Annotated in this window: 83 protein-coding genes and 1 tRNA gene (2 of these 84 running past the window's edge); 33 read left to right on the top strand and 51 right to left on the bottom strand. The window is 61.8% G+C overall.

Going from position 1 to position 115,343, the window contains the following annotated elements:
* Positions 1 to 361 carry the 3' portion of a uracil-DNA glycosylase gene (ung, locus tag IPM12_08525; protein ID MBK9147848.1) on the top strand. Its footprint begins 338 nt before the window's first position, so only the last 361 of its 699 coding nucleotides appear in the window; the start codon falls outside the window, past its left edge; its stop codon occupies positions 359 to 361.
* Positions 361 to 2,070: a BamA/TamA family outer membrane protein gene (locus IPM12_08520; GenBank protein MBK9147847.1), complete on the top strand. Its 1,710-nt coding sequence runs from the start codon at positions 361 to 363 to the stop codon at positions 2,068 to 2,070. The genes ung and IPM12_08520 overlap by 1 nt, the downstream gene beginning before the upstream one ends.
* A gap of 324 nt (positions 2,071 to 2,394) precedes the next feature.
* On the opposite strand, the gene IPM12_08515 is transcribed toward IPM12_08520, so the two are convergent.
* Positions 2,395 to 3,468 carry an acyl-CoA desaturase gene (locus IPM12_08515; GenBank protein ID MBK9147846.1) on the bottom strand — a complete coding sequence of 358 codons (1,074 nt, stop codon included), beginning with the start codon at positions 3,466 to 3,468 and terminating at the stop codon, positions 2,395 to 2,397.
* A gap of 136 nt (positions 3,469 to 3,604) precedes the next feature.
* On the opposite strand from IPM12_08515, the gene xrtK reads away from it, so the two are divergent.
* Both xrtK and IPM12_08505 read left to right on the top strand, forming a co-directional pair.
* Positions 3,605 to 4,129, top strand: a complete 525-nt coding sequence (gene xrtK, locus IPM12_08510; protein MBK9147845.1) for an exosortase K — start codon at positions 3,605 to 3,607, stop codon at positions 4,127 to 4,129.
* Between the two features lies 1 nt (position 4,130).
* On the top strand, positions 4,131 to 6,947 hold the full coding sequence (locus IPM12_08505) for an MSEP-CTERM sorting domain-containing protein (protein ID MBK9147844.1): 2,817 nt from the start codon (positions 4,131 to 4,133) through the stop codon (positions 6,945 to 6,947).
* Positions 6,948 to 7,203: 256 nt separating this feature from the next.
* Here IPM12_08505 and IPM12_08500 read toward each other — a convergent pair whose 3' ends face one another.
* From IPM12_08500 to IPM12_08470, 7 genes are read right to left on the bottom strand one after another with little or no spacing between them, the layout of a single operon-like run.
* Positions 7,204 to 10,929 (bottom strand): response regulator, encoded by a 3,726-nt coding sequence (locus tag IPM12_08500; GenBank protein ID MBK9147843.1) that lies wholly within the window; start codon positions 10,927 to 10,929, stop codon positions 7,204 to 7,206.
* On the bottom strand, positions 10,926 to 14,552 hold the full coding sequence (locus tag IPM12_08495) for a response regulator (protein MBK9147842.1): 3,627 nt from the start codon (positions 14,550 to 14,552) through the stop codon (positions 10,926 to 10,928). The genes IPM12_08500 and IPM12_08495 overlap by 4 nt, the downstream gene beginning before the upstream one ends.
* A 5-nt stretch (positions 14,553 to 14,557) precedes the next feature.
* Positions 14,558 to 17,287 carry a tetratricopeptide repeat protein gene (locus IPM12_08490; protein ID MBK9147841.1) on the bottom strand — a complete coding sequence of 910 codons (2,730 nt, stop codon included), beginning with the start codon at positions 17,285 to 17,287 and terminating at the stop codon, positions 14,558 to 14,560.
* 23 nt (positions 17,288 to 17,310) lie between these two features.
* Positions 17,311 to 19,800: a response regulator gene (locus IPM12_08485; protein MBK9147840.1), complete on the bottom strand. Its 2,490-nt coding sequence runs from the start codon at positions 19,798 to 19,800 to the stop codon at positions 17,311 to 17,313.
* Positions 19,801 to 19,806: 6 nt separating this feature from the next.
* Positions 19,807 to 20,454: a response regulator transcription factor gene (locus tag IPM12_08480; protein MBK9147839.1), complete on the bottom strand. Its 648-nt coding sequence runs from the start codon at positions 20,452 to 20,454 to the stop codon at positions 19,807 to 19,809.
* A 59-nt stretch (positions 20,455 to 20,513) separates the two neighbouring features.
* Positions 20,514 to 20,864 (bottom strand): hypothetical protein, encoded by a 351-nt coding sequence (locus IPM12_08475; protein MBK9147838.1) that lies wholly within the window; start codon positions 20,862 to 20,864, stop codon positions 20,514 to 20,516.
* A gap of 42 nt (positions 20,865 to 20,906) precedes the next feature.
* A complete protein-coding gene (locus IPM12_08470) occupies positions 20,907 to 21,263 on the bottom strand; it encodes a hypothetical protein (GenBank protein MBK9147837.1) in 357 nt (118 codons plus the stop codon).
* A gap of 36 nt (positions 21,264 to 21,299) precedes the next feature.
* Here IPM12_08470 and IPM12_08465 point away from each other — a divergent pair, with 36 nt between their 5' ends.
* Positions 21,300 to 22,286 (top strand): hypothetical protein, encoded by a 987-nt coding sequence (locus tag IPM12_08465; GenBank protein MBK9147836.1) that lies wholly within the window; start codon positions 21,300 to 21,302, stop codon positions 22,284 to 22,286.
* A gap of 148 nt (positions 22,287 to 22,434) precedes the next feature.
* Here the strand turns inward: IPM12_08465 and IPM12_08460 are convergent, their stop codons facing one another.
* Positions 22,435 to 25,161: a DUF4062 domain-containing protein gene (locus IPM12_08460; protein ID MBK9147835.1), complete on the bottom strand. Its 2,727-nt coding sequence runs from the start codon at positions 25,159 to 25,161 to the stop codon at positions 22,435 to 22,437.
* 187 nt (positions 25,162 to 25,348) lie between these two features.
* On the opposite strand from IPM12_08460, the gene IPM12_08455 reads away from it, so the two are divergent.
* The 3 genes from IPM12_08455 to IPM12_08445 are packed head-to-tail and all read left to right on the top strand — an operon-like array spanning position 25,349 to position 26,927.
* Positions 25,349 to 25,768 carry a hypothetical protein gene (locus IPM12_08455; GenBank protein MBK9147834.1) on the top strand — a complete coding sequence of 140 codons (420 nt, stop codon included), beginning with the start codon at positions 25,349 to 25,351 and terminating at the stop codon, positions 25,766 to 25,768.
* A gap of 10 nt (positions 25,769 to 25,778) precedes the next feature.
* Positions 25,779 to 26,450, top strand: coding sequence for a hypothetical protein (locus IPM12_08450; protein ID MBK9147833.1), 672 nt, complete (start codon positions 25,779 to 25,781; stop codon positions 26,448 to 26,450).
* A gap of 33 nt (positions 26,451 to 26,483) precedes the next feature.
* A complete protein-coding gene (locus tag IPM12_08445) occupies positions 26,484 to 26,927 on the top strand; it encodes a thioesterase family protein (GenBank protein MBK9147832.1) in 444 nt (147 codons plus the stop codon).
* A gap of 68 nt (positions 26,928 to 26,995) precedes the next feature.
* On the opposite strand, the gene IPM12_08440 is transcribed toward IPM12_08445, so the two are convergent.
* The 4 genes from IPM12_08440 to IPM12_08425 form a co-directional block, all read right to left on the bottom strand.
* Positions 26,996 to 29,098 carry a hypothetical protein gene (locus IPM12_08440; GenBank protein MBK9147831.1) on the bottom strand — a complete coding sequence of 701 codons (2,103 nt, stop codon included), beginning with the start codon at positions 29,096 to 29,098 and terminating at the stop codon, positions 26,996 to 26,998.
* Between the two features lie 136 nt (positions 29,099 to 29,234).
* On the bottom strand, positions 29,235 to 31,175 hold the full coding sequence (locus IPM12_08435) for a tetratricopeptide repeat protein (protein ID MBK9147830.1): 1,941 nt from the start codon (positions 31,173 to 31,175) through the stop codon (positions 29,235 to 29,237).
* A 35-nt stretch (positions 31,176 to 31,210) separates the two neighbouring features.
* A complete protein-coding gene (locus IPM12_08430; GenBank protein MBK9147829.1) occupies positions 31,211 to 33,232 on the bottom strand; it encodes a hypothetical protein in 2,022 nt (673 codons plus the stop codon).
* Complete coding sequence (locus IPM12_08425; GenBank protein MBK9147828.1) at positions 33,229 to 35,172, bottom strand: tetratricopeptide repeat protein; 1,944 nt, start codon at positions 35,170 to 35,172, stop codon at positions 33,229 to 33,231. The genes IPM12_08430 and IPM12_08425 overlap by 4 nt, the downstream gene beginning before the upstream one ends.
* Before the next feature lie 224 nt (positions 35,173 to 35,396).
* Between IPM12_08425 and IPM12_08420 the strand changes: the two genes are divergently transcribed.
* Positions 35,397 to 35,693 carry a hypothetical protein gene (locus IPM12_08420; GenBank protein ID MBK9147827.1) on the top strand — a complete coding sequence of 99 codons (297 nt, stop codon included), beginning with the start codon at positions 35,397 to 35,399 and terminating at the stop codon, positions 35,691 to 35,693.
* A 193-nt stretch (positions 35,694 to 35,886) separates the two neighbouring features.
* Here IPM12_08420 and IPM12_08415 read toward each other — a convergent pair whose 3' ends face one another.
* Both IPM12_08415 and IPM12_08410 read right to left on the bottom strand, forming a co-directional pair.
* Positions 35,887 to 37,026 carry a T9SS type A sorting domain-containing protein gene (locus tag IPM12_08415; protein ID MBK9147826.1) on the bottom strand — a complete coding sequence of 380 codons (1,140 nt, stop codon included), beginning with the start codon at positions 37,024 to 37,026 and terminating at the stop codon, positions 35,887 to 35,889.
* Between the two features lie 974 nt (positions 37,027 to 38,000).
* Positions 38,001 to 39,296, bottom strand: a complete 1,296-nt coding sequence (locus IPM12_08410; protein MBK9147825.1) for a HEAT repeat domain-containing protein — start codon at positions 39,294 to 39,296, stop codon at positions 38,001 to 38,003.
* 290 nt (positions 39,297 to 39,586) lie between these two features.
* Between IPM12_08410 and IPM12_08405 the strand changes: the two genes are divergently transcribed.
* The gene (locus IPM12_08405) at positions 39,587 to 40,336 is read left to right on the top strand and encodes a hypothetical protein (GenBank protein MBK9147824.1); all 750 of its coding nucleotides are present in this window, start codon (positions 39,587 to 39,589) and stop codon (positions 40,334 to 40,336) included.
* Positions 40,337 to 40,642: 306 nt separating this feature from the next.
* Positions 40,643 to 42,016: a beta-lactamase family protein gene (locus IPM12_08400; protein ID MBK9147823.1), complete on the top strand. Its 1,374-nt coding sequence runs from the start codon at positions 40,643 to 40,645 to the stop codon at positions 42,014 to 42,016.
* A 271-nt stretch (positions 42,017 to 42,287) separates the two neighbouring features.
* Here the strand turns inward: IPM12_08400 and IPM12_08395 are convergent, their stop codons facing one another.
* The 5 genes from IPM12_08395 to IPM12_08375 all read right to left on the bottom strand — a co-directional run bounded on the left by IPM12_08395 (position 42,288) and on the right by IPM12_08375 (position 48,649).
* On the bottom strand, positions 42,288 to 42,989 hold the full coding sequence (locus IPM12_08395; GenBank protein ID MBK9147822.1) for a DUF4386 family protein: 702 nt from the start codon (positions 42,987 to 42,989) through the stop codon (positions 42,288 to 42,290).
* Positions 42,990 to 43,097: 108 nt separating this feature from the next.
* Positions 43,098 to 45,026 carry a tetratricopeptide repeat protein gene (locus IPM12_08390; protein ID MBK9147821.1) on the bottom strand — a complete coding sequence of 643 codons (1,929 nt, stop codon included), beginning with the start codon at positions 45,024 to 45,026 and terminating at the stop codon, positions 43,098 to 43,100.
* 141 nt (positions 45,027 to 45,167) lie between these two features.
* Complete coding sequence (locus IPM12_08385) at positions 45,168 to 47,204, bottom strand: tetratricopeptide repeat protein (GenBank protein ID MBK9147820.1); 2,037 nt, start codon at positions 47,202 to 47,204, stop codon at positions 45,168 to 45,170.
* Between the two features lie 182 nt (positions 47,205 to 47,386).
* On the bottom strand, positions 47,387 to 47,827 hold the full coding sequence (locus IPM12_08380; GenBank protein ID MBK9147819.1) for an OsmC family protein: 441 nt from the start codon (positions 47,825 to 47,827) through the stop codon (positions 47,387 to 47,389).
* Positions 47,828 to 47,998: 171 nt separating this feature from the next.
* On the bottom strand, positions 47,999 to 48,649 hold the full coding sequence (locus IPM12_08375; GenBank protein ID MBK9147818.1) for an NAD(P)-binding domain-containing protein: 651 nt from the start codon (positions 48,647 to 48,649) through the stop codon (positions 47,999 to 48,001).
* Positions 48,650 to 48,814: 165 nt separating this feature from the next.
* On the opposite strand from IPM12_08375, the gene IPM12_08370 reads away from it, so the two are divergent.
* The 5 genes from IPM12_08370 to IPM12_08350 all read left to right on the top strand — a co-directional run bounded on the left by IPM12_08370 (position 48,815) and on the right by IPM12_08350 (position 54,303).
* Complete coding sequence (locus tag IPM12_08370) at positions 48,815 to 49,744, top strand: ABC transporter permease subunit (protein ID MBK9147817.1); 930 nt, start codon at positions 48,815 to 48,817, stop codon at positions 49,742 to 49,744.
* Position 49,745: 1 nt separating this feature from the next.
* Positions 49,746 to 51,503, top strand: coding sequence for a gliding motility-associated ABC transporter substrate-binding protein GldG (gene gldG / locus IPM12_08365; protein MBK9147816.1), 1,758 nt, complete (start codon positions 49,746 to 49,748; stop codon positions 51,501 to 51,503).
* Complete coding sequence (locus tag IPM12_08360; GenBank protein ID MBK9147815.1) at positions 51,500 to 52,516, top strand: hypothetical protein; 1,017 nt, start codon at positions 51,500 to 51,502, stop codon at positions 52,514 to 52,516. The genes gldG and IPM12_08360 overlap by 4 nt, the downstream gene beginning before the upstream one ends.
* Before the next feature lie 95 nt (positions 52,517 to 52,611).
* Positions 52,612 to 53,733 (top strand): DNA polymerase III subunit beta, encoded by a 1,122-nt coding sequence (dnaN, locus tag IPM12_08355; protein MBK9147814.1) that lies wholly within the window; start codon positions 52,612 to 52,614, stop codon positions 53,731 to 53,733.
* Between the two features lie 159 nt (positions 53,734 to 53,892).
* The gene (locus tag IPM12_08350; protein MBK9147813.1) at positions 53,893 to 54,303 is read left to right on the top strand and encodes an META domain-containing protein; all 411 of its coding nucleotides are present in this window, start codon (positions 53,893 to 53,895) and stop codon (positions 54,301 to 54,303) included.
* A 15-nt stretch (positions 54,304 to 54,318) separates the two neighbouring features.
* Here IPM12_08350 and IPM12_08345 read toward each other — a convergent pair whose 3' ends face one another.
* Positions 54,319 to 55,077 carry a rhomboid family intramembrane serine protease gene (locus tag IPM12_08345; GenBank protein MBK9147812.1) on the bottom strand — a complete coding sequence of 253 codons (759 nt, stop codon included), beginning with the start codon at positions 55,075 to 55,077 and terminating at the stop codon, positions 54,319 to 54,321.
* A 124-nt stretch (positions 55,078 to 55,201) separates the two neighbouring features.
* Between IPM12_08345 and IPM12_08340 the strand changes: the two genes are divergently transcribed.
* Positions 55,202 to 55,642 (top strand): hypothetical protein, encoded by a 441-nt coding sequence (locus tag IPM12_08340; GenBank protein ID MBK9147811.1) that lies wholly within the window; start codon positions 55,202 to 55,204, stop codon positions 55,640 to 55,642.
* Between the two features lie 49 nt (positions 55,643 to 55,691).
* Here IPM12_08340 and IPM12_08335 read toward each other — a convergent pair whose 3' ends face one another.
* The 9 genes from IPM12_08335 to IPM12_08295 form a co-directional block, all read right to left on the bottom strand.
* On the bottom strand, positions 55,692 to 56,750 hold the full coding sequence (locus IPM12_08335; GenBank protein MBK9147810.1) for a beta-ketoacyl synthase chain length factor: 1,059 nt from the start codon (positions 56,748 to 56,750) through the stop codon (positions 55,692 to 55,694).
* Positions 56,747 to 57,955: a beta-ketoacyl-[acyl-carrier-protein] synthase family protein gene (locus IPM12_08330; protein ID MBK9147809.1), complete on the bottom strand. Its 1,209-nt coding sequence runs from the start codon at positions 57,953 to 57,955 to the stop codon at positions 56,747 to 56,749. The genes IPM12_08335 and IPM12_08330 overlap by 4 nt, the downstream gene beginning before the upstream one ends.
* Positions 57,952 to 59,238 (bottom strand): ABC transporter permease, encoded by a 1,287-nt coding sequence (locus IPM12_08325; protein ID MBK9147808.1) that lies wholly within the window; start codon positions 59,236 to 59,238, stop codon positions 57,952 to 57,954. The genes IPM12_08330 and IPM12_08325 overlap by 4 nt, the downstream gene beginning before the upstream one ends.
* A 3-nt stretch (positions 59,239 to 59,241) precedes the next feature.
* Positions 59,242 to 59,982, bottom strand: a complete 741-nt coding sequence (locus tag IPM12_08320; protein MBK9147807.1) for an ABC transporter ATP-binding protein — start codon at positions 59,980 to 59,982, stop codon at positions 59,242 to 59,244.
* Positions 59,979 to 60,995 carry a BtrH N-terminal domain-containing protein gene (locus IPM12_08315; protein MBK9147806.1) on the bottom strand — a complete coding sequence of 339 codons (1,017 nt, stop codon included), beginning with the start codon at positions 60,993 to 60,995 and terminating at the stop codon, positions 59,979 to 59,981. Before IPM12_08315 ends, IPM12_08320 begins: the two co-directional genes overlap by 4 nt.
* Positions 60,992 to 61,393, bottom strand: coding sequence for a hypothetical protein (locus tag IPM12_08310; protein MBK9147805.1), 402 nt, complete (start codon positions 61,391 to 61,393; stop codon positions 60,992 to 60,994). The genes IPM12_08315 and IPM12_08310 overlap by 4 nt, the downstream gene beginning before the upstream one ends.
* A 72-nt stretch (positions 61,394 to 61,465) precedes the next feature.
* Positions 61,466 to 62,875, bottom strand: a complete 1,410-nt coding sequence (locus IPM12_08305) for a beta-ketoacyl-ACP synthase III (GenBank protein ID MBK9147804.1) — start codon at positions 62,873 to 62,875, stop codon at positions 61,466 to 61,468.
* Positions 62,876 to 63,635: 760 nt separating this feature from the next.
* The gene (locus tag IPM12_08300) at positions 63,636 to 65,498 is read right to left on the bottom strand and encodes a M1 family metallopeptidase (GenBank protein ID MBK9147803.1); all 1,863 of its coding nucleotides are present in this window, start codon (positions 65,496 to 65,498) and stop codon (positions 63,636 to 63,638) included.
* A 39-nt stretch (positions 65,499 to 65,537) separates the two neighbouring features.
* On the bottom strand, positions 65,538 to 66,230 hold the full coding sequence (locus IPM12_08295; GenBank protein ID MBK9147802.1) for a YdcF family protein: 693 nt from the start codon (positions 66,228 to 66,230) through the stop codon (positions 65,538 to 65,540).
* A gap of 140 nt (positions 66,231 to 66,370) precedes the next feature.
* Here IPM12_08295 and IPM12_08290 point away from each other — a divergent pair, with 140 nt between their 5' ends.
* On the top strand, positions 66,371 to 67,063 hold the full coding sequence (locus tag IPM12_08290) for a zinc metallopeptidase (GenBank protein MBK9147801.1): 693 nt from the start codon (positions 66,371 to 66,373) through the stop codon (positions 67,061 to 67,063).
* 47 nt (positions 67,064 to 67,110) lie between these two features.
* Here the strand turns inward: IPM12_08290 and IPM12_08285 are convergent, their stop codons facing one another.
* Together IPM12_08285 and IPM12_08280 are read right to left on the bottom strand one after the other, a co-directional pair.
* Positions 67,111 to 68,655, bottom strand: a complete 1,545-nt coding sequence (locus IPM12_08285) for a DUF853 family protein (GenBank protein ID MBK9147800.1) — start codon at positions 68,653 to 68,655, stop codon at positions 67,111 to 67,113.
* A gap of 42 nt (positions 68,656 to 68,697) precedes the next feature.
* A complete protein-coding gene (locus IPM12_08280; protein MBK9147799.1) occupies positions 68,698 to 69,213 on the bottom strand; it encodes a DoxX family protein in 516 nt (171 codons plus the stop codon).
* 71 nt (positions 69,214 to 69,284) lie between these two features.
* Here IPM12_08280 and IPM12_08275 point away from each other — a divergent pair, with 71 nt between their 5' ends.
* Positions 69,285 to 69,992: a hypothetical protein gene (locus tag IPM12_08275; protein MBK9147798.1), complete on the top strand. Its 708-nt coding sequence runs from the start codon at positions 69,285 to 69,287 to the stop codon at positions 69,990 to 69,992.
* Positions 69,993 to 70,075: 83 nt separating this feature from the next.
* On the opposite strand, the gene IPM12_08270 is transcribed toward IPM12_08275, so the two are convergent.
* On the bottom strand, positions 70,076 to 70,675 hold the full coding sequence (locus IPM12_08270; protein MBK9147797.1) for a T9SS type A sorting domain-containing protein: 600 nt from the start codon (positions 70,673 to 70,675) through the stop codon (positions 70,076 to 70,078).
* Between the two features lie 62 nt (positions 70,676 to 70,737).
* Between IPM12_08270 and IPM12_08265 the strand changes: the two genes are divergently transcribed.
* The 6 genes from IPM12_08265 (at position 70,738) to IPM12_08240 (ending at position 83,790) form a co-directional block, all read left to right on the top strand.
* Entirely contained in the window at positions 70,738 to 71,430 is a 693-nt protein-coding gene (locus IPM12_08265; GenBank protein ID MBK9147796.1) for a DUF4918 family protein, read from the top strand.
* Between the two features lie 78 nt (positions 71,431 to 71,508).
* Positions 71,509 to 72,054: an RNA polymerase sigma factor gene (locus tag IPM12_08260; GenBank protein ID MBK9147795.1), complete on the top strand. Its 546-nt coding sequence runs from the start codon at positions 71,509 to 71,511 to the stop codon at positions 72,052 to 72,054.
* On the top strand, positions 72,051 to 73,250 hold the full coding sequence (locus tag IPM12_08255) for a DUF2807 domain-containing protein (GenBank protein ID MBK9147794.1): 1,200 nt from the start codon (positions 72,051 to 72,053) through the stop codon (positions 73,248 to 73,250). The genes IPM12_08260 and IPM12_08255 overlap by 4 nt, the downstream gene beginning before the upstream one ends.
* A gap of 92 nt (positions 73,251 to 73,342) precedes the next feature.
* Complete coding sequence (locus IPM12_08250) at positions 73,343 to 75,091, top strand: long-chain fatty acid--CoA ligase (protein MBK9147793.1); 1,749 nt, start codon at positions 73,343 to 73,345, stop codon at positions 75,089 to 75,091.
* Between the two features lie 138 nt (positions 75,092 to 75,229).
* Positions 75,230 to 77,758: a T9SS type A sorting domain-containing protein gene (locus tag IPM12_08245; GenBank protein MBK9147792.1), complete on the top strand. Its 2,529-nt coding sequence runs from the start codon at positions 75,230 to 75,232 to the stop codon at positions 77,756 to 77,758.
* Between the two features lie 137 nt (positions 77,759 to 77,895).
* Positions 77,896 to 83,790 carry a T9SS type A sorting domain-containing protein gene (locus IPM12_08240; protein MBK9147791.1) on the top strand — a complete coding sequence of 1,965 codons (5,895 nt, stop codon included), beginning with the start codon at positions 77,896 to 77,898 and terminating at the stop codon, positions 83,788 to 83,790.
* A gap of 57 nt (positions 83,791 to 83,847) precedes the next feature.
* On the opposite strand, the gene IPM12_08235 is transcribed toward IPM12_08240, so the two are convergent.
* Entirely contained in the window at positions 83,848 to 85,212 is a 1,365-nt protein-coding gene (locus IPM12_08235; protein ID MBK9147790.1) for a DUF1343 domain-containing protein, read from the bottom strand.
* On the opposite strand from IPM12_08235, the gene IPM12_08230 reads away from it, so the two are divergent.
* Complete coding sequence (locus IPM12_08230; GenBank protein ID MBK9147789.1) at positions 85,151 to 86,671, top strand: ABC transporter permease; 1,521 nt, start codon at positions 85,151 to 85,153, stop codon at positions 86,669 to 86,671. The genes IPM12_08235 and IPM12_08230 overlap by 62 nt on opposite strands.
* 344 nt (positions 86,672 to 87,015) lie before the next feature.
* On the opposite strand, the gene IPM12_08225 is transcribed toward IPM12_08230, so the two are convergent.
* The 3 genes from IPM12_08225 to IPM12_08215 form a co-directional block, all read right to left on the bottom strand.
* A tRNA-Glu gene (locus IPM12_08225) sits at positions 87,016 to 87,087 on the bottom strand.
* Between the two features lie 117 nt (positions 87,088 to 87,204).
* Positions 87,205 to 92,379, bottom strand: a complete 5,175-nt coding sequence (locus IPM12_08220) for a hypothetical protein (GenBank protein ID MBK9147788.1) — start codon at positions 92,377 to 92,379, stop codon at positions 87,205 to 87,207.
* Positions 92,376 to 93,464, bottom strand: coding sequence for a PorV/PorQ family protein (locus tag IPM12_08215; GenBank protein MBK9147787.1), 1,089 nt, complete (start codon positions 93,462 to 93,464; stop codon positions 92,376 to 92,378). Before IPM12_08215 ends, IPM12_08220 begins: the two co-directional genes overlap by 4 nt.
* A gap of 98 nt (positions 93,465 to 93,562) precedes the next feature.
* Between IPM12_08215 and IPM12_08210 the strand changes: the two genes are divergently transcribed.
* The 3 genes from IPM12_08210 (at position 93,563) to IPM12_08200 (ending at position 95,956) form a co-directional block, all read left to right on the top strand.
* The gene (locus tag IPM12_08210; protein MBK9147786.1) at positions 93,563 to 94,366 is read left to right on the top strand and encodes a CDP-alcohol phosphatidyltransferase family protein; all 804 of its coding nucleotides are present in this window, start codon (positions 93,563 to 93,565) and stop codon (positions 94,364 to 94,366) included.
* A 69-nt stretch (positions 94,367 to 94,435) separates the two neighbouring features.
* Positions 94,436 to 94,696, top strand: coding sequence for a phosphoribosylformylglycinamidine synthase subunit PurS (purS, locus tag IPM12_08205; protein MBK9147785.1), 261 nt, complete (start codon positions 94,436 to 94,438; stop codon positions 94,694 to 94,696).
* A 99-nt stretch (positions 94,697 to 94,795) separates the two neighbouring features.
* Positions 94,796 to 95,956, top strand: a complete 1,161-nt coding sequence (locus IPM12_08200; GenBank protein ID MBK9147784.1) for a hypothetical protein — start codon at positions 94,796 to 94,798, stop codon at positions 95,954 to 95,956.
* Positions 95,957 to 95,960: 4 nt separating this feature from the next.
* Here IPM12_08200 and lptB read toward each other — a convergent pair whose 3' ends face one another.
* From lptB to tatC, 3 genes are read right to left on the bottom strand one after another with little or no spacing between them, the layout of a single operon-like run.
* Positions 95,961 to 96,692 carry an LPS export ABC transporter ATP-binding protein gene (gene lptB / locus IPM12_08195; protein MBK9147783.1) on the bottom strand — a complete coding sequence of 244 codons (732 nt, stop codon included), beginning with the start codon at positions 96,690 to 96,692 and terminating at the stop codon, positions 95,961 to 95,963.
* Complete coding sequence (locus tag IPM12_08190; protein MBK9147782.1) at positions 96,689 to 99,181, bottom strand: carboxypeptidase-like regulatory domain-containing protein; 2,493 nt, start codon at positions 99,179 to 99,181, stop codon at positions 96,689 to 96,691. The genes lptB and IPM12_08190 overlap by 4 nt, the downstream gene beginning before the upstream one ends.
* Complete coding sequence (gene tatC / locus IPM12_08185) at positions 99,178 to 100,053, bottom strand: twin-arginine translocase subunit TatC (protein ID MBK9147781.1); 876 nt, start codon at positions 100,051 to 100,053, stop codon at positions 99,178 to 99,180. The genes IPM12_08190 and tatC overlap by 4 nt, the downstream gene beginning before the upstream one ends.
* A 156-nt stretch (positions 100,054 to 100,209) precedes the next feature.
* Between tatC and recQ the strand changes: the two genes are divergently transcribed.
* Positions 100,210 to 102,402, top strand: coding sequence for a DNA helicase RecQ (recQ, locus tag IPM12_08180; protein ID MBK9147780.1), 2,193 nt, complete (start codon positions 100,210 to 100,212; stop codon positions 102,400 to 102,402).
* Between the two features lie 98 nt (positions 102,403 to 102,500).
* Entirely contained in the window at positions 102,501 to 102,836 is a 336-nt protein-coding gene (locus IPM12_08175) for a hypothetical protein (GenBank protein MBK9147779.1), read from the top strand.
* Positions 102,837 to 102,839: 3 nt separating this feature from the next.
* Here the strand turns inward: IPM12_08175 and IPM12_08170 are convergent, their stop codons facing one another.
* Genes IPM12_08170 through IPM12_08160 form a run of 3 tightly spaced genes read right to left on the bottom strand, consistent with a single transcriptional unit; the run spans position 102,840 to position 107,646 of the window.
* On the bottom strand, positions 102,840 to 104,048 hold the full coding sequence (locus tag IPM12_08170; GenBank protein ID MBK9147778.1) for an amidohydrolase: 1,209 nt from the start codon (positions 104,046 to 104,048) through the stop codon (positions 102,840 to 102,842).
* Positions 104,048 to 104,422 carry a sulfite exporter TauE/SafE family protein gene (locus IPM12_08165; GenBank protein MBK9147777.1) on the bottom strand — a complete coding sequence of 125 codons (375 nt, stop codon included), beginning with the start codon at positions 104,420 to 104,422 and terminating at the stop codon, positions 104,048 to 104,050. The genes IPM12_08170 and IPM12_08165 overlap by 1 nt, the downstream gene beginning before the upstream one ends.
* Complete coding sequence (locus IPM12_08160; protein MBK9147776.1) at positions 104,422 to 107,646, bottom strand: PD40 domain-containing protein; 3,225 nt, start codon at positions 107,644 to 107,646, stop codon at positions 104,422 to 104,424. Before IPM12_08160 ends, IPM12_08165 begins: the two co-directional genes overlap by 1 nt.
* 94 nt (positions 107,647 to 107,740) lie before the next feature.
* Here IPM12_08160 and IPM12_08155 point away from each other — a divergent pair, with 94 nt between their 5' ends.
* Entirely contained in the window at positions 107,741 to 108,376 is a 636-nt protein-coding gene (locus tag IPM12_08155) for an MBL fold metallo-hydrolase (protein ID MBK9147775.1), read from the top strand.
* 59 nt (positions 108,377 to 108,435) lie between these two features.
* On the opposite strand, the gene IPM12_08150 is transcribed toward IPM12_08155, so the two are convergent.
* The 8 genes from IPM12_08150 to IPM12_08115 all read right to left on the bottom strand — a co-directional run bounded on the left by IPM12_08150 (position 108,436) and on the right by IPM12_08115 (position 114,637).
* A complete protein-coding gene (locus IPM12_08150; GenBank protein ID MBK9147774.1) occupies positions 108,436 to 109,284 on the bottom strand; it encodes a hypothetical protein in 849 nt (282 codons plus the stop codon).
* A 101-nt stretch (positions 109,285 to 109,385) separates the two neighbouring features.
* Positions 109,386 to 109,664: a hypothetical protein gene (locus IPM12_08145; protein MBK9147773.1), complete on the bottom strand. Its 279-nt coding sequence runs from the start codon at positions 109,662 to 109,664 to the stop codon at positions 109,386 to 109,388.
* Positions 109,661 to 110,029, bottom strand: a complete 369-nt coding sequence (locus IPM12_08140) for a hypothetical protein (protein MBK9147772.1) — start codon at positions 110,027 to 110,029, stop codon at positions 109,661 to 109,663. The genes IPM12_08145 and IPM12_08140 overlap by 4 nt, the downstream gene beginning before the upstream one ends.
* Positions 110,030 to 110,211: 182 nt before the next feature.
* Complete coding sequence (locus IPM12_08135) at positions 110,212 to 110,436, bottom strand: hypothetical protein (protein MBK9147771.1); 225 nt, start codon at positions 110,434 to 110,436, stop codon at positions 110,212 to 110,214.
* A gap of 10 nt (positions 110,437 to 110,446) precedes the next feature.
* The gene (locus IPM12_08130) at positions 110,447 to 111,793 is read right to left on the bottom strand and encodes an FAD-dependent monooxygenase (protein ID MBK9147770.1); all 1,347 of its coding nucleotides are present in this window, start codon (positions 111,791 to 111,793) and stop codon (positions 110,447 to 110,449) included.
* Positions 111,790 to 113,061 (bottom strand): kynureninase, encoded by a 1,272-nt coding sequence (kynU, locus tag IPM12_08125; GenBank protein ID MBK9147769.1) that lies wholly within the window; start codon positions 113,059 to 113,061, stop codon positions 111,790 to 111,792. Before kynU ends, IPM12_08130 begins: the two co-directional genes overlap by 4 nt.
* A 47-nt stretch (positions 113,062 to 113,108) precedes the next feature.
* Positions 113,109 to 113,984, bottom strand: a complete 876-nt coding sequence (locus IPM12_08120) for a hypothetical protein (GenBank protein ID MBK9147768.1) — start codon at positions 113,982 to 113,984, stop codon at positions 113,109 to 113,111.
* A 2-nt stretch (positions 113,985 to 113,986) separates the two neighbouring features.
* The gene (locus IPM12_08115; GenBank protein MBK9147767.1) at positions 113,987 to 114,637 is read right to left on the bottom strand and encodes a hypothetical protein; all 651 of its coding nucleotides are present in this window, start codon (positions 114,635 to 114,637) and stop codon (positions 113,987 to 113,989) included.
* Between the two features lie 90 nt (positions 114,638 to 114,727).
* On the opposite strand from IPM12_08115, the gene gcvP reads away from it, so the two are divergent.
* Positions 114,728 to 115,343, top strand: partial view of an aminomethyl-transferring glycine dehydrogenase gene (gene gcvP, locus IPM12_08110; protein ID MBK9147766.1) — the 5' end (the start) only. 2,249 nt of this gene lie beyond the right edge of the window; only the first 616 of its 2,865 coding nucleotides appear in the window; the start codon lies at positions 114,728 to 114,730; the stop codon falls past the right edge of the window.

The following is a 115,343-nucleotide window of genomic DNA, read 5'->3' as shown; positions in this document are numbered from 1 at the left end:
GCCCGCACCCATTCGCGGCGACCTCTCCCCATGGGCCCGACAAGGCGTGCTGCTGCTCAACGCCACGCTCACCGTGCGGGCGCATGAGGCCGGTTCGCACCAAGGCAAGGGATGGGAGCGCTTCACCGATGCGGCCATCGCCCAGCTCTCGGCGAAACGAGAGGGCCTCATCTTCCTGCTCTGGGGCCGCTTCGCCCAGCAGAAAGAAACCTTGATCGACAACTCGCGGCATTATGTACTGAAGGCGCCGCATCCCTCCCCGCTCTCGGCCCACCGAGGCTTCATCGGATGCGGCCATTTCGGCCAGACCAACGAACTGCTCGCTGCGCAAGGGCAGGCTCCCATCGATTGGCGCACGTGATGATTGCCCTTAGGCTCCTGCTCCTCGCATTCGCTGGCCTGCTCGCCGGAGCGCTCCCGGCGCAGCGCCATCGCTTGGTGCTCAGCACGGACGACTCATTGCCCGCGCGGTGGATCCGTCCAATCGAGCTCACGGCCGCGGATGCCGTGCCGCGCGCGTTGAGCCAGCAGCTCGCCTTCCTGCACGGCAAAGGATACCTCGAAGCCAGCATCGATAACTGCTCGGCGCGCGGCGACACCACGTTCTGCGCGCTGCAGGCCGGCCGCCCGTACGCGTGGGCGAGGCTCAGCGGCGCCGGAATCCCGCTGGAGATCGCCAGTCAGGCGCGTTTCCGCGAATCACTGTTCACGGGCCGTCCGGTGGCGCCGTCCGCCATTCAGAAGCTGATCGAAGGGTTGCTGAAGCTCTGTGAGGAAGATGGCCACCCCTTCGCCTGGGTACGCCTCGACAGCCTGCGGCACGATGCCGATGGCCTGCGTGCCACGGTGCGCCTTGAGCGCGGCCGCGCCGTTCGCATCGACAGCGTGGTGGTGAAGGGCACGCTCCGCATCAGCCCGCGATACCTGCAGTCGCACATCGGGATCCGTGAGGGCGACCGGTACAACGAAGCGCTCATCCGCGCGCTCGAGCGCCGCTTGCGCGAACTGCCCTTCGTGGCGCAGCGCGGAAGGCCCTATGTGCAATTCGCCGAGGAACGCACCAAGCTCTTCCTCTTCCTCGACGACAAGCGCGCCAGTTCCGTGAATGGCGTGCTGGGCGTGCAGCCCGACGCCATCACCGGCAAGGTGAAGCTCACCGGCGACATCGACCTGCGGCTGCGCAGCGCGCTCCGTCGCGGTGAGGCCATCGACCTCAACTGGCGCAGCCTGGCCGATGCCACGCAGGACCTGCGCGTGCGCCTCAACCTGCCCTTCGCGCTCAATACCCCTTTCGGCGCCGACGCCAGCCTGAAGCTCTTCAAGCGCGACAGCACATTCCTCGAGGTGACTGCGCGCGGAGCCCTCGAATACCTGATGAACCGCGGCGATAAGGTGAGCGCCTTCGTGGGCACCAAGAGCAGCGAGCGCTTGGGCCGCAACCTGGCCAGCGCTGCGGAGCTGGGCGATGTGCGCATCACGAGCTACGGGCTGGGCGTAACGCGCGAGCGCTTCGACTACCGGCTCAATCCACGGCGCGGCCACAGCCTCCGGCTCGATGGCTCGGTAGGCCGCAAGCGCACAACCACCGCGGTGATCGGGGAGGCCGTGCCTTCGCCCACGTTGCGCAGCGTGCAGTTCGAGTTGGAAGGCATGGCCGTGGCGCACCTGCCGATCAAACGCCGCAGCACCTTGCGCTTCGCTGCGCAAGGCGGATGGATGGTGAACGACAACCTGTACCGCAATGAACTCTACCGCATCGGTGGCCTGAAGACCGTGCGTGGCGCCGATGAGGCCTCCATCTTCGCCTCGGCATTCGCGATCGGCACGATCGAGTATCGATTCGTGTACGAGGAGAACGCGAATTTCTTCGTCTTCTTCGATCAAGGCTGGTGGGAGGATGGCGCGCGCGCCGATCGCCTGAACGATGATCCGCGCGGCTTCGGCGTGGGTACCACCTTCGAGACCAAGGCCGGCCTGTTCGGGCTCACCTATGCGCTGGGCCAGCAATTCGGCAATCCCATCGCCCTGCGCGGCGGCAAGGTCCACTTCGGGTTCACCAGCTTGTTCTGATCGCGAGAACCGGGCGGACCCCAGGCCATCAGGAATGGCCCAGCCAACGGGATCATCGGCTGCTGAACAGCAATTCCAATCACCTGTATCCTCAACCCATGCAGGAGCAGGGGGTCTGGAAGGGGCTCGGATCGAGGGTACCAGGCCGCATGGTCACCGAAGACGGCCAACCTATGCGACGGCGACATGGGTGCGGCTATCAGCAGTTCAGCTTGCGGAGGTCTATTCGCTATTAGACCAGGCGAATCCTCTACCTATGGCTGAAGCTGCTGTAATTCCTTCCGGGCAGCAGGGAGCCGAATGGTTCATACCCCTGCGCCACCCTCATGCCATGCCTACTTGCCGTAGGTGCCGTAGGTGGCTGAGCAGCGCGCTGCGCATGGTGGGGAACTCGCGGTAGGCCACATCGAACTCGGCGCAGACCTGCTTCAGCCGCTTGCTCAGTTCGGGGTAATGCACATGGCTGATGCGCGGGAACAGGTGGTGCTCGATCTGGAAGTTAAGCCCGCCGAAGAGCCAGTTCCACACTTTGTTGCGCGTGGCGAAGTTGGCCGTGGTCTCCACCTGGTGAACGGCCCATTCGGCTTCCACCACGGGGCCATCGCTGGGCGGATGCACGAACTCCGCATGCTCCACCACGTGCGCCAATTGGAACACCACGCTGATCACCACGCCTGCCACGAAGACCATGACGCCGTAGCCCGCGAGCACGGGCAGCACGCCCACCATGAGCATGGGCAGCACCAGGAAGAGGCCGATGTAGAAGGCCTTCGAGGCCCAGAAGAGGATGTGCTCCTTGCGGTTCATGGGTCGCAGCGGCGTGTGGTCGGCGATCTTGCCGCTGAAGTACTTGCGCAGATCGTTGTAGAAGATCCAGAACAGATAGGTGCTGCCGTACAGCACCAGGCTGTAGATGTGCTGGAAGCGGTGGAACCAGTAGCGCTTCTGCCCGTGATGCACACGGATGAAGGGCTTGATGTCGATGTCGTCGTCCATGCCTTCGATGTTGGTGAAGGTGTGGTGATTCTCGTTGTGCTTCAGCTTCCACAGGTAGGCGTTGCCCCCGAGGAAGTTGAGGCTGTGCGCCATGGTCTCGTTCACCCATTTGCGGCGGCTGTAGCTGCCGTGGGCGCCATCGTGCATGACGTTGAAGCCAATGCTGGCCACCACCAGGCCCAAGAGCCCGCACAGGCCGAGGGCGAGCCATGCGCTGGATGGCGTGAAGAAAACCAGCACCACATAGAGCGCCACGAGCGCCGCAGCCAGGACAGCGGTCTTGGTGTAGAGGCGGATGTCGCCGGTCTTGCGGAGGTTGTTCTCCTTGAAGTAAGCCTCAGTGACCTCACGGAGGCGCTGGAAGAACACAGGGGCGGTCTTGGCGAAGGTGGTCGGTTGCATCGGCGGCGAAAATACCCGCGCGGAAGGGTACTGCCGACCTGCCCATTCGATCTTGTTCACAACGCATGGGGGCGGTCCCATACGATTCGGCCGGGCCACCCGTTGCTCGCATCGGTTCATTTGCCACCGGCATCGCATGTCCGACCCCGAACGCCACCGCCGCGCCACCCTCGCACTCACCGCCTTGCTGCTGGCGGGCGCCTTCGCGTTGAAGTGGTGGTACCGTGAAGCCACGGCGCATGAGCTGGGTTTCGTGCTGAGGCCAGTGAGCGCCTTGGTGGCCATGCTCACGGGCACTGCCGCAGTGCACGAAGCCGAGGGCAGCTTCCTCTTCCCAGTGCTCGGCATCCGGATCGATCGTTCGTGTTCTGGCATCAATTTCCTGGTGATCGCAACGGCCTGCTTCGCGCTGCTGATCCTCAGGCGGACCGATGCGGGCTGCGCGCGCCCCTTGCTGGCGGCGTTGGCCGTCGGCGGTGCATATGCGCTTACCATCGCGGTGAATGCCGGCCGCATCTCCACCATGGCCTTCGCGAAACAGCTTGGCCTGCACCTGGCACCGCGCGCGCACGAAGCCGTGGGCGCATTCTTCTTCGTGAGCGCGCTGCTGGTCGCCGCACTGCTTCTCAACCGCCTGCTGCGCCCACCTGCGAGAGCCTGAAATGCGCAACGCCCTCCACCCCATCGGGATCCTTATCGCGCACACGCTGCCAGCGCTGCTGCTGGCCATGCTCTACGCCGATGCGCTGAGCGTGATCCATCCGCTGCTGAATGAGGAGAGCCTTGATGCCTGGCGCTTGCTCGGCCTCAGCCTTGGCGGCGTGGTGGGGGCCTCCACCGTGTACGCGGCACTGGCCTGGTGGAAACGCGCGCAAGTGCATGTGCTTCACAGCGCGCTGATCTTCCTCGCCTATGTGCCCTTGCTGTGGATGATCGGCGAGAGCATGCGCCTCCTCTTCCCGTGGGACATCCCACGCTGGATGGTGCCGTCTGAACCCGAGCTCTATGCCTTCCGACTGCTGAGCATCCCGCTGGCGCACGCGCTCTTCGTGCTGGTGGCGCGCTCACTGCCCGAGGGTGATCGCGGCAAGCCGGTGCGCGACCTGTTGGTCGCGGCAGCCATCCCGCTGGCCGTGTACCTCTTCGTGCAAGTGGTGGAGCCCTTCCGCGGCGGCTCAGATTTCGAGGAGCACGTCTGGGTGGTGGTGATGGTCTGCCTCACCATCGGTTTCCTCTTCCTCCTCATCCGGGGCGTCACGGCCCTGGTGCTGCGCGTAGGCAACCGATCGGCACTGGCACATGCCGGGCGCGTACTGGTCGCTCTGGTGCTGCCCCTCTGGGGACTTGCGCTCAACAACGGGCTCTTCGGCGGATTCACGCGCGAGGCCGTCGGCATCTTCGGCGATCTCTCGCATCCGGCATTCTACATCATCTGCCTGCTGAACGCGGCTGCGGTGATTTGGCCATCGAGCCCTGTGCCGCTGGTGCGCTTCGGTCAGTTCATGGTGCGCGCGGCCTGCTTCCCTTACGTGATCTACTTCTTCGTGCTCTTCGTGCCGCTGCTGCCGCTGAGCGTATTGGCCATCATCGCCGTGGGCATGGGTTTCCTGCTTCTGGCACCGGTGCTGCTCTTCGTGCTGCAGAGCGTGCTGCTGTGGCAGGATGCGCGCTTCCTCCTGGCGCACCGCTCCTGGAAGGAGCTGGCGCTCGCGTTCGGCCTGGCCATGGGCCTGCTGCCCGCGGGCATCATCCTCCGCAACCTCGAGCACCGCAACACGCTTCATGGCGCGCTCCGCTATGTGTACGAGAGCGATCCCGATGAGCCCATTCGCCCGCTCGATGGCGAACGATTGGCCCATGTGCTCGCGCAGGTGGATGCGAACCGATCGCGGAACCGATGGCGCGGGAATGGTTCGGGCGGCAATACGCCCTTCCTCACGCCGCTGTACAACCGCATCGTGCTCGACCACCTGACGCTGAGCGAAGAGAAGGCCGATCTGCTGAGCCAAGTGGTGCTGGGCGTGCCGGCCGATCAGGGCGATCGCTGGCGCATGCGCGTGCCATCGAGCGCCCATACCGTGCTCGATAGCGCCTGGGCGGAGAGCCGCTATGATGCGCAGCAACAAGCCTGGCGCTCATGGGTCCACCTGAGCATCCGCAACACGGCGCAGTCGCAGGAGGAATATGTGACGGAGGTCGAATTGCCCGATGGTGCATGGATCAGCGACCACTACCTGATGATCGACGGCGATACCGCGAAGGGCATCCTCGCGGAGGAGAAGGCCGCGCTGTGGGTCTATAACAGCATTGTCACCTACCGCCGCGATCCGAGCATCCTGCGTTACACGGGGCACAACCGCGTGCAATTGCGCGTGTTCCCACTCGAGGCGGATCAGGTGCGCCGCACCGGCTTCGAGCTGCTGCATCGCGAAGCGCTTCCCCTGCGGTTCGGTGAACGCGCGCTGCAACTGGGCGACCCGTCGCGCGATCCTTCGGCTGAGCCCATTGGCAGCGGGGAGCCGGGCGTGGTATTCATGCCTGCCTCGCTGAAGCAGCATTTGGACACCTTGCGCCGCACGCCGCACGTTCACCTGATCGTTGACGCGAGCGAGGCGAATCGAGCGAAACGCCCGGAGGTGGCCGCGCGATTGCGTGGATTCGCGGCGGAGCACGGGCTCGATGCGCGCAGCGCCACGCTGCACATCACCGATGGTTACGGCAGCAGCCGGCCGTACAGCGATGAGGCACTAGAGGCGTTCGCGCACCATGCGGGCCATGGCGGCTTCTTCACCGATCGCGCCATCCGCCGCGTGATCGCGCACGACCTGGTGCAGCCCGGCCCGGAGGCGCCGTTCATCGTGATCGTGCCGAGCGAGCCCGCCTACGATGAACGCGCGCGCGGCATCTGGCTCGACGACCTGCCCGATCTGGCCGCGCTGATGCCCGAGGGCGATCGCTTCTTCGTGCTCTATGACACCGGCATGCTCGAGGAGCGCCGATTCAGCGAACCGGAGCGCAGCGTGAATGCGGAGCCTGTGCGGATCGTGCATCCGATCGTCCGTGCATGGCCCAATGCCGCCGATCCTTCGGCCTACCTGGCCGATACGCCGCAAGGAAGCGTGTCCGTCGATTACGCGCACCTGGGCAATCATTCTCCACCGCGTGAACGGTGGTGGTCGGATGCGCTGGCATTGGAGGGGCGTCAGCGCGCGCTCGCCTTGCGCGCCGTTCACAGCAGCGTGAGCTGGCGCTCGGTGGTGCGCGGCAGCTTCCAAGCGCAAGTGCTCACCCCCCAGACGGCTTGGATGTGCCTGGAGGACGAGGCGCAACGAAACGCTTTGCTGAAGAAGCAGGAGGATGTCCTCAACAGCAACGAGAGCTTGGATGTATCGGATCAAGAGATCACGAACATGAGCGAGCCGGCCATCTGGTGGCTGTTGCCTGCCTTGCTGCTTGTGCTGTGGTGGCGGCGCCGATGACGATGCGGGCAAGCGCTCGATCGGCATGGCGCGATCGGGTGATCACCGCGCAGCCCTGCCCCTTTCCTTGCTGGCGGACTCGATATGCGCCGATATCGGATCGCTGATGCGCGCCATCAACTCCGCTGGCGTGAATTGAAATGGCGCGTGGCCATACATGCCATCCATCGGATCGACGTGAACCGGCCTGACTGGTCAACCGGGCCGCGCATGTTCGCCAAGGCAGAACGCCAATGAGGTTCGAAGGTGCGCGGGGTTACCCCAGCACCCGCCCGATCTCACCGAGCAACTCCTCTTTCTTGAAGGGCTTGGGCACGAAGCCATCCATGCCCGCCTGCTCGCCAAGCTTCACTTCGGCTTCCATCACATTGGCCGTCATGGCGATGATGGGGATGCGTGCACGATCACCGGACAGCCCGCGAATGGCCCTGGTCGCATCGTAGCCGTTCATCTCGGGCATCTGCACGTCCATGAGGATCAGGTCATAGGTTCCTTTCGTCGCCTTGGCCACGGCCTCCTTCCCGTTCATGGCATGGTCCACATGAACCCCGGGGATCGCATCGGCCAGCTCGTCCATGGCCACCATGGCATTGAATGCATTGTCCTCGGCCAGGAGGATGCGGAGGCCTTCCATCAAGGGTGCATCATTGACGACCCGCTCCGGCCCAGCGGTCCCTTCACCGATGGCATAGGGTATCTCCACCGTGAAGGTGCTGCCATGTCCCGGTTCGCTGGTCAAGACGATGCTGCCGCCCTGCATCTCGACCAGGTGCTTGCTGATGGTTAGGCCAAGTCCGGTACCGCCGTATTTGCGCGTGGTGTCGCTGTAGGCCTGATCGAATTCCTTGAAGATGGCCTTCTGCTTCTCCTTCGCGATCCCGATCCCCGTATCGATCACATCCACGGCCAGGGTGAATGATCCCGACCCTTCAGGTCCACGCGGCCCGGAGCGCGCATGCATGGATACCGAACCGCGCTCCGTGAACTTGATCGCATTTCCCAGCAGGTTCAGCAGGACCTGTTGGAGGCGCGTGGGGTCGCCGACCAAAGTCGCCGGGATGCCGCGATCGAACTCCACCTCGCAGCGCAGCCCTTTCTCGTCGGCTTTCACCTGCAGCATGTCGCGCACGTGGTTGATGACGGTGCGTGGATCGAAGGCTGCGCTCTCCAGCGTGATCTTGCCCGCCTCGATCTTCGAGAGGTCGAGGATGTCGTTGATGATCACCAGCAGGTTCTCGCTGCTCTGCGCGATGGCATCGAGGTACTTGTCCTGTTCAGGCGGATGAGCTCTTCGGCGCAAGGTCCCGGTCATGCCCATGATGGCGTTCATGGGTGTGCGGATCTCATGGCTCATGTTCGCCAGGAACTGCTGCTTGATCTTCTCGCTGTGCTCGGCGCGTTCTTTCGCGGCGGTGAGCTCCTTGGTGCGTGCGACCACCGTCCGTTCCAGGTTGCGGCGTTGACGGCGGACCCCGCCGACATACGCGAAGGCGCCGCCCGCGGTCGCGATCACGCAGAGTGAGTAGAACCACCACGTGCGCCACCAAGGCGGGAGCACCTTCATCCGGAAGGTGGTGCCCTCCTTGCCCCAGATGCCGTCGCGGTTGGCCGCCCGTACCCGGAAGGTGTATTCCCCCGGGTCCAGGTTCGTGTAGATCGCACTGTTCCCATTGGTGGCATGCACCCAATCCCGATCGAAGCCTTCGAGCTTGTACTGATAGGCATGCGCGCCGGGCGAACTGAATTCCATGGCGGCGAATTCGAAGGTGACCATGTTCGCACCGTGCGGGATCTCCATGCCCTTGCTCAGGTAGGGCGGGGCCGAAAGCGGCGATCCCGGCTCACGGAACGCGACCGACCTGTTCATCAACTTCACATCGATGAGGCGCACCGCGACCGGGACGGTATCCTCGATGAGTGCCTTGGGGTCGAAATGGTTGAAGCCCTGGATGCCCCCGAAGTAGAGCGTACCGTCCTCCAGCCGGCAGTAGGCGTAGCGGTTGAACTCATCCCCCTGGAGCCCATCGGCGGCGGTGAAGTTCCTGAAGGTCGATGATGCGGGATCGAAGCGCGACAAACCCTTGTTGGTGCTCATCCACAGGTGGCCCTGGTCATCGGCCAGCACGCCATACACCACGTTGTTCGGCAATCCGTGGTGCGTGGTGAATCGCCGAACACGCCCTGTCTTCTTATCGAACCGGTTCAACCCACCGCCGTTCGTGCCGATCCAGAGATACCGGTCCGGAGCTTTGGGATCCGGCGCGATCGTGAAGATCATGTCGTGTGAAAGGGTGGTGCTGTCGGCGGCGCTGCTCGCATGATGGTCCCACGTATTCGAGGCCGGATCGAACCGCAACAAGCCCTTCATGGTACCCAGCCAGAAGATGCCCGATGCGTCCTGGTGGATGCATTGCAGGAAGAGGTAGGGACGATGCTCGGCGGGTATCGGATAGGGGAACGACCGCTGTTCATGGGTGTATCGATCAAAGCGATGAAAGGCTTCGCCGGCACCGAACCACAGCCCGCTCCCTGTATCCAGATGCATGGGGAAGCAGTAGGTCGAGAAGTTGCGGGATCCCTGTGCCGTCCGTTCCGTGAAGCGCTGCAGTATGCGCGCCTCGTGATCGTAGCGCTCCAGCTGGCCGATGCTCATCCAGTAGATGCCATCCATATCCTGCACGGTTGAACTGTGTTCCGCGACCTCCTCCTTGAACCCGGTCCGCTCGCGCAGATCGTTCAATTCCAGATCCATGGTGTATGTGTCACTCTTCGGATCCAGGACCATGAGCCGTCCCCGGGAGTGCAGGATCATTCGGCCGTCGTTCACAGGCGCCATCCAACCCAGCGAGGTTTCCGGATGGGTGTGGAACCGCTCCACGCGCGGATCATAGATGAGGATGCCGTAGCCCGATGTGCCGATCCAGATGAGGCCGGAGCGATCCATGTACGCCACTCTCGCGTTCTCGACCACCTCCACGAGATTGGGGTCTCGTGCGGTGACACGGGTGAGCCTGCCGGCGTGCGGATCGAACCGCCAGCAACCCACAAGACCAGACATCCAGATCCGACCCATCCCATCGATCGCCGGTTCGGGTGTGGCCATGGCCACCACGAGTCCGGGATCGCTGAATAGGGAATGCGCGGATCGCGTCGCAGGTTCGTACTCCACGACACCGTGTCCGTGCACCCCGTAGTTCCTGGATCGCACCGTGTCCTCGATCATTAGCGGGTCGAACCAGGGGCGTGCGGCGGATGAAGGATCGCCTTTCAAGGGCGCGTACCAATGGGACACCGAACGTGCGCTGTGCCGATGGCCGTCGATCACGAGGGTATCAATGAGGAAGGGCTCCGTGCGCGTGTCGATGGTGAATGCGAATTGGCTCGTTACGAAACCGTACAGCCGCCCATCGCCGTTGATATCCCCCCGGACCATCTCATTCGCGTGCAGAATGGGTTCGATCCCGATGACGCCGCCTCCCGCATCGAGCTCAAGCCGGTTGAGCCCCTTCTCGGTGGATACCCATAGGTTGCCCGCTTCGTCCTCATCGATCGATGCGATGTAGCATCCGAGCAGGCGCCGGGGATCGGATGGTACGCTTCCATCACTGCCCTTTCCGCAATGGATGTGAACGAAGGTCTCCGTGGTCCGGTCAAAGAGATCGAGCCCCACGTTGGTGCCCACCCAGAGGCGGCCACGTCGATCCTCATAGAGCGTGCTGATGAAGCTGTCCGCCACGGTCGTGGTGTCCATCGCATCGTTCCGGTACACCTTGAAATGGTAGCCGTCATAGCGGTTCAAGCCATCTTTCGTGGCGAACCACATGAAGCCATGGCGGTCCTGCAGGATGTAATGGATCATGCCCTGCGACAGGCCATCCTCGATCGTGAGCGAACGGAAGGGAAGCGCGATGGTATCGTACTGAGCGCTGCCTGTGCTGCGCATCAAGGCCATCAGGATGAATAGGAAGACCCCTCGCTTCATGTTCCTGTCCCTGTTCGTGCGAGTACCCTTTGCAATGCCGCCATGAGCTCTTCCCGCTTGAACGGCTTGGGCACGAACGCATCCATGCCTGCCTCCATGCAACGGTCCACTTCCGCCTGCATCACATTGGCCGTAAGGGCGATGATCGGCACGCGCGCCTTCTCGCTCCGCATGGCCCGGATGGCCCGTGTGGCCTGATAGCCGTCCAAGACCGGCATCTGCACGTCCATGAGCACCACATCGTACCGCTGCTCGCGCACCCGTGCCACCGCTTCCTCGCCATTGGAAGCCACATCGACGCGAACGCCGGGAATGAGATCCTCGAGCTCGTCCTGCGCCACCATCACATTGAAGGAATTGTCCTCCGCCAGCAAGATCCTCAGCTCCTTCAGCATGAGTCCCCGGATCTGCTGCGGCTCCTCACCCGAGGGTCTTGTCGCATGCGCCGAAGCCGCCATCGTTGGAACGCCGGTGGCCTGGTCCCTGGTGACGAAATACATGTCCATGTCCCCTTTGCCCTTGGCCTTCACCTTTCCACGCGCCACGAAGTGGAGGCCCGGTTCGTCCTTCACCAAGGCGTAGGTGCCACCACTGATGTTCACGCGCCCCGCCTCACCAGCTGATTCCATGCGGCTGGCGATGTTCACCGTATCGCCCCAGACATCGTACTGGAACTTGCGCCGGCCCACGATGCCCGCGACCACCGGACCCGTATGGATGCCGACGCGCATGGTGAACGCGGGCCGGCCCAGTGCATCGCATTCAGCCTTCCGCTCGGCCATGATCTCCTGCATCTCCAACGCCGCCTGCACCGCGGCCTGCGGCATGCCCTCCGAAGGCTCGGGCACGCCACCAGCAGCCATGTATGCATCGCCGATGGTCTTGATCTTCTCGATGCCATACTTCTCCATGATGCGGTCGAAGGCATTGAAGCACACGTTCAGTTCGTCGACGAGCTCCGCTGGGGCGAGCTGCTCGCTGATGCCGGTGAAGCCCACGAAATCGCTGAACAGGATCGTGACCTGGTCATAGTGCCTGGCTTCCGCCTGACCCATGCGCTTGAGCTCCGCGGCGATCTCGGCGGGCAGGATGTTCTTCAGCAATTCGTCGCTGCGGTCCTTCTCGCGGCTCAGCTCATGGGTGCGGACCCGCACGGTCATCTCCAGTTTCCTGCGCTGGCGCCGCACGTTGCGGATGTATAGGACGACAGCTCCGGCCACCGCGAGTACCATGAGCGCATAGAACCATCCTGTCCGCCACCATGGCGGGGTGATTACCAGTGAGAAGGAGGCGGGCGGCTCGCCCCACTCGCCATTGCGCTTCCGGCCCCATACCCGGAAGGTGTATCCGCCCGGATCCAGGTTGGTGTACACGGCATTGTTGCTCGTGCCGGACTCGATCGGCTCGGGGTCGAAGCCTTGGAGCTGGTAGCGGAATTCATTGCGCTCCGGGTGCGCCAGATCCATGTTGGCGAACTGGAAGGTGATCATGTTGGCGCTGTGCGGGATGGTCAGCTTCCGGGCCAGGAAGGCCGGTGCGTCCAGTCGGTCATCCGGACCACCGAAGGAGAGTGAGCGGTTGAGCACCTTGATATCCGTGATGGTCACCATGGCCTGCTGATCATCGTCCTCGAGGTCCATGGGAGCGAACTGGTTGAAGCCCTGCACCCCTCCGAAGAAGAAGGTGCCGTCGTCGAGGCTGCAGAAGGCATTGCGATTGAACTCGTCGCCCTGCAGGCCGTCGCGCGCATCGAAGTTCCGCACCGCCCTCGTGCGTGGATCGAAGCGGCAGATGCCTTTGTTGGTGCTCATCCAAAGCCGCCCCTTCGCATCCGCCAGCATGCCGTAGATCACGTCGTTGGGCAGGCCGTCGCGGATGCCGAATCGATCGCAGCGGCCCGAACGCTTATCGAAGCGGTTGAGCCCGCCGCCGTTGGTCCCGATCCACAGGTAGCGCTCTGGTTCTGCCGGGTCGGGCAGGATGGAGAAGATGAGGTCGAAGCTCAGGGAGCTGCTGTCGGCGGCATCGTGCCGATGATGCGTCCACGCCCCCGTCGCAGGATCCAACCGGAGCAGTCCGCTCACCGTGCCGATCCAGAGCACGCGGTCGGCATCCATGTGCGCGGCCTGCGCGAAGAGGTAGGGCGTGTGCCGCGGTACGATGGGGTAGCGGTGGTGCGTGTAGCGGCCGGTGCGCTTGTCGAACATGCAGAATGCGCTGTCGGTGCCGAACCACAGCAGGTCCTTGCCCTCGGGGATCAACGGGAAGAAACCTTTGCGACGGGCGAGCTGGCGGCCATCGGCATCCTGCAGTGGATGGTGGGTCACCTTCCGCGTGATGGGGTCGAAGTGGATCAGGGCGCCTTTTGACATCCAGTAGCTTCCGTCGTCATCCATGATCGCCGCGTGGGTCTCGGGCATCAGTCCCTGGAATTGCGCGCGCAATTGTGGATCGTTGTCCTTGAGGTCGATCACATAGCGCCCCAGCTTCGGGTCGAATACGCGGAGGAAGGTGCCTGGCCGCTGGCAGATCATCCGTCCATCGCGTGTGCCTTGCATCCAGTACACGCTGCCGTCGAGCCTGGCCCTCAAGTGCTCGGTGCGGGTGTCATACGTGAGGATGCCATAGCCTTTGGTGCCGACCCACAGCAGTCCGTTCCCATCCAGGTGCGAGACCGATACATCGCGCAGGAACGATGCCAGGCCGGGATCGCGCGCCTGGACCTGTGACATGCGATGGCTGTTGACATCGAATCGCCAGAGCTCCACGCTCGGTATCCAGATCACGCCATTGGCGTCGATGGCCGCCTGATCGAATTCCAGTCGCGAGCCGCCAGGGTATTGCACCTGATGGATGATCCGGGGTTGCAGTGTGGATGTGTCGTACTCGGCAATGAAGTAGGGATGCATCGCGAATACGCGACCGTTGGCCGGATGCACAAGGAAGTTCCCGTTGACGTTGGTGTTGGGGTCCGTGTTCCAAGGGCCGTCGCGCAATGGCTCCATGCTGAGCGTGTCGATCCGGTCAGGTCCTTCGGCAGCAGGGTGGATGCGGAAATTGCCGGTGGCGAACAGATAGCACCAGAGCTTCCCACTTAGGTCCTTCGTCATGCGGCATTGCCGGGTGAAGTACCGCCGGACGACCTGCGGCCCAGCTGCGGCGCGATCCACCTTGAAGAGGCCTTTGTCCGTGGCTACCCAAACGTTGCCGTGTTCATCATTCACCACATGGTACACGTAGGATGCGTTCCCTTCCGACCCCAGATCGACGTGTCTGAACCGCTCGGTCCGTCGGTCCATCACATCAAGCCCCTTCGAAGCAGTGCCCACCCAGAGCGCGCCGTCGGTGCCCTCGCTCAGCGCGGTGATGTAGTTCTCCCGGAGCGTGGTGCTATCCGCGGCATCGTTCCGGTACACCTTGAAGCTGTACCCATCATAGCGGTTCAGCCCGTCCTTGGTGGCGAACCACAGGAAGCCGAAGCGGTCCTCCATGATGGCATTCACCATGCCTTGCGATAGGCCGTCCTCGATGGTGAGCGCCCGGAACGGCAGGCGCAGCGTATCGTGCTGCGCCCCGGACAGCAAGGGCATTGCGGCAGAGACGAGGAGCGCTATGGCGTTCATCCGGTTCATGTTCGTTCCCTGCTCTGCAGCGCCCGCGACAGTGCCTCGACCAGCTCCGTCCGCTGGAATGGCTTGGGTACATGGCCATTCATGCCGGCTTCGATGCATCGATCAAGATCGGACTTGATCACATTGGCTGTCATGGCCAGGATCGGCACTTGGGATCTCGGCCCGTTCAGCGCACGGATCGCTCGGGCGGCGTCGTAGCCGTTCATCTCGGGCATCTGCACATCCATGAGGACGACATCATAGTGATTGGTCCGTGCAAGCGCCACTGCTTCGAAGCCGTTCACCACGGCATCGACCTGCACACCGGGTATCGCGTCCATCAGTTCATCCTGAGCCACCATCACATTGAAGGCGTTGTCGTCGGCGAGCAGGATGCGGAGGTCGCGCATGTCAAGCGCCGGGGCTCCCAACGCACCGTGGTCAAGGGCGCTCGCGCGATCGAAGGGGATGCGGGCGGTGAAGGTGCTTCCCGCCCCCACGGTGCTTTCCACCGTCAAGGTGCCGTGCTGCAGGTCCACCAGCCGCTTGCTGATCGTGAGGCCCAGACCGGTGCCGCCGAGCTTATGGGCATTGGTGCTGTACGCCTTGGTGAATTCCTCGAAGATGCTCTCCAATCGGTCCGCTGGGATGCCGGTGCCGGTGTCCTTGACCGAGAAGTTCAAGAAGACACGGCCCGCGGGACCGTCCTCGCACGTGGTGATCACCATCACGGTTCCCTGCGATGTGAACTTGATCGCATTGCCCAGCAGGTTCTCCAGGATCTGCTTCACCCGTGTGGGGTCGCCCAGCACGGCTTTCGGGACCTGAGGCGCCACATCGACTACGATCCGGATGCCTTTTGCCCGGGCGCGATCCCGCACAGTGGCCAGGGCCTGGTCCACGATCCGGGCTGGACCGAAGGGTACGTTCTCCAGTTCCAACCGGCCGGCGTCGAGCTTGCTCATGTCCAGGATATCATTCAGGATATGCAGCAGTCCGTCCGCGCTTTCGGCCATCGCATCCAGGTGTGGGCGCTGCTCAGGCCGGTGTTCATTGCGGCGCAGGATCCCCGTCATGCCCATGATCGCGTTCATCGGCGTGCGGATCTCGTGGCTCATGTTGGCCAGAAAGCGCTCCTTGAACTTCTCGCTCTGCTCAGCCCGGGTCTTCGCGCGCATGAGCTCCCGTCGCTGCTTTTCCATGCGTCGCTTGCCGCGTGCCGTGTACCGCAGGCGTGCGAACAGCCCGATGGCCAGCACGGCGAAGATGGAACCACCTGCAAGGTAGAGGTACTGCTGCTGGCGCCCGGCGTCCAGGGCCGCTTGTCGCTCTTCACGCTGCAAGGCATCCTCGGCGCGGATCCGAAGCCGGTCCTGCTCCAGATCATGCTTCATCATCTGCCGGTTCACCTCCGACTCATCGGAGCGTGCACGCGCTGAATCGCGCGCCGAGAGATAGCGTCGATGCGCGATGTAGGCGCGCTCATCATCGCCGCGTTCCCGATGGAGCTTGAACAGGTCGTGATGGCACGACGCCGATCCAGCATGATCGTTCGCGGCCCTTGCGTGCTCGATGCCAGCAGTCAGTGCGACGATGGCCTGGTCCACCGATCCGTTGGCTACCAGGATGGTCGCCAGCTGCCGGCTCAGTTCAGGAAAGTACTTGCGGTCGCTCGTGGTGCCCAGCAGGTCCAGCGCGGATCGCATCTGCGCCAACGCCTCCTCGTTCTCGCCGATGGCAAGCAGTTCCTCGGCGATGGCGGCACGGGCCCTGGCTGCGGAGGTGATCATGGTGGCACGCAAGAACTCGCGCTCTGAGCCTTGGAGCATGGTGATGGCCTCGCGGTGCGCGCCTTGCCTGGAATGGATGGACGCGAGGTAGCGCATCGAATGCCCCATGCCATCGAACGACCCGATCCGGGTGCGCAGCTCCAGCGCGCGGCTGTGCCAGTATCTGGCGCTATCGAGCTGGCCTGAGCCGAACCACGCTGTGCCAAGGTCATTGTAGGCGATGGCCACCCCGATGGGATCCCCGGACCCTTCATAGATGGAGCGTGCGGTGCTGAAGTAGCGGAGCGCTTCAGGCCAGTTCTTCGTGTGGCGGTACACCGCGCCGATGAGGATGTTGTTCCAACCCTTCGCCGAGGATGCGCCCAGCCGCATCACCACGGGCAAGGCGGTCAGGTGGTATTCCAAGGCCGTGGATGGATCGCCCATGATGCGGTAGTACTCCCCGGCGGTATTGGTGCACTCCGCGACCTTCAGGGTGTCACCATCCGCTTCATGGATGATGATCGCTTGCTGCACATGGCGGATGGCTTCAACGAAACGACCATCATCTTGCATGATCTCACCAGTGTACAGGTGAGCGGTGGCTTCACCCTGGCGGTCAGCGATCGCGCGGAAGATCCGCAGGGCGCCGTCCAGCAGCGCGGTTCCTTTGATCGATCCGGACACACGGCCCAGCGCCGCGAGCGATCGCGCCCTGCTCCGCTCGATCGCATCCTGCACATCCGGCCCTTCCGCTTGCGCCCTGCGCTCAGCCCAGCGCTCGGCCAGTTCCAATGCTCCACGGGCCACGGATCCCGCGCTGTCCCACTGATACAAGGCCCAATGGCGCTCCGATCGCCGGATCAGTTCCTCGAATCGTGCCGTGTCTTCGGGCCACGCGAGTCCCCGGGCCCCTGCCTGCGCGGATGCCGTGCCGGTTCCCAACATGATCAGGAGCGGGATCGCCCCGATGATCATGCGTGCTATGGAAGGGGACCGCGTCATGATCCACGCGGTCCGTTCATGATCGCTGAGGCCAGTTTCTCCAGGAGGTCCTTGCGCTCGAAGGGTTTCGGCACGAACGCGTTCATGCCAACGGCCATGCAGCGGTCCACCTCGCTCTTCAGCACATTGGCGGTCATGGCCACGATCGGCACGCGTCCCCGATCGCCGGGCAGCGCGCGGATCGCCCCGGTGGCCTCGAACCCGTTCATCTCCGGCATCTGGATGTCCATCAGGATCGCATCGTATGTTCCGGTGGAGGCCTTCTCCACGGCGATGCGGCCGTTGGAAGCCACATCGATATGCACCCCGGGGATCGCGTCCTGCAATTCGTCCTGCGCCACCATCACATTGAACTCATTGTCCTCGACGAGCAGGATCCTCTTTCCCTCAAGCGAGATCACGGGTGCGGCGGCTTCACGCCCATCGACCGCTGCGATCCCGACCACCTTGGCGTACGGAATCTCCACGGTGAATGTGGAGCCCTGCTCCGGCGTGCTTTCCACGCTCACCGTCCCGCCCTGCAATTCGATCAGGCGCTTGGTAATGGTGAGGCCCAGCCCGGTGCCGCCGAACTTCCTTGTGGTGTCGCTGTACGCCTGTGTGAACTCCTCGAAGATCTCGTTGATGCGCTCTTGGCGGATGCCGATGCCCGTATCACGCACGCTGAAGCGGAGGGTGATCGGATCCATTCCAGCCTCAGCCACGCCGTTGTGCTCGTTGAAGAGCACGCTCACCGCGATGGTCACACCGCCTTTCTCGGTGAACTTGATGGCGTTGCCCACCAGGTTGAGCATGATCTGGTTGAGCCGTGTGGGATCGCCGATGACGTGCGAAGGGACCTCCGGGCTGCAGCGCAACTCCAGCTTCAGGCCTTTCTCCTCGGCCTTGAACCGAAGGATGTCGAGCACGTTCCCCAGTACCGTGCGTGGATCCATGGCCACACGTTCCAATTCCACCTTGCCGGCTTCGAGCTTGCCGAGGTCGAGGACATCGTTGAGGATCACCAGCAGGTTGCTGGAGCTCTGCGCGATGGCATCCAGATAGCGGTCCTGGCCCGGCAGGCGTTCGCCGCGCCGCAGCATCGCGGTGAGCCCGATGATGGCGTTCATCGGCGTGCGGATCTCGTGGCTCATGTTGGCCAGGAACTGCTCCTTGACCTTCTCCGAGCGCTCGGCACGCGCGACCTCCTGCTCGATCAGGGCGTTGCCGGCGGCGAGCTCAAGGCCCAATCTGCGGGAGTGGCGGAGCCGGCTCCAGAGCCCGCCCGCCAATGCCAGGGCCGCCAGCCCCAAGAAGAGGAAAATGTTCCGCCGGGTGCGCGTCCTCGTGACACTGGCCTCGAACACCACCCGTTCCCGGCCATGCTTCTCGACCCGCAGCAGGCTGTCGCGCACCTGCTCCTGCTGCATCTCCAACCGGGCCATCTCCGTCGCGGTGGCATCGTTGCGCATGCTGTCGTGGAGGGTCTCGAACGCGAGGGAATGATCTAGGGCCTCCGTGTACCGGCCCAGTGCCGCGCACACTTCCGGCAGGATGAACAGGTTGTCCAGTGATTCCTTCATCAATCCCTTCTCCTTCGCCAATGCCAGCCCACGCTGACCGTAGGCAAGGGCTGCGGCGTTGTCCCCCTGCTTGTGCGCGACTTCCGACAAGCGCGCCAGCGTGTAACTCGTCCAAGTGGCGTTCCGCGCTTCCTCGAACGCAGTGAGCGCATCATGGAGCAGATCGTGCGCACCATCCAGGTCGTTCAGCTTGATGCGGATGTTCGCCAGTTCGACATGGATCACCATCATGCGCCGCTGGTTCCCCGAGCGCGTACTGAGCGCGAGCGCCTGCTCGTACAGGACCGCTGCGGAGTCCAAGCGCTCGCGCTCCAGCAGGATCCCGGCCTCGCCGCGCATCGCATCGACCATGAGCATCGGGTCATTCACGGACCGGCCGACCTCACCAGCCTTCCGGTACATCTCAAGGGCTTTGTCAAGATCCTCCTGGTACCGGAAAATGAAGGCCAGCCCGAGCAAGGCCTGAGCTTCCTCCTCCGCGGGCCCCGTGCGTTGCAGGATCGACAAGGCGTCGAAGTAGGCGCGCATGGACGCATGCTGGTCGCCGCTGAGCGAGCGCACCGAGGCCAGGTCCATGGTGGCCATGGCGAGCGCCACTTCATCACCGCTGGCCTTGAAGATCCCCATGGCCCGCTGCGAGGCCGCGATGGCCGGTGCGAAGGCGGATCGCTGGATGTGCAGGTCGGCCAGCAGCAGCCAGGACCAACCGTCCCCGGCAGCGGTATCGGCCAGCACGCGGCGGGCCTGTGGATCGTCGAGCAACGCGGCTGCGGGTACCGACCGATCGCGGAGCAGGGAGTGCCAGATCCGGACGCGGTGCTCGGACCTCAACCCTGGCTTCCCGGCCTCGGCCAGCAAGCTGTCAGCAGGATGTGCCGCCGAAGTACAGGCGAGCAGCAACAGGAAGGGCACCAACCATCTCATGATGGGCTATGGGGTGAAGAGCCCTTTGGTCATGGCATACACCACGATCCCTGCCGTGTTCCGTGCCCCGGTCTTCAGCAGGATGTTGTTGCGATAGCCCTCCACGGTGCGTGGGCTCAGGAAAAGTTTGCCGGCGATCTCCGTGGTGGTGAGCTCCTTGCAGATCAGTTGGAGCACCTCGAGCTCGCGCTCTGTGAGCGCATCACGTTCGCTGAAGGTGGGCTTCACCTTCTTGTCCTTCACCAAGCCATGCAGCATGAGGCGGGAGACCCTGTCGCTGAAGTAGTAGCCGCTCTCGGCCACGGACCGTATGGCGTTCTCGATCTCTTCGGGCTCGGCGGTCTTCAACACATAGCCACGCGCACCCAGTTCCATCAGTTGCACAATGGAGCGCTCGTCGGCATGCATGCTCAGCACGATCACCTTCAGGTCCTTGAAGTCCTGCCGTATCCGGTGCATGGTCTCCTTGCCGTCCATCACCGGCATTTCCAGGTCAAGCAGGACGATATCGACCGGCACCACGGCGATCGCCTTCAAGAGATCCGCTCCGTGCGCACATTCCAAGGTCACCTCCACACCGGGCATCTCCTGGAGCAGAATGGCCAGCCCCTTGCGGAACAGGGTCTGGTCATCGGCGAGCGCGATCCGGATCATGGTGGCAAGATCGCTCTGGCCTCCTTGTCGAGCATGCGTATTTCTACGGGTTCTGCCTCCTAGCTCCCCCCGCCGAGCCAAGCCCGCAGCTCGTCCAGGATCCCTGCATTCGACCGCACGCATTCCAGGACATTGTCCCGGCATGCAGCCGCACCCAGCGCACGTGCATCACGCTCAATGGCCGTGAGGCGGTCGAACACCTGCTGGGCGCCCATATAATTCACCTGCGGGCGCAGGCTGTGCGCTGCAACGGCAAGGCCTTCGGCATCACCGGCCTCCACCTTGGCCAGCAGGTCCTGATACAGGGCCGGTGATCCCTGGATGTACATGTTCACATAGCGCTCCATGCGCGAGCGGTCCTCCTTGCAGAACCGCTTCAAGTAGTCGAGGTCGATATTCCTTCCTTCCATGGCCTGCTTGTATCTGCACGATAGGTGCGGCAACGACCGCAATCAACGTTCTGACAATGGCTGCACAAAGTACATCTCCATTTCTCCCTTCCCCTTCGCTTGCACCTTGCCGCGCGGCGTGAACGTGAACATCGGGCCTTCGTTGAGCGGAGACGAAGCGTCCCTCAACAGCGCATACGTCGCTTCGCTAATGTTCACCTGTCCCACCTCGCCGCTGCTCTCCATTCGGCTGGCGGTGTTCACCGTATCGCCCCAGATATCATACTGGAACTTCTTCACGCCCACGATGCCGGCCACAACAGGGCTTGTGTGGATGCCGATGCGTATCTTGAAGTACAGAAGCCCACGGAGATCTTCCATGCCTTGCGCTGGGCGATGGTCACGTATCCCGAACGGCATCGTGAATTCACCATCTTCACGGCTTGAATAACCGGCATGTACATCAAACGCAACTACGGCTTCTTCATGACCTTCAACTGGTCCAGGAAGCCGTTCCTCGTCGGGCTGGTTTACGCATCGGCCATCAATGTCACGATTTACCTGCTTGGAGCGGAGTTCAGCGTCCCGTGGCAGCCCATCAGTGTGATCGGCATCGCAGTGGCCTTCTACCTCGGCTTCAAGAATAACAGCTCGTACGACCGCACATGGGAGGCGCGCAAGATCTGGGGCGGCATCGTGAACAGCAGTCGCACCTTTGGCGCAGCGCTCTGCGCCTTCCTGCAGGGTGAAGAGGCCCCGGCTTTGCGCCGGGAGCTCATTTACCGGCACATCGCATGGCTCACCGCGCTGCGCCACCAGCTCCGCATGCCGCGCAGTTGGGAACACCCCTTGGAGCAAGAGCGCAGCGTGAACCTGCCACGCACCAGTGAAGTGCCAGGGCCGGTTTGCGAGGCGGAGATGTCCAAGTACCTCAGCGTTGAGGAGCTCTCCGCTGTTTACAAGCACAGCAACCTGGCAGCCCAGTTGCTGCGCAACCAGAGCGTGAGGCTACAGGAGTTGCGCGATGCGGGTTACTTCGAGGACTTCCGCCACATGGAATTCCATGGGCTTATCAAGGAATTGTACGCTGACCAGGGACGTGCTGAGCGCATCAAGAATTTCCCCTTCCCGCGTCAGTATGCCAGCACAGCCCTTTGGCTCACCATGGTCTTCGCGGTGTTCGTGCCGCTGGGCCTGCTGGATGTCATCGACCCTGGCGCAGGTTGGCTATTCTGGATCTCTCCCTTCCTCAGCGCGCTCATCATCTGGATCTTCTTCCTCATGGAGATGATCGGCGACTACTCCGAGAACCCCTTCGAAGGCACTTACAACGATGTGCCCATCACAGCCATCGCCCGCGGCATCGAGATCGACATGCGCGAGATGATCGGTGACCGTGATATCCCGGGACCGGCCGAACAGGAGAACGGTTTCCTGATGTAAAACCCTGTGTGGGCACCGTGATCTATTGACCTAGGCGCTCCACGAAGTACATCTCCATCTCTCCCTTGTCCTTCGCCTGCGCTTTGCCACGCGGTGTAAGGCCACGCCGACCTGCGAGGTGGATCGCCCATGTGATCGATGGCAGGTTTCAACCGTGCAGCGCCAGCACGATCGCTTCCGCCAGGCCCATACGCTTTCCGTCGGCGTACCACTGCTGTTCCTGGTCACCATCGAGCCGCGCACCCATCGCCTCCTTCAAGTGCGCGTACTGCACCTTCTGTATCCCAATGAGCGGATACGCCGCGGCTTCGATAGTAGCGTCCAGTACTCCCAATAGTTGGATCGCCTTGCTGGCATCGCCCTGAACCGCGAATAGGACCGCAGCTGCGGCTACGGCGTTCAACTCTGTCTCGCTCTCTCCCGCATGTCGGGCATGCTCCAGACCTTGACGGAGAGCCATGGCCGCCGCTTCGGGATCATTGTTCCGTAGTAGCGCATAGCTCAATACCTGTTTGGCGGACGATTTTGCCGATTGATACCCCTTTGGTGGCAGCAAGGTGTATAGGGCGCGTGCCTCGCGCGCCAATCGCTGCCAGTCACAGCCGGATTCGTTCGCTTGATGGCCGAAGCGCATGAGGCGGCTGGTGGCGAGGATGAAGATCATGCCCTCTTCTTCCGCGATACGTTCGGCGCGGTCCAGGTTCGCCAGGACGATGTCCATCCGGCCCTGCTGGCGATAGTGCTCGCCGGACCAGAGCAGCATCATGCAGCTCATGAACTTGTCACCGTGCTTGCTCACGATGGCCGTTCCACGCTCGATCTTCTCGCCGGCATCGGTATGCCCCACATAGCAACCATAGCAGCCGGCCATGCCGATGGCTTCACCCAAGGAAGCCTCATCACCGTTGGCCTCTGCGACCCGTGCGGCCGCTTCCAATAATTCGAAGCCCTGGTCCATGCGGAACTGGAACATGTGGTTGTTGGCGGTCCAGATGAGGGCACGCGCCTTCACCCGCGGGTTAATGTCCGGCAACTCCCACAGGCCCTTGTCGTGGATCCGTGATGCCTCATTGACCTGGGTTGCTTCAGAAAAACCGCCGCGATTGATCCAGTACACCATGAAATTCGGGATGAAGCGCCATGCCTGCTCCCATTCCCCCCATCGGCAGAAGTCCTGGAAGGCCTCCCGGATGTTCGCGTTCTCATGTTCGATCACATCGAGCCATGCATCCCCGTTGCGGAGCCAGAGCTTGCCGTCCATCTCCATGATCAGCCTCAGGTAGTATCCCGCGAAACGACGCCTCGTCTCCTCCGCCTCGGGTGCCGCGTCGAGCATCTCCAATGCGTACTCGTGCACGGTCTGCAACATGCTGAAACGTGGCTCCGCATTGCCCGGAAGCGTCTCCGGCTTGATGAGGCTCACATCCAGCAGTCGCTCGACCATCTCTTCGATGTCCACGTCCTCATTGGCCAGCACCGCATCAGCCGCCTCCATGGTCCAGCTGCCGCGGAAGAGGCCCAGCTGCCGGAACACGCGCTGCGTGTCCTCCGTGAGCAGCCGATAGCTCCACTCGATGGCGCCACGCAACGTGCGTTGCCGCTCGGGCAGGTCCTTGTGGCCCTTGTTCACCAGGTCCAGCGTTTTGCCGATGCGCGCAAGCAGCGCGGCGGGTTGGAAAAAGCGGGTGCGTGCGGCAGCGAGCTCGATGGCCAACGGAAGGCCGTCCATGCGACGGCAGATATCGATGATGGCCTCGGCATTGTCGCGATCAAGGGCCATGGCCGGGTTCACCTCCAGTGCGCGTTCCACGAAGAGCCGGGTGGCTGGCCATTCCTGGAGCTTGGCGTAATCGACGGGCGCATCTACTTCTGGCAAGCCGAGCGTGGACAAGTGGTACAGCCGCTCGTGGCGCAGGTGCAGCGATGTGCGGCTGGTCACCAGCACCTTCAGGTCCTTGCACCGGTCCAGCAGCTTGCCCACCAATGTGGCCGCATCGGTTATCTGTTCGAAATTGTCGAGGATCAGCAGCAGCTGTTTGTCGCTCAGGTATTCCGCCAGGGTGTCATCCAGCGCCTGTTTGCCGCTGTCCTGCAGGTCCAGCACATCCGCGATCGCGGCCGCGACCAGTCGGTGATCCGTGACCGTAGCGAGCTGAACGAAGGCGATGCCATCGTTGAAGTGCTCCTTCGCACGATGACCGATGTGGATGGACAGGGTGGTCTTGCCCGTGCCGCCCGCACCCAACAAGGTCACGAGGCTCGTGTCCGGCTTCCGCAGCAGATCGTCCACGCGTTGCAGGTCGTCCTCGCGACCGATGATCTCCGACCGGATGCGCGGCAGCACGTCGATGCGGTGGTGGCCCTGGTCTGCTGTCGCTGACGCGGTCGGCTGTTGTTGTTGGAAGAGCGCGTTCTCAAAACTCTCCGACATCAGTACCGAGAGGTCGTTCTCGATGAGGCCGCGGAGTTCCTCGGCATCGGTGAAATGCTGGTAGCAGGCGGTTTCGCTTCGCTCGATATCCTGCAAGAGTCCATGCAGCCGCTCCTGTCGCTCGTTGGACCTCTTCACATAGATGAGCTTCGGCTTGCGGTCCCCACAGAGCCGGTACTCATCCTCCAATCCACTGATCTCCGCGCCCGGCGCCACCCAGCCGTAGCTGTTCCAATAGATACCAAGGAAAATGTGGCTTTGGTCCAGGTAAGCCGAGTACAGGTCGCGCGGCGGATGGGGGCGCGCGCCGGCCTCAAAGAAAACGGGGATCAGCCGCAGGTTGGTGATGGCTTCACGTGCAGCGCGGCGTTCATCGGCGAGCTCGTTGATCGTGCTGCTGATGAAGACGCGTACGCGTTGGTCGGGGGTCTTGATGATGGCCATTGATCTCGCCTAGCCGGATCATGTTGCACATGCAAGGTTAACGATGCGAAATGAAGGGTGTCATCGAAATGTGCATGGCATCCCGATACCGGCCGTGCAATGATGTTCCCTGCGACATTGGGCAGATCGACCCTGTGACCTTCATTCAGAAGTGATTCCTACATTCACATTCTTAAAAACACCGACCATGAAGGACCTGATGCTCATTCTTCACTTCATCGGACTGGCCATGGGCTTGGGCACCAGCTTCGGGTTCATGTTCCTGGGCATCGCCGCGTCGCGGATGGAGCCTGAGAAGGGCCGTGCCTTCATGGTCCAGGTTTTCGCGTTGAGCCGCATGGGCCACATCGGCCTGCTGCTCCTGACCGTTTCCGGCGTGTACCTGCTCTGGCCATTGCTGTCGGTGATCGGGGAGATGCCTTTATTGATCGCCAAGCTGGTGCTCTTCCTGGTGCTCGGCGCGCTGATCGGGATCATTTCCGCCAAAGCCCGCAAGGCCCAGGAGGGCGATACCGAGGCCCAATTGAAGGCGATCGCGCCATTGGGTCGGCTGAGCCTGCTCACCACGCTGACCATCGTGATCCTCGCCGTCTTGGTCTTTCACTAAAGCTTGAACCATGAGTGAACATACCCCAGCCATCGCCCGCACCGCTGCTTGGACGGGTTTGCTCGGATCCATCTGCATGCTGGCCGGAGCCGCGCTTCTGGGCAGCACCGGAGCGGACCTTGATCAGGCGATGCTCGATGACGACATCACAGGGTATCTCACGGTCGCCGCGGCTGCCCGTACGCAACTCATCGTGAACCTGTCAATATGGATCGTTGGTGTGTTCCTGCTGGGCATCGCGGCGCGCTTGATGGCTCAGCTCAGCAGCAACTCCACGGTCATGGCTCACCTGGTGCGTTACAACTACGGCGTGGCCATACCGCTCGTCATCGCATCGTACATGGCATGGATGGCGGTTGTGGTGCGCGGTACCTTGATGGATCAAGCCTCGGCCGCACCGGTGGCTGAAGTGGTCGGATGGTTCGGCGTGATGGCCGACTGGGTGGCCACCATCATGGTGCTGGGCCTGGGTCCTTGGTTGATCGCACGATCGGGATATGGGACATGGGTGCCGCAGTGGCTCTTCACCTGGGCGCATCTCTGCTTATTGGCTGGCGCCATGAACCTGCTGGCGATGTACGCCGGCGGACTCACCACGTATGGCTTCGCGGTGATCCCGGTGGGCATGGGCTGGATGATCGCGGCTTCCATCGTCCTGTTCAAGGTGGCGCGGAAGGACTGACGATCGCGATCGCACGGAGGAGAACCGACCGCTATGCCGAACGATGCATCCCACTACCGCGCGCGGGTCGCGCTGCGTTGGGCCGATATCGATGCCAACTTCCATGTGCGGCACACGGTGTTCTACGATCTTGGTTCGGAGCAGCGGATCAACTTCCTCGCGGCACATGGCGTCACCATGGGCTACATGCAGGAGCAGGCCTTCGGTCCGGTGCTTTTCCGGGAGGAATGCCGCTTCCTGAAGGAAGTGCGGATCGAGGACGCGATCGACATCGAAATGGCCATCACCGGTCTCAGCCGCGACTTCCGGAAGTTCGGGTTCGAGCATCGCATCCTGCGCGGCGAGGAGCGCTGTACCGTGCTGCGCGTGGAAGGAGCGTGGTTCAATGCTTCCACACGCAGGGTCTTCGTGCCGCCTCAACCAGTGATCGACGCCTTGGAGGGCGCGCCTCGCACGGAGGATTTCTCCTGGTCGTGAAGTTCGGTCGATCCATACCACCAGATCCCGAATGACCGGGATCGGATCCTGATCCTGCGAATTCGACATCAGGCACCGGACGCACCATCGTGCACGAAGTACATCTCCATCTCGCCCTTGCCCTTCGCCTGCACTTTTCCGCGCGGGGTGAACATGAAGCCCGGCTCGTTCTTCACCAGTTCATAGGTGGCCTCGCTGATGTTCACTTGTCCAACTTCACCACTGCTCTCCATGCGGCTCGCCGTGTTCACCGTATCGCCCCAGATGTCATACTGGAATTTCTTTACGCCCACGATGCCCGCGACGACAGGGCCGGTGTGGATGCCGATGCGGATCTCGAAGTAGGGGAGGCCCGCCGCCACTTTCCGTGCCTTGCCTTCGGCGATGAAGTCGCGCATCTCGAACGCGGCCTTGATCACATCCGTGGCGTGCGTGGTGTTCGGTGTGGGTAAACCGCCTGCGGCCATGTACGCATCACCGATGGTCTTGATCTTCTCGATGCCGTACTTCTCGCAGATATTGTCAAAGGCACTGAAGCACTCGTGCAGGTCCTTTACCAGGTCCTTGGGCGTGAGTATTTCGCTCATCGCCGTGAAGCCTTTGAAGTCGGTGAAGAGCACGGTTACCTGATCGATGTGGACGGCCTCTGCGGTGCCTTTCGCTTTCAGTTCTTCCGCGACCTCTTCCGGTAGGATGTTCAACAGGAGTTCCTCTGAGCGGCGCATGGCCTGCGTGATGATCAAGTTCGCGCGTTGTTTGGACCGGTAACTGCGCCAGGCGACGAGGGCCAGTGCGGTCACCAACACAACGACCGCGAGGACGGAATACAGCATGGATCGCTGCTGTTTCAGTTGGGCTTGCTGTTGTTGTATCTCCAGCGCATCGTCCCGCTCCTTCAGTTCGCGCTCGTAGGCGGCGACCTTCCTTGAATCGAAGACGGATTTCAGGGAGTCACCGATCCGGACATAGTCGCTCAGGAGGACCAGTGAACGCTGCACCTGCCCCGTTTCCGCGTATCGCGTCGAAAGTTCCTTCCGGTACTTCTGCATGAAGCGGATCAGATGCTCGTCATCGGCCTGTTGCAGCGCAAGCTCCAACGCCTGGATGGCTGTGGTGCGATCACCCATGGCCCATGCGAAGCGATAATGGCTGAACGCGACCTCGATCTCTCCCTTCACGGATGAGATGCGCATGGGAGCGAGAGCGGCAAGGGAGTCGAGCATGGAGAGGTAGTGCCCGGCACTGTCCGTTCGACCTTGCTCCAGGTGGATGGTGAACAAATTCTGCACACTGGGCGCGACCAATTGCGGTACGGCCCTTCGCCAAAGCGGTCTGCCCATCTTCAGTGTGGCCAGAGCGCCTGTGGTGTCCCCTTTCATCAGCAGGATCTCCGAAAGCCCGGCGTAAGCGAAGAGCAGATTGCCCATGTTGCCGCATTTCATGTTCTCATCGACCGCCTGTCTTCGATAAGCCTCCGCCTTGTCCAGATTCCCCCAGGTCATATACATGGTACTCACCGGCGCCAACTGATTGGCGTATCCGACCGGGTCGAACTCTGCGAAGAGCTCCCGCGCTCGGAGGTAGTGCTCGATCGCTTTCTCCGTCTGTCCCGTGAGGTAGAAAAAGCCGGCCAGGCCGTGGTGGCAAGCACCCGTGTTCCGCAGGGGGCCATGCTTTTCATAGTAGGCCAGCTTGTCTTTGTAGAATAGATGCTTCTCCTCCTGTAGACCGGCATCGTTGTATACCATGCGTATGAGACCGAGCGGCGAAAGGAATCCCTGCTCCACCTTGATCCTGTCCAATCGATCAATGCAGGACCTGAAGCTTTCCAAGGCCTCGTCGTAGCGCAACGCCTGGTATGCCTCCAGGCCGGTGATCAGGTCCGCGTAAGCTTCGCCCTGCGCATCGTGCAGGCGTTCGGCCATCTCCACCCCCGCACGCAAGTGAGCCAGGGCTATCGTATTGTCCAACAGGTCGATGTGGACCTCGGCAAGTCGAATATGGATCCGGATCCGGACAAGGTCGTTCTGTGCGCCTTGCAATTCGGCCTCCAGCGAATCCTGCAACAGGGGATACTCTTGTGCCCGCGCTTGACCCCAAGTTGCAGTCAGAAGGATCCCGCCCAGGAACCACTGGCGCAGGCGGTTCAGGTTGTAGCCGTATGGCACCATGCGAGGATCACGCTTTGCGATGGCGTCCGTACTGCACGTGACACGTCGCCGTGGGGAAGGTAGACCGATGGATCGACAAGGATAGGGTCAGCGTCGGACCGCTAGTGACGCGAATAGCGGCTTCGGATGTCCGCTCCTATGTCCGCTCCACGAAGTACATCTCCATCTCCCCCTTCCCCTTCGCCTGCACTTTGCCACGCGGGGTGAAGGTGAGGCCCGGTTCGTTCTGCACTAGCGCATACGTCGCCTCGCTGATGTTCACTTGGCCCACCTCGCCGCTGCTCTCCATGCGGCTGGCGGTGTTCACCGTGTCGCCCCAGATGTCGTAGGCGAACTTCTTCACGCCCACGATGCCGGCCACAACAGGACCGGTATGGATGCCTGCACGCATGGTGAACGCGGGCTTGCCTTGCGCATCGCGTTCCTTCTTCCGTGCGACCATGAACGCCTGCATCTCCAATGCCGCGTGCACGACCCCCGCCGGTGTGGATGCGGAAGGATCAGGCAGGCCGCCTGCGCACATGTACGCATCACCGATGGTCTTGATCTTCTCGATGCCATGCGCGGTGATGATACCATCGAACGCCATGAAACAGGTGTTCAACTCCTCTACGAGCTCCTGGGGTGACATCATCTCGCTGGCCTGGGTGAAGCCCTTGAAGTCGGTGAACAGGATGGTGGCCATGTCGAAGTGCCTGGCCTTGGCAGAGCCGGTATCCTTCAACTCCTCCGCAACCTCCTCAGGCAGGATGTTCAGCAGCAGTTCATCGCTGCGCTCTTTTTCCCTGCCAATCCGATTGCGCTGGATGAAGAATACCACGGCAAAGACGGCCACCAAGGAGAAGCCCCCCATGAATCCGTTGCGAACGAGTTTCTGCCGCCGGAGTTCCTCAGCGGCGATAGCGTCCTTCTTATCCTGCTCGGCCCGGGTCGCCGCCTCCTTCTTGTCGAACGTGTACCGCATCTCCAACTCGGTCAGCTTCTTGGTGTTCTCCGAATTGAAGATGCTGTCACGCACTGCGATCATCCTTTCATGGTACGTCAGTGCCGCATCACCATCGCCTCTAACCTTATGTGCATTGTACATGCACGCACATCCGCTCATCTGTTCCTGCAAGGCATCGATCTCCTCGGCCATCCGGAGTCCTTCACCGCAAAAGTCCAGTGCCCGACCAAGTCGTCCTTGCGCCAGGTAGGCGTCCCCTATGTTGATCAGAGAAATCGAAATGAGATCCCTGTCGCCGGATGAGCGACCAAGCTTCAGGCTCATCTCGAAGTACTCGATGGCGCGTGGATAGTCCTTCAATTCCATGTGCACATCACCAATATTGATATAGCTGTTCGCGATGCCGGGCACATCATTCAACTTTTCCTTGATCGCCAGGCTTTCCTTGTGCTTGTCAAGCGCTCTTAGAAGGTCTCCTTCGTCGAGGTGGATGTTCGCGATGTTGTTCAGGATGTTGGCAACACCACCCTGGTCTTCGAGCATTTCAAAGTAGCGGCTGGCCTGATCGTAGTAGTCAAGGGCCTTGGGGTAGTCCTTCAGTTTGTAATAGATGATGCCGATGTTGGTCAGGCAGTTGGCACTGTTCGGCTTGTTATCCAACTCCTCGAATATCCTCAACCCCTTCTGGAAGTACTCCAATGCCCTCGGGAAGAACCCTTGGTCCATGTAAATGATACCAAGATTGTTCAAGAAGCTGGCACTGTTGTTCCTGTTCCCGCTTGCTTCCGAACGCTTCAGACCTTGCATGTACTTCTCCGTAGCGGATGAATAATCGCCCAGCATCACATAGGCTGTCCCCTCGAGCTTGAAAGCGATCTCGTCCGCTGCTGGGTAGGACCGATCTTGGCCAAAGCTGCGCAGCGTGCCCGCCAGGACCAACGCGCTGTCGGGTTCGGTGAACAGGAATCCCTCCACGATATAGTCGGTGAAGGCATCGACCCGAACGGAGTCGGATCGGGACCCGTCCTGCCATACCGCGTGGAGGGAGTCAAGGTCCTGCGCCAAAGCCTCACCTGCTCCAGCGAACAGGAGGGGACCAAGGAGTGCAAGCAGGACCGGTCTTTGTTTCATGACAACATCAGCTCGCGCGCTCGGATGGTTCATCTTCATGGTTCACGGCGCTGCACAAAGTACATCTCCAGCTCCCCCTTGCCCTTGGCCTGCACCTTGCCGCGCGGGGTGAACGTGAACAACCGATCGCCGAGCGGAGTCGCGGCGTCCTTCACCAACGCATACGTCGCCTCGCTGATGTTCACCTGCCCCACTTCTCCGCTGCTCTCCATGCGACTGGCGGTATTCACCGTATCCCCCCAGATGTCGTAGCTGAACTTCTTCACACCCACGATGCCAGCTACAACAGGGCCAGTGTGGATGCCGATGCGGATCTCGAAATAGGGAAGTCCCGCCGCGATCTTGCGGGCCTTGCCTTCGGCGATGAAGTCGCGGATCTCCAAGGCGGCCTTCACGGTATCGATCGCGTGCGTGCTGTTCGCCACCGGCAGGCCTCCCGCCGCCATGTAGGCATCGCCGATGGTCTTGATCTTCTCCATGCCGTGCTTCGCGATGATGTTGTCGAAGGCCGTGAAGCATTCGTTCAGGTCGTGCACCAGCTGTTCGGGGCTCAGGTTCTCCGAGTAGGCCGTGAAGCCTTTGAAGTCGGTGAACAGCACGGTGGCTTGATCGATGCGCTTGGCATCAGCCGCTCCTTTTTCCTTCAGCTCCTCCGCCACCTCCTCTGGCAGGATGTTGAGCAAAAGCTCGTCGCTGCGCCGGCGGGCCGCCGCGATGCGGTTCCGCTGGCGATAGATGATGATCCCGAACAGGATGGACCCGAGCAAGGCGACGAGGATGGCATTGCGGACCAAGCGCTGGCGCTGTTCCTTGCGTTCGCGTTCGGCACGTTCGATCAGTTCCTTCTTCTCCGCCTCGTAGCCGAATTGCAATCCGGCCAGGCGGTGCGCGTTCCTTCGGTTGAAGAGACTGTCGCGGATGCTGAAATGCTCCTTCAGTTTCCAATAGGCAGGGGCCAGATCACCGCGTGCACTGTCCAAGGATTCCGCGCTTTTCAGATAGGTCATGTACGGCACCCTGCTCTCCAACTGCGTGGCCAGTTGGGCGGCCTTCTCCAGATACGGTCCGGCCTCATCCGGCATCCCCTGCTGAACGAGCACATCCGCTGCGCGGCAGTACGCTTCGACGACATCCACCTTCTCATTGATGGATTCGAACAATGCGATGGCCTCCTGGAACTTTTCCAACGCACCCGGCCGATCGCCTTCTGCCAGCAGAACCCGCCCAAGACCGGCGGTGCCAACGGCCATGTGGTCCGTGTTGGCCAGGGATCGCGCGTAGCGGTACGTGGAATCGAAATAGGATCGAGCTCGTTCCCGATCGCCCAGATCCAGGTGTGTTCGGCCGATGCTGCCCAGCACGCTCATGAGGTTCACCGTGAATCCGGCCTCCTTCAGCAGCCGCGCGCTCCGTTCATTGTAGTACAAGGCCTTGTCCAGCTCGCCCATCTCCGCGTAGGACTCAGCGATGTTGGACATCTCGATGGCCGCATCGGCGCTGTCGCCAACCTGTTCAAAGGCTTCCAGGGCCTTCAGGTTGTAGGCCAGCCCGCCCACCTGATCGCCCAGGTGGCCCTTGGCATAGGCCATGTGGCTGTACGCGTGTCCCTGGTACTGCACCTCACCCAACCGCGTATAGGTATCCAGCGCCTCCTGGAATGCCTTCAGGGCCGCTTCATAAACTCCTTCGTCCGAATAGGACATGCCCGTGTAGATCGTCGCCAGGGCCGCGTTCACTTCCTGTTGGGCCTCATGGAAAAGATCATGGGACTTGCGGTAGTATTCCCGGGCACGGTCGCGATCACCGGTGATCGCATGGACCTTCCCCATCTTCAGCATGGCGGAAGCCAGTTCTTGGCCCTTCCCCACCTGGGCGGCCAGCCGCTCCAGCTCCGCTTCATCGTCCAAGGCCTTGGTCACATCGTGGTGAATGGCCCACTCGATCGAATCGTTCAGGGCCACCAGTGTACGCAGTGCCGTGCTGTCCACCTGCTGGGCATGCGCCGCGTGTGCAAGAAGCAGCAGCGCGATCGCCATATGTCTTGAAATGATCTTCATTCCTTTAACAGTTCGGTTCGTTCCACAAAATACATCTCCATCTCCCCCTTACCCTTCGCCTGCACCTTGCCGCGCGGGGTGAAGGTGAGACCGGGCAAGTGCTTCACGATCTCATAGGTCGCCTCGCTGAGGTTCACCTGCCCGACATCGCCGCTGCTTTCCATCCGTGATGCCGTGTTCACCGTGTCGCCCCAAATGTCATAGCTGAACTTCTTCACCCCCACGATGCCCGCTACGACCGGTCCGGTGTGGATGCCGATGCGGATCTCGAAGTAGGGCAACCCCGCCGCGATCTTCCGTGCCTTGCCTTCAGCGATGAAGTCGCGCATCTCTAGAGCGGCTTCGATCACATCCATGGCGTGGGTGGTGTTCGGCGTGGGCAGGCCACCGGCGGCCATATACGCATCGCCGATGGTCTTGATCTTTTCGATGCCGTACTTCTCACAGATGTTGTCGAAGGCGCTGAAGCATTCGTGCAGGTCCTTCACCAGCTCCTTCGGGCTGAGCCTCTCGCTCATCGCCGTGAAACCTTTGAAGTCGGTAAAGAGCACGGTGACCTGATCGATCAACTTGGCCTCCGCTTCACCCTTCAACTTCAACTCCTCCGCGACTTCCTCCGGTAGGATGTTCAGCAGCAGTTCCTCACTGCGCTTCTTCTCCTTGCCGATGCGGTTGCGTTGCGTGAGGAACACGACAGCGAACAAGGCCACCAACACGAAGCCGCCCATGAAGCCGTTGCGTACCACCTTCTGCCGGCTCAACTCCTGCGCGGCCACGGCATCCTTCTTCTCCTGTTCGGCCTGGGTGGCAGCCTCCTTCTTGTCGAACTCGTACTGCATCTCCAGCTGCGTGATCTTCTTGGTGTTCTCCTCATTGAAGAGACTGTCCTTGAGCACGACCATCTGTTCATGGTATTCCAAGGCCTTCGCATCATCACCGATGGCCTTGTACGCGTCGTACAGGCATTGACAGCCGCTCTGTTGTTGCGCCAGAACGTCGATCTCCCTGGCCAGTGCAAGACCTTCAAGGCAATACTTCAGGGCGAGGCTCTTCGTGCCTTGTTTCAGGTAGATACTACCCATGTTGTTCAGGCTGGCCGCAATGCCCTCCTTGTCGGCCAGTTCTTCGAAGATCGGAAGGGCCTTTTCGTAGTATGCCAACGCACTGGTGTGATCACCAAGTTCGTCGTGTACAAGGCTGATGTTGCCCAGAGCATTCGCCTGCCCATACCTGTCCCCGAGTTCTTCCTGCATGACCAGTGCTTTCTCATAACTCTCCAAAGCGCGGGCGTATTTCTTCTGGCCAAAGAGAACGATGCCGAGATTGCCCAGCGTTTGCGCGGCGCCTCGTTCATCCCCGAGTTCTTCATAGATCGCCAGGGCCCTTTCGTAGTGATCCATTGCGCGTTCCGCTTCGCTCTGGTCGTTGATCAGAAGGCCGATGTTGTTCAAGGCCATGGCCATGCCTCGCCGGTTCCCGATCTCTTCCTGGATCTTCAAGGCCTGCGTGTAGTAGTCCAGAGCCCGTGGAAGATCGCCCTGATCACTGTACACGATGCCGATGTTGTTCAGGCTCAACGCGGTGCCCTGCCGATCCCCGATCTCCCGCCTGATCGCCAGGGCCTTTTCGTAGCACTCCATAGCGCGCGCGTAGTTGCTTTGGTTGGCATGCGCGACCCCTTGGATGTTGTAACCACTACCCGCAGCCATGGGATAATCGTGCTCTCGCGCATAGTCCTGCAGGGCTTCCGCCAATGCGATGGCACTGTCGGGCATGGAATAGAGGTAGCCGTTCCAGATACGGTCCAGGTAGGCCTTCACCCGGATGGAATCCGGTCGGGAAGGATCTTGCCAGATGCGGTAGAGGGAGTCCAGATCGGGCTGGGCCGCGATCGGTGTGGAAAGCGCCACCAACGCTGCGAGCAGGGATCGGGCGATCATACGCTCGTGATCATTGGACCGGTGAAACTAACCGCTTGCATGATCAACACCAATACCCACAAAGGGTGGCTGGGTCCGAACAGGCCTGTTCCGCGAAGCACATCTCCATCTCGCCCTTCCCCTTCGCCTGCACTTTTCCGCGCGGGGTGAAAGCGAGCCCACGTTCGTCCTTCACCAACCTGTACGTCGCCTCGCGGATGGCTCCTGAGAGGGGCCGTGCCTTCATGGTCCAGGTGTTCGCGTTGAGCCGCATGGGCCACATCGGCCTGCTGCTCTTGACCATATCCGGCGTGTACCTGATCTGGTCATTGCTGTCGGTGATATGGGAGATGCCTTTGCTGATCGCCAAGCTGGTGCTCCTCCTGGTGCTCGGCGCGCTGATCGGGATCATATCCGCCAAAGCCCACAAGGCCCAGGAGGGCGATACCGAGGCCCAGTTGAAGGCGATCGCGCCATTGGGCCGGCCGAGCCTGCTCACCACGCTGACCATCGTGATCCTCGCCGTATTGGTCTTTCACTAAAGCTTGAACCATGAGTGAACATGCACCAGCCATCGCCCGCACCGCTGCTTGGACGGGTTTGCTCGGATCCATTTGCATGCTGGCCGGAGCCGCGCTTCTGGGCAGCACCGGACGGTGCGACATGGAGCGAATGTTGCCCGGGCAGGTGAGTATCACCTTCCGGTCGAAGCCCCACAATGCTGCTGATCGGATCCTACTCCTTCACGAACCGAACTACATGACGTTGCTCCGCCACCTTGATCACGAAGGAATAGACGCCTGGTGAAAGATGGCCGATATCCATGCGGATACCCCGACTTCCGGGCATCTGCTCGGCATATACGGCCTGGCCCATGGCGTTCCAGAGTGCGATGCTTGGTGTGCCGGTCACGTGGTCCAATTGGAGTGTGATGTTCTCCGTCGCAGGGTTGGGATGGGCCACGATGGTCGAGATCGCATCATCAGTGCTTGGGAGCCCGGTGGGCAGGCACTGGGCGAGCACCACGGGCACACTTTCGCAGCCTGTGGCGTTGAGGTAGATGCCCGAGGAAAGATTTGCGATCAAGTGGTCGCACACCGCTTGCACATTGCAGACCGATAGGACCGGGTTGTTGTTGATCTGCATGTGGTCCGGAACGTTGATCAGGTGGTCGAAGGCACTGATATCGGAAAGCACATCGTTGTACCAGATCAGAAAGAGATGCACATACGAGAGCGAGTTGAAGCCGGTAATGCTGGACAATGCTTCGTTGTTCCCAATGGTCAGTGTGCCGCCGATACTGTCCAGCGCGTTGAAACCACTGAGGTTGGTGAGCGCATCATTACCGGTGATGGTCATGTTGCTGTCCACCTGCACGAGGGAGCTGAAACCGCTGATATGCTGCAATGCGGGCCCACCGGAATTCAGGGTGAAGTGCTTGACACGTGCAAGGCTGTTCCCGCCGGTCATGTTCGTGGCATTGTTCGCCCCGAAGTAGAAACGGCCGCCCACGTAGTCCAGGTCGTTCGGAGCCGTTGCTACCGATGATTGATCGGTTTGGATCAGCAAGCAATCGCCATACACCGAATCCAACTGGTTGATGCCGTTCGGCGTGAAATCGGTGAGTGCGAAGAACTGGAGATCGCCACCGACGACCGAGAGCTGTCCAAGGCCTGATGCGTTCCGGATGCTGTCACAACTGGCGATGAACACATCACCTGAGACCCGGTCCAGTTCATCGAGCCCGGACAGGCTTTGCAAGCGCTGGCAATTCTGGACCAACAGGTCGCCACCGATGTGGTCCAGACTGTTGAAACCCGTGAAGTCGAAGGGACCTGGGTAGGTATTGCTCCAATCAAGATTCCCGGAGATCACGTCCAGGTTCGTAAAACCACTGAGGTCCGTAATGCCGAAACCTGAAATGACAAGGTCGCCGGGTAGTGTGTCGCAGTTGGAGTAGGAGGCCGCATACGCATCCGCGTCTGTTTGGCTGGCAATGGAAAGGTTCCCTGCGGGACACTGGGCCAACCCAAGTTGAGCAAAGCAACAGACGATAGTACCAAGAAGGATCTTCATGGCGGTAAGACGGCTGCGGTGGGGTTCAGTTGCTTACTTCGATCGGCCGGTATTCGGCGGTACACCGTTCCATACGTGCCAACCTGCGCATGCGGATGAAGTGCCGGATGGAAGCACCGACGTTGACAGCTATTGCGCATGCGCGAGCTATTGTAGAGGGATCCGTCCGTGAAAACGATCCGCGACGCCGTCCAATGCGAAGGACCCATTCGCTAAGAAGAAGAACGGAGTTCAAGATGAGCATCATGGTGATCAGGAAGTAACAAGGCCTGAACCCGTCATGGCCCTTCCTACTGTCGGCCTCGGTTAGTGCATGATGCGTGCTCAGGTTGCTGAGTTGGAACACCGCATGGGCGCATGCCTCAATACTTCACGAACCGCAAGTGCTTTTGGTCGGCACCAGCACCCAAGCGCACTATCTGGACGCCATCCGCGTATGCGCTGAGAGCGATGAAGTTCGCGTCGCGCCGAGCTCCCATTCGCAAGGATCCGTCTTTGGGCATCAAGCAGCGTCCAGGGTCCGCCACCATGCGGTACCGCTTCATAGGACATTTCCCTTGCGAGATCTAGATAGAGGGAATGCACAACCGATCATACCTCGTTAGAACTGATACCATGGGAAGGATCGGTCACGAACAGCAGGAATCCGCTGGCATTGTTCACGCTTATAATTGAACGGCCTTCAACCTGGTGATGCCATACTGCCTTACGGTCCAGGTCATTCGGATCGAACGCAAGGACCCCTCGCGTATACATCTAGCCTAAGAAACACCCTACTGCTTTCTCTCCTTCAAGTAGGCCTGCAACGTGGCCAGGTCCCGATCGAAGCTCCTGCCGCTGATCTGTTCCACCACCACCCAGGCATTCGCGACATACCCAACGTTCCTTGGGTCCTCCTTAGCGATGTAATTGGCCAGGTCGTGCAACGACCGTTCGTTGCCAACCTCGGCCAATCCACGGACGGCCTGGGTGCGAACACCGAGGTCGCTATCCAACAGGCTTTTGTACAGCAGGCCGCGCGAATCATCCGTATCGAAGAACTGCAAGGCATCAACAGCGGCTTCCCGCACCCATCGGTCCGGTGACGTGCGCAACGGCTTCAGCAGGTCGAAGTACCGTTCGTCCGCGTACGCGCCGATGCCGTAGGCCACATCGCGCTGGATCTCCGGATCACGATGGCGGGAATAGCGGTGGAACAGTTCCCCGGCGCGTGGATCGCCGGTATCGAAGTAGTGGTCGAGCAGGCTTGATAACTGGGGGTCGGGCTGCAGGCATTGGGCGTAAAGCACATCCCGCGCCGTGTCGGTGTTCAGCTCGGCTAGGTGCAGCATCGCCTCTCCGCGCACCAGTTCGTCCTGCACCGTATCCTGCACCAGTCGGATGCACAGTGCGGTGATGTCCGGGCTTTCCAGCTTCAGCAATTGGTCGAAGAACCGGGCCTCGGCGATCTGCTGACGCTTTGCAAAGTTCTCCCGCTCACAATAGCGGATGGGCGCTCGCCCTGTGCTCATCGCCGTCGGCACGGTGCGGTCGTGTATCAGCACGTTGTCAACCACTACCTCCAAGGCATCCGGCCATTCGTTCAGCCGGTAGCACTCCTCGTCCCAAGTATGTTGGAGACGCGGAATGATGAAGCGCTGCATCAGCAGTTCCTCACCGGGTTTCAGCACCCGGCCAAGGTCGACCTTGGGCCACCACCCACCAGCCGATCCTCGAAGGATCACCTCGTCCGGTACGTAATGCATCGTTGCCGGTTCCACGCGGTAGCACTCGCCCAGGCTCTCGTAGCGTACCTCGGTCCGGAATTCTGCGTTCACCGAACCGGTCTCCCGCTTGCCTTGGTAGCGCACCAACAGGTCGCACTTCACGCTGAATGCGTCCGCGTCCAGCACCAGACCGAATTGCACGCCATCCACCTCTGGACCCCAATGCACGTCCCTTGCGTCGTGCGTGATCGCATGAGGGACCGAAAGCCCCCGCAGCTTGGCCTGTCCGGCGGAGCCCTGCACTTGGGCGCTGAGCGTGATCGCGTGGGCGAGTGTAAAACCAAGTAGGGGTATCCGGTTCATCGTTCGACTTCGTTGTTCTGAGGATGCGGTCCGGATGCGGATCGCACACGTTCACCATGCAAGGCTACCGAACGGCACACATTTTCAGCCACCGTTCATGAGATCGGACTGCCGTAGCTTTATTCCCTGCCAAGGTTCCCCGATGCAATTCTTCCTTCTTCAACTTGGCACAAGCTTGCCAACTGTGCGTTCTGCGGAGGAGTTGGTCGACCTTTACGAGATCGCAGGAAACAATGGCTTGAGCGACGGCCCGGGGTTCCGGCTCACCACCCCTGATCTTCATTAGGTCCATGGCTTTGCGCAACGCATGGATCGTAGCCTGCATGGTCACCGTTCCAATGATCGCGCAACGGTCCGCTTTCGATATGGGCTTTGCTTCGGGTACGCACGTGAGCCGGTCCGAGGGGATCGGGGGAGCGAGTACCTCATTGCTTGGCTGGTCGCTCGGCGCGATCGTGCGGACGGACCTCGGAGCGCTGTGGGGAATGCCCGGTGCAGATGCCGCGAACTGGTATTCTGAGACCGGATTGCTCCATGTGCGGCAGGGTATCGGGAACGCCAACACAGCGGAGGATGCAAGTTTCCGATACGGCCAATGGGAGTTGCCGTTGGTCTTGGTCGCCAAGACGAGTCGCAATCGGCTGCCAGCTGGATGGAAGCGCAACAAGTTGAACCTCGTTGGGCGCTTCGGTGTGGTGCTCTCGGCACGGTCCGCAAGCTCGTTCACGCGCACGATCGATATTGCAGGTGAACCCTTTGATGAGCGGATCACTCTGGATCCCTTCACGATCTACTTCACAGGAGGCGTCGGCATGGAACGTACCCTGAAGCGATCATTCATCGGCTTCGGTCTTTTCCTGCATGGCCCACTTGGTCGCTCGGCGACCGTGATGCTTACCGATGCGATGGCCCGCGAACAACAGTACAACCACCGGGGTGCGTATGTCTCCATGGATACGTGGATCCTCTTGGACAAGGTCCGCATCGGTCCGTTGAAGCGAAGCTATCGCGGAGCGAAGTGGTGGGAGAACCACGAGTAACGATCACATGCCTCCGGATTCCCTCGGCTTCATCGTCATACGCGGGGCCACGGCATGGATCCCCCGAACAGTCGTTGTATCGGCACCGCCTACCGCAGCAGGCTGTTCTATTTTTGGCACTTGCAAAGCGTACGACCTTTCGACGTTTCCGCCACGACAATGGTCCGATCGATGAGGTGAGCACGATCCACGATCCAAGGACCGTTCGATCTCGATCCTGAAAGGTGCTCACAGGGTCATTTTTCAAGGAGGCTACCTTGACACCGCAATTCTTCAGATCATGACCAAAGGAAGCTCCTGCCCACAATGCCGATCGGCGATCACTCCATGAGGGCCCCCTGGTCGCTTCTTCTGGCGCTGGGCATGACGGTCTGGTCGGGGTGTACGACCCGTTCCGACGAACGTACTGTTGACCTAAGGCCGACAACCGATCTGGATGGGCCGGCCGGTGTGATCGACGCGTACTTCACCGCGTTGACGTCCATGAACAAGTTCAATGGTGTGGTGCTGGTGAAGGAGGGGGATGGTCTTGTTCTTTACAAGGCATACAACCTAGACCCGGATACGGGGAGCAGCCTGCGCGTGGATCGGGAGAGCCAATTCGATATTCATTCGGTTTCCAAGCTCTTCGCGCGATACCAGCTCCATGAAATGGAGCAGAACGGTGAATTGGATCCTGCTACGTCGCTTGCGGAATACCTACCTGAGTTTCCACGGGCCAGGGAGATCACCATCGCGATGCTGATGCAGCATCGGTCCGGCCTGCCGCGGGAGATGAGCCAGTTGCCCGAGAAGGCCGTCGATCTGGATGTTGTTTCGATCCTGGAGGTGGCGGCCAAGGAGAAGTTGGTCTTCGAACCAGGAACTGACGAGCAGTACTCGAATATCGGGTATGCCATTCTCTACTACCTCATCGGGAGGAAGGAGGACAGGGGGTATTCACAAGCCTTGATCGATGACGTGCTCGTACCGCTGGGCATGAAGGCCTCGGGGGCTCATTTCGACACTGATCACAAGAACATCCATCGCCTTGCCAGGAACCATGAACTGAAGGACTCCGTGTTCGTGCAAGTGCCGAACATCAAGGATGAGGAGCTGCGTTTGGCCAGGGTCTATTCAACGGCCATGGATCTACAGCGTTTCCTTGACCATCTTCGTTCTGGTGGATCCGGTATCCTGCTTGCCGACAGCGGAGGGGTGATCCAGCAGAGTGGCGGCTCCGATGGCATCCGCGCCCACGTCCATCTCGATCTCAACACCAATAGGAGCTACGTGCTGCTCTGTAACATGGATGCCATTCCGTTCATGGAAACGCTGCGCGACATGAAGCGCATGCTGAACGGCGAGGCCGTGGAACCACCCCGTGCCCTGCATCGCGAAGCGAAAGCAGTGCCGCTGGAGATCTTGAACACGTATGCCGGAACGTACGCGTTCCGTGATATGGACGCTCTTCAGTTGAAGGTCGAAGTGTTGGGCGCTGGACTGGTCGTGTTGCAGGACGGTGAGCGAATAGCTGAGCTGCAAGCTGAGAATGACAGCGTGTTCTTCGCTGAACCTGACGAGGCCGAGTCGTTCGAATTCAAGAGAAGCGACGAGGGTGGGTACTACCTCCTGATGGGGTGGCGGGGAGTGAAGTTGAAAGGAGTTGCCGTGAGCACTGCGGGTCGAGATCCTCGGTGAAAGCTGCACCGGGAACGGTCACGCGGTCCCCATAAAGCACATCTCCATCTCCCTATTCCCCTTCGCCTGCACTTTTCCGCGCGGTGTGAAGACAATGGGTTGTCGGTTGTCAGTTGCCCGTCGCTGCTGTCCAAAGTGCGGGGGGGTGACCGACAACAGACAACCGATCACCGACAACCAACCGATAGGTCGCTTCACTGATATTCACCTGTCCCTTCACCGCTGCTTTCTCCTGGTAGATCGGGACGAAGACACATGCGGCTTGACATGTTCACGGTTTCGCCCGTCGGAGCATGCGCGCACCCAGTACGATCAGCCAGATCATGCTAGATGGCGCAGCGAAGCCGAGGATCCCCATGGCGGGAACCAGCACGAAGGAGAAACTGAGCAACAGGCAGCTCGCGTTGACCGCGGCCCAGATGAGCATCCAACGCGGCAGCATACCGGCCCGGTGCGCAGCGGCGGCCAGGAAGGTGTGGCCCAGTATGATGATGAAGAGCGGACCGAAGATGTTGTTCACCACCTCCCATTGGAAGATCCGGAAGGTGGCGTAGGTGAGGATCGCACCTGCTTGTTCCGGCATTTGCTCCGATTGGAAGACCACTTGGTTCATCAGGCTCAGTTGTTCCACCATGGTCAATACCGCTAACGGGACACCCACCAGATAGCCGAACAAGGAGACCATCCTTCGCCAGTCGTTGCGGTCGACCAGGCGATGGATGCACAAGGCCATCAGGAGCATGCACGCGAAGCCGAGCACGGGCAGGGCATGGATCGCGTGCGATAGTCCCGGGTTCGCACGCACATTGCCGATCCAGGTCTCGATGGACCCGCCGTGGATCGCATCGGGTACGAAGAAGATGCCATGTGAATCTGCCGCTACCGCGAAGGAGAGGATCAGGAGGCCGGCACAGATGGCGGCGATCCCGGCGAGGCGGTACAGTCCGGCGTGCGATGTGGTGTCTTGTTGCATGGCGGTAGGAATTTGGTTACCGAAATTAACGATCTGGAGGAATGGTACAGAATGATGGTATGGTGCATATCAACCTGAGCGATATGCTGAAGATGATCCCGTTCCGGATCACGTCCTTCCAACGAAGTACATCTCCATTTCCCCCTTCCCCTTCGCCTGCACTTTTCCACGCGGTGTGAACGCAAGCCCCGGTTCATCCTTCACCAACGCGTAGGTGGCCTCGCTGATGTTCACCTGCCCCACTTCGCCGCTGCTCTCCATGCGGCTGGCGATGTTCACCGTATCGCCCCAGATGTCGTACTGGAACTTCTTCACGCCTACGATGCCGGCCACCACCGGGCCGGTGTGTATGCCGACCCGGATCTCGAAGAAAGGGAGGCCCGCTGCGACTTTCCGCGCCTTGCCTTCGGCGATGAAGTCGCGCATCTCCAATGCCGCATTGATCACATCGGTGGCGTGCGTGGTGTTGGGCGTGGGCAAACCACCAGCGGCCATGTACGCATCGCCGATGGTCTTGATCTTCTCGATGCCATGCTTGGAGGTGATCATATCGAATTCCGAGAAACAGAGGTTCAGGTCGTTCACCAGATCCTTCGGGCTCAGCACTTCGCTCATCGCCGTGAAGCCCTTGAAATCGGTGAAGAGCACGGTGACCTGATCGATGTGCACAGCCTCGGCCGAGCCTTTGGCCTTCAGCTCCTCCGCCACTTCTTCGGGCAGGATGTTCAGCAGGAGTTCTTCGCTGCGCGCTTTCTCCTTCCCGATGCGGTTGCGCTGTGTGAGGAACACACCGGCGAACAGCAGCACCACGGCGAAGCCGCCCATGAAGCCGTTGCGCACCAGCTTCTGCTTCTCCATTTCCTCTGCGGCCACGGCATCCTTTTTCTCCTGTTCCGCCTGTGTCGCGGCCTCCTTCTTGTCGAAGGTGTACTGCATCTCCATCTGCGCCAGCTTCTTGGTGTTCTCCGTGTTGAGCAGGCTGTCCTTAAGAACGATGTACCGTTCCAGGTACTCCAGTGCCTTGGTGCTGTTCCCGGATAGTTGATGATATCGGTAGAGGCACCTACAGGCCCTTGTCTGGATATCCATGATCCCGTTCTCCTTGGCAATGAAAAGGGCATCCTCGCAATACGGCTGGGCAAGCCGTTCGTTGCCTTGATCCAGGTGAATGGTGCCAATACCGGCCAGAGAGGTCGCGATACCCCACGGCAATCCCAGTTCTCTCTGGATCGCCAGAGCGGCTTCAAAGTGTTCCGTTGCACGGGCGAAGTCACCTTGATCACGGTACGACTCAGCCATATTCGAAAGCACCTGCGCAGCGGTCACCCTGTTCCCGCTTTTTTCCATATGCGCGAGGGCCCTTTCATTGTATTCCAGGCTGCGGGTCTGGTCCCCTTGATAACCGTAGACATTCGCGATCTGGCCCTCTATTGTTGCGATCTGCCCTTCATAGCCGCCCTCTTCAGCAATGACCAGCGCCTTTTCCAGGTATTCCAAGGCTTGTGGGAGATCTTGCTGGTCCGTGTACACCTGTCCAATGGCTATCAATGCGTTCATGTGGATACTGTGATAACCGAACTCCTCACTCATCGCGCGAGCTTTTTGCAGGTACTCCAAGGCGAGGGGAGCGTAACCAAACAGCGAATAGGTGAGGCCGATATTGCCGAGGCTGCCTGCAATGCCCAGGTTGTCCCCGATGGATTCCCGGATCGCCAGTGCCTTCTGAAAATATTCCAAGGTGTGCGGGACGTCGCCTCGCACCAAGTAGGCGTTGCCTTGAATGTTGAACCCTTCCGCAGCAGCCTTCGGGTAGTCATGCTCCTCGGCGTAGCGGTGCAGCGCGGCTACCAGCACCTCAACGGTGTCCGGCTTGGAGTAAGCGAAGCCCTGAAGAACGTAGACCTTGTAGGCAGCGAGCCGAACGGAATCCGTATGGCTTTCATCCAGCCAAACGGCGTAGAGCGAGTCGAGGTTGGTCTGGGCGTTCGCGAATTGAACGGGGCCGAGCAGGAGGACAAATGCAACGAGGCTGCGCATCGGGTTGGGTTCTTACTCCATGAGCAGGCTCAACGCGACCCTGACAAAGATCCAATGGATGCAAGGTAGACTTTCCGGATCGTGGGCACGGCACCCACCACTGGTGAAATGGTTCCGGGTCAAGTAGCGCCGCCGGGGACCTCAGACCCTCGAAACAAAGTACATCTCCATCTCCCCCTTGCCCTTCGCCTGCACTTTGCCGCGCGATGTGAACATTAGACCGGGCTCATTCTTCACGAGTTCATAGGTCGCCTCGCTGATGTTCACCTGCCCGACATCGCCGCTGCTTTCCATCCGTGATGCCGTGTTCACCGTGTCGCCCCAGATATCGTACTGGAACTTCTTCACACCCACGATGCCGGCGACCACAGGGCCGGTGTGGATGCCGATGCGGATCACGAAGTAGGGGAGACCCGCTGCGACTTTGCGCGCTTTGCCTTCGGCGATGAAGTCGCGCATCTCGAAGGCGGCCTTGATCACATCCGTGGCGTGCGTGGTGTTGGGCGTGGGCAACCCGCCCGCGGCCATGTACGCATCGCCGATGGTCTTGATCTTCTCCATGCCGTGCTTGGCGATGATGTGATCGAAGGCCGTGAAGCACTCGTTGAGGTCGTGCACCAGTTGTTCGGGGCTCAGGTTCTCGGAGTAGGCGGTGAAGCCCTTGAAATCTGTGAAGAGCACGGTGGCCTGGTCGATGCGTTTCGGCAAGGCGCTCCCTTTGTCCTTCAGTTCCTCGGCCACTTCCTCCGGCAGGATGTTCAGCAGCAACTCCTCGCTGCGTTGCTTTTCCTTGCTGATGCGATTGCGTTGGAAGAAAAAGACCCCGGCGAACACCGCCACCAAAGCGAAGCCTCCCATGAAGCCGTTGCGCATCAATTTCTGCTTCTGCACCTCCTTCTGTTGGACGACTGTCTCCGCGGCGAAGGAGAGGCTGTCCGCAAGAGCCTCTTTCTCGTAGCCGTACTTGTACTCCTGGCGGATCAGCTCACGCTGGTTCTGCTCGCGCTCCAGGCTGTCTGAGAGGGTCACCTGCAGCTCGTACATCTCCAGCGCCTTGTCCGTTCGGCCGGCCTTACGGTAGTAGTTGACCAGGTTGCCCGCTGCTACCTTCTGCAATTCCACGTTGCGAAGCGTGCGCGCTCCGCTGAGCACCTCCTCTTCCAAGGCGATCGCCTGCGCTGTGTTGCCCTCGTCGAACCGCATCCGGGCCATGGTGCCCTTGACGGTAAGCTCCATAGCCAGGTTCTTCACGCTCCTTGCCACGTCCATCGCCTTCCGCAGGCACGCCATGGCGGAGTCGGGCATGCCCGCCGTCAAGAGCATGTTGCTGCGCTGCTGATAAGCGCCCATGAGCATGGCACCATCACCTACGCTTGCAGCCGCTGCCAGCGCCCTGCTGTTGTAGTGGAATGCCGAGTCCGAATCGACACTGGCGAACGTGCCGGCCAGGTTGTAATAGGGCCGTGGCAGGTTACCGTTCCGGGTGCGCTCGAAGATCGCGGCTGCCTTGCGGAAGTACGGGCGGGCTTGCTCCGTTTCCCCCATCATGTTGTGGCACGCCCCGATGTTCGAAAGCAGATTGCCCATCTCGGAACTGTCCTTCGCTTGCTCTGCGATCCGGAGCATGTCCGTGAACAGCTCGGCGGCCTTGGCGATATCACCGCTCTGTGCATAAAGGCCTGCCATGTTGTTCTTCACACCGCGGATGATCAGCTCATTCCCAAGGGTCTCTCCCAGGGTAAGCGCCTCTGCGTACTTGTCGAGGGCCTGCGCGGTCAAGCCACGTTTGGACAGGCTCAGACCCCGGTTGAAGCAAAGCTGTGCGCGAAGGAGCCGGTCACCACGAGGCCCGTTCATGGAATCCGCCAGGGCGTAACAGGAATCCGCGCGATCCTGGTCCGACTCCAAGTTGAACTGCACCCCGCGGTTCATGATGGCGGAGGCCCGCAGGGTGCGATCCCCGACCTGTTCGGCCAGCGCATACATCACTTCCACGTACTTGTCGAAGGTGTCCGCCTGCTGTACGATGGCGTTATTGTCGAACAAGTCGCGCAGCGCATGGAGCCGTTGGTCGGGTGTGGTCTTGGGGTCCCGGTAGACCGTCCAGAGACTGTCAACAGGCATCTGAGCCAAAGCCAATAGAGGAAGAAGCAATGGCAGGATGGACAGGTTTCTCATCGCTGGGGGTTCAAAGCCACACGCGCTGCGGGCGGACCGACCCAGCGTGATGCCATGCTCAAGGGCCAAAGTAGAGTGGCGCTTGTGACATAGCTATACCCATCATTGGGTAATCGCCCCAATCGTGCTGGCTCGCTCTGCGGGCAATTAGACTCTCCAATGCCCGAGGAAGATAGGACCGCCTATCCCAGCTTCGCACTGAGCGTGATGGGCACGCTCTTGAGCAATTGGCTGATGGGGCAATTGGCCTTGGCGTTCTCGGCGCATTCCTGGAACTGCGAGGCCTCGATGCCGGGCACGGCGCCGTTGAGGTCAAGGTGAATGCCCACCACCCCCATGCCATCGCCCACTTTGTCCATGGTGACGGTGGCGGTGCATTCGAGTTGGTCGGCGGTGAAGCCCGCCGCATTCAACACAAAGCTCAGTTTCATGGTGAAGCAGCTTGCATGCGCGGCGGCAATGAGCTCTTCGGGGTTGGTGCCGGCCTTGCCGTCCTCGTTCTCGAAGCGCGTCTTGAAGCTGTGAGGGATTCCATCAAGGGCGCCGCTGGTGCTATTGATGCTTCCGGTGCCTTCATTCCCGGTTCCGGACCAGGAAGCGCTGGCTTTTCGATGAAGTGCCATGGTTTGCAGTTGGTGTTGGGATCGCCAATGCTGAGGCTTCGGCGGTTGAAGTTGGGAAGGTGAAGGGGTTGAACCGAAATGAGGTTCGGAGGTTGATGCTCAGGATTGATGCGTGAGGCTTGAAGCCTCAGGCCTGCAGATAGTTGCCTGCGGTTGCTGGTTGACCATCGCTCATTGCTTCTTCAGCAGCTTGAACGCGTGCGTCCATTGGTTGCGCGCGAATCCCGGGATGCACCAGAGGATGCACAGCGGCTCGATGGCACGGGCGCCTTCGGCACCGCCCATATCCTCCGTTTCCCAACCGAAGGCATCCAGGAGCGCGGTGACCTCCAATTTGGCGCCGGCATCGTTGCCGCAGATGAACATGGTGGGCCTCAAGCCGCCGAAATCAGGATCCACCATGAAGGCGCTGCCCACGCTGTTGAAGGCCTTTACGAAGCGCGCCTGCGGATGCGCCTTCTGCAGACGCTCCATGAGGCTGTCTTCGAGCGTGGTGAAGAAGCGCAGCACACCGTTGTCGGGCGGGGCGTCGGCGATCGGGTTGGTGGCATCGATGATAACCTTGCCCGCGAGCGCATCGCTTCCGCATAGGGCGAGCGCTTCCAGAGCGGCTGTGCCCTTGGTGGCCAATACGAGCACCTCGGCCCATTGAGCCACCTCCTGATGGCCGCCGATCTTGCCGCTAGGATTACGGTCGAGCCATTCGGCCACCTTCTCAGGGTTGCGCGTGGCGATCATCACTTCATGGCCGTGCTTCAGGAAGCCCGAGGCGAGCACCTTGCCTACCATGCCGGTGCCCAGGATGCCGATTTTCTTCTCCATAGGGGAATGAATGGGGCGTAAATGTCGGTGCATCTGGCTCGATCCACGCGGTGCGCGATGAAGATTGAACCACGGCCCGCCGCCATCGTTTCAGGCCGGGCCCTGCCCGAACAGGCAACGGCGATTCCCGCCCGGATACCGCCCGCTATCTTGGCCCGCGCAACAATGCTCGCGCTCATCCGCAAAGAGTTCCGGGGCTTCCTCGGATCGCTCATCGGCCACATCGTCATCGCGGTCTTCCTCCTGCTCACCGGCCTTTTCCTGTGGGTCTTCCCCGGCAACCTGCTCGATAGCGGCTTCGCTGACCTCGGCCCGCTCTTCTTCATCGCGCCCTGGGTCTTCCTCTTCCTGGTGCCAGCCGTGACCATGCGCACCTTCAGTGAGGAACGGCGCACCGGCACCATCGAGGTGCTGCTCACCAAGCCGATCACGGAACTGCAGATCGTGCTGGCCAAGTACATCGCCGCCGTGGCGCTGATCGCCCTTGCGCTGGCCCCCACGCTGGTTTACGTGTGGGCTGCCGATCGCCTGAGCACGTCCGTGACCGCCGTGCCGGCCGGTGCGGTGCAATGGCGCAGCACCCTGCATCTGGCGCTCACCGTCGCGAATGCGATCACCTGCCTCGCCTGGCTCTTCTGGCGCAGGCGCACGGCGGGATGGGATGCGCTCGGCTTCGTGGTGCGCCTGCTCTCGGTGCTCGCGTGGGGCGTGCTCTTCGGCGCCGTGCTGCACTGGATGCTCTTCATAGGCGGCGTGGATGCCGGTGCCACTTGGGGCGCATACATCGGCCTCTTCCTGCTGGCCGCCTGTTTCGCCAGCATCGGCGTGCTGGCCTCTGCCCTCACCGATAGCCAGATCGTGGCCTTCCTCATCGCCGTCTTCCTCAGCTTCCTCCTCTACATGGGCTTCGACCTGATCGCCACCTTCGATCTGTTCGGCGGGCTCGAAGGCCCCATCAAGTCAATCGGCATACAAGCGCACTACCAGAGCCTCGGCCGCGGCGTGCTCGACCTCGGTGATGTGCTCTACCACTTGGGGGTGATCGCCATCTTCCTATTGCTCACGCGCACGGCGCTTCAAAGCCGGACCTGGTAGCATGAGCACCCTCGGCAATAAGCGCCTCAACGACCTCACCGAGCTGCTCGTGGGCATCGGCATCGTGGGGCTGCTGCTCTTCATCGCCTCCTTCGCCCGGGTGCGCATCGACCTCACCAGCGAGCAGCGCTACACGCTCACGCCCGCTACGCAGGAATTGGTGCGGGGCCTCGAGGACATCCTCTATGTGAAGGTGTACCTCACCGGTGAGCTGCCCGCCGACCTGAAGCAATTGGAGCGTGCAACCCGCGATGTGCTCGACGAGATGCGCGCCGTGAGCCCGGACCATGTGCAGTACAGCTTCATCGACCCCAGCGCGGAGCCTGACGAGAAGGCACGGCGCGCGGCGTACGATCAATTGCAGGACGCCGGGCTCGTGTTCAGCAGCATCCGCGTGAAGGAGAAAGGGGGCTTCAGCGAGAAGATCGTATTCCCCGGCGCGCTGGTCACCTTCCGCGAGAAGACCGTGCCCGTGCAATTGCTGAAGACCCAGCTGCGCACGCCCGATGCGGAGATCGTCGCCCGGTCCATCACCAACGCCGAATACGAGCTGGCCGCCGCCATCCGCCAGGCCACCACGCGGCAGCGCCCGCGCATCGCCTTCGTCGAAGGGCACGGCGAGCTGAGCGCGATCGAGACCGCCGACATCGCCAACGCCTTGAGCGCGCAGTACGACGTGAGCCGCGTGCGCATCGATGGCCGCGTGGATGCGCTGAGCACCAAGAACGAGGGCCTGCGCTACCGCGTGAACAGCTACGAGGCGCTGATCGTGGCCAAGCCCGACAGCGTGTTCCCGGACCGCGATCGCTACGTGCTCGACCAGTTCGTGATGAATGGCGGCCGCGTACTCTGGTGCATCGATGCGATGGACCCGCACCTCGACAGCTTGCGGCAGCGCCAGTTCAGCATGGCCACGGCGCGCGAGCTGGGCATCGAGGAACTGCTCTTCGCCTATGGCGCGCGCCTGAACAAGGACCTGGTGCTCGACAAGAGCTGCGCGCCGATCGAGATCTTCACGCAGCCCTATGGCAACCAGCGCAAGCTCGAGCGCTTCCCGTGGTACTTCGAGCCGGTGAGCGTACCGCAGAGCGCGCACCCGATCGTGGCGAATGTGGACCCGGTGCATCTGAAGTTCGCCGGCACCATCGATACCATCGGGGTGGACAGCGTGCGCAAGACCGTGCTGCTCACCAGCTCGCCATTGAGCTTCGCACAGAAGAATCCCGTGCGCGTGAGCCTGAGCATCGTTGAGATGGACCAGGGCTTCGAGCGGCGCAGCACCCCCCACCTGCCGCTGGCCGTGCTGCTGGAGGGCAAGTTCCGCAGCGCATACTTCGACCGGATCCCCACCGACTTCCGCACCGACAAGGATGTGGCCTTCCGCGAGACCAGTCCGCGCACCGCGCAATTGGTGATCGCTGATGGCGACGTGATCGCCAACCGCGTGGATGCCGCCAAGGGGATGTACTACATGCTGGGCTTCGACCGCTATGCCAACGCCAAGCTCTACGGCAATCGCGAGTTCATTCTCAACGCCATGAACTACCTGCTCGATGATCGCGCGCTCATCAGCATCCGCTCGCGCGCCATCACGCTGCGCCCGCTCAACACCGACCAGGTGGATCAGCGCCGCACCTGGTGGCAGGCCGTAGGCATCGGCGCGCCCCTGGCCATCAGCCTGCTGCTGGGCTTCCTGTACCAGTGGTACCGGCGCAGCGCGAACCTTCGACCCTTGCGTGCAACAGCCCACCGCCGATGAACCGACGACTGTACCTCTTGGTGCTTGTGCTCGCGCTGCTTGCCGCCGCCGCATGGTGGCTGAAGACCCGTAGCACGGGCAGCACCCTGGATCCCGCACTCTCCGACTTCGCCATCGCGGACACGGCCCGCGTGAACCGCATCCACATCGCGGACCGCACCGGAAAGCAGATAGACCTGGTCCGGACCGGCGAGGGCTGGATGCTCAACGGCGTGTTCAAGGCCCGTCAGCCTGAAGTCAGCACCGCCCTGAAGACCTTCCGGCGGATCGAGGTCAAGAGCCCCGTGCCCAAGAGCGCCGAGGCGATGGCCCTGCGCACCATGGCCGCGCACAGCACCAAGGTGGAGATCTACACCGGCGGGCGCGTGCCCGAGAAGATCTGGATCGTGGGACACGCCACCAAGGACCACTTCGGCACCTATATGGTGCTCGAACTGCCCGGCCAGGGTCGGAGCAGCGCACCCTTCGTAATGGGCATGCAGGGCTTCACCGGCATCCTCAACACGCGGTTCCCCACTGATCCGGACAAATGGCGCAGCCCGGCGGTGTTCAACTACCCCGACCTGCACGAGCTGGCTGAGGTGGAAGTGCGCCATCAGGGCCGCGACGCCGCATCATACCGGATCATCAATCCCGGCGATGGCGTGCCGAAGCTCAGCACCCTCGATGGAACGCCCATGGCCATGGACACCGTGCTGGTGATGGCCGCGCTGATGCCCTTCAAGGAGTTCAACTACGAGGACATCGTGCGCGACATGGCGCCCGCCCGCCGCGATTCACTGCTGAGCGCCCCGCCCAACTTCATTGTAACCGCGAAACCTCGCCAAGGAAGCGCGCAAGCCATGAAGCTCTGGCTCATGCCCTATACCGGCGATGGTAGCGCCTTCGATGCCGCGGTGCCCCTGCACGAGCCGCTGCGCATGTGGGCCTTGGTAGAGGATACCCTGCTGGTCACCGTGCAACGCCAATTCGTGGACCAGATGACCCAGCCCGCAGCGGCACTGAGGCCCTAGACCGGCCGGGCTGTGGAAAACGGTGATTTCGTGTTGAAAACCTCTGGTTCGGGCCGGATACATTTGCCCGGCCCGAAAAAACCCATTCCCTTCCAATGAAGTTCATCGTCTCCAGCACGGCCTTGCTCAAGCAATTGCAGAACCTGCAAGGCGTGCTCGCCAGCAGCAATACGCTCCCTATCCTGGACAATTTCCTCTTCGAGATCGACGGCAAGCAGCTCACCGTCACGGCCAGCGACCTGGAGACCACCATCACCGCCACCATGCCCGTGGAGGCCAAGGAGAAGGGCAGCGTGGCCATACCGGCCCGACTGCTGCTCGATACGCTCAAGGCATTCCCCGAGCAGCCGCTCACCTTCAGCATCGACCCCAAGCATCACGGTGTCGAGCTCAGCAGCGAGCAGGGCAAATACAAGATGACCGGCTTCAACGGAGCCGAATTCCCCAAGAGCCCCGTGCTCGAAGGCGCCACCAGCCTCAGCTTGCCGGCTGGCACCTTGGCCAAGGCCATCAACAAAGCCATCTTCGCCACGGGCAATGACGATCTGCGTCCGGTGATGAGCGGCATCCTGTTCGAACTCACCGAAGAGGATATCCGCTTCGTGGCCACTGATGCGCACAAGCTGGTCCGGTACAAGCGCACCGATGTGCAGGCCCCCAAGGCTGCCAGCTTCATCGTGCCGAAGAAGCCCTTGAACCTCCTGAAGGCCGCACTGCTGGGCAGCAATACCGACCTCAGCATCGAATTCAACGAGAGCAATGCGTCCTTCCGCTTCGACAATACCGTGCTGGTGTGCCGCCTGATCGATGGCAAATACCCGAACTATGAGGCCGTGATCCCTAAGGCCAATCCCAACAAGCTCACCATCGACCGCGGCACCTTCCTGAGCGCCGTGCGCCGCGTGAGCATCTTCTCGAACAAGACCACCCACCAGGTGCGCCTGCACATCAACGGCAGCCAGCTCAATGTGAGCGCAGAGGACCTGGATTACGCCAACGAGGCGCGTGAACAGCTCACGTGCAGCTACGAAGGCGAGGAGATCACCATCGGCTTCAACTCGCGCTTCCTCATGGACATGCTCAACAACATGGAGAGCGAGCACGTGGTGCTGGAGATGAGCGCGCCCAACCGCGCCGGGATCCTGCTGCCCGGAGAGGCCGGTGAGCCCGGTGAGGATGTGCTCATGCTGGTAATGCCTGTGATGCTGAACAATTAGAGGGCTGGGTGAAGGTTGAAGGTGAGTGCTTGGACCTTGATGCTTGAATCTTCTTGGCTGATGCTTGCAGCATGCCCCAATCCGACCTCTGTACGAATGAACGCTTCGCATTTGCTTTCGGCACCGTACTTGGTTATTTCGCCCTCAAGACCATCCCTTATGCGCACAGCCACCATTGCCCTGCTGCTCCTGATCACCCTGAGCGCCAATACGTGCGTGAAGCAGGGGATTGACCCCGCCGCCTTGAAAGACAAGAAGTGGATCGTAGAGACCCTGAACGGCCAGCGTCCTGAACTGCCTGATGGCGCTGAAACACCTTGGCTGAAGCTCGCGGGCGATCAGCTGCAAGGCTTCGGGGGGTGCAACAACCTCATGGGCAGCTACACCCTGGAGGGAACCAAGCTGAGCTTCTCCGGCATCGGCAGCACCAAGAAGTACTGCGAGGGCATCCAGCCCACCGAGAATGCGGTGAAGGAGATGCTCGGCAAAGTGGACAGCTTCAAGCTCGACGGCGATCAGCTGCGCCTGCTGGGCGGTGGAAAGGAATTGGCTGCATTGCGGGGCGAGTGATCCGCGCCCTCCTGCTCACTCATCCCACGTGGTGCTCACATTGCCAGGCCGGTCATCATTCTCGGCCAGCTTGCGCTTCCACGCCAGTTCTTGATCATCCACGGCGTCACCGGAATCATCCTCCAGATAGGGCGAGGCCGGCTCATCATCCTTTTCATCGAGGAAGGCCGGACGCGGATCGGTTACGGCAGGCGGCACTTGCCGGTGCACGAAGGCGAGCACCAAACCAACAAAGGCACCGCACAGGTGGCCCTCCCAGCTCATGTGCTCCAGTATGGGGAAGATCCCCCACACCAGGCTGCCATAGAGGAAGACCACGAGCAGCGAGAGCGCCATGAGCGTGCGCTGCCCGCGCAGCATGCCGCTGGTGAAGAGGAAGGCAGCCATGCCGTAGATCACGCCGCTGGCACCCACGTGCGGCGCGCCTCCTCGTCCAATAAGCCAAACGCCGATGCCACCGAGGAGCCATGTGAGCACCACTACGCGTCCCGCCATGCGCGGGTAGAAATACATCAGGCACCAGCCGAGCATGACCACCGCCGTGCTGTTGTTGAAGATGTGCTCCCAATCGCCGTGCAGCAGCGGAGCCGCAGCGATGCCGATAAGGCCCCTCAGCTCGCGCGGGTACAGGCCGAATTGGCGCAATTGCAGGTTGAGGCCGTGATCGAGCAGCCAAATGCACCAGATCAACAGCGCCGCCAGCGCGGGAAGCACCAAGGCGGTAACCATGCGGTTGCGCTTCACGGGCGCATCTGGGATCAGGTCATCGGCCATGCGGCGAAGGTGGCAAGCATTGCGCCCGGAGCAGCGGCCTGACGGAACGGCACCTGCGGCCTATCATCGACCCATGCCGCCGAGCGGGCTTTCTTTGCCGCTCTAGCGAATCAGCACCAAACCCATGCGCAACGCACTCATCGCCTTGTCCGTGATCGCCATTGTAGCCTGCGGGGCCCGGAACGCCCAAAAGGACGTCGTCAGCGGCGATCAGGATCTCACGCCGCCCAGCGAGTTGGCGTTGCTGATGCGCACCATGGCCGCACATGCCGATAGCGTGAAGGCCGGCCTCGCGCGCGGCGACAAGAAACTGCCCTCCTACCCTGCTGCCATCACGAAGCTGCTCACGGCAACGCCCACCAAGGACATGCACATCGACCCCATCACCTTCCCCACCTTCGGTATCGACTATCAGGCCAAGGTGAGCGCGCTGTACAAGGCCGCGCGGAAGGACCGGGCCCGCGCTTACAACGCCTTGGTGCTGAGCTGCGCGAACTGCCACACCACGCATTGCCCGGGGCCGATGATGCGGATCAAGAAGATGTATGTGGCACTGGAAGAGTGACCACCACTGGTCGTAATGCTGGACTCCGGTTCTCGAGCAACGCTGAAGATCAGCTCCTCAGAAGCACCAGCGAATGATCCTTCAGCTGGAAGTGATCGCAGAGCAGTGCCGTGCGGAACGGCCGATCCGGAACGCCGCGCAGCACAGCTTCCGCAGGCAATGCCCCAGTGGTGAGCGCGCTCCAAGCCAACCAGGTCCCGAAGGCATTGGCCACGTAGAACTCCCCGCATAAGTGCTTGAAGGCCGCCACGGTGGCATCCGGGAAGAGCGCCTCAACAGGTCCATAGGCCTGATCCAACTCGGCATCGCCTCCGCGCCCGATCATCAGCAGGTCGATATCCGCTGCTTGCAATGCGTTGCGTTGCAGGAACTCCTCGATCCGAGCCACCATCCCTTCAGCGCCGCCGCGATAAGCGATATCCGCATCGGCCACGCGCACCGGCCGCTCGCCCCTAGGCCCTGCATCGAGCACGAAGAAGGCAGCGCCTTCGCCGCAGAGCGCTCCACGGTCCGCGCTGCCGAGCACTTCGAGGTTCGTCACGCTGCCCTGCTTCCAGATTCCGGAATGGCGCTGCGTGATGAAGTAATCCTCGGTGATCACCTCGGCGCCGCCCACCAGAACGTGGCGCGCGCCCTCCAGGCCCACTTGCACCAGACCGTCGAGCAGCGCGCTGGTGAACGAGAGTCCGCGGTGCAGGTAGGTGAAATTGGCACCGGTGCATTTCACGGCCAACGCCAGCTGCCCCGCAACGTTGTTATGCGTGCTCTGGATGAAGGCCGTGGGGTTCGGCAGCATCTCGTCCTGCTGGATCATGGATCCGAAGAATCGCTCAGTGCTCTCCATGCAGCCAAGTCCGGTTCCCACGATGATGGCCTCCGGCACCTGCACGCCGGCGCGCTCCAGCGCGTTCAAGCCGCAGCCAATGCCGATGCGGGCCACCTTGGCCATGCGGCGTCCGCGCATGGGATCGATGTAACGCTTCAGGTCAGGCTCGATGGACTTGAGCGGATGCGCGTCGTAGCGCACCACGCGCTCTAAACCGTCACGATCGAAACCGGGCTGCGGGCCGATCATGCTTGCTCCGGTGATGTACACAGGCGATTTCATGGAGCGGAGAGTACCAATGCCGTGTTGTTGCCGCCGAAGCCGAAGGAATTCGAGAGCACGTGCCTGATGCGATGGCCGGTGGTCGAGCGAAGAACCGGGACGATCGGGGCCTCTTCAAGCGGCTCACCGAAACGCAGCGTGGCGAAATGCGTTCCTTCCATCAGTGCGAGCACGCTGTAAATCGCCTCCACGGCGCCAGCGGCCCCAAGCGTATGCCCGGTGAAGGATTTGGTGCTGGTGAAGGGCGGAACCGCATCACCGAAGAGACGCACCAAGGCCTTCCCTTCCGAAGAATCGTTGTTGTGCGTCCCGGTCCCGTGCACGTTCACGTGATCAATGTCCGGGGCCGTGAGCCCGGCCTTATGGATGGCCCGGGTCATGGCGAGGAGCGCACCCTCGCCATCCGGTGAAGAAGCTGTGGCATGAAAGGCCTCGTTCGTGTTCGCGAAGCCTGAGACGATGGCCAAGGGTCGCGCGGCCCGAGCCCGAGCGAGGTCGTCACGCTCAATCACGAGATAGGCGCCCGCCTCACCCAGGTTGAGCCCCGCGCGCCTCCGATCGAATGGCCGGCAGGGCTCGCGATCCAGGATCATGAGGCTATTGAAGCCGTTGACGGTGAAACGGCACAAGGCATCGGCGCCGCCGACGATGGCCGCATCCAACAGGCCCGCGCGAATGAGCCGGGTCCCGAAGATCATGGCATTCGCCGACGAGGAGCAGGCCGTGCTGATAGTGGTGACCATGCCACTCATGCCCAATTCGCGCGCGATCCGCTCGGCATGCTCGCCGGGGTCATGCGTGCCGATGTATTGGCGCACCTCCTCGGGCGGGTCCTCCTCGAAGAAGCGCGTGTAGATCAGCTCGCTCTTGTCGATGCCGCCGGCGGTTGTGGCGGAGATCAGTCCAACGTGCGGAGACCGATGCTCGATGCCTGACTGCTGTATCGCCTCCTTGATGGCGGCAAGGCCGAGTAGCGCGGTCCGGGTCCAGCCGCGCATGGACGATGGCGCAGCCAGTTCACCCAATGCATCATCAGTCAACTGGACCTCACCGGCTGGCAGCTCGCCGCGGAAACGTGTATTCAGGCGCGTGATAGGACCGATGCCTGAACGCTCTTCCAACAGCGCGCGCAGATTGCTGGGCGCATCGAGCCCGATCGCGGATACGATGCCCATGCCCGTGATGCAGACCCGATCCTGGCTCATCGCGATGAAGCTATCCGTTCAGAGATAATGGCCAACCCGATGCACGCGGCTCCGAAGAGCACCAAGGGCAGGAACAACGGCAGCAGATCGCCGATGCCGCCCCCGCGCAGCAGCACGGCGTTGTATGCTTCCATGCCCCAGTGCAAAGGCGACAACCGGCCAACCACCTGCATCCCGGCTGGCATGATGTACAAGGGCACCCAGATGCCGCCGATGGCTGAGAGGATCACCACGCAGGTGGAACCGAGCACCGCGCTCTGCTGCTGTGAACGGCTGAGCGCGCCCACCAGCACACCGAATGAGGTGGCCGCAAGCGCAACCACGCCCGATATCATCAGGAGCAGCGCCAGCATTCCCGGGCCTTCGATCCACAGCTGTGGGAGCCCGAGCAAGGGGAGCACCCATCGTCCGACGATGCCCAAGAGGACGGCTTGCATCAGGCAGACCAGCAGGTAGGCCATGATCCGGCTCGCGATCCGTTCAGCGGTGGCGCCCGGCATGGTGAGCAAGCGCACCATGCATCCCGATTGGCGCTCCTTCACCAGGTTGCCGCCGAGCAGCACCACCGTGAAGAACATCGCGAAGACCGTCCACGCAGGGACATTGTGCTGCGTGGAATCCTGCGCCACGCCGACGCCGATCAATTCGCCAGCCGCGATCTCTTGCCGGATCCTGATGAACGGATCACCCATGGCGATGCGGGGCAAGGGATTCCCTGTCGCCGATTCAAGGCTGTTCCGCATCTCATCCAGCAAACGCTCCGCACTCAGTTCGGTGATGATCGCGCTCACCGACGCCTGAACCAGCTGGCGGAAAGCGTGCTTCACCGTGGGATCGATGAGCAGTGTGATGGCTGTGCTGTCTGCAGGACTCCGCTCCGGCAGCGAATCGAGGGGTGCCACCGGGAAGAGCTCCATGATCGCTGACGTGGACCGGGATTCCAGCGCAGCGGAGGCATCGCGCGGCACAATGATGCCCACCTGCTGATCGCCGCGTCGTACGGCATCGTGGAATGCGCCGCCGGTAAGGCCGCGGGCATCGGTCACGATGAAAGATGAAGAGTCGAGGCGATCGCGCAACCGCTTCCCAACAGGGCCTCCGTCCTGATCGAGCAGCAGCACCCTGATGCGGTGCTCGCTGAAATCACGGAACGGCGCATCCTGCACCACCGCCATGATCATCACCAGTGCCACGGGCATCAGGAAGAGCAGCGCAAGGCCGGCGCGGTCGCGCAGCAAGAGCAGCAGCTCCTTGGTGATATGCGCGCGCAGCCTCAGCAGCATCGATCAATCGCGAAGGGCTTTGCCCGTGATGCGGAGGAAGGCCTCCTCCAATCGTTCGTGACCAGTGAGGGCGCGCGGATCGGCCACCTCGCCCACGAAGCGACCGTGGTCCATGATCACCACGCGCGTGCAGAGCCGCTCGGCTTCTTCGAGGTGGTGCGAGGTGTACACGATGGTGGTGCCCGCCGCATGGATCTCCTGCAATAGGCCCCATATTGCTGATCGCGACTGCACATCGATGCCCACGGTCGGTTCATCGAGGAAGAGGATTGACGGTTGATGCAGCAGCGCCACCATCAGGTTCAAGCGGCGCTTCATGCCGCCCGACCATTCCTTGACTTGATCATGCGCGCGTGCGCTCAGCCCCGCGCGTTCGAGCAATTCGGCTCCGCGCTCCCGCACCGCTCGTCCATCCAATCCTTGCAGCGCACCGAAGAAGGCCAGGTTCTCCCAAGCGCTGAGCGACTCGTACAGTGCGGGTTCCTGCGGCACCAGTCCGATGATCCGGTGCACCCGCCCAGGTTCGGTGAAGAGGTCCATGCCGTTGATCGCAACGCTGCCTGCCGTGGCGCGCATCACACCGGTGAGGATCGAGATGAGCGTGGTCTTGCCCGCCCCATTCGGACCGAGCATGCCAAGGAACTCACCAGCGCCTACACGCAGGTCAACGCCATTCAACGCAGGCTCCGCGCTCTTCCGGTAGCGCTTCACCAAACCTTCGACGCGGATGATCGGATCGCTCATGCCTTGCCGGAGCGGGCCAGTTCACGGAACAGCGCGGTCTCCATCTTGCCGAGCTCCACGAGCCTATCGGCCAGCGTATCGTAGGTGCTGCCCGCTTCTGCGCGGCCCTTGCAGAGGCGGCCGGCCTCAAAGGCGAACTCGCGCCAATGATCGCCGATGCGCGTCATGGCTTGCGCATGTTCGCGGAGCGAGGGCCGATTGAGCAGCGTAGCCGCCTCCTGCAGGAATGCCGCGAACATGAACCGGAATCCTGCACCGCCGGTGCCGATCTCCTCCTGCATGCGGATGAGGTTGCCCAGTGCGAGGCGCGCATCGCGCTCGCCCAGGCGCCGCTCGTAGTTGCGCAGCTTACCGGCGAGGTAGGGAATGCCCTTCGCGCCGAACATGGGCAGGGGCGTGTTCACCATATCGCGAGCGGTGCGCCGTAATCCCTTGGCGGCAGCGGTGCGCAGGTCGGCATCGGTGGGCACGCGCACCGGGTAGTACATGCGACCACTGGTATTGGGCATGCCCTTGGCGAAGCGCGCGCGCACCAGCGCATTCCGATGGATGCGCGTGGTGGCGTCCATCACCGGGTCGCTCACCAGGTACTCATCGCCCTCACGGCCGAAGACCACGATGTTGTGCGCATTGAAATGGAAGCGGAAGGCCTTGGGGAGGTAAGGCAGGTAGAAGACGCTGGTGAGCATGCCCACCGGGAGCCCTTGGTCGAGCACGCGGTCCAGGGCATCCATCGCCGTGGCCGGATCGCGGAAGCGCATCCTCCGCATCTCCACGCCCACGCTGCGCGAGAATCTCTTGAAGATGTGGCCGGGCAGGATCCGGTAGCTGGTGACGGGGATGCCGTTCATCTTGATGAAGGGCATGTGGCTGTAGAAGAGCCCTGATCCAATGCCGAAGGCCATCGGCTCAGAGACGCGCAGCCCATGGAAGCGCATCAGGTTGCTGATCACGCCGGTCTCGCAATGCGCGCTCTGCTGATGCTCGAAGGGAATGATGAGGTCCTTGCTCATCGCGGCACCTGTTTCAATTCGGCCACGCTCAACAGCAGGGCTTCCGCATATTTCTCCAGGGTCGATTGGTCCAGGGCACTGAAGCCTTCGGGCTCCAAATGGTGCTTCACCCTGCGTGCCGGGATGCCCATGTGCTTGGCGAGCAGGGCTGCATCCATCATGTTCTTCTCCATGTGGTAGGCCAGCGGTGAAGCTGCGCCGCGAAGCACTTGCTGCCGGGCCTCTTCCACGCGCTCGTTCACCACTTCCCAGGCCTGCCCGAGGGCGACATTCTCAGGCTCCCAGCCCACGCTCGGCACCTTCTCGTACTCGCCGTTCTCATTCACGGCATACTTCACCACCTTGAATTTGCCCTCCAGCAGGTTGGCATCGTCCTGGGGCACCTCCTCTTTCTTCATGCAATCGCGGTTTGTGCCGATGGATGCGGCGCAGTGCTGGCGAAGGTACGCGGGGCCTCGCGTCGCGGCGGATCACACCGCCGTGAACAGCGCAGCTGCATACGAGAAGCGCGCGCTCTCGGGCACCACCAGCAGGATACGCTGGCCCTTGCGCACCTTGCCCGAACGCAGCAGGCCATCCAGCATGAGGAAGGCCGATGCCGCGCCCACGTTGCCCACCTCGGTGAGGTTGAGGAACCAGCGCTCCTGCGGCAAATGAATGCCCTGCTCGGCCAAGCACTGCTGAAGCTTGTCGCGGAAGAACATGGAACTGATGTGAGGAAGGAAGTGGTCCACATCCGTTGCAGCCAGTTCCTGCTCCTCCAGCACTCCTTTCAAATAGCGCGCACCCAATTCAATGATGTGCCGGCCCAGGAGCTTCACATCCTGTTTCATGCTGAAGACCGATCGGCCAGCCAGCTCCTCGGGTGCGAAATGCTTCCAGCCCAAGAATGCCCCTTGCTCATCCTTATCGCCACCTGAATACATGCAGACCTCGAGCTCGTGGGCGAAGGATCGCGACCGGATCCACTCCACCTTCAGGCTCAACGGCCCGCGCGGAGCATTTTCCACCAGCACGGCGGCAGCTCCATCGGAGAGCATCCACCGAAGGAATTCCTTCTCAAAGCCGATGATGGGGTCGGCTTCCAGTTGACGGTAGCGCTCGGTCTCGCGCTCGAAATTGGAGGCGCGCATCATCGGCCCTACGAGCTCGCTACCCGCCGCTATGGCATTGGCCGAATTGCCGCTAGCCACGCTCATCCACGCGTACTTCAAGGCGTGCATGCCCGAGCAGCAGGCGCCGCTGGGCGATACCACTTCCATGGCATGGCCCAGCTCTCCGTGCACCTGGCTGGCGTGCGATGGCAGGAACTGATCGGGTGAAGAGGTGCCGCATGCGAGCACCTGGATCACACGAAGGTCGATGCCATCGCCAGCAAGGCCCTTCACCGCGTGCGCCACGAGCTGTGCATTGGTGTGCGTGATGCGGCCCTGGCGATCGAGCGCGTAGTGCCGCTGCAGGATGCCATTGTTCCGCAATACGATGGATCGGGCCCTCGATGGCTTCCCGTCGATCATCCCGAGGAATTCGGCCATCTCGTCATTCCCGACAGGATCATTGGGCAGATAGCCCGAGACGCGTGTGATGTAAGCTTCAGACAAGGCGACTGGATACTGGTTCGGTGCTGGAAAGCGGCAAAAGTAGCGCGGGGCCTGCGGAGGCGCGTGCGCTGTGCAAGTCGCTGGAATCAGTAGCGCAGCAGCCGGTCGATCTCCTGGCGCAAGGCGCGGCCTTTCAGTGCCCCAAGGATCCTCACGGAAAGCGCGCTCAATGGGGCCACCAGGAAGATGAGCACGGGCAATGCGATGGAGAAGAACTTCACCCGACGGATTCGGCTCCGGGGGTCGGTACGGGCGCGCGCCAGGATGAACCGGCGCCATTTCCCGAAGACGAAGGTGGCCCTGCGCTCGAGCACCAGCAAGGTGGGCTTGATCCGTGCCGATCCCATCCGCAGCAACCCCTCGTTGAGTCCCACCAGTGAACCGCGCTTGAGATGCTCGGCAATGGGCACCCCGAAGCGCGATGCTCCTTCGATGTCGGCAGCGCGGATGCCGGCGTGAGGGAACACGAGGAAGGGATCCTTGCGGCCCCAGAACATCCACCGGATGATGGTGATCACGCTTGTGAGGTTTCCGCTGCGGTCAACCACCGCGATGTTGCCCACCAATGCTCCCCCGAGCGCGGCGACGCGCTCACGCACGTACTCCTGCGCCATCACCCACATGTTCCGCGACCCGATCACCGTGAGCACAGGCCTGCCCTGCATGATCTCGCGCGCCTGCGGATGCAGCAGGAAGGACGTGATCGGGATGGACGGATTCAGGTACCAGATGGTGTAGCCCAGGATGATCAGTTCGTATTGTGCATCGGGCGCCACCGCGAACGGACGCAAGGGCATGGGCTCCCGGCCAGTGGATTCAGGGAAGGTGTTGAAGAAGGCCACGCGCGACCATGGGAATGGGAAAGGCACCAAGGGCTCGATCGGCAGATGATCCACTTGCATGCCCGCCTCCACAAGCGGCTCGGTGATCCGTTTCAGGAGCTCCGTGAGCTGGCCCGTCTGGCTATAGTGGATGACGAGGACGCGTTTCGGTGCCATGCGCTGCGTGTGGTCGGAGGTCGGCCGATATCAGATAGCGTTCACGGACGCGCCACGCCCCGCACGCCTTCCGGGAACACCACGGCATCGTTCTCACGTTCGCGGTCGGCGGTGCGCTCGAAAGGATCGAGGGTGATGCCCGCGAGCGAAGCGAACTCGCCCTTCACGCTGAAGGTGTAGCGCGGATCGGTCCATTGCCAGGACGGCAGTTGCGTGAATGGCGCGCGGTCCCTATCAGGCCGCTTCGCTCCGCGTGCCAAGGAGAGCGGTACATGGAAGAGGAGCTGGCCGCCGTCACGCCCAACAAGCATCACATCCACCGGCATCAGCATCTCTCCGTTGCGCTGCAGGGTGATCCGGATGGAATCACCTGCTTGCAACACCTCGGCGATGGCGTAGTCGAGCGCGCGCGTGGTGTTCACCCATTCATCGAAGTACCAATCGAGCTCCAGGCCGCTCTGCTTCTCGAAGGCGCGCTCCAGGTCGATGGGCTCTGGGTGCTTGAACTGGCACGCGGCGAAGTACCGCTTCAATCCTTGCGCGAGGTCCTTCTCCCCTACCACGGATCCGAGCTGGTGGATGAGCATCTCACCGAAGCTGTAGGCCGTGGCGCCATAGGCCGCATTCGTGATGAAGTGATCGGCATGGATGCTCGCCGGCTCGTGCTTACCGCTCCCGGCAAGGCCGAGATAGCCATCGATGGACGATGCATGCGGATCGCCATCGCCGCCGAAAAGGTGCTGCATCACTTTGCTGCTGGCGTACTCGGTCATGCCTTCATCCATCCACGCGAAGCGGCCCTCGTTGCTGGCCAGCACGCCATAGTACCAGCTGTGCACGCTCTCATGCACGCTCACGCCCACGAGGCTGCCCAAGCGCCTGTTGCCGGTGATGAGCGTGAGCATCGGGTATTCCATGCCGCCATCGCCGCCTTGCACGAAGCTGTACTGCGGCCAAGGATACCGGCCGAAGCGCTCGTTCATGAACCGGAAGTTCTTCTCCATGTAATCGGGCAGCTGCCGCCAGACGGCCTCCAGCTCCGGCGTGTCCTTGTAGAAGAAATGCAGCTCGGGTCCGTCGTTCATGGGCCGCACCACGTGCTTGTAGTCCTTGTCCGCCGCCCAGGCGAAGTCGTGAACATCCTTCGCGCGGAAGCGCCAGGTGAGGGTATTGCCCGCAGGTCGCTTCACGGCCTTCTTCGATGGATAACCGTGGCCCACCTGCTCCGGGTTCTGCAGCACGCCGGTAGCTGCCACGGTGTAGGCGCTATCGAGCGTGAGGCGCACATCGAAATCGCCCCACACCCCATGGAACTCGCGGCCGACGTACGGTATGGCGTGCCAGCCGCGGTGATCATACTCCGCGAGCTTCGGGTACCACTGCGCCATGCTGTACGCCACGCCTTCCGCATTGTCGCGGCCACTGCGCCGGACCTGAACCGGCACCTGGCCTGCGAACGCGTACGCCAGTGTGGTGCTCTTGCCCGGAAGCAAGGGTTGTGCGAGGGTTGCTCGAAGCACCGTCCCGAGATGCTCGAGCTGCATGGCCTTGCCGCCCTGGGCCATGCGCTCTACGCGCAATTCGCCCACTTCATGCGGCTCGAGCGCTGCAATGCGGTCCGCCACGCGCGCGTCGGGGTCGGCAATGGTGCGTGACCGCACATCCATTTCGCTGCCGGGCCTGAAGGCGTTGAAGTAGAGGTGGAAGAACAGCTCGCGCAGCGTGTCGGGGCTGTTGTTCGTGTAGGCCAGCGAGGCCGTTCCGGTGAACCGGTGCGTGCTCACATCGAGCGCGACATCCATATCATATTTCACGAGCTGCTGCCAGCGCTCGCATTGGGCTTGCGCGAAGGATGAAGCGGATAGGGTGGCCAGCAAGGTTGCTGCGCGGAGGGCGTGACTCATGGTTTAAGGCCGCGCAAGATCGCACGCGCGAAGCGACCATCAGCGCCCGGCCTGAGCCGGACTGCACTGCTCGGCATCCTCCCATGGGATATGCCCGCCCAATGTGCCGCGTAAGCGCCTCCAGAACGACTCGCGCTCCACGATGGAAACGAAGTCGGGTACCAGCGCCACTTGGGGATCAAAGACGGGGTTGGTGGCCGCGAAGAGGTCGGAAACGCTATCGCGGACCAAGGGCAGCAAATCGATGTGCACACCCAACTCGCGCCTCATCCGCCGCTGCATGGGCTTCAGCATCTTCACTTGAAACTCATCGCTGGCGAGGGCCACGTTCTTCAGCCCTGCGGCGCAAGCCATTTGATAGCCGAAATACATGTTCTCCGTACTGTGCTCAGCCATCTCGTCCAAGATGATATGCTCGCGCGGCACGCCCATGGCCACGGCGTACTCACGCATGATCCGAGCCTCACTGTATGGCGTGTAGACCGCAGCGCCCGACATGATCAAGCGGTCGGCGAAACCCTTCCGGTACAAATGAACGGCCCACACCAGCCGTGCTTTCAGGCCGATATGCACGCCGCCATCTTCAGTGAATGGCATGCCCGGCACGATCAGCGCATCGTAGGGCTTCTTCGCTTCGGCCCTGCTATAATACTTGGCTGGATTGGCAATGGTGCAACCTGTAAGCAACAGGACCAGCACAGCGGGGGAATGAAGGATGGTCCTGACACGCATGGGGCAAAGTTGTGCTGATTGAACAACCTTCGCGACAGAAGGTTCGGCGGGACGGGCTGCCGGATCGTCAGGGACCTGAACACGGCAGTGGAATTGCCGGATGCGGCCTAACCGAAGAAACGACCATGGAAGGCAATGCGATGATGGGCGCGTACGTGATCGGCATCGTGATGATGGGAATCAGCTGGCTGGTGAGCAACCAGTTGAAATCGCGCTTCGAGAAATACAGCCGCACGCCGCTGCGCAACAACATGAGCGGGCGGGAGATCGCGGAGCAGATGTTGCGCGACCATGGGATCACCAATGTGAAGGTGGTAAGCGTTCCGGGCGCGCTCACGGACCATTACAACCCCGCCACGCGTACGGTGAACCTGAGCGAGCCGGTGTACCATGCACGCAATGCTGCGGCCGCCGCGGTGGCCGCGCACGAATGCGGCCACGCCGTTCAGCATGCCACCGCCTACCAATGGCTCAACATGCGCAGCAGGCTGGTGCCGGTGGTGAGCGTAGCCTCGCGCTTCATGCAATGGGTGATTCTGGGCGGCATCCTGCTGCTGTCGGCCGCATCGCCGCTTGGTGAGCCGGTACTCTTGGCGGGCATCGCGCTCTTCGGCGCCACCACGCTCTTCAGCTTCATCACACTGCCGGTGGAGTACGATGCGAGTAACCGCGCCTTGGCGTGGATCCAACGCAACGGCATCGTCACCCAGAGCGAGTATGAAATGAGCGCCGATGCGCTCAAGTGGGCCGCGCGCACGTATGTGGTGGCGGCGATCGGATCCCTGGCCACCTTGCTCTACTACATCATGATCTTCATGAATCGCAGGCGCTGATCGAATGAACGGCGCATGGTAGCCCCGGCGATGCCGGGGCTACGTGTTCAATAGCGCCTACGCCGTACGGTGGTGCGGATGCCCAGCACGCCGAGCAAGCCGCGCGTGAGTTCCCGCACGATGGTGTTGCCAACCTGGCGCGCCATGGTGTTCTTGGTCATTTTCTCCAAGGTGCTCGGCTCTTCGCGCTTCGGTCTCGCCTCATCCACTCCTTCTCGCTCCTTCACATCACCGTCCTCTTTGCCCTTCATCCGCTTCTCCAGGATCTCGAACGCGCTCTCCCGGTCGATCGCTTCATTATAGGTCCTCACAAGCTCGCTGCGCGCCACCAATCCATCGATCTCCAATGGGCTCAGCACATCCATGCGGCTGATGGGCGCACGCAGCAAGGTATGCGCGAGCGGCGTGGGCGTGCCTTTCTCGCTCAGCGCGGTGACCAGGGCTTCGCCGATGCCCAGCGAAGTGATCAGCTCCTCGACATCATAGAATGGCGTGATCGGATAGTTCTGCGCGGTCTTCTTGATGGTGGTTCGGTCCTTCGCCGTGAAGGCGCGCAGGGCATGCTGCACCTTCAATCCCAGTTGACCGAGGACGCCCTCCGGCACGTCGCTGGGATCCTGGGTGCAGAAGAAGACGCCCACGCCCTTGGAGCGGATCAGCTTGATGATGGTCTCGATCTGCTCGAGCAGCGCCTTGGTGGCGGTGCTGAAGATCAGGTGCGCCTCATCGATGAAGAGCACGAGCTTGGGCTTCTCCGGATCGCCGACCTCCGGGAACGTGCTGTAGATCTCCGCCAGCAGGCACAGCATGAATGTGCTGAAGAGGCGCGGCCGGTCCTGGATATCGGTGAGGCGCACGATATGCACCACGCCTTTGCCATCGCGCGATTCGAGCAGGTCGTTCACATCGAAGCTGCGCTCGCCGAAGAAGCGGTCGGCGCCTTGCTGCTCGATCTCGATGAGCTTGCGCAGGATGATGTTCACGCTGGAGCCGCTCACCTGGCCGTAGACCTTCTTGATCTCGTCCTTGCCCTCGTCACTCACGAACTGCAGCATGCGGCGCAGGTCCTTCAGGTCGAGCAGGGGCAGTCCGTGGTCATCGCAGTACTTGAATACGAGCGCCAGTACGCTCTGCTGGGTGTCATTCAGCTCTAGGATGCGGCCCAGCAGCACGGGTCCGAATTCGCTCACCGTGGCGCGCAGGCGGGCTCCCGGCTCCTTGCTCAGGCTCAGCAATTCCACCGGCAGGCCTTGCGGTTCGTAGGCGATCCCGAGCTTGGCGTGGCGCGCTTCGATCTTCTCATTGCTGGAGCCGGGTGCCGCGATCCCGCTGAGGTCGCCCTTCACATCCATCAATAGGGAAGGCACGCCGTTAAGAGACAATTGCTCCGCGAGCACCTGAAGGGTCTTGGTCTTGCCGCTGCCCGTGGCGCCGCAGATAAGGCCATGGCGGTTCATGGTGCGCAGGGGCACCTTCACGGTGCAGCCTGCGGGCACTTCGCCGTTGTAGAGCGCGCCCCCCAATTCAATCGCGCTTCCTTTGAAGGAATTGCCTTCTGTGATGGCACGGAGGAAATCGTCTGGTGCGGGCATGCGTGCTGGATTGCCTGCAAAGGAAAGCGCGTCGGGCGCTGCTTATTTGAACGATATACGGTCCACCGCGAAGCGGCCGCTGCCCGTGAAGAGCAGTGCGAGGTAGCCCAAGAGGTACACCAGCGCCAATTCGCTCTCGCCGAATGGCTGGCCGCGATCAACCAGGAAGATGATCACGCCCATGGCAATGATCAGTGGGACCAAAGCGGCGCGCGTCCACAGGCCGAGCACCACCAGCGCCGCACAGACCACCTCGGCGAACACGATGAGCGCAAGGCTCACCGGGCTGCTCAGGCCGAGTGGATCAGAGAAGCTATCCATGCGCTCACCGAACCTCATGAGCTTGGGCCAGCCGTGCTGCCAGAGCATGGTGCCTCCGAAACCGAGGCGCATCAGCAAGTAACCAAGGTCTTCGGAAATGGGTTGGCTGTTGAGGATCATGGTGCGGATGCAGATTGAAGGTTGCAGATTGAGATGGTGCACACCAGGAAGGATGCTGGTTAAGCAACTTGAGCGCGCATGGTGCGCCGAAGGTGGCCCCGCCGAGGCAGAGCCCATTCGCGCCCAGCAAGCAGTTTTCCACGAGGCGATGGGAACCTTTCACCGCACGGTCCGTTGCAGGCCCCGCCATGAAGACCCTTACAACCTGCCTACTGGCCCTTTCCGCTTTGACCGCTTGTGCCCAAGGCGGCGAGATGCTCGCGGGCATGAGCGCCATGCGCGCCCAGAAGCACACCGAAGCGGAGGAAGCATTCTCCAAGGCAGTTGCCATTGCTCCAACTGACACGAAGCCGTGGTACTACCGCGCCGTGAACCGCATCAGCATGAACGACTTCGGCGGTGCCCTGAAGGACCTTGATCAAGCGCTGGCCCTGAGCCCCGATGATGCGCATGCCCTGCTACGCCGCGCTGAGGTGAAGCAACAGCTCGGCGCCGAGCACAGCGCCCTCGCAGACCTCGCCCGCATCCTCAGCGTGCGACCCACCGGGCCTGCCGCCGAGCATGCATTGCTGCAATTGGGGAGCTATGCCATGAGCCGCATGGATTACGCCGGTGCCAAGGCGCATTACGACCAATTGGTGCGCATCGCGCCATACAACGGCATGGGCTGGTGCAACCGGGGCATCGCTCAGTCGGCCATGCACGAGGACGACCTGGCGCTGGCCGATCTGGACCGCGCCGTGGAGATCGACCCCACGCTCGACCAAGCGCACATGCAGCGCGCCGTCGTGCTGCTGCGCATGAACCGCAAGCAAGAGGCCTGTGCCGCGCTGCACGAAGCCCACGACCTCGGCAACCGCGAGGTGGAGGAAATGCTACTGATCTACTGCGAATAACCGGCCTTCCGGTGCCGAACGCCCGGATGGCTCCCCCCGGGCGGCGACGGGGCTACCGCAAGGAGGCCCCGCTGCATGGCGGGTCATTGCTTCACCACGCGACCCATATACGCTTGGCCATCAGCGGTGGCCAGGACCGTGTACACACCAGCCGCGAGCGATTGCAGGTCGAGCGCATGCTCCCGTCCGTTCAATCCAACTGCACGCAGGGCGATCCGGCCGTTCGGATCACTGATGGTGATATCGACGAGGGCGCTGAGCGGCACCCGCAGCAGCACGGTGCATGCACCCATGGTGGGCGAAGGGAACACGCGCATTTCTGATCCTATGAGCTGGCGGAATTCGACTGCCTTCGCCGAGCTTCGACCCAGTCCGGAGAAGGCGATGCGGTAATGCACGATGCTCATTTCCGGCGGGGCTTCGTCGTACCAGCCAAAGGGCACTGGGAATGCCGGATCGCCGCAAAGGCCCTCGATGCGATGCACCACCTCGAAGCTGACCCCATCCGTGGAGCGCTCCACCTGTGAGCCATCGCAGGTGCTTCCGCCGGTCATCACCCATTCCACATGGATGCGCCCATCGAGTTCCGTGAGGGTGAAGGACTGGATGAAGGGATGCTCGCCATCCTGCGCGCGCATGGCCATGCTGGTGGCCAGTGCCAGGCTGAGGATCTGCGCGCGCATGGCTCGAAGGTAATGCCAACGAATGCCGAGCTTCGTCGCATGCCTGAGCGCACCCTGACCGGATGGTCACGCTAGCCGACCGATTGCTCGACCTCACATTCCGCCTCAAGATGGAGCGCGTGCGGTTGCCCGAAGGCGTGCGCCTCCTCAACCCCTTGGTCGGTGAGCATGGTACCGAGGTACAACGCCTCGTCACCACATTCCACCGCAGCTTCTTCGACGACAACAACCCGCGAACGCTGCTGCTGGGCATCAATCCCGGGCGCTTCGGAGCAGGCCTCACGGGCATTGCATTCACCGATCCGAATGATGCGCGCGAGGTGCTCGGGATCCCGCATGCTCTGCCACCTTCACGTCCAGAGACCAGCAGCCGCTTCTTCAAGCAGCTCGTTGCATCCGCTGGGGGCCCGGAACGGTTCTACAGACATGCCTATGTGCATTCCGTCTTCCCTTTCGGATTCACCGCAGCCGGGCGGAATGGGAAGGCGGTGAACCTGAACTACTACGACCGGATCGACCTCAGGGAGAACATTCGGCCGGTGGCCGCCGAATGGCTGCAGGGCTTGATCGCCGCCGGATGCCGGAGCGACCTTGCGCTCTGCCTTGGAAAAGGGGAGAATTTCCGATTCCTGCGCGATCTCGGGCTATTCAAGCGCATCACGCCCTTGGACCATCCGCGCTTCATCATGCAATACAAGGCGAAGAGCGTGGAGAGATACGTGGCGAGTTACCTTGATGCGCTCCAGGATGCTTGAAGACTGGGCCAACGATTCGTCCCGGATCCGTAACCTATCCCTTGGTCCGGAGACATTCCTTGCACCGAATCCGCCAACGTGCACGAAGACAAGCGCAGCGCATTCATGCAGGCATACCAGCCTTGCCACGAGCCGTTCGTGCGGTATTGCTCAGCGCTCGCCCATGGGAAGATGGACGCCCAGGACCTCGTGCAGGACGTGCTGCTCAGCGCGTTCCAGCGATTCGAGGCCATCCGGAAGAAGCATGAGCTGCTGCATTACCTGATCCGTGCGGCGAAGAACCGGGCGGCAAGTGCCTGGCGAACGAACAGGCGCAGCACCGATCTCTGCGAGAAGCAAGCGGCACGCTTGCAGTCGCTCGGCGCCTCCGCTGAGATGCTCCTTGACGTAGAGATCCTTTATGCCACCCTGGAGCGCCTGCCTCCGGACCAGCGCGATGCACTCGTACTCTTCGAGGTCAGCGGATTGCCCATGGCGGAGATCGCTGCGATCCAAGGCGTCAACGAGAATGCGATGAAGACCCGCGTGAGCCGCGCGCGTGCGGCTGTCCGGGAAATGCTCGGTTGCCGAACTCAACAACATCCGAACGCCGCGCTCGGCGCATTCAAGACCCTGATGCTATGAAAGGCCCCATCGATGAAGCGCCCGTTCTGAAGCCGCTGCAAGAGTTGCCGGCAGAGCTCACCTTGGATCAGGTGGGGCTCATGGTGCTCGTTTTCCCGCTAGCTGGCGTTGGGGCGGGCTGGCTTGCATGGTGCAAACTCCACATCAACTCCATAGCCATGTCAACCACTGGATCGATCATCCTGGCCGGCGGCCTCTACCTCGCTTCGCCGAGCGAACCGGCCGTGCCCAGAACCGAGGCCGCAACGTTGGAAGCTGCAGCTGCTGAACTTCCGATGCCCGTATCTGAAGCGGAGGAGGCAGCCGCCCTTGTGCTGAATCCGCCCGAGGACAAGGTGACTCCAGCCAAAGAGCCTGAGCCGATCAAGGGACCACCCGCTCCAATGAAAGCCGATCCATTAGCGCCGCCGTTGGAATCCGAATCACAGGATGATGGAGTTGTCCTTCTGGCAAGCCTGAACACCGAGACTGTCCAGGGCTTACCTGCCGTAGTGCTCACCATCGACCGGAACAGCCGCAGCTACGATTTGAAGGGATTCACCGGAGTGCAGCTCGCGACCAGCATCGACGTGACGGTCACCGAAGGCGAATTCTCCGTGACCGCAATGGGCGATCAGCAAGCCTTGGATCGACTGAGGATAACGGTCGAGAAAGGACTGCTGCGGATCGACAAGGACCATGAGAAGTGGCCGAAGCAGAACTGTGAGGCCTCGGTCAGTGTATCTGTGCGCATGCCCGTGATCGATCGGTTCGAGGTGCTTGGATCCGGGAACCTTGCAGTGGGTGAGTTCAAGCGGGCCGAAGACCTCACGCTCGGATTGGCCGGCTCCGGCGATATGATCATTGGGGCCGTGAACGAAGCCCGATCGCTTCGCCTGAACATCGCAGGCTCCGGCGATATCGTCCTTGGCGAAACGAATGTATCGGGCGCCACCACCATCCGCATCGCCGGGAGCGGTGATGTGCGCGTGGCCGGCCGATCAGGCAGCCTTGATATCGGCGTTTCCGGTTCGGGCAACGTGTCAGCGGGTGGTCTTGAATCCGGCACCTGCAAAGTGCGCATCTCCGGTTCGGGTGACGTGATCGTTAACTGCAGCGGCCAGATGGACAGCAGCATCTCTGGCTCCGGCCAGGTCGTCCAATCCGGGAGCAGCGGCGGCGCCCGGCCACGAGGGGTTGGCACCATGAGTTACTAGGTCCAATCGGTTCGGCGGCCGCGCTCCCGGAAGCGCATCAGTTGGGCGCATGATGCACCGGCGCGCAATGGGCGCGCTGCTATCTTCGTCGCATGCCCATCGAACGCCTTTTCGACATCCCGCGCCACCAACTGGCCAACCACCCCAAGGCCGACGCCATTGCCACCAAGGAGAACGGCCAATGGCGGCCCTACTCCACACATGAACTCCTCGACATCAGCGAGCGGCTCGCACTGGGCCTCATGGCATTGGGCGTTGCTCCCGGGCACAAAGTCGCCATCTGCAGCGGCAACCGCAGCGAGTGGGCCTTGGTGGATCAGGCCATCCTACGAATCGGCGCCATCACGGTGCCCATCTACCCCACCAGCAGCAAGGACGACTACGCCTTCATCCTGAAGCATGCCTCTGTCAATGTCTGCTTCAGCAGCAGCGGTGATGTGCTTGCGAAGGCAGCCGGCAGCGGTATCGCCCAGCACTGCTTCACCTTCGACCGGGTCGAAGGCGCGCGCCACTGGAGCGAGGCGCTCGACCTTGGCGATGCGTCTCACGCAGGCACGCTGCGCGGATATGAGGCCGCCGTGAAGGGCAGCGACCTGGCCACCATCATCTATACCAGCGGCACCACGGGCAAACCCAAGGGGGTGATGCTCACCCATGCGAACGTGATCAGCAACCTGCTGGCCAGCATCGAGCGCTTCCCGGTTGACAGCAACGCACGGTGCATCAGCTTCCTGCCTCTTTCGCACATCTACGAGCGCATGCTCATGTACATGTACCTGTACGTGGGCGTGAGCATCTACTTCCAGGAATCATTGGAGGACCTTGGCGATCGCATCCGGGAGGTGCGGCCCGATGTGTTCACCGCAGTACCACGCCTGCTGGAGAAGATCTTCGACAAGATCGTCGCGAAGGGCGAGTCGCTCACCGGGATCAAGCGCTGGCTCTTCTTCTGGGCGCTTGAATTGGGCTTCAAGTACGATGTGCATGGCCGCAGCTGGTGGTACAACGTGCAGCTCGCCCTGGCGCGCAAGCTCATCTTCAGTAAATGGCAAGCCGCGCTCGGCGGCAAGTGCCGCGTGGTGGCCAGCGGCAGTGCGGCTTTGCAGGAGCGGCTTGCCCGTGTTTTCAACGCTGCGGGCGTCCCGGTCATGGAAGGCTACGGCCTAACCGAGAGCAGCCCCGTGATCAGCGTGAACGACCTGCGCAATGACGGACTCCGGTTCGGCACGGTGGGGCGCCCGATACCCGGCGTGGAAGTGCGGATCGCCGCCGATGGCGAGATCCTGGCGCGCGGACCCAATATCATGCAGGGCTATTACAATGAACCCGAGCTCACCAAGGAGGCCATCGATAGCGAAGGCTGGCTGCACACGGGCGATATCGGCGAACTGACTCCTGAAGGCTTCCTGCGCATCACCGACCGAAAGAAGGAGATCTTCAAGACCAGCGGAGGCAAGTATGTGGCGCCGCAGGTGCTGGAGAACCGATTGAAGCAATCGCGCTTCATTGAGCAGGCCATGGTAATCGGTGAGAATCGGAAATTCCCAGCCGCACTAATCGTTCCCGATTTCGCATTCCTGAAGGATTATTGCGCCCTGAAGGGCATCCCCTTCGGGAGCCGTGAGCAGGTCATCGCCGATAAGAGGATCGTTGACCGGATCTTCCGGGAGGTGGAAGCCGCCAATGCCGACATGGGCAACTGGGAGAAGGTGAAGAAAATAGCGCTGCTCCCTGCGGAGCTCACGATAGACGGCGGGGAACTCACACCTTCGCTGAAACTGAAACGCAAGCCCATCATGGCCAAGAACCAAGCGCTGATCGAAGGCCTTTACGCCGATTAAAGCGTATGCACCATGATTCCGCAACCCATTGATAATCTGTGCGTAACAAGTCACCAAGCCACCTTGATGAGGCAAGTGCGTCCTATATTTGCCGCGAATCGGCACCTTGCTTCTTTACCTCAAGCGATTAGCGCGCACATGCCCCTGCTGAACCTGGCCAGAAGCGCGGCGATTGCGCTCCTGTTGTCCGCCGCAACCGTTCCGCTCAGCGCCCAAACCGCCGGTGACTACGGCTCATGGGTGACGGGGGCTTGGAACACCGTGGCGACCTGGCGGGTTTATGATGGCGTGAGTTGGGCTTCATCACCGGCTGCATCCGCCGTTCCGAATGCGAATACCAGGGTCTGGATCCGCACGGGCACAACCGTAACCGCTGCTTTCGGCAGCACCTATCACTGCGCCGAACTCTTCATCGAAGCCACGGGCCGGCTGTACAACAACAACACGGGCGCTACCAACCTCAGCTATGTGCATGTGTATGGTGTGGCCCCTGCGCACACCGGGCAAATCGTGGTGAACGGGAATCTCGGGAACGGAGCCACCTTGGACGGCATCAGCCTGAGCATCGACGGGGCCAGCATCACCATGAGCGGCTCTGGCACCGCCAATGCGGCCCGGATCCGAAAGACGGCGACCACCCATCCGATCAGCGGCGCATCGTTGACCACCACCAGCTTCACCATCGACATGAATGTGAACCTGCGCTTCAGCGCGGGCAGCACCACCATGCTCTATAACGGGTGCTCTGCGGCGAGTAATTTCCATGTCACCATTAACGCTGGAAGGACCCTTGCGCTGGTGGGTGCAGCCGGCACGGGCAATGTGAGCATCGATGGTTTGGCCGGGACAGATTTCTGGCAATTGGGCGGTTCGATCACGGTGAACGGAACCCTGCTGATTCCTGGGATCCTCTACGCCACCACCAATAATACCAACGCGGCCTACGAATGCAGGATCACCATTGGCCCTGGAGGATTCGTGCGCACCACTCAAGTGCACGCCGCCGGCTCCGGAACCGCGTGGCACCGGTTCTTCGTGAATGCAGGCGGCATCCTGGAGATCTCCGGGACCCCAGTGGCTTGGACGTCCTACTTCGTGAACAATAACCAGTACGTATTCGATGCCAACAGCCAAACGACCTATTCCGGCGCGGGGACGCAGAATGTGCCCAATGTGGTCGGTGGATATGGCAATCTGCGCATCAGGGGCACGGGCGTGAAAACGATCCTGGGCACCCTGCTAGTCAAAGGCAACCTTGAGATCCTGAATGTGACCGGTACCCCGGAACTGGATGTCACGATCTCCAACTTCCAAGTGACCGTGTATGGGAACTGGACCAGCTACGGCACAGCGGGATTCAACGAACGCACCGGACTCGTGCTCTTCAGTGGCTCTGCAGGCACCCAGGTGATCAACACTGCTGGTGGTGAGGATTTCTTCAATTGGCGCATCGCCAAATCAGCGGCGCAACCGCTGGTGCGGATGGATTCCGATGTGCGGGTGGCGCAAGTGCTCAACCTGAACACCACGGCCGCGATCCTGGATCTGAACGGCAACATGCTCACCCTGCTCAATCCCGCCGTCGGGGCCATCGCCTCAAACAGCACCTTCGGCACCACGCGTCATATCCGGAGCGAGCGGACGGACAACATGAGCCGCGTCCGCTGGAACATCGGCACCACCACCGGGGCGCATGTGGTCCCCTTCGGCACGGCCACGTCCTATATCCCCTTCACCTTTGACCTGCTCAGCGGAGATGCCGGCAGCGTGACGATGGCGACCTATGGAACGCCACCGGACAACATGCCCTTGCCGGCGACCCCCACCTTGGTATCGGCTCTGCCTAGTGGCTACGGCCTTCTGCCCGATAATGCCGAAGCCACCGTCGATCGCTTCTGGCAGATTGATGTGACCGGCACGCCCAACACGCTGCTCACCTTCAGATACCAGGCGAGCGAACTGCCTAGCGCTCCCTTGGCCGATCCGCTCAGTCTGCGCGCCCAGCGCTACAACAGCGCGGTGCCGTATTGGGAGGACCAATTGGAATCCGTGGGCAATGGCTCCTACTTCGCCACCGCCAACAACGTGAGCGCATTCGGACCATTCACCCTCACGCATATCCTGAGCCCCTTGCCTGTGGAGCTGCTGCGATTCGATGCGCGCGTGGACCTGGCCTCCGTGCGGCTCGATTGGACTACCGCCAGCGAATTGAACAACGACCGTTTTGAAGTGCTCCGCAGCCGCGACGGGATCGTTTACGAGGCATTGACCAGCGTACCGGGCGCCGGGAACAGCAACTCACCGCGCTCCTACACGGCCTACGATCGCGCGCCGTGGATGGGCCTGAGCTATTACAAGCTGCGGCAGCACGATTCGGATGGCCAATGGCAGGATAGCCACGCGGTGCCTGTGCACTTCGGCACGGAAGCCGCTGAGCCGATGGTTTACCCCAACCCGGTGCGCGACATCGCTTATCTACAGGGCCTTCCCTCCGGGACGGTTGACCTGCGCATAACCGATGCAACTGGCAGGTTGGTCTCCCAAGCTAGGAAGTCCGGTGATAGCGACCGCTTCGATTGGCCGCTCGGACAGCTCCCTGCGGGCAGTTACCTGGTGCAGGTAATCGAGCGCGAGCGCGCTTGGACCTTGCGCTTACTGCGCGACTAAGGCGCATCACCGTTTTTTTTCAACATGTTGCGCTCTCTGATCCGCGATTTCGCGGATTCATTGCACCTTCGAATCCCCTTTACCTGCAGTTGACGCTGCACCTTCAATTTCGGCCCCTGAAACCCAACTCCCCGATCATGAGACTCTTCAACCCTACACCCCATCTGCTTCGCGCTGCATGGGCCCTTGCGGCCGTTGCCTTCCTTGGTGCTTTCGCATCCGGGCAGCACAGCTATACCACGATCGGCTCACCCTACACGCAGGATTTCAGTGCGTTGGGCACTGCCAATATCTCCGTGGCTGGAGGAGACCTCAACCTGCACAGCAGTTCTGTGAACGGCTGGTACTTCCTTGAATCGAGCGGCAACACCCAGATGGACGCCGGCACCGGTAGCTCGGGCACTGGCAATTCGTACCATTTCGGCCTGAGCGGCAATACGGAACGTGCAATCGGCGGCCTTCAGAGCGGAAGCAACAACCCGACAATCGGATTCTACTTGGTGAACAACACTGGCTCCACCATCACCAATGCGGCCATCGCTTACACCGGGGAGACCTGGAGGATCGGCACGGCCAGCCGATTCGACCGGATCGACTTCCAATTCAGCACCGATGCCACAAGCCTGACCACCGGAACCTGGACTGATGTGGATGCCTTGGATTATGCGAATGTGGCGGCTGGGGCAACCGCCAGCGGAAGCATGCTGCATAGCGCCGCCATCGGCCACACCATCACGGGCCTGAGCATCGCCAATGGCGCCACCTTGTTCATCCGCTGGACCGACTTCAATGCCAGCGGCGCCGACGATGGCATGGGCGTGGACGACTTCAGCTTCATCGGAACCGCAGCAGCATCGATCACCACCGACCTCACCGGATTCACGGGCGCCTTCGGCAACGTGAACGTGGGCAGCAGCAGCGCCGCGCAGACCTTCCTCGTCAGTGGCAGCAACCTCACGGCGAACCTCGAGGTGCTGGCCCCTGCGGGATTCGAGGTCTCTCTCGATGGCAGCGACTGGAGCAACAACCCGGTGTCCATCGTGCCTTCCAGCGGAACGGTGAGCCCCACCACCATCCATGTCCGCTTCAGCCCAGCGGCAGCTATCGCCTACACCGACGACGTGACTTGCTCGAGCACGGGCGCCACGAGCCAATTGGTGCCCGTGAACGGAACCGGAATCGCGGTATCGGTGCCCACGCAGCTGGTCATCACCAGCATCAATGGCGGCGGTAACGTGATCGAGAACACCGCCTTCTCCATCACGGTTCAAGCACAGGACGCTGTGAACAACCCGCAGAACGTGACGGCCGATACCGACGTGCTGATCACCCTCGACCAAGGCTTCGGATCGCTTGGCGGCACCGTGACCGGCACGATCCTCATGGGTACGAACACCGTGGTGATCAGCGGGCTGCTGTACGACATCGCCGATTTCGGTGTGGTGCTGAATGCCGAAGTGACGGCGGGCGATGCGCTCACCGACGGACAGAGCGCTCCGTTCGATGTGCTTGGCGTGGCGCAGGACCTCAGCTTCAGCAACATGCCGCCCAGCGGACTCACCGGAGTGGCGGTGGCGGAGTTCCAAGTGGATGCATTGCGCGGCGATGCCACTGTGGCGACGGAGTTCACTGGCGCGGTGACGATCAGCGTACTGATCGGGCCCGGCAACATTTCGGGCATCCTCACACAGAACGCTACGAACGGGACCGCCAGCTTCCCCGGCATCAGCTTCGATACGCCCGGCACCTATGTGCTCACCGCAACAGCAACCGGCTTGAACGACGGCAACAGCCCGGCGATCGTGATCACCGATGTGCCGACGCTCACGGAGATCATCCTCCCTCAGTATGCCGTGAACGGCAGCACCTCGGGCACACGCCTCCCCTACCTCTGCCGGCTACAGCTCGACAACCTGGTTCCGAACACGATTTATCGCTACATCGTGGGTGCAAGCACGAACGCCAGCCTCGGCTTGGCCACTTCAGCAGGCAACATGTACGCGATCAACAATACGGCCGGCGCCTTCGGGCATATCACCGGCCAGACCTCAAGCAAGAGCGTGAACGCCCCTGTGCTCGATGGGGATGAGTTCACGACGAACACGCGCAGCGCCGAACTCACCACCGATGGTACCGGCAGCTACACGGGCTGGTTCAGCATGGTGCCCACTGGCAACGCGGTGTTCGATGATGGCAACGACGTGTACTTCTACGTGCAGCTGAACAATGGCTTCGGCGGGCTTGCGATCACCAATTCGGTGCGCACCACGAACACCATCCGCATGATCATACCAACAGGCACGGCTCGCGCGGCGCGAGGCGAATCGAGCGCAACCGCGGAGAACATGGTCTTCCTTTACGACAACGAAGCCGGGTCCGGCCGTCCGATCTGGGGCACTTGGGCAGAGGATGATGGGATTGACCAGACCTATACCACGTGGTATGATGCAGGCGTTGACGCGCAAGCCGGCCGATGGGGAGCTTACCTGCCCTCCACCCTGCCGGATGGCATCCGGCGGATCGAGCAGCGCGATGTGGCCACCGGGGCCCTCTTGAACTGCCCCGGCCTCAGCAGCACAGGCACGTGGTCCGGCGCAGGAAACACGGTGAACCCGACCAGCGGCACCACGCCCATCGTGTTCACCACTGGCGATGCCAACTTCGATGCGCCCACCACCTGGTATGCGGACACCGAGGGCGACGGATTGGGTGACCCCAACGATAGTCAGGTTTCATGCGATCAACCTTACGGTTATGTGGCGGACAACACCGACTTGTGCCCCGCAGACATGGGCACGGTCGGCTCCGCTTGCGATGATGGGGACAACAGCACGATCAACGATGTGATTCTGGGTGATTGCACATGCGCAGGACAGACCATCGATTGCGAGGGAACACCGAACGGCCCTGCCTTGCCCGGCACCCCTTGCGACGACAATGACACGGGCACTGGCAACGACACCTGGGACAACCAATGCATCTGCGTTGGCGAGGTGATCGACTGCCTGGGTGTCACCGGAGGAACTGACTTGCCCGGTACACCGTGCGATGACACGGACCCCAGTACCGGCAACGACACCTGGAGCGCGGGCTGCGCATGCATAGGCCTTCCGCTGGACTGCGAGAATGTGCCGGGCGGCAGCGCCTTGCCCGGAACCCCATGCGATGATGGCTTGGGCAACACCGCCAACGACACGTATCAACCCGATTGCAGCTGTGTTGGCACACCGGTGCAGTTCACCTCCGGCAACATCGTGGTGCTGCAAGCGGGAAATGGCACAGGCTCACTTACCAATACGGGCAACCCGGTGGTACTGCGCGAGTTCACCGGAGCGGGCACCAACACCATCAACATCGAAGTGCCGTCCGGCGCCACGGACCCGCTCGTTGTGAGCGGGACGGCCACCACCGAGGGCATACTATCGCGCTCAGCCGACAAGGCCAAGCTCGTCTTCGCGGGTTATGCGCAGACGCTTCCGGGCGCCGGCAACCTCACCTCGAGCACATCGGCCAGCGTGAACCGGGCCATCGGTTCCATGGACAATGCGGCGAACTACGTGCGCGAGTCCACCAGCACGAGCTTCTTCAGCGGTGGCAGCATCCGCGGTGCCGCCAGTCAGGGCACCGATTTCTGGAGCGCGGGCGCGAACACCGGCATCGCCTACTTCGCACCGGGCACGCCAGCCATCGTGAGCACCACGCTCACCAACAACCGCGCGATGGAAGTGCACAATGGGCAGCTCTATTTCTCGACCGGCTCGGGCGCAAGCCGGGGGGTGTGGGCCGTTGGAAGCGGGTTACCCACTTCTACTGGTCAGACCAGTGCCGTTGTGATCAACGCTGGAGGAAGCGCGAGCCCCTACGAGTTCGCCTTCAACCCGGCTACTACCATCTGCTACATCGCCGATGACCGTGCGTTCGCTTCCGGCGGCGGAGTGCAGCGCTGGGACTTCATCTCGGGCAACTGGGTGCTGAGCTACACGCTTGCAGTTGATGGCACCACCGGTGCGCGCGGCTTGGAAGTTGACTTCAGCGGCACAGACCCAGTGATCTACGCCACCACGACGGAAGGGACCAACCGCCTCGTGCGCATCGTGGATACCGGCGCAGGCAGCACTGGATCGACCATCGCATCGGCGCCCGCAAATACCGCCTTCCGTGGCGTTGCGCTAGCACCTGAGGTGCCCTGCGTTGCCGATGCCGACAATGATGGTGTTTGCGATAACGACGACAATTGCCCGGACGACCCCAACCCGCTTCAGGAGGATATGGACGGGGACGGCATTGGCGACGCCTGCGACGATTGTCCGCTCGCAGTGGATGGCATCCCCAACTTCGACGAGAACACCTGCGCCTGCGAGCTGGGCTACTTCGCTGAACCCGCGGACCTCCCACTCATTTTCACCTGCACCATCTGCCCGCCGGGCAGCTACTGTCCGGATGGGATCAATGCCATCCCTTGCCCGGCCGGATATGCCAACGGCAGCAGTGGTCAATCCGCGTGCAGCGCCTGCCCGCCGGGCAGCTTCAGCGCCAGCAGCGGCCAAGAGCTCTGCGACCTGTGCCCGGTGAACACTTTCAATCCGTTCGACGCGCAGACCGAATGCTTGGCCTGCCCCAACGGTGAGACCAGCGGGCTAGGCGCCATTGAATGCACACCGATCGCAACCTGCACCACCGACCTCGACTTCGTGTACCAGGCCGATGGTGTGGATGACCTCGATTGGGCCATCTATGAGCAAGGCACCAACACGTTGATGCAGAGCGGCGGCGGCGCCCTGATCGGCAACGGCTCCGAGGCCACCTGCCTGCCCGACGGCTGCTTCTACCTGGTGGTCACCGACGGCGGCGGCGACGGCATCACCGGCGGCGGCTACCTGCTGAAGATCAACAGCAGCGTGCGCCTGATCGATAACCTCTACGGCGCCTTCGGCGAAGGCGGCTTCACCAGCGGCGGCACCAGCCAGATCGCGGCCAACGAGGGCTTCTGCCTGCCCGTGGGCACCGACCGCCTGATCTACACCAGCTGCGACAAGCGCGACTGGAAGATCAGCCCCTGCGGCGGTGAATACGTAGTGGCCAACGACAACGCGGCCGTGACCGCGCAGTACAACGTGAACAACGCCAACAGCGGCTACCAGATGTGGTGGTACGCGCCCAACGGCGGCTACAGCTTCAAGCGCTTCCAGAGCCACAACACGAGCAACGGACTGCCTGCCAGCGCCACCCGCGCGGCGCACTTCCTGCTCAACGGCTGGGCCGGCAACCAGCTGGTGGAGGGCGGCTTCTACAACGTGAAGGTGCGCGGCCGCATCAATGGCACCTACAACAACTGGGGCCCTGCCTGCCGCCTGGTGGTGAACAGCACCGAGGCCCAGTGCCCCCGCACCAAGCTCATGGACCAGCCGGGCAACCAGTACCTGAGCTGCGGACAGACCCGCGGCATCGGCACCAACATCCGCGTGCATGCCAAGCCCGTGCGCCGCATGAACGGCAACTGCAACTGGGTGAACGCGAACCGCTACCAGTTCCGCTTCCGCATCCCGGCCGAGTTCGTGACGATCGTGAAGACCAGCGCCACGGGCCAGTACCGGGTGAACACCAACGGCCTGGCCTGCAACAAGACCTACGAGGTGGATGTGCGCGCGAGCTTCGACAATGGCGCTACCTGGTGCCACAGCAGTGATCCCTACGGCGATGTGTGCCAGCTGACCACCACGTGCGCCTTCGGCATGGCTGAAGAGGGCGGCAGCACCACGGCGAGCGAGGCCCGCGTGGCGATGTACCCGAACCCGAACCGCGGCGACCAGCTCTTCGTGAGCCTGAGCAGCGTGGAGGAGGGTGTGGAGAGCATCAACGTGGACATCTACGATGCCTTCGGCAAGCGCGTGGCCCAGCGCACCCTCGGGGTGCAGGACGGCTATGTGAACACCGCCATCGCCCTGAACGGGGAACTGGCCAACGGCATGTACCTGGTGAGCATCACCGCCGGAACCAGCACCTTCAACGAGCGTCTGGTGATCCAGAAGTAGCAGCGAGCGAACAATCCGAAGCGAAGCCCCGGTCAGTGATGGCCGGGGCTTCGTACATCAAGGCTGGATATCCTGGTAAAGCAGATACTTAGACCGGATCTTCATGAAGCGTTCCAGGTCCTGCTGCCATGACGCCCGAATCACCTCTTCACTCTCACCCCGTTGGATTCGCTCGCGCAGATCCTTGCTCCCGGCGAGCTTGTCGAAGAAAGGCGTGAAGAAGCTGGCCTTCTCGGGTGCTTCGGCGTAGAACCCGATCAGCCATTGCAGGTTGATACGGCGCTCCATGCGGCTCTGGAAGCCACCGTAGGCCTCGAGGTCGAGTCCCGTGCATGTACGGCCATTATGCGGCGGTTCCTTCGCCCCGGGCATCGGGCGCGGCGTGAACTGATGGCTTCCTAAAGGATTGCCCGGATATCCGATCCACTGGAACGGCTTCTCCGTGCCGCGCCCCACGCTGACAATAGTGCCTTCGAATAAGCAGAGTGACGGATACAGGTACACGGAAGCCATGGTCGGCAGGTTCGGAGATGGGTGCAAGTCAAGCCTGGGGAACTGGCCGTGCTCGTAGCCTTCGCACGGGATCACGGTCAGGTCGCAGCGCATGCCGGTGGGCAACCAGCCTTCGCCGTTGATCATGCGCGCGTACTCGCCGATGGTCATGCCATGCACGATCGGCACCGGGTGCATGCCCACGAACGATCGGTAAGCGGTATCGAGAACGGGTCCATCGACATAGAAACCGTTCGGATTCGGCCGGTCGAGCACGATCACTTTCTTCTGGTGCGCCAAGGCCGCCTCCATCACGAAGTGCAACGTGCTGATGTAGGTATAGTAGCGCGCGCCCACGTCCTGGATATCGAAGATCAGCACATCCACATCGGCGAGCTGCTGCGCATTGGGCTTCTTGTCCTTGCCGTAGAGCGAGACGATGGGCAGGCCGGTCCGCGGATCCCGTTGGTCCTTCACGTGCTCACCCGCATCGGCATCACCGCGGAAACCATGCTCTGGCGCGAACACCTTCGTGATGCCCACCTTCCGCGCCAGCAAGGAATCAACCAGATGAGCGTTCCCGATGCGACCGGTGTGGTTGGTGACAACGGCCACGCGCTGGCCGGTGAGCAACGGCAAGTAAGCATCGGTTCGCTCCGCACCGGTCCTGATCACTGGATCACCTTTCGCGACAAGCTTCCTCGCCTGAGCACTTGCGCCAGCACACAGGAACAGCAGCACAAGGGCGAGCGTGGGTCCCAGGTCTATCTTCGGCCGCACCGCCATCATCTTGTCCTTCGCGCATTTCATCGCCCGGCGCATCGTGCGCGGCAGCTCATCCGGCGCTAAGAGCTTCTCACGGCCGATTGTGGCCATCGCCATCGGCGGCATCGTGGTGGGCATGGCGGTCATGATCCTTACAGTGGGCATCACGCGCGGCTTCCAGCGCGAGGTGCGGGCGAAAGTAACGGGGGCCTCGGCGCACCTGCAGATCGCAGCCATCGGACAGACCGATCCGAAGGAGACCCTGCGCATTCCCATTGAGCAATCGTTCTATCCATGGCTCGATACCGTTCCCGGGATCGCGCATATCCAAGTGTATGCCACCCGGCCCGGCATCATCGAGACGGATAACGACATCGAGGGCGTTGTCCTCAAGGGCATCGGGGCCGATTACGACACGCGGTTCCTGCATGGCCACTTGATCGAAGGCGAGCTGCCCGCGATCAACGACAGCACACGCCCCATCGACCTGCTGCTCGCGAAGCACCACGCCGACCGCCTTCGCATCGGCACCCAGGACACCATCACCACCTACCTGGTGCGCGGCCGCGACGATATCCGCCCCCGGAAATTCCGGGTCTGCGGCATCTATCAGACCGGCCTGGAGCAGATCGACCACAATCTCGTCTTCGTGGACATCGGCCACTTGCAGCGCTTCGCACAATGGGGCCTGAAGGCGGAGATCAGCGTGGGCGAATTGGAATCGGGCCGGTATGTGACGCTCGAGGGCCACGCCTTCGGAGGTGATCGGCTCTACGAATACGCGTGGCCGGGCACGGAGCTGAAAGGACCAGGGCCGCATCGCGTGCAGCTCTACGAGCGCCATGTGCCCAACTTCCCGCATGCGCCGCTGGGCAGAGCCCCGCGCGACACGAGCTTCACGCTCATCGTAAGTGATGCCGACCGCACCATCCCAGATACGGCCACGGTACGCATCTCCCCTGACCGGATCATGCCGCATATCAGCAGCCTGGGCACCGATCTGGAGGTGAACAGAATCCGTGTCGAGCGCAGCGGAAGCGGTGGCAGCTACCACAAGTATTGCGGTGGGTTCGAGGTGGTGCTCGACCGCTTCGAGGACCTGCAGCGGTTCGATGACCTGGTATATACCGCTTACCTGCCCAGCAATCTTCGATCGCTCAGCGTGCGTGACCGCTTCCCGGAGATCTTCGCCTGGCTGGAGCTGCTCGACAAGAATGTGGTGGTGATCATCGTGCTCATGGTGATCGTGGCCATCATCAACATGACCAGCGCACTGCTGATCATCATCCTCGAACGCACGCCCATGATCGGCACCTTGAAGGCCCTGGGCGCTTCGAACGGTGCCATCCGCAGGATCTTCCTGGCCAATGCAGCCTATATCCTCGGAGCAGGTATCGTGCTCGGCGACCTGCTGGGTATCGGCCTCGCCTTGGTGCAGCAACGATTCGCGTTCGTGAAGCTGCCCGTTGAGACGTATTACATGGACCGCGTGGTGGTTGACCTCGAATTGCTCCCCATCGTTGCGCTCAACGTGGGCACGTTGGTCGTGTGCGTCCTTGCCCTCATCGGGCCCAGCATGCTGGTCACGCGGATCGCGCCGGCCAAGGCGATCCGGTTCGCTTGAGCAATGGTGGCCGCACGGGCGGTCGTACAACCTGTACGCTTCCACTTTCACCGGTCGGCAGGCTGTGGGATGATTCCGCTTATTACTGTCGTGCAAGTGTCCCGGCAGCTCGTCCGGTCTGGGTCATGGGCGAGCCGTTGCCTTTGCAATTGGGGCTCCCATGCGCGGCACCTGGACACCGTAGTCCGAATCTGAAGCGATGCGCGAACCAGCGAATTGCCCTTGCCTGTGCTGAGTGGGGCCGCGGGGCCCTGCGCTACGCAGGAACCGACGCCCGAACCGGCAACCTGGAAAAGCCAATCGCCGGAGACCCTTGCTATTGCTGAGGTTCCGGCGATCCGGTGTAGCCCGTAGGGGAATCGAACCCCTGTTTCATCCGTGAAAGGGACGCGTCCTAACCCCTAGACGAACGGGCCATGAAATCAAAATCCCCCGAGGGGCCGCAAATGTATGCAGCCGATTGGAACTGCAATACCCGGACCTCCGACTGCCTCAGGACGCCTCGGACCCGAGCATGCCGATCGGCGCCGTGGTCAGCGCAGCAGGTACATCTTGCCGAAGCCTTTGGTGAAGTACTGTGAGGCCTGGGTCTCGCGCACCTCGATCTCCTCCCCATTGAGGCGTGCCATCACGCGATAGAGATAAACGCCGCGCGCCAGCCGGTCGCCGAACTGGTCGGTTCCGTCCCACGCGAATTCGGTGATGTTGCGCCCCACGTACATCGGGCCGATCTCCGCAGCGCTCACTTCGCGCACCACCTTGCCGGTGATGGTCATGATCTGGATCTTCATCTGCGTGGGCGGCTGCTGGCCAGTCACGGTGAAGACGAAGCGCGTGCTGGTGGTGAAGGGGTTCGGGTAATTGAGCACCTCAGTGATGGTGGGCCGGTTGATCACCTCGAAGTTCACCTGGTAGTCGTTGTCACCGCTGCGGTTGCCCGAAAGGTCATTGGCGAACACGGTGAGGTTGTACTTGCCATCGAGGCTGAAGACGGGCCGGTAATCGATTCGCGCGATGTTCTCGGGGCCATTGGCCGGGGTGAAGCGCATGATCTCGTTGCCTGCGCCATCGCGGAATCGGACCTGCTCCTGGCTGCCATCGGGCCGGGTGAGGAAGACCTTGAAGTTCACCGTGTCCCCGGGCGATTCAAGGAGCCGGATGATGTTCTCGTCGTCGAGGGTGATGCGAATCTCCGGGCGTGCGGAGACGATGTCACCATTGAGGATGTGCCGCCCGTCAAAGGTGATGTCGAGGATCGGGTTCTCCACGTCCTGCTCCACCTCGAAGCGCCAATACGCGATGTTGTTGAAGTGGTACTGCTCGGCTTGGTGCGGGCGCCCGGAGCTGCTGGTGAGCGGATTCGCCTCCACGACCAGGGTGTTCCATCCGCCCATTTCCAAGGTGCTGAACCGCATGGTATCAACCACCCAGGTCCCGGAAGGAAGAGGCGGGTTCACGCGGCTGTGCACCAGGCGACGGTTGTTCGCAGCATCCACCACCCAGCCTTCGATCAGCAGGCTGTCCATGCCGAATGCGCTGATGTTCTGCACGGCGACAGCAGCTCCCGCGAGCTGCCCTTCGGCGTAGCCTTCCAGATCGCTGTACAGGCCCAGCGGAGGATGGATCGCGCATTCGGGCACCGGATCGCAGAGCAGTTGCCAGCGCTCCAGCTGCGCGGGCACGGCATCGCTTGCATTGCTGTCGTGGAATGTGCCGCGCAGGCGAAGGACCGGGTATTGCTGCGCATCGATCACGGAACCCAGGTCCGGCAGCTCATCCAACGGGCTTTCGAGGTCGAGCAAGGGCACGCCAACGTTGCTGCCTGGCGGGAACCCAATCACCTTGATGCGCGTGCTGTCGGTGGATGAGGCCGGCACCTCATTCCAATATAGCCCATGCCAGCTCGCAGCAGGGCCCGCATCCATGGTAGTGATGTTGCCTTGCGCGAAGGCGGTCTGCACGGCAATGCTGAACACGAGCTCTTCCGTGAGCGATGTGGCGATGGTGTCGCGGAAGGTGCTGGGATCGCCCTTGCGGAAGTAGCAGATGTAAGGCACGCTGTCCTGCAAGGCATCGAAGGAGGGCAGGCCGGCTGTTTCTAGCACGCCCTCGAGTCCCGGCCCATTCTGGATGGTGCCGTACTTATCGAGGTGCCGCCAGGTGTAGATGAGCACGTGGTGGCCATCCGGGATGACTGCGCTGAGCATGTTCTGCATGCCGGCGAGCTGCTGGGCTTCGTTGGCATGGAAGACGAAGAAGGCCTCCGGCCTGTTGCGGCATGCCCCATTGTTGTTGAAGTTGCCGAACTGGTTCTGCTCGTTGTACACCTGGCCGGTGGTACCATTCACCCAGTATGTGTTCCAAGGCTCCATGGTGGCCGGATCCAACACAGCCACATGCCACGCCGCCGGTCCGATGCAGCCCCCATAATCAACCGCTGATAGCTCCAGGCCCCAGCCTGTTCCGGGGCTCGGCTGATTGCCCACCACGCTCGCCCGGATGGTGCGAACGCTTTCCTCGAAGTCGAAGTCGCGCTGCGGACGATCGTAATGGATCCCGGCGTAGGTGTTGTTCTTGAACTGGAAATAATGCGCCTGGCCCCAGCCCCAGCGATCCGGGATGTACTGGAAGGAACGCTCGTACCAATTGTATTGGCCCGTGCCTGTGGCACTGCTGTCCAGGCTGCAGCGCCAATAGAACACCGTGCTGTCCTGCAGGCCGTTGATGCTGAAGATCGAAGGCGGGTCCCACGAGACCACCCCACCCGGTGCCTGCAGCGATGCGCTCTGCATGATGGGACTATTGTACAGGTCGGTGGTATCGACCTGAAACACGTAAGTCCGCAGCGGTGCGAAGGGATCCCCGGTGCTCGCCTTGAGGGTCATCTGCGGATCCGGCACGATCGCGTAGTCGTAGGGCCACACGGGGACCAGATCGCCGCTGCTGATGAAGACCGAAATGGCGGTTTGGTTATTCGCGTCATCGATCAGCTCAGGCACCAGGTTCGGCTCCAGGTCCACGCGTACGGCAAGCTGGTTGGGACCCTGGCCGCCGGCGAAGCCCAGCACCGGCAAGCGGAACACAGCCGTATCTCGCAGGTACACATTCGTGAGGGTCTGATAGTGCTGCGAGACACCGCCATTGCTGCGCGTGCGCGTGAGCTCCACGCTGATTGAGTTCTGGAGCGCCCGCCCCTGGTTCTCCACGATCACATGCACCGTGAAGCTGTCGAGGTCGGCCGTGATGGTGGCAGGCTCGACCAGGATCCTATTCGGGGCAACGGTGTAATCAGGCAGCTTGTGCTGATTGAGCGTGAGCGTGGGATCGCCCTGCAAGGCGAAGTTCTGCGCGTTCCACCTGGTCAGATTGATGTTCCACAGCTGCTGCGAGGTGAGGCCCGCGTGCTTCATGTGCTCGCCTATGGTCCCGCCCTGGTTCAAGCGCGAAAGGCTCTCGTACCAAGGATTCGCATAGGACATGAGCAAGTTGGTGTAGCCTTGCTCGGAAGCCGCCAGGAACGCGATGGGACCCGCATTGGGCGTCAGCACCCATTTCTCGCTGGCGCTGGGCACGCCGTTATCGTGGATGTACCCGATGTAGCACGAATTGCCGAACACCATCGGGTGCTTGCCTGCCCATTGGTAGTTCTGCGGCTCATCGATCGTGATGTCGAAGCTGGCGCTATAGGCATGCGCGAGGAAGGTGAGCAAGGAAGTGCCCTTGTCCGGATCCTCGATGAAGCTGCGCACACTGTCGGCGCTGGCCTGGCTGATCACCGCCGAGCTCTGTTTCCTGAAGGGCACCACGTTGGCCCCCATGAGCGAGTCTGCCGCGATCGCGCCCAGGAACGCGAGGCTGTTCGCGTGGCTGCTGATCTCGCCGGGCGTGAATCCTCCGGCGAAGTGGAGCACGTTCTTCTGCCAGATGGCCACAGGCTGCTGCTCGGTGGCCTGCACCTTGGCCAGATAGCTCAGCACATCGGTGTTGCTGGTGGCGCTCAAGCGGCCAACGGGGATGTCCATGCGGCGCGGCTCGAAGAGCAGGCCCGTGGTGAAGGCCTGGTCGCTGCTGGGGTAACCGTAGCTCGGCACTAGGCAGCGCGCGTAATTGGTGCCCACATTCGGGCGGATGCTGGGTCGCTGGGTGGTGCTGAATCCGTTCCAGGTGTTGATTGATTTCCCGATCAGGAAGAGCGCGCGCGGCTGGGTGCTCCACGCATTGAGCAGGTGCTTGCAGAAGGCGCGGATGCTGTACGCGTGCTTGGGCACGCCGCCTCCGTACTGATCGTACAGCTCATCCACGTCGGCCACCAAGGAGTTGTAGGGATTGCGCACACTGCTCTGCCGGTAGCCCGCATAGGCCATGGCCCCGCCCATCAGGCTGCCGTGCGTAACGATCAGCATCGCGCTGTCCACCTCGAGCGCGGCGAAATCAGTGAAGAAGCCATTGGTGCCCACCGGGCGCAGCGCTGTCACCGGCTGGATGCTCTCCTGCGCGAACACACGGACCTTGGTATCAGCGGCGCCCGGCGCGCGGGGGAAGAGGCTGCGCCACGTGGAGCCATTCAAGGCCGGCATCACGCGCCGCACGCTGTCGCCGTGCGCGTAAACCACCGGTGTGCCAGTGAACGAGCTGAAGTCGATCCGCATCAAGGGATCGCTGATGGAGGGCGCCTCGAAGAGCACGGGACCCGGACCGCCGACGCTGAAGGTGCGCGCGTAGCGGATGCGCGCGTTGCTCACCACCTGCCAGTCGAGGTAGCTCGGATTGGATGCGCCGATCTGGTTCTGCGAGCCATCGGTCAGGTCGTGCGGAGCATGGAAGGTGATCGTTGTGCTGGGCCCGAGGAAGCTCGCCGGCATGTTGAAGGTGCCGCGCATGGTCCGCGATCCATTGTACACCGTATCAGCGCCCACGATGCTCCCCCCCGGACCATAGCGCCATTGGGTGTGGTGGTTGATGAAGATGCCGTTGCCTTCATTGTTCTGCGAGCCCACGGTGCCCACCACCTCGGCATCGGGGGCATCCGTGCCTTGGTAGGGCGAAGGAGTCGCCACCGTGACCGGCTGCGTGTCATTCACGCCCGGCGCTGTCACGAATAAGGGAAGGCCGCCGAATCCTTCGGCCTCGAGCATGTCACTGAGGCTGGTGCCGATCCCTTGCAGCTGCAGCTCATGGATCGTCAGTCCGATCCAGTAGAAGAGGTTGAAGGTCTGCACCGCCGTGTTCCATCCCCAGGCTTGGGGCGCGTGCGCATCGTAATCGCTGTTCGCGTAGGGCCTGATGTGGTTGGCCGGCCCCGAATCGTCCCAGGTGAGGTAATAGCGCAGCGTGTCGTTGTAAAGGCTGTAGTAGGGGTTCGGGTTAGCCGCGGGGTATGGGTACATCCGCTTGTCCACCTCGCCATCGGCCTTCTCGGCGAAGAACTCGATGTAGTCGCCGCTGTTGAGCACGCCATCGGCCTCGCCATGCACATAGATCGGCACCAACTGCTCCTTGCCGAAGAGCATCAGGTTCCGGGCATCCACCGAGCCGATGGGGAATCCGCTCTGGGCCAGGGTGGCCGAATCGATGCGATACACGCCATCGGCCCAGATGTCAAAGCGCCAATACCTCCTCCCATAGTCGATCCATTCGTTGCCATGCTGCTGCGCAAAGGAGGCAGACAGATTGAGCAGGATGACCGCAAGGAGCAGGCTTCTTCTCATGACGATGGCCGCTTGAACAGATCGAAGCGCAGTGAGAACACGTTGCTGAGCAGGCCCACGCTCTCATCGATGTTGGTGAGCGCGTAATCGATGGAGACGCTCTTGATCTTCAGGCCCACACCGAGGTTCGGCTGCAAGGTGAGCTTCTCCTTCTCGTTGATGTCGCGCACCTTCTGGAAACCGCCCACGCCCAGGCGCACGAAGACCACGCCTGCGTAACCGAGCTCGAGGCCCACGCGCGGATCGGTGCTGATGGCCTTGCTCCTGATCAGCGTGTTGCGCTTGCCATCGAAGGTATTCTCCAGGTCGATGGCCGCCACCAGGCCGAACTTGGGACCGAAGTTGAATTGGCGGGCGCCGCCCAGCACGAGCCGTGGCACCGTCACTTCCACGCTGTTCACGGGCAATTCATTGCCTGTCTGCGTGAACACGTCGATGGTGCGCTCGTCGAGCGTGTAGCTCCAGGCGTTGAAGGTGCCGGTGACATCGCGCAGCACGGCGCTAAGGCGCCAGGCGTCCTTCTCGTAGCGCGCCGCGGCATCAAGTCCGAAGCCCCAGGCCTTGCCGAACTGGCCCACGCGCCGGTAGATCACCTTAGCGTTGCCGCCTAGGCGCAATCCCGTGATCCGCGTCTTGCGCGCATAACTCAGGATGAAAGCGTGATCGGCGCTGCTGAAGGTGGTGATGCGGTTGTAGTCGATGTTGCCGCTGGGGTCGATCAGGTCGATGGTGTTGGGGATGTTGTCGATGCCGAAGCGGATGAAGCTGAAGCCGATGGCGCTCACCGAATCGATGGGCTTGGCAAGGCCGATGTAGTCGTACTTGGCGATGCCAGCGAAATACTCGCTGTGCATGGCGCCCACCTGCAGGTCGCCGCGCACGCCCAAGAGGCCGGCCGGGTTCCAATAGCCGCTGGTCACATCGTTCACCGCGCTCACATAGGCGCTGCCCATGCCCAAGGCGCGGGCGCCCACGCCGACTGCGAGGAACTCGTTGCTGTACTTGGGCGCATCGGTCTGCGCTTGTGCGCCAACGATTGCTCCGGCCATGGCCAAGGTCAGTATCGCGCTGCGCATCCCCTTCATCTTCACGGTGTTCATTCGGCTTGGTATTGACGCAGCCTCCAACGGGAGGTGGCCCGGATCATTGCCCCGAAATTATCCTTCCTTCGGCCTCGATTGACATGCGGCTTCCGAGACTGCCCGATCTGCTCACCACGGCGAACCTATCCTGCGGGGTCGCCAGCATCCTCTTGGCCTCTCAAGGACAGCTAACAGCCGCGTGTTGGCTGGTGTTCGCGGGTGCAGCCTTCGATGTGCTCGATGGCTGGGCGGCGCGGGCGCTGGGCGGCGGAAGCGAACTGGGTAAACAACTGGATAGCCTGGCGGACATGGTCACTTTCGGGGTGGCGCCGGCGTTCATCTCGGCAATTGTCCCATGGAAGGCGTTGCAATTCGCGATAGACGCGCATCGTGATTTCGGGCCGCCTTCTGTGAGACCCGGAGATCTTTTCGGAGAACCGATCTGGGCTACCGCATCGTGTGCCATGGTGATCGCTATCGCCTCGATGTGGCGCTTGGCCAAGTTCAACGCCGACACTCGCCAAACCACAGGATTCCTCGGGCTGGCCACCCCGGCAAATGCCTTGCTGTGGGCCTCCTTCGGCAGCATCTCCTGGGGAATTGGCGTTCGATACGGCCCCGGTGCGAATGAACTGCAAAGCCATGTCGGCGCATTCATGGCTGACCCGCTGCAAAAGCTCATCATGGCCACCGCCTTGGCTGGTCTGATGCTCTCCTCCATCCCCCTCCCCTCCCTCAAGTTCAAGCACTTCAAATGGAAGGGCAACGAGGTCATCTACATGCTCTTGGGCATCGGCGCGGTGCTGGTGCTGCTGTATGGCATCCTCGCCGTTCCTTTGATCCTGATCGTTTACCTGCTCAGCCCGCTTTGGGGCAGGCTCTTCCCAAGACCCACAGAAAACTAGCCACAGAGTCGCAAAGACGCAGAGCCAGCCCAGTGCATTCTCAGCGCCTCTGCGGCTAACCACCCCACCATGAAGAAGTACCGCGCCTCCATCGATGTAATGCCCCACGACAACCTGCTCGACCCGCAAGGCAAGGCCGTTTCCGGCGCCATGGGCAACCTGGGCCTGCCCGAGATCACAGGCGTGCGCATCGGCAAGCACATCACGCTGCACGTTGAAGCCGCCGATAAGAAAACCGCCGAGGCCAAGGTGGACGAGGCGTGCAAGAAGCTCTTGGCAAACCAGATCATGGAGCGCTTCAGTTTCCAAGTCGAAGAGGTTGGGGATTGAAGGTTGACCGAGGTTGAGGTTGAGCAACCTGCAAGCCTTAACAGACGGTCGTGGACCGTGCGTCCCGGAGTGCACCGGGAGCAGCAACCACCAACCTTAATGAAGCGCAGCCTCCTCCTCGGCCTAGCCTTCACGGCGCTCGCTCTAGCGCTGCATTTCGCGCCCATCTGGGAGAATATGCTGAATCGGGGCGCCGAGACCTGGGATGAGCAGCCCGCACCCAGCGACTACATCGAGTCCGTGATCGCCGCGCACAGCGATGGCAGTGATCCCGCATTCGTGCGCAGACCTTGGACGACGATCAGCATCGGAGCGCTCTCCGCCATCGGCCTCACGCCGAAACAAGCCTTCATCGCCGTTGGATCGATCGGCTTCTTCATCGCGGGTGTGCTCGTGTTCCGCATTGCGTTGCAGCTCGGCGCGGATAAGCGAATCGCATTGTGGTCGCAGGCGCTCTTCCATGTGTCGCCTACCGTGCTCATGGCGTGGTTCGACCCGCTCTACACCTACGATGAGCCGATCCAGTATGCGCTGCTGCTGGCGGCAATATTGCTGCTCCTTCAGCAGCGATGGCTGCTCTTCGTGCCAGTGCTGTTCACCGCGCTCATGGCCCGTGAGACGTCCTTGCTCCTGCTGCCGGCCCTCATCCTGGTCGCCCCGCGCCGCCGGCTAGCCCTCCTCGCTACGCTGGTGGCAACAGCGGTGTTCGCAGCCTGGCTGGCGGTGGCTCCGCATGGCACCTCCGCGGCTGAGCTAAGTGCTGATCTCGACCGACGCACCGAATACCTCGCCGTCAATTTCAGTGCAGGGCGCATCGGCGAGACCGTCGGCTTCATGGTGCTCGTACTCGCGCTGCCGCTGTTCCTATTGATCCGGCAACGGATCGCTGTGCCGCATGCTTGGTTCCGCGGATTCTTCGTGGTGCTCGCGCTCAATGTCCCGCTCGTGCTGGTTGGCGGCTATGCGCGTGAGGCACGGCTCTTCGCGTTGCCGCTGATCCTTGCGTGGCCATGGATCGGCATCGCGCTTCATTCCGAAATGGATCGGTGCGGCGGATGGACCGGCCTATTGGGCGCCTTCCGATCGCCGGGAAAGGCCGTCGCGCTCATCGGCATCACGATCATCGTTACGCTATGCGCATACCGCTACTTCATCCTCACGGCAAACTGGCAGCAGGACAACCTCTTCCACGAATACTTGATCGCACAGCTCGCCTTCATTACCGCGTGCGCGATCGCATCGCGGCGGCGCGTGGCCTAGATGATCAGCGTTTGCGGCGCAATTCAAAGTTCTTCCCCAGGTAGCGCAGGCGCACCTGCTCATCGCCCGCCAGCTCCTCGGCGGTGCCTTGGCGGAAGATGTTGCCCTCGATGAGCAGGTAGGCGCGGTCAGTGATCGAGAGCGTCTCGTTCACGTTGTGGTCCGTGATGAGCACGCCGATGTTGCGCTCCTTCAACTGCCACACGATGCTCTGGATGTCCTCCACGGCAATGGGGTCCACGCCGGCGAAGGGCTCATCGAGCAGGATGAAGCGCGGTTCGATGGCCAGCGCGCGAGCGATCTCGGTGCGCCGCCGCTCGCCGCCGCTGAGCACATCGCCCATGCTCTTGCGCACGTGCTTCAGGCTGAATTCGTCGAGCAGCTGCTCCAGTTTCATCTCCTGCTCGCGGCGGGTCTTGCCCGTCATCTCCAGGATCGCGCGGATGTTGTCCTCCACGCTGAGCTTGCGGAACACGCTGGCCTCCTGCGGCAGGTACCCGATGCCGAGCTTGGCGCGCTTGTACATGGCCAGGTCGGTGATCTCGGTATCGTCGAGCATCACGCGGCCACTGTTCGGCTTCACAAGCCCCACGATCATGTAGAAGGTGGTGGTCTTGCCCGCGCCGTTGGGGCCGAGCAGGCCCACGATCTCGCCTTGGCGCACCTCAACGCTGGCGCCGCCCACCACGGTGCGGCCCTTGTAGCGCTTGACGACGTTCTCAGTGCGCAGCATCAGAAGGTGACGTTCATGCGCACCCGGAAGGCCCAGGGCTTGGTATTCGCGTGATCCATGTAGGTGAGGCGACGCACCATGTCGAAGCGCAGCATCTTGAAGACATTCTCCACGCCAACGCTCACCTCAGCGAAGGGCCCGCCGCTCAGGTCGAAGGAGAAGGGCAGCAGAGCCATCTCACCCAGGTGCTTGCGGTCGAGAGCTCCCACCACGGCCTTGCCGCCCACCACCTCGCGCCATTTCAAGCGGCGGAAGAGCGGGATGCGGTTGAGGAAGAGGCCATCGAAGTGATGGTCGATGTAAATGCTGGCGTAGCGGTCGCTCACGAACTCGAAGAAGTTCATGGTGTTGAAGGCGAGCTCATCGAAGTAGAAGGTCTCGTTCCCGGCGTGGATGATGAGCAGCGGATAAGGGAGCGGCTCGCTGAAGACCTGACCGGCGTGCAGCCAATAGCGCAGGAAACCGAAGGTACCCATGGGTACGCGGTGGTATAGGCGCGCACTGAGCTTGGTGTAGTCGTAATCACCCCCGAGCACGCCCTGAAGGCCCTTGGCCACCATCACTTCCAAGGACGGATAACGGGTACCGAGGCTCACGCGCGTGAAATCGCCGGCTACGTATTTCTCCTTGTAGGCGAAGCGTGTGCTGAAGATGGCCTCGGTGGTGGTGATGCTGCTGAGCGCGAAAGGCTCATTGGCGTCGGAGAAGGTGATGTACTCCAGGGTGCCGCGCGGGAATAGCTGACGGCGGCGCAGCATGAGCAGGCTGTTGAAGCCCATGAACCATTCGCGGTCGAGGTAGGCGCGCCATTCATCGACCAGCGTGAGCTTGTTATTGGGCGTTCGGCGGAAAGTGCTGGAGAGGATGTTGTCCTGGCGGAAGGCGTCTGTGCTCTGACCGAGCTGCTCTAGGTCGAGCCGGTAGTAGAGGCCACCGATCAGTCGCGGATCCTTGGTGATGAATCCGCGGCCGCCCAAGCCGTACTTGAACACGCCATCGGTGGTGCCATATGCGGTGTAGCCCTCGAGTTCCACACGCCTGCTCCATTGGCTGCTTGTGCGCAGGCCGAGCCGGAACCGATTGCCTTCTACCGGGTTGAAGCTGTAGGTGGTGAAATACGGGCCGAGCTCCACATCACCCAGCGGGTAGTAGCCGGTGATCGCCGTGTTCACGATATCGATGTAGGTGCGGAAGCGGGGGATCTGCTTCATGGTATCCACCATGTGGTAGATGTCATTCTCCTTCTTCGATAGCTGCTCATGCCGATGGGTGTCCCAGAAATCGGCGCCAAGGCTCAGCGGCTCGATGGCCATCACGACCTCTTCGGCGCCCTCATACACCTGCGCATCCTTCAGCTCATTGATGGTGAAGTCACGGTAGCTCGCGGTACGCCGGCCATAAAGGCCCTGCACAGGATGCTTGTTGGGCTTGCCCGCATCGCGAACGATGTTGAGGTCCACCACCAACTCATCCTTGGAGAGCATCCATACCTCGGGCTTCACCTGATCGTATTCCTGCTTCACCCAGAAGCCCTGCACGAAGTTCAGGTTGGCCTTCTCCGGGATGCCGGCCTCGATGCGGCGCACCGCATAGGTGGTATCGTTGATCCACATGGTGCCCGCGAAGGCGAGCTCCTGCGGCCGCTTGGGCTTGAAGTCGAGGCGGTAGCACCAGAACTTGCCCACGAAGGCGCTATCGGTGAGGTAGTAGTCGTAGTAGCCCTTGCCGCCATCGGCGATGGGACTGATGAAGTTCCTGCCGAAGATGACCAGGAAGTTGTCGTAGATGTTCACGTTCTGGTACATGTCGCCCATGAACTGCGAGATGCTCTCATTCTCCATGCCGCTCACCTTGGTGCCGCGGATGAACTCCTTCCGGGCACGGGGCTTCTGGCGGTACACCACCTCGCTGAGGCTCTCGGTCATGAAGATCGGCAGGTAGGGCTTGGCGCCGGTGCTGTCGATGTTGTCGAAGATGAAGGCGAAGGGCCTGAAGATCCTCTTCTCGGTGAATTCCTTGCTGATGTTGTTCAGGTCGAACTCCACCTTGTTGTAGGCCTCGAAGCTGTAGGCCTCCAGCTTCTCGCGGTTGTTCGCAGGCTTGCTGCGGATTACACGGCGGAGGATCTCGAATGCGGGGTTCTCGCCGCTCGGCTTGATCACCACTTCTTCCAGCGCTGTGGCGCTCGGCTCCAGCTTCACATCGATCACCTGCGCCTTGTCCTTGCGCACCGGCATCATGCGCGGCACATAGCCGATGAAGGAGAAGAGCAGGCTGTCGGTGGCGTAGTAGGTGTCGATGCTGTATGCGCCGTCGATGTCGGTGGTGGTTCCCACGCGGCTGTCGCGGAAGAGGATGTTCACGCCGGGCAGGGTCTCGCCGGTTGCTGCGTCGGTGATGGTCCCGCTAACCTTGGTGCTCTGGGCGCGCGCGGCGGCGGCGCTGAGCAGCGCGAGCGCGAACATGGCCTGGTGAATTCGCAGCCGGATCATGCGTTGGCCAGCTTGGCTCCGGCCTGTCGCAGGCGGGCACGTTCGGTGCGGGCACTGATCAGAATGCCCAGTTCATAGAGCCCCATGAGCGGCCCTGCCACGATGATCTGGCTGATGATGTCGGGCGGCGTCAGGATCGCGGCGAGCACCAGCAGGCCCACGAATGCATGCTTCCGGTACTTGCGCAGGAAGGCGGGCCCCACGAGCCCGAGCTTCGAGAGCACATGCACCAGCAAGGGCAGTTCGAACACCAGGCCTGTCCACACGGTGACCTGCGTCATGATCCCAATGAAGCTCTCGAGGGCGAAATTGTTGGCCACGCTCGCGCTCACCTGGTAGGCTCCGAAGAACTGCACGGTGAGGGGCGCCAGCAGGAAGTAGCCGAAGAGCACGCCCAGCGCGAAGAGCAATGAGCCCGCTCCAACGAAGAGCCCTGAGGCGCGCCGCTCCTGCGAGCTCAAGCCCGGTGCGATGAAGCGCCAGAGCTCCCACAGGATGTAGGGGAATGCGATGATGAAGCCGCCCACGAAGGCCACGGTGAGATGGGTCATGAACTGGCCGCTCACCGGCAGGTTCTGCAAGGTGAACCCCAGGTCGGTGATGCACAACTCGGGCAGGCCCGCCCAAGTGCCGATGCGGCAGAACGCGCGGTAGGTGATGAATTGCGGGTCGCGAGCAGCCAGCACGACCTCCTCGAACACGAATCGCTTGAAGATGAAGGCCAGCACGAAACCCACGGCCACGGCAATGGCCGACCGCACCAGGGTCCATCGGAGCTCCTCCAGGTGCTCCAGGAAGGTCATTTCATTGCCAGCCCTTGCCAATCGCGGGGAAACGGCCCATGAGGCCCGGCCAAAGATAACCGGGGCCATTCGCCAACTCCTCGAAGGCAGCGCCAATTATCAACGCGCGGATCGGACGCACGTGCTTAACGAACGTTGGGATGGCATGGATTGTTGAATGATGCGGCCGCTGTACATTCGAGCGTTCAAAATAACGCGGTCGAGGCACCGGCCGCACTATTCATGATGATCAACATCGACCTGACGCCCAAAGCGGCGCTCGAGCAGTTCTTCGGCTTCAAGAAGTTCAAAGGCGAGCAAGAGGCCGTCGTCCAAAGCGTCCTCGATGGGCGCAACACCTTCGTGATCATGCCCACTGGTGGAGGCAAGAGCCTCTGCTACCAGCTTCCCGCCATCATGATGGAAGGGACCGCCATCGTGGTGAGCCCGCTGATCGCCCTGATGAAGAATCAAGTAGATGCCCTTCGCGGCTTCAGCGACCAGGAGGGCGTAGCGCATTTCCTCAACAGCTCCCTCACCCGGAACGAGGCCCTGCGCGTGCGCGAGGACATCGCCGCCGGGCGCACCAAGATCCTGTACGTGGCGCCGGAGAGCCTCACCAAGAAGGAGAACACGGAGTTCCTGCGCGACATCAAGATCAGCTTCTTCGCCATCGACGAAGCGCACTGCATCAGCGAATGGGGCCACGACTTCCGGCCGGAGTACCGCCGACTGCGGACCATCTTCAACGAAATCCAAGGAGTTCCAGTCATCGCCCTCACCGCCACGGCCACCGAGAAGGTGCAGGAAGACATCCTGAAGAACCTCGATATCCCCGATGCCGTGGTGTACAAGGCCAGCTTCAACCGGCCCAACCTCAACTACGAGATCCGCCCCAAGAAGGACGTGCAGCGTGAGATCATCCGCTTCATCAAGCAGAACGCCGGCAAGAGCGGCATCGTCTATTGCCTCAGCCGCAAGAAGGTGGAAGAGACCGCCCAGATGCTCAACGTCAACGGCATCAAGGCTCTTCCCTACCACGCCGGCATGGACGCCAGCCAGCGCGCCAGCCATCAGGACCAGTTCCTCATGGAGGATGTGGACGTGATCGTGGCCACCATTGCCTTCGGCATGGGCATCGACAAGCCCGATGTGCGCTTCGTGATCCACCACGACATCCCCAAGAGCCTCGAGAGCTATTACCAGGAGACCGGTCGCGCCGGACGCGATGGCGGCGAAGGCAAGTGCGTGGCCTTCTACAGCTACAAGGACATCGAGAAGCTCGAGAAGTTCCTGCAGGGCAAGCCCGTGGCCGAACAGGAGATCGGGCGCCAGCTGCTGGCCGATACCGTGAGCTTCGCCGAGACCAGCATGTGCCGCCGCCGGTTCCTTCTCTACTACTTCGGCGAAGTGTATGACAAGGACAACTGCAAGAGCTGCGACAACTGCCTGAACCCGCGCGAGCAGTTCGAGGCCAAGGACGACCTGGCCCTGGTGCTGCGCGCCGTGAAGGAGAGCAAAGAGCGCCACCGCTCCAAGTTCATCTGCGACCTGCTCACCGGCACCGAGACCAGTGAGATCAAGAACTACAAAGGCGATAAGCTCAAGGTCTATGGCGAAGGTGAGGGCGAAGGCAAGGACAACCACTACTGGATGGCCATCGTGCGCCAAGCCGTGGTGGGCGGCTTCCTGCACAAGGACATCGAGACCTACGGCAATCTGAGCCTCACCGAGACCGGCAAGAAGTTCATGGCCAAGCCCGTCTCCATCAAGTTCGTGAAGGAGCGCGACTACAGCGACTTCGAGGGCGGCGTGGACGACGAACCGATCGTGCGCGCGGGCGCTGCGGCCGATGAGAAGCTCATGGCCATGCTCAAGGACCTGCGCAAGCAGCAGGCGCACAAGTTGAAGCTGCAGCCCTGGGTGCTCTTCCAGGACCCCTCACTGGAGGAGATGACCATGCGCTATCCGATCACCATCGATGAGCTCACGCAGATCACCGGCGTAGGGCCCGGCAAGGCGCAGAAATTCGGGAAGCCCTTCGTGGACCTGATCGCCAAGTACGTTGACGAGAACGACATCGAACGCGAGGCCGAGGTTACCGTGCGGAACGTGGTGAACAAGAGCATGAATAAGGTGCATATCATCCAGAACATCGATAAGCGCATCCCGCTCGAATCCATCGCACGCAGCAAGAACCTGAGCATGCCCGCTTTCCTCACCGAGCTTGAGAGCATCGTGATGAGCGGCACCAGGCTCGACATCAACTACCAGCTCAACGACATCCTCGAGGCCGACTCGCAGCAGGACATCATGGACTACTTCCGCAACGCCGAGACGGACGACATCGAAGCCGCCCACCAGGAGTTCGAGGGCGACTACAGTGAGGAGGAGCTGCGCATGATGCGCCTGAAGTTCATGAGCGAGGTGGCCAATTGAGGGAGCTTTATGCTTCGCTCCGTTCGCAATGATCTTTTGAGTGCAGGGCAGGTTGGGGGTCGCAGGTTGAAGGCCAAACGAGCTCAAGCGATGCAAACATGAGCCCTGATGAACTCGGCCTCGTTGCCAAGCATGTGATGAAGCTGCTCGTTGAGCGGCGATTCGATGAATTGGAGGAGGCTTCGGGCGGCGCTGGCCTCAGTGGCGGCGACATCGAAGGCGCGGTGGACGACATCGGCGCTTCTCTCGTGATGCCCGCGGAGAACGTCTGGCGTGAGCTCAGGCCGCGAGCCGTGCGCAACGTGCCCGATGCCTACGAGCTCAGCCTGGACCTATGGACCAAGGGTGGTCGCTCCGGAAGCACCGTGGAACTCATGGTTCAGCTGCGGAACGCAAGTCCGGTGGTCGTGGTAGAGGACATCATCGTGGGGTAGGGCTCAGTCCCGCAGTTCCGCCAGCGCCCCCAACGCCATCATACCCGCCCCTATTACCAGCGCATCTTCATCCACATCGAAAGCCGCCGTGTGCAGGCCGCTCTGTGTGCCGGGCTTCGCGGGGTTGCCGGTGCCCAACCGGAAGAAGCAGCCGGGCATCACATGCGTGTAGTAGGCGAAGTCCTCAGCGCCCATGCGGATGTCCATGTCAACGACATTCTCCGCGCCAACGAGGCCAACGGCCACGCTACGCATCCGAGCGGTGAGCTCGGGATCGTTCTTCACCACGGGTGATCCCTTCACCAGCCGGAATTCGCATTCGCCGTTCATGCAGTGCGCCACTTCGCTCGCCACGCGCGGCAGCAACTGGTGCAGGCGCGCGCGCAGATCCTCGTTGAACGTGCGCAAGGTCCCGTCGATCCTCACGGTATCCGGAACGATGTTCGTCGCGCCGTCCGCGATCAGCTTGCCGAAGCTGATCACCATGGGCTCGCCTTTGGGCACGATGGAACGGGCCTCCTCGTAGAGCCTTGGCAGCAATGCAGCTGTGATGAGGATCGGATCCACGAGCTTGTCGCGCTGCGCGGCGTGCCCTCCCCGGCCCTTCACGTTGAGGTAAAGCTCATCGGCAGCGGCCATGAAAGGACCACTGCGGAAGCCGACCTTGCCCACGGGCAATTCGGGCGTGACGTGCTGCCCGATGATGCCTTGCGGCTTCGGATCGATGAGCACGCCTTCCTTCACCAGGAGCGAAGCGCCACCCGGCTCCTTTTCCTCGCCCGGCTGGAACACGAGCATCACGTTTCCGCTCCATTCGCTCCGCATCCGGTGCAATGCGATGCCCGCGCCGAGCACCATGGCGGTGTGCGCATCATGGCCGCAAGCATGCATCACGCCCGGATTCAACGAGCAGTAATCGGGTTTGCCCAGCTCAGTGATCGGCAGCGCATCCAGATCGGCGCGCAAGGCGATGCAACGATTGCTCGCAGACTTTTCTCCGCGCACAACGGCAATCAAGCCTGTTCCCTTCGCATCAGGCGAGAGCTTGGCAACCCCCGCGCGCACTTCCATGCCCTCCGCCTTTAGCACCTCGGCCACGAAGGCCGCCGTGCCGTGTTCTTGGAACGAGAGCTCCGGATGCTGGTGCAGGTGCCGGCGCCAGGCGATCATGTCCGCATGCAATGCGGCGATGGCCTTATCGATGTCGGGCATCACTTGCCGAGGATGAGCTTGATGGCCACGAAGAGCATCACCACGCCGAAGACGCGCTTCACGGTATCGGCTGGCAGCGACAGTGCGCCCTTGCTGCCGAAATAGCCGCCTGCGACGAAGGCCGCAGCGATGATGCCCACCACCTTCCAGTCGATCATGCCTTCCTTCCAGTAGTTGCGCACAGCCAGGAACACCACGGGCAGCATGAGCACCGCGAGGCTGGTGCCTTGGGCCTGGTGCTGATCGTAATGCAGGAGCCAGATGAGCGCCGGCACCATGATTATGCCGCCTCCCACGCCCACGAAGCCGCTTAGGATGCCCGCAAGCAGGCCGACGATGATGAGCAGGCCGATGGTCTGCGCGTCGAGCTGCATCAGATGTCGAGGCTGAGGGAGAAGTGGAACACGCGAGGCAGTCGAACGCCATCATCGATGCCCCAGGCCCAATCGGCGCGCACGAAGTAGCCGAGCAGCCGCGTCCGCAGGCCGAAGCCGTAGCTGGCGAGGATGGGCTCGCGGGTGCTGTTGAGCGTGATGGTGAGCGGATTGCGCTGGATAACGAGGCGATTGAAGCTGTTGTCCTCGGCGTAGGGGTCGCTGCCGGTCCAAGCCGAGCCGATATCGCTGAAGACCGCCACCTGCATGTGGTTGATGAAATCGGAGCGGATGGGACGGTTGAGCAGGTAGCGGAAGATGGGCACGCGCGCTTCGTTGTTGATCACGGCGAAGCTGGTGCCGTTGCGCGCATTGTAGAAGAAGCCGCGCATGGGGGTGCTCAGCGTCTGGTACTGGTAGTTCTGCGTGAAGTCGATGGGGATGCTGGGGTCGAAGCGCGCGAACATCCAGTTGTCCACGCCGCCGAGGAAGTGCAGGATGCGGCGGCTGCCCAGCGATGAGGCCCCGGCGATGCGGGAGACCCAGATCAAATCGCGGTGCAATCGCATGGAGTGGCGCAGATCGGTGCCCAGCACCTGCATGTCGCCCTTGCGCTCGGGGTGCTGGTAGTATTCACCGAAGACCTTCAGCTTCCAACCGGTCCAGAGGTTGAGTCCGCGCGGCATGGAGCTGTCGTAGATCCATTCGAGCTTGGCGCCGGCCATGTGGTCCACTTCGTTGGGTGTTGCGAGGCTGAGCGGGTCGATGCTCTGCTGCACGAAGCGGTCGTGGCGGTACATGATCGAGGCGCGCACGCTGGCGAGCTCGCTGAAGGGCCAGCTCAGCTGGTAGCGCACGTTATGCGAATGCACCTTCACGATGCCGTCGCGATTCAGGCCCTGGAAGGCCTGGCGCTGGAAGGAGATGCGCTTGTCGAGGCGGTGCTTGAGGTTCTCGTAGGCGAGCAGGTAGTCGTTGTTGTTCAGGTCGAGCGCGAGCCGGAAGCCCCCCACCACGCGGTGGTCCTCGAAGAGGTCGTGCGCGGCCATGCGCGTGAGCCCGCTAAGCCCGGGATTGATGCCGGCCTGGCCGGTGAAGGGCTGGTAGAACTGGTTGCTGTAGCTGTTGTCCACCTGCGTGACCACGCGGTCGATGGTGAAGTTGAGGTTGTAATTCCGCTGCTCGGGATAAGCGAAGGCCTTCTGGGCGCTGTCAGGTTGCGCTTCCGCGGGCCTCGGCTTTGATTGCGCCTGCGGCATGTTCGGTGCCTGGGCCCCGGGAACCTCATCGCTGAAGACATAGCGCCTCACATCGAAGCCTCCTTCGCCCTCGCCACGCGGATGCTGCGGCTTCACCTTCACCACCGCGCCTTGCTCGTCGGCGAGCGCTTGGGACGTGCCGCGGCGCTGCGCGGCTGCGGTGTCGATCGGCAGTCCGAAGGCGCTCATGCGGCCGCTCTCGTTCACGCGGCCCTGGTAGAACCTGTATTTGCCGCCGCTGAGCTGGAGCGCGGTGAGGCGGCCTCGGTCACTGCGGACAAATTGCTCGAGCAGGCCGCGCTTCAGGTCGGTGAGCCGTTCCTCCACCGTGAAGTAGCGGTAGTGGATCGTGGTGTCGATATGGCTGATGGTGCTGTCGTAACGCACGCGGAAGCGGTTGGCCACGCCGTCTTCATCGCTCAGGTAGGTGTAGCCCGTGCTGTCCAGCTGGAAGGGCTGCGATTCGCTGATGCCTGGCGTAGCGGTGAGCCGGGTGAGCACGGACCAACGGCGCTCCATGTCCAGGAGGAAGAGGTCCTTGTGGCCGCGCTTCGCCACGATGTCCTTCATCACGCGCAAGGTGTCGTCGGTGCGGTCGCTGCTGAAGATCACGCGGCGCCCGCCATCCACGAAGCGCGGCTCGAGGTCATCCCAGGGATCATCGGTGAGGGGATCGCTGCGGTTGGCCAGCACGTTGAACAAGTAGAGGTCGGTTCGGCCGGCGCGCACGCCGCTGAGCACCATGGTGCGGCCATCAGGGGCGTAGTCCATGCTCAGCACTTTCTCCAGCAGGAGCATGTCGCGCTCGGAGGTCTTGCGATCGTCGAGGGTGTAGGTGCGGAAGCGCAATTCGCCCTTGCGCTCCACCACGTAGCTGAGGGCCTTGCTGCTGGGGTGCCAGGCCAGCACCGGGTAGCTTCGATCGATGATCCGGTCGATCTTCTTCTCGCCCTTGATGATGCGGCTAGTCTTGCCTGTGGCGATCTCGCGCAACCACACCTTGTACTGGCCCATCTCATTGCTGGTCCATGCCAGCCAACGGCCATCCGGGCTCTGCTGGAGCTGCGCGTAATGGCGTTGGCGCTTGGTCCTGATGGGAATCTGCTCCAAGCTGTACTCCTGCCGGTAGCGGTCCTCCTCACCGAAGCGGCTGCGGTAATGCTCGAGGCATTCGGAGATCAAGGTCTTTAGCGAGACCCCCAGCACATAAAGGAACCCGCTCTCGGCGTTGCGGCTCACGCGGGTCATGTACAGGATGTTGGGGATCACCGCTGGGCCATACACCTCGGCCACATAGCGCCAGAGCATGTGCCCGGCCATGCGGGCATCCTCGCCCTCGAGCCGGTTGAACTTGTCGTAGCGCCCGCTCATCACGGCATCGCGCACGCGGTTGGCGGTGGCCGCATCCCAACGGCGGCCGTGGTAGCTGATGATGCCTTGCGTGTACCAGTCGGGCAGGGAGAGGAAGGTGCTGCTTCGCAGGATCTCGCGCCAGTTGCCGCCGAACATCATCTGATCGATGATCACGTGCGCAATGCCGGAGCGGATCTGCTGGTCGAGCAGCGAATGATCCCCCTCGAAGTACACGAAGATCTTGGTGCCCACGATGCGCGTGAGGCCGCCGATGTTGGTCTGGTCGGTCATGCCTTCGAGCCCGATGTTGCTCTGACGGAAATCAGTGAGCGAGTTGTACACGATGAATTGAAGGCGCTCGTCGATCGCGAAGTCGAAGGCGTTCTGAAGCTCCGCCAGATGGCGCTGAGCGGCCTGCGCGGTGAAGCGCGCGATGTCCCGCCCATCGGTGTAGAAGTACACCTCCATGTTCTGGAAGCGGTATTGCTGCCAGAAGAACTCCTGGAACTGCACCCGGTTCTTGCCATACTCCTGCTGCGTGCCCTGATAGAATTGAGCGCGCGCGCCGGTCGGCAGCACGGACAAAAGGAGGATGGCGATGACGTTTCGCACGATGATCGAACGGGCGGCTGAAGGTAGCACCTTTGCAAGCCTCGGCCCGTCCGCTCCTTGTGGCCGCGCTCCCGCGCAATCGCCCTTTCTACCAATGCTCAAAGTCCAGTCGTTCACTTTCAATCCATTCCAAGAGAACAGCTACGTGATCCACGATGGGGAGCGAGCCATCCTCATCGACCCCGGTTGCTGGAATACAGCCGAGGAGCGGGAGCTGAATGATTGGCTCTCCGTGAACAAACTCACCCCCGAGCGCCTGATCCTCACCCACGCGCACATCGACCACGTGCTAGGCTGCGCATGGGCGCATGACCGCTTCGGACTGCTGCCCGAACTTCACATGGCCGACCTTGAATTGCTTCGGCTCGCCCCCCGCCAGGGCCAGCTATACGGCGTGGCCTGCCAGGCCTCACCGGAGCCTGAGCGCTTCATCGCCGAAGGAGACATCGTCCGCATCGGTACCGATGAACTGCGCGTGCTCTTCGTGCCGGGTCACGCGCCGGGTCACATCGCCCTGTTCTCCGAGGCCGAGCGCTTCGTGGTCGCTGGCGATGCGCTCTTCCAAGGCAGCATCGGACGAACCGACCTTCCCGGCGGCGACTACGAAACACTCATCCGCAGCATCAAGGAACAGCTCTTCCCTTTAGGCGACGATGTGGTGGTGCATTGCGGGCATGGTCCGGACACCACGATCGGCAGGGAGCGGAGGATGAATCCATTCTTGCGCTGAACGAGAAGTGGCGGCGAGTTCCAACTTGTCGCTCGCGAACCCAAGGCTTGCCACTAATACTAGGGGTGGTAGCTGTCCGGCTTGTACACCTTCCGTCCGCGCTCGAGCTCGTTGTGCTTGATGGGCGGCGGGCAATCGAAACCGTTGCGGGCGCGCAGGAAGAGGAAGCGCACGCTGAGGATGAGCGGGCGGTACCGGCTGCTGAACCATTGCAACTGGCCGAAGCCCTGATCCTGCGGCACCACACTGAAGAAGGGCGTCTCTATGGCGGGGATCACGAGCATGCGGCCGGTGACCTTGAAGCCATAGCCCAGCTTCACATGCGCTTGAGCGATCACATCGGGCGGGAAGGCGTGCTTGTTGAGGAAGGGGTCGCCGGTGTGGGAATACTCGCTGCCCAAGCGCAAGTCGGCATTCGCGCCAAGGCTCAACTGAACGAACTGGTAATCGCCCGTGGGGAAGAACTTGTTGGCGTTGAAGGCAAGGGTGAGCAATCGCTCCGCGAAATAGCCTTCACCAGCCAACGGTGCGATGGTATCGCCGCGAAGCAGCGTGCCGGTGTACGATTCAGCGCCCCGGAGATTCTTGTAGGCCACACCGAGGTCGAGGTAGTCGATGATCACCGGATCGCGCGTGTACCACGTGGCGCCTGCTTCGAGGTAGAGGCCCAGCTTGCCGCTCGGATCGTAGGTGGCCATGTAGCGGAGGCTGTCATCCCGGAAGACCTCCTCCTCTGTGTTCTTGAAGCGAGGCAGCGTGTAGGTGATGCCCGGCCCCACGAACCAGCCGATGCGCTTGGCCTGCCCATTGAGCGGGATGAGGTCCGGGCGGCGGCGGCTCATGGGCTGGGCGAGCAGCTCCAGCACAGTGGCCTGTGATAGCAGGATGAGGAGCGCGATGCGAAGCATGGACGAAGGTGGCACGGTGCGCTGCGGAAGAACGCGCTAAGAGGCGCGAAAGTGTGAACGCGGGGGTGTGGGGATCATCCTTTCATGCGCCGAGGATGCTGTCACGCATCGAAAATGTCCGAGACCTGAATCGTTCCACGTACCACCCGATAGATGACCTTGAACTTCCCCGCAATCGCTCTTCTGTATCGAATGCCATCCTCTGGAATCGCGAGGAGATCCTCATAGGCGCCGTAGCCAGGGTGATCGCCGATGTATCGAAGAATTGTCTTCACTTCTGCGACACGCTTGGCAACTTCACGGCGCGTCATGTATGTCCGATAGATCGACAGCGACTCGCGGAAGCGCCGCATCGCCTCCGGCGAAACGATCACCTTCATTTCTGCGCGCGCTTCGTGTCGGCGATTGGTGCTCGCTTGGAACGCGCTTTAGCCTTCTTGTTCGTGACTGGGAACAACTCATCCAGCGCGGAATCCATCTGCTTCTCGAACCGGCTCAATGGAATACCCTTGCCAGCGGCGAACTCACGCTCGGAAACTGCCACTGCATCACGCATGCTGCTCGCCGTTGAAGCGGCACCCGCTGACTTAGCCTTTGCTGCAACCGGTTTGCCATAAGCAGCAACGGGCTCGGATACAACAGTCGCATCCTCCGTCAGTATCCGATATGCCAGCTCCAGTTTGCATGCATCTTGCTCCTTATCGATCAAAGCCTTGATCTTCATCTTGAGCGCGGCGGTGGTCATGGCAACCTAGGTTGTCCAAATGTATGGACGCGCAAATAGGAACTCAGATAAGGCGCATCACCGGCCAGAAGGCGATGCAGACAAGCACGAGGAAAGCAGGCGCAAGCCAGGCAATGACCTTCCAGTTTCGCGCGACGTTTTCCCGGATTTCCCGAAGCTCCGCGTATGAATACACGTCCGGCCTAGTCGCCGGGTCGGGAAAGCGGTAGAACCACGCTGGGAGAATGAAAAAAACCGTACTTCATCTCTCCCCAAGTCACTCGCTTGCTGATGCTTCCTTCACTTTCCAACTGCTTCACATACCTCCGGAACATGCGCTTTTGCACTTCAGTATCGCGCACCATCAAGAGTAGTATCGCCCCAACAAAGAGCGCCACCACCAGCGATAGACCGTGAATCCAATTCATGATACCAAGGTCAGGCCTTGAACTCAAACAACCCCAACGCCACTTTCTCCACCTCCTCGCTCTCCCATTTCTCCTCGATGCCCGGCATCGCCAGCACCTGCTCCATGATGCGATCATGTCGTAGGCCTTCATCCCATGCTGTCTTGTAGCCGATGTCGCTGAACTTCACCTGGCTGTAGAGCGGGAGCCACTTGTCCGGATGCTTCGCTTGCAGGTGGCCTTCGATCTTCTTGCGCAAGATGAACTTCGGGTCGGCGACCAGGTCGCGCATCTCCACGAAATTGCGCAGCGAGAGGTCCGCGATGGCGTCGCCGTTGGGCTTGCGAGCCTTGTGGTAAGCGTCGAGAACGGTCCCCCAGTTGTCGTCGCCGTGCTGGTTGAGCAGGTCGTTGAGCACCTTGCAATCCTCGTAGCCCGCGTTCATGCCTTCGCCATAGAAGGGCACGATGGCGTGCGCGGCATCGCCGATCAGCGCCACCTTGTCCTTGTATGTCCATGGCGAGCAGCGGATGATGGCCAGGTTGCTCTGCGGGTTGCGGAAGTACTGCTCGGCGAGATCGGGCAGCATGGGGATGGCATCGCGGAAGTGTTCCTCGAAGAAGCGCTTCAGGTCGTCCTCGCCCTTGATGCGGTCGAAGGAGTATTCGCCCTCGTGCGGCATGAAGAGCGTCCCCGTGAATCCGCCGTCGGTGTTGGCGAGGCCCATCATCATGAACCAGCGGCGCGGCCAGATGTGCAGGCAATGCGGATCCATGCGCGGCGTGCCATCCGCATTCGGCGCGAAGGCGATCTCCTTGTAATCGTGCTCGATGTAGGTCTGGCTGAAGGTGAAGCGGTGCTTCATGAATTCCTGTCGCACCGCGCTGGGCGCGCCATCGCTACCGAAGACCACATCAGCAGACACAGCGCTCGCTTCGCCCGTGGCCTCGTTGTGGAAGGTGCAGGTGCCCGTCTCGAGATTCACGCTGGTGCAGCGGTGCTCGAAATGGAGCTTCACGTTGGGGAATCTCTCCGCTTCGCTGAGCATCACCTTGTTCAACTCGCCGCGGCTCACGCTGTGGATGGCGCGCTCGTCGATGCTGTAGGGCAGTCGCGTGAGCTTGCCGTCGTGGTCGTGCGTCATGCGGGCATGCACGGGCACCACGATGCGCTCAACGGCCCCATGCACACCGGCGGCCTTCAACGCGGTCCATCCGCGGTGGCTCACCACCAGGTTGATGCTTCGACCCGCATACACGTTGCTCTTGCGCGGATCGGCCCTCCGCTCGAACACGTTGACCTTGTGCCCGCGCTTGGCCAGGAACACGGCCAGGAGGCTGCCGACCAATCCTCCGCCGACGATGGTGATGTTCTTCATGAAAGCGCCGCTTTGAGGATCTGTCCGAACCGCCACACGTCCTCGAACGAATTGTACATCGGCACCGGTGCGACTCGAATGACATTGGGCTCGCGCCAATCGGCCACCACGCCCTTCGCGCTGATGGCGTGGAACAGGTCCTTCCCCTTGCCGTGCGCCACGATGCTCAATTGGCAGCCGCGCTGCGCGATATCGCTCGGGGTGATGATCTCCAGATGCGCGCCAGCGCTCCTCGCGGCTTCGCCGATCACGAACGCCAAGTAGCCGGTGAGCCGTTCGCTCTTCATCCGCAGGTTCACGATGCCCGCGCGATCGAATTGCTCCAGCGCCGTGCGATGCACCGCCATGCTGAAGACCGGCGCATTGCTCACCTGCCACGCCTCAGCGGTATTCATGGGCTTGAAGGTGCGCTCCATCTTGAACCGCTCGTGCTTGTCGTGGCCCCACCAACCGGCGAACATCGGGAGGCCTTTGCCGTGATGCATTTCATGCACGAACGCGCCACCAACGCTTCCCGGACCACTGTTCAGGTACTTGTAGGTGCACCATGCGGCGAAGTCAACGTTCCACTCATTCAGCTTCAGATGCAGATTGCCGGCTGCGTGCGCGAGGTCGTATCCAGCGTATGCGCCAACAGCGTGAGCGGCCTTTGCGATCGCCGCCATATCGAATGCTTGTCCTGTGTAGAAGTTGACGCCACCGAAGCAAACGAGCGCGAGTTCATCGCCCAACTCATTGATGCGCGCGATGATGTCCTCGGAGCGCACCGTGTATTCACCGGCACGCGGCTGCACTTCGATCAGGTCGGTATCGGGATCACCGCCGTGAAAAGCAATCTGTGATGCGAAGGCGTACGTGTCGCTCGGGAACGGGCGCTGCTCGGTGAGGATCTTCTTCCGGCTCCCTTTAGGCTGGTAGAAGCTCACCAAGAGGAAGTGCAGGTTGCTGGTGAGCTGGTTCATCACCACCACTTCGCTCTCCTTCGCGCCGACAAGACGCGCCGTCATCGCTGTGAGTTCCTCGTGGTAGCTGTACCACGGGTGCTTGGCCTTCATGTGGCCCTCAACGCCGAAAATGGCCCAATCATCAAGCTCTTGCTTCAGCGAGCCGGCCGCGCCTTTGGGCTGCAACCCGAGCGAGTTGCCGGTGAAGTAGATGACGGGCTGGCCATCCTTCAGCGGGAAGTGGAACTCATCGCGGAAGGCGCGCAGCGGATCGGAAGCGTCCTGCGCGCGGGCGAATTCGAGCGTGTTCTGGAAATCGTTCATGCAGGCTGCCAAATTAGGATCCGAGGGTGCGCGGCTGCTGATGCGCGTCAGAGCGTGCCTCCAAGCAGGGCCAGCAGGGGGATGAGTGCGATGGAAGCATCCAACAGGAGCCAATGGGACCAATGACGCGAGGTCGTCGACCGCATGATCAGGAAGCCAGGCATAACAAGGCCGATGAGCGGAAGCACCAAGGACCAATCCGTTTCGGGCCGTGCATCGATGGGGTGTGGGTAACCGGAAAATGACAGGCTCACCAAGAGCATCATCGTCAGCGGCATCAGCAACATCAGAGCGAGCACTCGCGCAGTGCGGGGCCCGAGCAGCTGCGGCAGTGTGCGAAGGCTGGGGTAATCAACTGCCGCATCGCGGCAATCGAAGGCGATGGCGATGGCCCAATAGAAACCGATGAAAACCGGGATGAGGATCGGCTCCAAGTTGAACTTGTGGCTGGAGGAGGCCAGCAGCACCGTGCCCGCCGCCCACACCCAGGCCACGACCAAGGATTTCAAGCCGGGCACGGAGCGCAGGCCGATGGCCCGGCCACCCATGCGAAGCGGGGTGACATAGAGCAGCGCCGGCAGGATCACCGGCCACAGGTGGACGAGCGCTTCAATCAACTCATCAAGCAAGAGGATCAGCGCCAACAAGGCGCCCACCACTGCCATTGCGCCCATCGCTTTCGCATTGCTCCGGAACCAAACGAAAAGCGGCACCTCACTCAGTGCATCATCCTTCGCTCGAATCAAACGCGCGAGGCCATAAAAGGCCAACGTCGCGAAGAAGGCCGCCGCGCTTCGACTCCAAGAACCGTCTCCGGACCACTCCACACCGATCCACCACACTTGCAATGCAGCGCCCAGCGCCAGCACCACATGCCCATAGACCATGAACCGAAGCACCGGGTTCTTGATCTCGGGTTCCATGGTCAATCGTAGCCTTCGAGGTTCGGGTTGATGATGAATTGCCGCACACTCACGCCCACAGCGATGCCGGCTGCTGTGCTCAGCAAGGAGCGCAGCACGCGCTTGGTGCGGCCCACCTTCGCATAGCCGTAGGCATAGTTCGGCTCGCCTTCGAGGTAGGGGTCGGTGAGCGAGCCTTTGGTGACATGCACGCGCGGCAAGGCCATGGCCCCGGCATAGATCGGCGGCAGGAAGAGCGCATTCACCTCCAGGTTCAGCGCAATGCTGGCACCGGCGCCCACCAGGAAGCCGCCCCAGGTGGCGAAGCGCGGCTTATAGCCGCTGTGGGCATCCTGCTCGCCCTTGATGAACCACCGCATCTCCTGAATGGAGAGCTCGTTGCCGAAGACGGTGTCCTGGAAGTACCAGATCTTCTCGCGGCCCAGGGTGTCGGTCACGCTGAAGACGCTCTCGGTCGGTTCCGCGCGCTCCTTCCGTTTGCCATTGCGCCCGAGCTCCTCATAGCGAACCTCGAAGGTGCTCTGCCCAAGCACGCGCGCCTCGATGATCTGCCCGTTCATGAGCAGGATCCGGTCAGTACGGAAAGGTTCAATCTGCGCACGGCTCAAGGAAGTGCTGGCGACGGCCAGCGAGAGGATCAGGAGCCGCATCATGGGTGGCCAAATGTATCTGCCATTCGGCAGGGAGGTCCGAAAGCCGCTCCCTGCTCCGGGTATATTCGCCCCGCTTTTCAGCACACCCCCATGAACGTTGTCAGCTACCAGGAGCGCCACATCGGACCGAACGCCGAAGAGACCGCGGCCATGCTCAAGGCCATCGGCGTGTCATCGTTGGATGAACTCATCGACCGCACCGTGCCCAAGGGCATCCGCGCGAAGAATGCGCTCGACGTGGGCCCGGCCATGACCGAGCTGGAATACCTCGAGCACATGCGCGACCTGGGCCGCGGCAACAAGCAGTACCGCAGCTACATCGGCTTGGGCTACAACGGCACCATCGTGCCGCAGCCCATCCTGCGCAACATCCTGGAGAATCCCGGATGGTACACGGCCTACACCCCCTACCAAGCGGAGATCTCGCAGGGCCGCCTCGAAGCGCTGTTGAATTTCCAGACGATGTCCAGCGACCTCACTGGACTGCCCATCGCCAATGCATCGCTCCTGGATGAGGCCACGGCCATCGCTGAAGCCATGCACATGCTCTACGCCGCGCGGCCGAAGGAGCTGGCCAACGCGCACAGGTTCTTTGCCGACAAGGGCCTCTACCCGCAGAACATCGATGTGCTGAAGACCCGATGCGCGCCCATCGGCGTGGAGCTCGTCGTTGGTGACGCGAAGGACCTCGACCCCGCCGATGGCT

It is taken from the genome of Flavobacteriales bacterium (assembly GCA_016716605.1).
GTDB lineage: Bacteria > Bacteroidota > Bacteroidia > Flavobacteriales_F > PHOS-HE28 > PHOS-HE28.
Note: the sequence above shows the minus strand (reverse complement) of the source record. Positions and strands in the feature narration are given on the sequence as shown.

Excerpts from the sequence above, each read along its gene's own strand:
- IPM12_08480 (MBK9147839.1), bottom strand. The coding sequence starts at position 20,454 with ATGATCCGGATCGCGCTCGCCGATGACCAGACCCTGTTCCGCAAGGGG.
- IPM12_08120 (MBK9147768.1), bottom strand. The coding sequence starts at position 113,984 with ATGGAACCCGAGATCAAGAACCCGGTGCTTCGGTTCATGGTCTATGGG.
- IPM12_08390 (MBK9147821.1), bottom strand. The coding sequence starts at position 45,026 with ATGCGCAGCCTCGTTGCATTTGTCCTCCTGCTCGGCCCCGTTCAATTC.
- IPM12_08515 (MBK9147846.1), bottom strand. The coding sequence starts at position 3,468 with ATGCAACCGACCACCTTCGCCAAGACCGCCCCTGTGTTCTTCCAGCGC.
- IPM12_08385 (MBK9147820.1), bottom strand. The coding sequence starts at position 47,204 with ATGAGAAACCTGTCCATCCTGCCATTGCTTCTTCCTCTATTGGCTTTG.
- IPM12_08375 (MBK9147818.1), bottom strand. The coding sequence starts at position 48,649 with ATGGAGAAGAAAATCGGCATCCTGGGCACCGGCATGGTAGGCAAGGTG.
- IPM12_08255 (MBK9147794.1), top strand. The coding sequence starts at position 72,051 with ATGAAAGGCCCCATCGATGAAGCGCCCGTTCTGAAGCCGCTGCAAGAG.
- IPM12_08245 (MBK9147792.1), top strand. The coding sequence starts at position 75,230 with ATGCCCCTGCTGAACCTGGCCAGAAGCGCGGCGATTGCGCTCCTGTTG.
- IPM12_08420 (MBK9147827.1), top strand. The coding sequence starts at position 35,397 with ATGGTCCAGGTGTTCGCGTTGAGCCGCATGGGCCACATCGGCCTGCTG.
- IPM12_08395 (MBK9147822.1), bottom strand. The coding sequence starts at position 42,989 with ATGCAACAAGACACCACATCGCACGCCGGACTGTACCGCCTCGCCGGG.
- IPM12_08170 (MBK9147778.1), bottom strand. The coding sequence starts at position 104,048 with ATGCCCGACATCGATAAGGCCATCGCCGCATTGCATGCGGACATGATC.
- IPM12_08165 (MBK9147777.1), bottom strand. The coding sequence starts at position 104,422 with ATGCAGCTCGACGCGCAGACCATCGGCCTGCTCATCATCGTCGGCCTG.
- IPM12_08430 (MBK9147829.1), bottom strand. The coding sequence starts at position 33,232 with ATGAAGATCATTTCAAGACATATGGCGATCGCGCTGCTGCTTCTTGCA.
- IPM12_08495 (MBK9147842.1), bottom strand. The coding sequence starts at position 14,552 with ATGAACGCCATAGCGCTCCTCGTCTCTGCCGCAATGCCCTTGCTGTCC.
- IPM12_08215 (MBK9147787.1), bottom strand. The coding sequence starts at position 93,464 with ATGAAGGGGATGCGCAGCGCGATACTGACCTTGGCCATGGCCGGAGCA.
- IPM12_08135 (MBK9147771.1), bottom strand. The coding sequence starts at position 110,436 with ATGAATTGGATTCACGGTCTATCGCTGGTGGTGGCGCTCTTTGTTGGG.
- IPM12_08200 (MBK9147784.1), top strand. The coding sequence starts at position 94,796 with ATGAAGCGCAGCCTCCTCCTCGGCCTAGCCTTCACGGCGCTCGCTCTA.
- IPM12_08235 (MBK9147790.1), bottom strand. The coding sequence starts at position 85,212 with ATGCCCACTGTAAGGATCATGACCGCCATGCCCACCACGATGCCGCCG.
- IPM12_08350 (MBK9147813.1), top strand. The coding sequence starts at position 53,893 with ATGCGCACAGCCACCATTGCCCTGCTGCTCCTGATCACCCTGAGCGCC.
- IPM12_08370 (MBK9147817.1), top strand. The coding sequence starts at position 48,815 with ATGCTCGCGCTCATCCGCAAAGAGTTCCGGGGCTTCCTCGGATCGCTC.
- IPM12_08465 (MBK9147836.1), top strand. The coding sequence starts at position 21,300 with ATGTACATCAAACGCAACTACGGCTTCTTCATGACCTTCAACTGGTCC.
- IPM12_08325 (MBK9147808.1), bottom strand. The coding sequence starts at position 59,238 with ATGCTGCTGAGGCTGCGCGCGCATATCACCAAGGAGCTGCTGCTCTTG.
- IPM12_08150 (MBK9147774.1), bottom strand. The coding sequence starts at position 109,284 with ATGCTTCGCATCGCGCTCCTCATCCTGCTATCACAGGCCACTGTGCTG.
- IPM12_08460 (MBK9147835.1), bottom strand. The coding sequence starts at position 25,161 with ATGGCCATCATCAAGACCCCCGACCAACGCGTACGCGTCTTCATCAGC.
- IPM12_08475 (MBK9147838.1), bottom strand. The coding sequence starts at position 20,864 with ATGGAAGGAAGGAATATCGACCTCGACTACTTGAAGCGGTTCTGCAAG.
- IPM12_08190 (MBK9147782.1), bottom strand. The coding sequence starts at position 99,181 with ATGATCCGGCTGCGAATTCACCAGGCCATGTTCGCGCTCGCGCTGCTC.
- IPM12_08360 (MBK9147815.1), top strand. The coding sequence starts at position 51,500 with ATGAACCGACGACTGTACCTCTTGGTGCTTGTGCTCGCGCTGCTTGCC.
- IPM12_08130 (MBK9147770.1), bottom strand. The coding sequence starts at position 111,793 with ATGAAGAACATCACCATCGTCGGCGGAGGATTGGTCGGCAGCCTCCTG.
- IPM12_08240 (MBK9147791.1), top strand. The coding sequence starts at position 77,896 with ATGAGACTCTTCAACCCTACACCCCATCTGCTTCGCGCTGCATGGGCC.
- recQ (MBK9147780.1), top strand. The coding sequence starts at position 100,210 with ATGATCAACATCGACCTGACGCCCAAAGCGGCGCTCGAGCAGTTCTTC.
- IPM12_08250 (MBK9147793.1), top strand. The coding sequence starts at position 73,343 with ATGCCCATCGAACGCCTTTTCGACATCCCGCGCCACCAACTGGCCAAC.
- IPM12_08345 (MBK9147812.1), bottom strand. The coding sequence starts at position 55,077 with ATGGCCGATGACCTGATCCCAGATGCGCCCGTGAAGCGCAACCGCATG.
- IPM12_08320 (MBK9147807.1), bottom strand. The coding sequence starts at position 59,982 with ATGAGCGATCCGATCATCCGCGTCGAAGGTTTGGTGAAGCGCTACCGG.
- IPM12_08210 (MBK9147786.1), top strand. The coding sequence starts at position 93,563 with ATGCGGCTTCCGAGACTGCCCGATCTGCTCACCACGGCGAACCTATCC.
- dnaN (MBK9147814.1), top strand. The coding sequence starts at position 52,612 with ATGAAGTTCATCGTCTCCAGCACGGCCTTGCTCAAGCAATTGCAGAAC.
- IPM12_08380 (MBK9147819.1), bottom strand. The coding sequence starts at position 47,827 with ATGGCACTTCATCGAAAAGCCAGCGCTTCCTGGTCCGGAACCGGGAAT.
- IPM12_08285 (MBK9147800.1), bottom strand. The coding sequence starts at position 68,655 with ATGCCCGCACCAGACGATTTCCTCCGTGCCATCACAGAAGGCAATTCC.
- IPM12_08440 (MBK9147831.1), bottom strand. The coding sequence starts at position 29,098 with ATGGTGCCATACGGCTACAACCTGAACCGCCTGCGCCAGTGGTTCCTG.
- IPM12_08140 (MBK9147772.1), bottom strand. The coding sequence starts at position 110,029 with ATGACCACCGCCGCGCTCAAGATGAAGATCAAGGCTTTGATCGATAAG.
- IPM12_08485 (MBK9147840.1), bottom strand. The coding sequence starts at position 19,800 with ATGAGATGGTTGGTGCCCTTCCTGTTGCTGCTCGCCTGTACTTCGGCG.
- IPM12_08275 (MBK9147798.1), top strand. The coding sequence starts at position 69,285 with ATGAAGACCCTTACAACCTGCCTACTGGCCCTTTCCGCTTTGACCGCT.
- IPM12_08155 (MBK9147775.1), top strand. The coding sequence starts at position 107,741 with ATGCTCAAAGTCCAGTCGTTCACTTTCAATCCATTCCAAGAGAACAGC.
- IPM12_08405 (MBK9147824.1), top strand. The coding sequence starts at position 39,587 with ATGGCTTTGCGCAACGCATGGATCGTAGCCTGCATGGTCACCGTTCCA.
- IPM12_08115 (MBK9147767.1), bottom strand. The coding sequence starts at position 114,637 with ATGATGCGGCTCCTGATCCTCTCGCTGGCCGTCGCCAGCACTTCCTTG.
- IPM12_08425 (MBK9147828.1), bottom strand. The coding sequence starts at position 35,172 with ATGATCGCCCGATCCCTGCTCGCAGCGTTGGTGGCGCTTTCCACACCG.
- purS (MBK9147785.1), top strand. The coding sequence starts at position 94,436 with ATGAAGAAGTACCGCGCCTCCATCGATGTAATGCCCCACGACAACCTG.
- IPM12_08400 (MBK9147823.1), top strand. The coding sequence starts at position 40,643 with ATGCCGATCGGCGATCACTCCATGAGGGCCCCCTGGTCGCTTCTTCTG.
- IPM12_08295 (MBK9147802.1), bottom strand. The coding sequence starts at position 66,230 with ATGCGTGTCAGGACCATCCTTCATTCCCCCGCTGTGCTGGTCCTGTTG.
- IPM12_08145 (MBK9147773.1), bottom strand. The coding sequence starts at position 109,664 with ATGAAGGTGATCGTTTCGCCGGAGGCGATGCGGCGCTTCCGCGAGTCG.
- IPM12_08505 (MBK9147844.1), top strand. The coding sequence starts at position 4,131 with ATGCGCAACGCCCTCCACCCCATCGGGATCCTTATCGCGCACACGCTG.
- IPM12_08220 (MBK9147788.1), bottom strand. The coding sequence starts at position 92,379 with ATGAGAAGAAGCCTGCTCCTTGCGGTCATCCTGCTCAATCTGTCTGCC.
- gldG (MBK9147816.1), top strand. The coding sequence starts at position 49,746 with ATGAGCACCCTCGGCAATAAGCGCCTCAACGACCTCACCGAGCTGCTC.
- tatC (MBK9147781.1), bottom strand. The coding sequence starts at position 100,053 with ATGGCCCCGGTTATCTTTGGCCGGGCCTCATGGGCCGTTTCCCCGCGA.
- IPM12_08175 (MBK9147779.1), top strand. The coding sequence starts at position 102,501 with ATGAGCCCTGATGAACTCGGCCTCGTTGCCAAGCATGTGATGAAGCTG.
- IPM12_08455 (MBK9147834.1), top strand. The coding sequence starts at position 25,349 with ATGAAGGACCTGATGCTCATTCTTCACTTCATCGGACTGGCCATGGGC.
- IPM12_08450 (MBK9147833.1), top strand. The coding sequence starts at position 25,779 with ATGAGTGAACATACCCCAGCCATCGCCCGCACCGCTGCTTGGACGGGT.
- IPM12_08470 (MBK9147837.1), bottom strand. The coding sequence starts at position 21,263 with ATGCCGTTCGGGATACGTGACCATCGCCCAGCGCAAGGCATGGAAGAT.
- IPM12_08410 (MBK9147825.1), bottom strand. The coding sequence starts at position 39,296 with ATGAACCGGATACCCCTACTTGGTTTTACACTCGCCCACGCGATCACG.
- xrtK (MBK9147845.1), top strand. The coding sequence starts at position 3,605 with ATGTCCGACCCCGAACGCCACCGCCGCGCCACCCTCGCACTCACCGCC.
- kynU (MBK9147769.1), bottom strand. The coding sequence starts at position 113,061 with ATGAACGATTTCCAGAACACGCTCGAATTCGCCCGCGCGCAGGACGCT.
- IPM12_08305 (MBK9147804.1), bottom strand. The coding sequence starts at position 62,875 with ATGGCGCCGGTTCATCCTGGCGCGCGCCCGTACCGACCCCCGGAGCCG.
- IPM12_08290 (MBK9147801.1), top strand. The coding sequence starts at position 66,371 with ATGATGGGCGCGTACGTGATCGGCATCGTGATGATGGGAATCAGCTGG.
- IPM12_08280 (MBK9147799.1), bottom strand. The coding sequence starts at position 69,213 with ATGGGCTCTGCCTCGGCGGGGCCACCTTCGGCGCACCATGCGCGCTCA.
- IPM12_08315 (MBK9147806.1), bottom strand. The coding sequence starts at position 60,995 with ATGAGCAAGGACCTCATCATTCCCTTCGAGCATCAGCAGAGCGCGCAT.
- IPM12_08330 (MBK9147809.1), bottom strand. The coding sequence starts at position 57,955 with ATGAGCCAGGATCGGGTCTGCATCACGGGCATGGGCATCGTATCCGCG.
- IPM12_08335 (MBK9147810.1), bottom strand. The coding sequence starts at position 56,750 with ATGAAATCGCCTGTGTACATCACCGGAGCAAGCATGATCGGCCCGCAG.
- IPM12_08265 (MBK9147796.1), top strand. The coding sequence starts at position 70,738 with ATGGTCACGCTAGCCGACCGATTGCTCGACCTCACATTCCGCCTCAAG.
- IPM12_08445 (MBK9147832.1), top strand. The coding sequence starts at position 26,484 with ATGCCGAACGATGCATCCCACTACCGCGCGCGGGTCGCGCTGCGTTGG.
- IPM12_08435 (MBK9147830.1), bottom strand. The coding sequence starts at position 31,175 with ATGAAACAAAGACCGGTCCTGCTTGCACTCCTTGGTCCCCTCCTGTTC.
- IPM12_08300 (MBK9147803.1), bottom strand. The coding sequence starts at position 65,498 with ATGAGTCACGCCCTCCGCGCAGCAACCTTGCTGGCCACCCTATCCGCT.
- IPM12_08270 (MBK9147797.1), bottom strand. The coding sequence starts at position 70,675 with ATGCGCGCGCAGATCCTCAGCCTGGCACTGGCCACCAGCATGGCCATG.
- IPM12_08490 (MBK9147841.1), bottom strand. The coding sequence starts at position 17,287 with ATGATCATCGGGGCGATCCCGCTCCTGATCATGTTGGGAACCGGCACG.
- IPM12_08500 (MBK9147843.1), bottom strand. The coding sequence starts at position 10,929 with ATGAAGCGAGGGGTCTTCCTATTCATCCTGATGGCCTTGATGCGCAGC.
- IPM12_08340 (MBK9147811.1), top strand. The coding sequence starts at position 55,202 with ATGCGCAACGCACTCATCGCCTTGTCCGTGATCGCCATTGTAGCCTGC.
- IPM12_08310 (MBK9147805.1), bottom strand. The coding sequence starts at position 61,393 with ATGAAGAAAGAGGAGGTGCCCCAGGACGATGCCAACCTGCTGGAGGGC.
- IPM12_08520 (MBK9147847.1), top strand. The coding sequence starts at position 361 with ATGATTGCCCTTAGGCTCCTGCTCCTCGCATTCGCTGGCCTGCTCGCC.